A 115,343-nucleotide genomic window follows, 5' to 3' on the forward strand; every position below is an offset into this window, starting at 1 on the left:
ATAGAGATAGAACCGACTCAATTGCTTGAGTCCACAGTAGCCGAGCATATGATTGATGCAGATAAAGTCGCACATGTTCAAATTGGAAATAACCTTGAGCATGCCCTATTGGTTCTAACAAAAACAGGATATACAGCTATACCGGTATTAGACGCTTCTTATCATTTACACGGGTTAATTGGAACGAATATGATTATGGATAAAATCTTCGGTTTAGAACGAATCGAATTCGAGAAGCTCGATCAGTTGAAGGTTGAAGAAGTCATGCTGAAGGATATTCCGAGACTTAAAACAACAGATCCTGTACTAAAAGGCGTTCACGCTGTGACGAATAATGGATTTGTTTGTGTAGAAAATGAGGAGCAGGTCTTTGAAGGCATTTTTACTCGACGAGTTGTATTAAAGCGCTTAAATGAGGTCATTCATTCCGCAAAAAAATGAGCTGCAGCCCAGCTTATTTTTTTTGCCTTCATAAGTTAAAATTTATATAATGAGCATATAAAATAAGAAAAACTTATAGAGAGAAAGGGGACGTCCATGCAGCTTCAGGAGTTACATATGCTTGTTGTGCTAAGTGAAGAATTGAATATGAGAAAGGCTTCAGAGCGGCTCTTTGTCTCTCAGCCTGCATTATCTCAAAGATTGCAGACGATCGAAAAGGAATGGGGAACCAAAATCTTTTTTCGTTCACAAAAGGGGCTGACTGTGACCTCGGCAGGTGAACAGATTATTCAATTTGCAAAAGAGGTGACGGTTGAACAGGATCGAGTGAGAGAGCGAATTGATGAACTTGAGGGTGATATTCACGGTACACTCAAGCTTGCGGTGGCGTCGATTATTGGACAGCACTGGCTGCCAAAGGTGTTAAAACGGTATGTTGAAAAATATCCAAATGCCAAAGTATCACTCGTTACTGGCTGGAGCAGTGAAATGCTCAAAAGCTTGTATGAAGATCACGTGCACATAGGAATCATTCGCGGTAACCCTGATTGGAAGGGGACAAAGGAATACTTGATGACAGATCATTTATATTTAGTCGATTCCGTGATCAAGGACGTAGATGAATTAATCAAGACAGAGCGGCCATTTATCCAATTTAAAAGCGACAGCACGTATTATCAGGAAATCCAGCACTGGTGGCACCAAAAGTTTAAAGTGTCTCCAAAGCAGACGATTTTAGTAGACCAAATTGAAACATGTAAACAAATGGCCTACCACGGCATCGGTTACGCCATTTTGCCTTCTGTTACCTTATATGACCACGAAAAAAGTGTTTATAAAACACCGCTTGTTGATGTGAACGGAGAGCAAATTGGCCGTGACACATGGCTGCTAGGCTATGAAGCGTCTTTTCAGTTAAAACAGGTGCAAGCTTTTGTCGGTGTGGTTAAAGAAATGCTTGAGAATGATGCCGTGTAAGTACCTTCTTGGAAGAAAGAAGGTGCTTTTTTTAAGACCTTCGACTTCATACACTATTGAGGAGCGATTTCACAAATGAGAAACAAACAGTTGATCAAAATCAACAAACCGAAATGGGGACATGATTTACGCGCGAGATGGCGTGAACGTTTTGCTCGTCATCTGTCAATCAAGGAACAAAAAGAGGCGGCAATAGATGACTTTCTATGGCATTTATGCAGCTCAGGAATGGTTACATGCCTTGAAAAAGATGAAGCGATTGACGCATTTCTTAAACAACCAAAGTACAAATGTACTGTTTTTTATCAATTTGTGAACGAGGCGTATCTGTTTGAAAATGCCAGCTCACTTTCAATTAATGATTTACCATATCAATCTAATGATATGGATTATAACGATATGTATGTGATGGATTGGAATGAAAAATGGACATTTGTGATGACGCATGAAACGGACTATGGTCCATATTTTATTCAAATAGATAAAACGAGGATCCTTTCGACATAAAAAAAACCCGCCTTCCAGTTGGAATGAGCGGGTTTTTTATTTGGTTATGCTGATCTTGATCAATGTCTTTTCATAAAACATTTGACAATGAAAATCATTATCATTTAAAGTGTACATATAATAATTGAAAATGATTATCATTTAGATGAGGTGACCGATAGATGAAAGCACTAATTGCATTTGCGAGTATGTCTGGAAATACGGAAGATATGGCAGCGATCTTAAAGCAAACACTTGAAGGAAAAGGGATCGATACAGAGATGATGGAATTTGATGATACGAATGCAGAAGACCTTTCCTCATACGATTACGTATTCATTGGTTCTTATACATGGGGTGATGGAGATTTGCCTTATGAAGCAGAGGATTTTTATGAAGAGGTCTCTACTCTTGAACTTAGCCACATCAAAGCAGCTGTCTTTGGATCGGGTGATTACAGCTATCCGAAGTTTTGCGAGGCTGTCCATACATTCCATGACATGCTGAAATCAACGGGTGCATCTGTTTTTCCTGAAACATTAAAAATGGAGCTTGCACCGGATACAGATGAAGATGTGGCGTGCTGTCAGGAATTTGCTGCGAGCTTTTTAACGTGGGCTGCTTTATCTGAGAAACGAGTTGAAAATCATGTTTCATAAAGGAGCAACAGCCGTTGCAGCATCTAAAAGCGGTGGATACTTTGTTGCTGTAAAACGTGAAGGTATTTTTCACTATAGTGTGGAGAGCGGATGGCAGCAGCTGTTTAAGCTCAAGCATAAAATCCATGCGATCAGCTATATTGGCCCTTATTTATTCGGTGTTGGTGAAAATGGCACAGTAATTAGATCAGGAGATGAAGGCAACACATGGGCGTTATCTTCATTCCCAACAAATGCAGTCGTTTGGTCTATTACAGGACGCAAAGATGGGTTTGTATGTGCGCATGGAAAACATAGTATCTATGTGTCAAATGATTTCGGAATTTCCTGGGAAATTATGAAGCCATTTGCTCATGTGAATCATCCGCCGGTCATTCGTTCTTTATGTGCTGCAGGTGACCATCTTTATATTGGCACACAGATTCATGAGGTTCACGGAGGAATATGGGTGTATGACTTGCAAAGAGAACATATTTTTCTTCTAAACAGAGAGGAGCACCGCATGACAGCTTCTATGCTGCTCTGTCATGAACATCTTCTTGTTTGTGCGTTAGGTTCAAAAAAAGGCAAAAAAGGATCTGTTCAAATATTAGATTTACATACAAATATTTTGCATGATATTCAATCACAGGCCTTTGCTAGAGAAGAATCATTTTTGGATGTGTCAGAGGATAATGGCATTGTGTATGTGACCACCTCACAAGACGAACACGGATTTTCTAAAGTGTATCAGCTTGATATTGAGCAAAAAGAGCTCAAATGGTTTGATACGATCAAAGGACATGGTTTTCGTGTAGCCAATCAAAACGAAAACTTTTTCTGTGCGGGTTTATATGAAAGTAAGTTTGTCAAGCCATATGAGGAGCCTGCATTGATTCATTGATAAGGAGGAAGAAAAAGTGACAGAAAAGGTTTTATTGGTATATGCCACGATGTCTGGAAATACAGAAGCGATGGCAGATTTAATTGAAAAAGGTATAACGGAAGCAGGAGCCAGCGTAGACCGGCATGAAGCGATGGATATTGATGCCGAGCTGCTCAATGATTACTCGCACATTATGTTAGGTGCGTATACATGGGGAGAAGGCGATCTTCCGGATGATTTTATTGATTTATATGAAGAAATGGAAGAGCTTGATTTAACGGGAAAAGCATTTGCAGTATTTGGTTCTGGCGATACATCTTACGAACATTTTTGCGGAGCTGTTGACCTAATTGAAGAAAAAGTGAAGGAGCTTGGCGGTGACATTGTCCTGCCCTCAGTTAAGATTGAGCTGAATCCAGAAGGGGAGGAAGAAGACGAATTAATATCTTTTGGCAGACAATTTGTTCAGCTTCACCAGCAAGAAGCGGGATAATCGGTCCCGCTTGTTTTATTTTCCATTGCGGAGATGACTCTTTCACTTGTCATTAAAACACTCCTTTGGTACAGTAATGAAGTATAAATTAAGAGGAGGACATACATACATGAAACAAATGGACGCTAATGAAATTATTTCATTTATTCAAAATAGTACAAAATCAACACCTGTCAAAGTCTATATAAAAGGTGACTTAGAAGGTATTGAGTTTGGTGAACATGCAAAAACATTCATCACAGGAAACACTGGAGTTGTTTTCGGTGAGTGGAGCGAAATTCAAGAAGCGCTAGCATCTAACAAAGATAAAATTGAAGATGTTGTTGTGGAAAATGACCGCCGCAACTCTGCAATTCCGATGTTAGATTTGAAAAACATTAAAGCCCGTATTGAGCCAGGGGCAATCATTCGTGACCAAGTTGAAATCGGTGATAATGCAGTCATTATGATGGGTGCTTCTATTAATATCGGTTCTGTGATCGGCGAAGGTACGATGATTGACATGAACGTGGTGCTTGGAGGCCGTGCGACAGTAGGTAAGAACTGTCATATCGGTGCTGGATCTGTTCTTGCAGGTGTCATTGAGCCGCCGTCTGCTAAACCAGTTGTTGTAGAAGATGACGTTGTCATCGGTGCGAACGCTGTTGTTCTAGAAGGCGTGACAATTGGTAAAGGTGCAGTAGTAGCTGCTGGTGCAATCGTTGTAAACGATGTAGAGCCTTACACAGTTGTAGCAGGTACACCTGCTAAGAAAATCAAAGACATTGATGAGAAAACAAAAGGTAAGACTGAAATCAAACAAGAACTGCGTCAGCTTTAATTCATATAATTCGCAGCTGAAGACAAAGACGTGGATGAGATATCCACGTCTTATTCGTATAGAAGAAAGGAAGTGAGTTCACTTGTTAAATCGTGAGCAATTAATATCCATTCGAAGAGATTTACACCAAATCCCTGAGCTTGGTTTCCAAGAATTTAAAACACAAGCGTATCTCATTCAGCACCTTAATACCTATTCAAAAGATCGAGTTGAGATTGAAACGTGGCGAACTGGGCTTTTTGTGAAAGTGAAGGGAACAAATCCAACGCGCGTATTTGCTTATCGTGCAGACATGGACGGTCTGTCTATTCCTGAGGAAACAGGGTATCCATTTGAATCTGTGCATGAAGGAAAGATGCATGCATGTGGACATGACCTTCATATGACCATTGCACTTGGTATCATTGATCATTTCGTCCATGAACCGATCAAAGAAGACGTATTATTTATCTTCCAGCCGGCAGAAGAAGGTCCAGGCGGAGCTGAACCGATGCTTGCAAGTGATGTATTGAAAAAATGGACGCCAGATTTTATTACAGCGCTGCATATCGCACCTGAATATCCTGTTGGAACAATTGCTACGAAGCCTGGTTTGTTATTTGCCAATACGAGTGAGCTTGTGATTGAGCTTGAAGGAAAAGGCGGACACGCTGCATATCCTCATTTAGCCAATGATATGGTTGTTGCTGCAAGTGCACTTGTAGGTCAGCTGCAATCGGTTATTTCGCGTAATGTCGACCCCCTTGATAGTGCGGTCATTACAGTCGGTACAATTACCGGTGGAACGGCTCAAAATATTATTGCGCAGCATGCAAAGCTTGACGGTACCATTCGCACATTATCCCCAGAGTCTATGGACAAGGTGAGAAAGAGAATTGAAGCATTGGCAAAAGGCATTGAAATTGGCTACGAATGCAAGGCAACCGTTCGATATCCTTCATCTTATTACGAAGTGGACAATTCAAAGGATTTGACTGAGGAATTTATGTCATATGTAGCCGAAGAAGGGCTAGCAAATGTGATTGAATGCAGAGAAGCCATGACAGGAGAAGATTTTGGGTACATGCTGAAAAAGTATCCCGGCTTCATGTTTTGGTTAGGGGTCGATTCAGAATACGGCCTGCACCATGCAAAGCTCCAGCCTGATGAAAACGCGATTGAAACAGCTGTGAATGTCATGACGGCTTATTTTAAAAAGCAAGCTGGCGAATGAATAATCGAGCTACATCCTGTACACCTTATGAACAGGAGGTGTTCTTGATTATGACAAGAATTGGTGTAGAACAATCTTTATCCGATGTAGAAGAACTATTGAAGCAAAAAGGGTATGATGTCGTACGTATTCAAAATGAACAGCAAATGGATCAGTGTGACTGTTATGTCGTCACAGGACTAGATTCAAATGTTCTTGGCATTTCAGACACAACAACAAAGGCATCTGTTATTACAGCATCAGGTATGACGGCTGATGAAATTTGTCAAGAAGTAGAACAGCGTGTTCAATAAAACAAAAAAAAGAACCGGTAGATTATGATCCCGGTTCTTTTTGCTCTTTTTCTATATCGAGTACTTCTTTCATTTTTTTGCGCAAGATTCGTTCCACTCGCCATTGCTCCATTGTTTCAGTTTTCGCTATGATGCGCAGCACAAGGGAAGAGGAACCGAACGCCTCTACGCCGACAACTTGAGGACCTTCGATAATTTGCGGAGTTTCCTCCCGCACTTCATCACAGGCAGCTTGGAGGGCTGTGATCATCTGATCCACATTTTCATCCGGTGACAGCTCAATATCAACGAGTGCCTGCATCGTCCCTCTTGAATGATTGCTCACATTCAGTATGCTGCGATTTGGAATGAAATGAAGGGTGCCGTCAAAGCTTCGAAGCTGCGTGGTTCTTAGGCCAATTTGTTCGACAATCCCATCAAAGCCCGCGACCGTTATATATTCTCCTACATCAAATTGTTTTTCCAATAATATAAAGAATCCGGTCACAATATCACTCACTAACCCTTGAGCGCCAAAACCGATCGCAAGTCCCACAACGCCCGCACCTGCCAGCAAAGCGGTCGGGTTATAATGAAATAAGTCGAGGATCATCACAACTAGAATAAAAATCAATAAGTAGGCGAAAATATTTAACGTCAAACTTTGCAGTGTCTGAGCTCTTGATAAAGAGACTTCATGCTTTTCAGCGAATGTTGAATAGGCGCGCTTAATCATCTTGTTTCCTATGGCTCTGATGATAAAGTAAATGGCAAAAATGGCGACTAGTTTTAGCAAAATCATACTGCTATTGAGGATAATGGAAACCCAATCTACTTGTTGAAATGCTCTCATAATCTTCAAAACCTTTCTATGTATGCTCTAAAAGAGAAGCTAATCATTTGTTCCCTTATGCAAGTCATGTTAAACTTTTGATAAGTAGAGCAGGAATTGTGACAAATCGTTAATTAAATTTATTATTAATTAATATTGACTAAAAATCGCATAAGTATTATAATTGTAATTGTGAAGTTATTAACTAAATGAGAATTTTAAGTTTTGATTCTCATTTTATATACAGCTAAGAAGACTGTATAAAGATATTATTTTTTGGAGGGATTTACATATGGCAGAGCGTTTTGTAGGAAAACAAGCTCCACGTTTTGAAATGGAAGCAGTACTTGCTAACAAGGAATTTGGTAAAGTAAGTTTAGAGGAAAACATGAAGAATGACAAATGGACAGTTCTTTTCTTCTATCCAATGGATTTCACATTTGTTTGCCCAACTGAAATTACAGCAATGAGCGATCGTTATGACGAGTTCGAAGATTTAGATGCAGAAATCATTGGTGTATCTACTGATACAATCCACACGCATCTTGCTTGGATCAATACAGACCGTAAAGATAATGGTCTAGGTGAATTAAAATACCCGTTAGCTGCTGATACTAACCACACAGTATCTAGAGAATACGGCGTTTTAATCGAAGAAGAAGGAATTGCTCTTCGCGGTTTATTCATCATTAACCCAGAAGGCGAACTTCAATACCAAACAGTATTCCACAACAATATCGGTCGTGATGTAGATGAGACATTACGTGTTCTTCAAGCATTACAAACTGGTGGACTTTGCCCAGCGAACTGGAAACCTGGTCAAAAAACACTTTAATTGATAGCTGAAGAAACAGGAGGGTCTAACTGATGTTAGACCTTTTTGTTTCGACACATACAATGGATGGAGGCGCTTCATAATGAAATTACGTCAACCAATGCCAGAACTAACTGGTGCAAAAGAATGGTTAAATGGAGAAGTAACAAAAGAAGATTTGATTGGTGACAAACCAACATTGATTCATTTCTGGTCAGTCAGCTGTCATCTTTGTAAAGAGGCAATGCCTCAAGTCAATCAATTCCGTGATGAATACAAGGATCAACTAAACGTTGTGGCAGTTCATATGCCTCGTTCAGAGGATGACCTAGATCTAGAAAAAATCAAAGAAGTTGCGAAAGAGCATGAAATCACGCAGCCAATCTTTGTGGACAGTGATCATCACTTAACAGAAGCCTTTGAAAACGAATATGTACCGGCATATTATGTATTTGATAAAACAGGTGCTTTACGCCATTTCCAAGCCGGCGGAAGCGGAATGAAAATGCTTGAAAAACGTGTCAATCGAGTGCTTTCTGAGTCTGAAAAGGCTGCAGAATAAGCTTTTCCCCCATAAATGGGGGTTTTTTCATGGACAAAAATAAGAAGCATATGGCTTCGGATGAGTTTTTATGTAGGTGTTATTCCTAAGAAAAGAGAAAATGAGGGAGTTTATTAAAAAATATCCCTGAAACAAAAAGGTATAACGACCTATTTACATTTTTGTTTTGAAATGAAAATGTAAAGATTTTAACTTTTTACTATTCAGAACGTTTTTGCACAAAAGAAATTTCAGTTAGGTAAATAACTATATAAATCAAGTAGTATAAGCGTTTATTCAATTTTTTTACAATATTTTAAGATTTGTCAAAAGCCTATAGTGGCAATGAAATGGGTGCCGATTTTTCCTCTTTGGCAAAATTTTAGTTGAAAATACCTATCTGTTAGCAAACTGTAAAATGATAAAAAAATAGTTGATAAAATTAGTTTTCTAATCTAATATTTACTATAGAATATTTTTTATATGATGAGGGGGAAATCCATTGTTTAATGAGAGGGAAGCGTTACGTTTACGATTGGAACAATTAAACGAGGCAGAAGTAAAGGTCATCCGTGAATATCAAATTGAGCGAGATGCGATTTATGCAAAATTAAGAGAATTAGACCGTCAAGGAACAGGTCTAGTGGCAGATACAAAAAAAGAAGTACGTACAGAGAGAAAGACGGATTCACTGCCTGTATTAGCTGAGCTTGCTGCGCAAGAAATGAGAAGCTACCAGCAGCCGGCACAAACACAATCATCATCTTTAGGAACAGGACAGCTAAACGGTGCACCTGTAGGTATTCCTGAAGGATCGACAAGACGCAGAAGAGGCACAGCTCGTCCTGGCTCTAAGGCAGCGAAGCTTCGTGAAGCTGCGATTAAAACGTTAAAACGTCATAATGCAGCGATTAAAAGCTCAGAGCTTCAAAAAGAGATCGAAAAAGAGAGCGGTCTTGAAATTCCAAATATGACAACGTTTATGCAAAGCTTAATTAAAATGTACCCTGAAGTGAAGAAGCCTTATCGCGGACAGTATATTTTAGAAGGCGACATTCAAACAGAAGACGAATAAATAAAAAACTGCTGAGCGTAAAAGCCAGCAGTTTTTTATTTCGAGAATTACTTCTTTTGATCAACTGTATAGACAATTTTGCGTTCCTTGGGCAGGTGATCACGCTGTTTTTTGAAGCTGTCGATTTTGACTGTCATGACCTCTCCATTACGCTGCACTGCATCAACGTGTTCCTGAAGTGTTTGAACTTGTTCGTTGAGTTTCTTCAAGATCGGTTCGATTTCTTCTGTCGTTTGCAGGATGCGGTCTCGTGAGAATGGCTGTGCATTTGTTTTTGCTGACTGGTCAATATCAGCAAAATGAGAGGCGATCCATTCTTCGCTTTCTGCTAACTGTTTTTGATAGCTTGTGAGCGTTTCGTAAAAAATCGCTTCTTTTGCTTTTTCTATTTGCAGCAATTTCTCTTGTGTTTCATAAAAACGCTCTTGAAGGTGTCTGACGCCTTCCTGTAATACATGAAACTCTGCATTTTTATCGCTCAATGTTTGCTGCAGCTTCTCAATCACTGCGGATAAAGTATTTCCTTTTTTCTCCTCTTTTGCAAGCTGTTTATCTTGATCCTCTATCCGCTCATTTAATTGTTGAGAGATTTCCTTATATTTGACAACTTTCAAATGCAGCCTGTGTTTTTCTTCGGTTTCTTTTCTTCTATGATAGGTTTCCTTTTGCAGCATCTCATGGAGAAGGACAATTTTATGTAATAATTCTGATTTGCTGTAGGAGAGTTCCTGTATTTTTGAGGCAGCATCGTGTTGATCATTGGTCATTTCATCCAATTGTTGTTTTAATTGCGTGAAATCCTTTTTCATCTCATGATATTCTTGAGTTAACTTCTTATTTTTAGAATACGTATATGAGGACTGTAAATCAGAGATCATTTGTTGATATTTGGCAGTTTCAGCTTTTAAGTATAAATTCTCTTGAGATAAATCATGGAATAGGGGAGAAGCATGGCGCCTGTTCATCGATAGACCCTCCTTATTCATGTTACCAATAAAGTATGCGAAAGGAGTGCGATTAGAACAACCATATCAAAGGAGGACTTAGAGGATGCACGTAGTGAATGTCATTTTAGCTGGAGGCGCTTCCAGACGCTTTGGAGAGCCAAAGGCAAGTCATATGTATCAAGGGAAACCATTATATGAGCATGTGAAAGAGCAGCTTTTAGAAGGGCAGACGGTTATCATCAGCCATCCGTCGCTTCTTCCTTTTTTCAAAGCAAGAGGTGAACAAAGTGTGTGGTTAGATGATGAAGAGGTGCGCGGATGCGGACCGCTTGCCGGCATATATACGGCGATGCAAAAGCAAGAGGCAGAATGGTATTTAGTAACGGCATGTGATATGCCTTTCATACGGAAGGAAACGGCGAAAGTATTATCGTCCTATTGGAGCGAGCACTCAGATGCCATTATCCCGCTTGTTCAGGGCAGATTACAGCCTTTGTTTGCGCTTTATCACCGCCGCTCTCTGCCGTTTATTCGCGCGTGTTTAAAAGAGAATCAATTTGCCGTCAAGGACTTGCTTCAAAAGCTTCAAGTGCGTATCGTTTCAGAGGAAGAACTGAACGTGACATCAAATGAATTTCGTAATATCAATAAAAGAAGCGATTTACCTGAAAACGGTATGATATGATACATAAAAAACGGTGAGGAGAGAACAGCATTGAATGACCGATATTCAAGACAAATCTTGTTCCCTCCGGTTGGGGAAAAAGGACAGCATGCGCTGGCTGAAAGTCATGTTCTGATCGTTGGAGCCGGTGCTCTTGGTACCGCCTCTGCGGAAGGGCTTGTTCGGTCTGGCATCGGTACGCTGACGATTGTCGATCGTGATTATGTGGAATTTTCAAATTTACAGCGGCAGCAGCTGTACACGGAACATGATGCATACGCACATGTGCCAAAAGCAGCAGCGGCAAAAAAACGTCTCGAGCAGATCAATCATGAAGTGACGATACACGCCCTGATTGAAGATGCAGGGGCGGAGCTGTTAAGGCCGTTATTTCAGAGAGCAGATATCGTCATTGATGCAACAGATAATTTTGAGACAAGAATGGTGATGAATGATTTATCACTAGAAACGAAGACGCCGTGGATATATGGCGCTTGTGTGAGCAGTCAGGGGATGTATATGACCATATTGCCGGATAAAACGCCATGTTTATCATGTGTGTTCACGGCAATGCCTGTTGGCGGCTTGACGTGCGATACAGCGGGGATTATTTCACCTGCCGTTCAAATGGTTTCTGCTTATCAGCAAACAGAGGCACTCAAATATTTAACAGGTCATGAAGAGCAAATCGAGCGGAAATTTGTCACGTTTGATCTTTGGCAGTCTACATCATTTAAAATGGATTTATCTCGCACTAAAGAGAAGACCTGTCCAACTTGCGGCACGGCAAGAACCTATCCTTATTTACATGATCAGCGTAAAAAATCGACGGTCCTTTGCGGACGTGACACCGTTCAAATTGTATCGAAGGATTTAGCAAAACTATCATTTCAGCATATAAAAGAGCGGCTCTCATCTTTATGTGAGGTGGAAGTAAACGACTTCTTAATCCATGTACGCTACGAAAACTACCGAATGGTCTGTTTCAAAGGGGGACGTGCATTAATCCATGGAACAAATGATGAAAAAGAAGCCAATTCATTACTAGCAAGACTGCTAGGGATATAGGAGTGATGTGTGATGGAAAGACGGCAGCCAATACCAGTAGAAGAGGCCATAAAGAAAGTCCACCAATACGAAAAACATGGAGAAATAGAATGGGTCCCTTTAAAAGACAGCCTTGGACGGTTTATTGCAGAAGATATTTTGGCAGACCATGATGTTCCGGCTTTTGATCGTTCTCCGTATGATGGCTTTGCACTTCGGGCAGAAGACACAAAAGAAGCGTCAAGTACGCATCCAGTTGAATTCGAGGTCATTGATCATATTGGTGCAGGAATGATCTCAGCAAAAACCATCGGTCCCTTTCAGGCCATTCGTATTATGACAGGAGCAAAAATTCCAAATGGCGCAAATGTCGTCATCATGATTGAACTGACGAAGACTTTTGAAAAAGGCGGCAAATCATTCATGTCACTGAAAAGACCGCTGAAAAAGGGAGACAATATTTCTCGTCAAGGAGAAGAGGTACTCAAAGGAAACTTGATGGTCAGAAAAGGAACAGATGTCACTCCTGGCGTCACGGCTCTATTGGCGACATTCGGATATGCGGTAGTGCCAGTTGTCAAAAAACCGGTGATTGGCATTATCTCAACAGGCACAGAGCTTCTTCAAGTAAGTGATGCCATGGTGGACGGCAAGATTAGAAATAGTAATCTTAGTATGGTCTATGCGCAGGTACTTGATGCCGGAGCTGAGCCGCTTGATTTAGGCGGAGTCTCCGATGATTTTGACAAAAGTTATCATGCAGTAAAAGCAGCCATGAGCAAGGTAGACATTCTGATCACAACAGGCGGTGTGTCAGTGGGCGATTTTGACTTTCTGCCTGCCATTTATGAAAAGCTGGGAGCCAAGGTCCTGTTTAATAAAGTAGCCATGAGACCTGGAAGTGTGACGACTGTGGCTGCAATGCCGAATGGTCAATTGCTGTTTGGGCTGTCCGGAAACCCTGCTGCCTGTTTTGTGGGCTTTGAATTATTTGTGAAACCGATCATTTATAAATGGTATAGGAAAGAAAATCCGTTTCCCACTTTTGCTGAGGCGAAACTCACACATGATTTTCCAAAAGCCAATCCGTTCACTCGTTTTGTCAGGGCGGCCCTTCAATTCACTGGCAGTCAGATCAGTGTGACTCCAACAGGTCTTGATAAATCAAGTGCAGTGACCTCTATTGCAGAGGCTGACTGTTTCATCGTGCTGCCTGGGGGAACAAGAGGTTTTCAAGCAGGTGATCAAGTTGATGTTCTGCTGTTTCAGCACAAAGGCGGTGGGTCTCCATGCTGGATGACAAATTAAGCATATTACAGGTGGTCGGTTATCAAAATAGCGGCAAGACCACGTTGATCGAAAAGCTCTGTCAGCTGGCTGAATGTGAAGGGCTGAAGCTAGGCTGCTTTAAACATCATGGACATGGCGGGACACCAGATCGTCTTTTCAAAGAAAAAGATACTGATCGATATATTCAGGCAGGTGCATATGCCGCAGGTGTGGAAGGAGAAGGTGAATTTCACTTTTCGATGCAGCACATCACGTTAGAGCAGCTGCTCAACATGTGTCAGCATCTTCCGTTAGACGCTGTTCTCATAGAGGGGTACAAACAGGCGCCTTATCGCAAAATCGTTTGTGTCAAGAATGAAGAGGAGCTTATTGACCTTTCAACTCTTTCTAATATACAAGCAGCTATTTATTTTTCTCAAGAGGATCCATTAACCGAAAATTACCCGTTTCCTGTGTTTTCAGCTTTTGATAAGCGCGGGATGACATTTGCTTTTCACTTATTGAAGGGAGGCGGCACGTTTTGAGCGAACTTTTTAAAATAACAAAAACGCCGATTGAGGTAAACGAATTGATTCAGCATGTGACAAGACGAAAGGCAGGAGCCATTACAACGTTTATCGGGACGGTCAGAGAATGGACAAACGGCAAGAAAACATTGCGTTTAACCTACGAAGCATACATACCAATGGCTGAAAACATGCTAAGGCAGATTGGACAAGAAATGAAGAATCGGTGGCCTGACACTGAAGCAGCGATTGTGCACCGGATTGGAACACTTGAGATAACCGATATTGCTGTTGCGATCGCCGTTTCGTCTCCTCATAGGAAGGCTGCCTACGAAGCCAATGAATATGCTATTGAACGAATCAAGGAAATCGTTCCTATTTGGAAAAAAGAATATTGGGAAGATGGAGAGGCCTGGATAGGTGATCAGCTTGAAACGGTTTCATATCCAGAAGGTAAACCTAGCCATCTTCAACTTGCAGAGAAAGAAGGTGATCAGCATGATTAATGTGTTATTGTTCGCCGGCCTTGCTGAGAAGGCCGGTAAACAACAAATCATCATTCAAAAAGATCAAACAACGGTTGATGAGATTAAAATAGAATTACAGGAGGTATATGGTGTTGATGCTGCACAAAATGTAATGGTTGCAGTCAACGAAATATATACGAGGGGAAATGCTGAAGTGCGTAGCGGGGACACTGTTGCACTCATTCCTCCTGTAAGTGGTGGATAATAGATATTAGAGGATTTGGTTATGGCCACCCGGCTGTAACCAATTTTTTATGTGTGAAAAGTTTGTAGAGGTGCTTGGGTGTGATCTTCGTAAATAAAACATCCCCTTCTTGCTTTAGAAATGTGAGGATCGAGCTGCTGAATGAGATCATACAATTCGCTGATTCGTCTCACATTGAAATCTGTTTGAGCTTGAAGCTGTTCCTTTAATTCTTTTGTGCTCACAATGCTTCCCTTTTTCTCTTTAATAATATCTACACATCTTGCAGCGTAGTATATTTTGTCGTTAGAAGGTCTGCTTTCTTTCATATCAAGTAATTTGAGCTCATGATAAATCGATTCTCTTTCCTTTCGAAAGTATTGCCATGCTTCTTGTTCCTTTTCATACAGTAAAATCAATTGCATTTTCAATTTTTCTCTTAACATTCACTTGACTCCATTTCCACTATCATTTAACCTACCTCTATTTTACATTATATGAAAAAATAACTTTTGATCAAGTAAAATCCCTTTATTTTTAATTTTTTAATATGAAAGTATTGATACTAAAGACTTATTTGTTCTGTAAAAGAAACCATTCATAGTCCTATAAAGCCGGGATTTGCCGAAATTACTAGGATTATTTTAACAAAAAATTGTTGTGTCTATGTAAGACCATGCGAATCCAAAAGAAAAGGATATTTATTCCGAAAGACATATTGTTTACTTAATAAAATGTTTTTAAGTCAGTAAAAGCACGATTCTTGATATGAATATGGTCGGATCATGAGGTCATTTGAAGGATTTCATTCGTGAAAATAGAATAATAGATAAAATTTTTTCTCAACGAAAATAAGAAAATTAAATGATCGATCACTTATTGGCAATCTTTTGATAAAATAGAAAGAAAAAGAGCGTCATTGTGCGTTTGCATACTTGCTTGACATAGAGAGGATGACATTTGATGAAAGAAAACATGCAAAAACCTACGATCATTGGAGTGAGCACAAGACCATCAGAGCACCTGAAAAGAGTATGGGAACATCCAGTTGTTTGGTGGCCTTTCTCTTGTGTGATTATTTTAACAGTCGTTGTGACTTATTTGTCTGAGCTCGTAAATAAGGGAATGTGGGCAGATTTAAGTTTGCCGGTACCTGTTGTTTATGTGGTGACGCTCATTGGCCTGGTATTTGGCATTGTCATCAATGCAGCTATATATAAGTTCATCGTATTTTTAGCGAAAGGTGATGCATCATTTCGGCAGCTGTTTTCAGCGGTCCTGTTCATTACGCCCGTTACGATCATTGGAACGATTATTTCTCATTTGGCAGTCATCCTTTTTCATGTTCCAAAAGACATCACGGTTACCTCGTTAAACGCGCTCATTCGAATTTCTGGTCCATGGCAGGCGGTGTTAGCCAATATCGATCTTTTTGTGATCTGGAATCTTGTTTTAACAGGCTTTTTATTCATCCGAGTTGGGCGTATATCACCGAGAATTTCTTGGGTGATTATAGGCGTTTTTTATATCTTATCGTTAATTTTTCAATATATAGGAACAGCAATTAACATATCAGTAAGCTGGGGGTAGAAGGTTTTTATGAGAAAGAAAATCATCATCGGATCTATTTTAATTATTGTGATTGGACTATTTATTGGATTTAATATTGCGAAAAACCAAGCAAAGCCTGCTTCTACAGCAGCGATTAAAACAGTCAAACTCACGCCGAAAGAAATCACATCTACGGTGATGACACCCGGGACACTTTCGTTCTCTGAAGAGCAGTTCATCTATGAAGAAGAGGAAAAGGGGAAATTGAAGGGAATTGCTGTGAAAGAAGGGGAAAAGGTAAAGGCTGGTACGCCGCTTCTTACATATGAAAACAAGGAACTGGAGCTTGAGGAGCAGCAGCAAGCACTAGCGGCTGAGTCAAGTACATTAAAACTGGAACAATTGCAAAAAAGGCTGAGTGAATTAGATGAGAAAAAAGCAGGCGGATCTGACGCTAATGCTAAAAGCGAGCGAGATCAGCTTCAATTAGAACTGAAAGCGGCTGAATTAGAACAAAAGCAAGCAGAGATCAGCCAAGAAAAAGTAAAGGCGCAAATAGAAGATTTAACCGTACATAGTAAAATTGATGGAACAGTCATTTCCATTGAGCAAGAGGCCGGAGCAGGGGGGCCGGAAGAAAGGCAGCCGATCATCCATATTGGTCATGAGAAAAAAATGATTGTGCGGGGTTTGATCTCAGAGTATGATGCCATCAAAATCAAAAAGAAACAAAAAGTGAAGGTAACGTCTGATGTTATTCGCGGGAAGAGCTGGCAAGGAGTCGTGAAAAAAGTGGGCGCTGTTCCTGTCCAGACTACAGCCGAAACAACTTCGAGCGATCAAACGGTTCAATATCCTGTTGAAGTTGAAATAAAGGGAAAGAAACCTGAGGCGAAGCCTGGTTTTAAAATGATCATGGAAATTGAAACAGATAAGCGCCAAGCGCAAACGATTCCTGAAACAGCGGTAAAAAAAGAGACTGATGGACAATACGTTTATGTTGTTCGAAAAAATGTACTGAAAAAAGTAAAAGTGGTCATAGGGGAAACGTCAGGTCATGATCTTGAAGTGACAAAAGGTGTCAAGGCAGAGGATCAAATCATTGCTCATATAGCAGATGATATGTATGACGGAATGGAAGTGGATGCTGAATGATTCAGCTTTCCAACGTAACAAAAAGCTATGAGGTCGCACACGAAACATTTGATGTATTAAGTGACATGAATCTTGTCATTGAAAAAGGCGAGTATATGTCCATTATGGGCCCGTCCGGCTCTGGAAAGTCAACATTAATGAATATTATTGGCTGTTTAGACCGCCCGACGACAGGACAATATCATTTTCAAGGTACAGAGCTGTCAGCAGCAAAGGATCAAGAGCTTGCGGTCATTCGAAATCAATCCATTGGATTTGTTTTTCAGCAATTTCACCTTCTGCCAAGGTTAAATGCGAGGCGCAATGTTGAACTGCCAATGATTTATGCTGGGATCAGTCAAAAGGAAAGAAAAGAACGTGCGGAATCGGCGCTTGAAAAGGTTGGTTTGGCAGATCGAATGAAACATATGCCAAGTGAGTTGTCAGGAGGACAAAAGCAAAGGGTGGCAATTGCACGAGCGATTGTCAATAAGCCTCAGCTTATTTTAGCAGATGAACCGACTGGTGCGCTCGACTCAAAAACAAGCATGTCAATTATGGAACAGTTTACACAGCTGAATGAGGAAGGGACAACGATTGTGCTTGTCACCCATGAAGAAGAAATAGCTGCGTATACAAACCGTACGGTCGTTGTGAGAGATGGACGGCTTGTTGAAGATAGATGGATACAAGGGGACGCTATGAATGAAACTCTTTGAAAATATCAAAATAGCGCTGAATTCGGTTTTAGCTCATAAATTACGTTCTATTTTAACGATGCTTGGGATTATTATTGGTGTTGGATCAGTCATTGCTGTCGTGGCGATCGGTCAAGGCGGTGAGCAAATGTTAAAAGGATCGATTTCAGGTCCAAACAATACCATTGATATGACATATACGCCTTCTGACGAAGAGTTAAATGCAAATCCAAATGCTTTATTCGAAGCCTCATTTACTGAGGAAGACATAAAAAGCATTAGGACAATCAATGGGGTGAAGCAGGTCGCCTCCTCGACTGCACAAGGAATGCAGCTGAGATTTCAAGATACGACAGTTGATGCGACAGTTAACGGCATAAATGAGGGGTATACGGATGTACATTCATTACAAATCGCAGAAGGACAGAATTTAAGAGATATTGACTTTAGAAGCGGCAGAAGAGCTGCCCTCATCTCGGATGGCTTACAAAAAGAACTATTCAATGGACAAAAGGCATTAGGTGAACTGATTTGGATGAACGGACAGCCAGTTGAAGTCATCGGTGTGTTAGCAAAACAGAAAGGGATGTTTTCATTTGATATGAATGAAATATATGTCCCATTTGCGATGCTCACCTCCACATTTGGTATGAATGAATATGATAAGTTGTCTATTCAAGTCGCACATGCGGATCAAATGAAGGAAGTAGGAAAGAGCGCGGCTGTCATACTAAATGAAAATCATCATACAGAAGATGCTTACGAAATGATCAATATGGAAGAAATCGCAGAGGGGATCGGTCAAATAACGTCCGTTATGACAACGATCATTGGCTCAATAGCCGGAATCTCTTTACTTGTCGGCGGCATCGGTGTAATGAATATTATGCTCGTTTCTGTGACAGAGAGGACAAGAGAAATCGGTATTCGAAAGGCGATGGGAGCAACAAGGGCGCAAATTCTCGTTCAATTTTTAATCGAGTCTGTCGTTTTAACACTCATCGGCGGGCTGATGGGAATTGCACTTGGTTTAGGCGGCGCTTCGCTAGTATCACTATTTGCCGGCTGGCCGTCTCTCGTATCTTGGCAAGTGGTTTGTGGAGGCGTACTGTTTAGTATGCTCATTGGTATTGTTTTTGGGTTAATTCCTGCGAATAAAGCAGCGAGACTAGACCCCATTGAATCGCTCAGGTATGAATGATTCGGAGAAGAATTTAAAGCATACAAATGGTTTACATTTGCCTTCATTACACATCAAAAGCTTTTATGCAAACCGCATAAAAGCTTTTTTTAGTTCCATTGAATGAAATAAAAAATGATAGAAATGCTAATATCATGACTTTCATCTTAATGTCACATATTTTTCAGTTTACAAATGGTACATATAAAGGTAAGATGACCATGGTGAAAGATTTTGATAGTTATTGAATGTATTTGATTGTTTTGTATTGATAATGTTGAAAAAAGCGATTACAATAAAGGTGCGCGCAAAATGAATACGTTTTCAAAAGGGGTGTTCTCATGTTAACACCGGAAAGACATCAACTCATTATTGACAGCTTAGAAGAAAATGATGTCATTAAAATACAGGACTTAACGATGATGACGGATGCGTCTGAATCTACAATTAGAAGAGATTTATCAGCCCTTGAAGAAAAAGGATTTCTTAAAAGGGTTCATGGAGGAGCAGCCAAGATTTCGAGTATTCGCCTTGAACCAGATGTATTTGAGAAGTCTGCCAAAAACCTTCAAGAAAAGTCATTGGTAGCAGAGGCAGCGGCATCTCTTTTAAAACAGGGCGACTGTATTTATTTAGATGCAGGTACAACCACACAGCAAATGATTGAATATATCGATCCAGATCAAGATATTGTTGTGGTGACAAACGGTGTGATGCACATTGAAGCACTTATGAGAAAAGGCATTACCTTTTACTTGATAGGCGGATCAGTGAAACATCGAACAGGAGCCATGGTGGGAGCCGCAGCTTTGACAGCGATGGAAAATTATCGTTTTGACAAAAGCTTTGTTGGGACAAACGGCATCCATCCCGAGGCGGGTTTTACAACGCCTGATCCAGAGGAAGCACTCATGAAAAAAAGAGCCATGAAACAGGCGAAAAAAACCTATATCTTATCAGATGCCTCGAAGTTTGGCGAAATATCGTTTTCAGCCTTTGCTAGTTTACAGGAAGCCACCATTATCACAAACGACGCAAAAGAGGATTCATTCGATAATTACCATGAAAAAACGGTTATAAAGGTAGTGAAAACATGATTTATACAGTTACTTTAAACCCATCAGTTGATTACATCGTACACGTGGAGGATTTTGCAGTCGGCGGTTTAAATCGTTCAACCTATGATCAAAAATATCCAGGTGGTAAAGGAATCAATGTCTCAAGGCTATTAAAACGTCACGGTGTTGAATCAAAAGCACTTGGATTCATTGGTGGATTTACAGGCAAATATATTCAAGATTTTTTACAGAACGAACAATTACAAACAGCCTTTCACGAGGTGTCAGAAGATACAAGAATCAATGTGAAACTAAAAACAGGTGAAGAGACAGAAATCAACGGACTCGGCCCATCAATTACTGAAGCGCAATTTGAGTCGTTTCTATCTCAATTTTCTTCATTGACTGAAGGAGATGTCGTGGTTTTAGCTGGCAGTATTCCTTCTTCATTACCTCATAACACATATGAGCGTATTGCTGAAGTTTGCCGAGAGCAAGGTGTAAGAGTTGTTCTTGATATTTCTGGCGAAGCGTTAAAAAAAGCAGCAGACATGAAACCGTTCTTAATGAAGCCAAATCATCATGAATTGGGTGAAATGTTTGAGACGAGTATTTCATCAGCAGAAGAAGCAATTCCTTATGGGAAAAAGCTGTTAGAACAAGGTGCTGAACATGTCATCGTCTCCATGGCTGGAGATGGTGCCCTATTATTCAGTAAAGAAGGAATCTATCAATCCAATGTTCCAAAGGGAACGCTCGTTAATTCAGTTGGAGCAGGAGATTCAGTCGTTGCAGGGTTTTTAGCCGGCGTTTCAAAAGGCCTTTCAATTGAAGATTCATTTAAGCTTGGTGTTACTTCAGGAAGCGCTACAGCCTTTTCTGAGGAGCTTGGCACAAAAGAGCTTGTTGACACACTATTACCACAAGTAAAAGTCACACGCATTTAAAGGAGGAGTCATCATGAAAATTACAGAACTACTCACGAAGCATACCATTAAGCTTCAATTAGACAGCCAGCAGAAAGAAGCAGTCATTGAAGAGCTGGTCACTGTTTTAGATACAGCAGGCAAGTTAAATGATAAAGAGGGCTACAAAGAAGCTGTGATCAATCGTGAAAAACAGAGCTCTACTGGTATTGGCGAAGGAATTGCCATCCCGCACGCTAAAACAGCGAGTGTAAAAGAGCCTGCTATTGCATTTGGCCGCTCAACTGCTGGTGTAGATTATGAATCACTAGACGCTCAGCCGAGTCATCTTGTCTTTATGATTGCCGCAACTGAAGGCGCAAACAACACGCACTTAGAGGCACTTTCTCGTTTATCCACACTTCTTATGCGTGAAGAAATTCGAAAGCAGCTCCTTGAAGCGGCGACTGAAGATGAAATCATTGAGATCATCAATACACATGATCAAGATGATGAAGAAGAAGAGGAAGTTCAAGAGGAGCCGGCTGCAGAAGGAAAGCCTGCCAAAATTTTAGCGGTAACCGCTTGCCCGACAGGCATTGCCCATACATTTATGGCAGCAGATGCTTTGAAAGAAAAAGCAAAAGAAATGGGCGTTGACATTAAAGTTGAAACAAACGGCTCTGGCGGTATTAAACATGCCCTTACAGCAAAAGAAATTGAAGAAGCACCAGCCATCATTGTGGCAGCGGACAAGCAAGTAGAAATGGAACGCTTTAAAGGCAAGCATGTCATTGAAGTCCCTGTAACAGCTGGTATTCGCCGTCCACAGGAATTAATTGAAAAAGCAATCAATCAAGATGCGCCGATTTATAAAGGTTCAGGCGGCAGTTCTTCTAAAGAGGAAAATGAATCATCTGGCAAAGGAAGAAGCGGATTTTACAAGCACTTAATGAGTGGTGTAAGTAACATGCTTCCATTTGTTGTCGGAGGCGGTATCCTTGTTGCGATTTCATTCTTCTGGGGCATTAACTCAGCAGATCCTAAGGACCCTTCATTTAATTCATTTGCAGCTGTCTTAAAAGGAATTGGCGGCGATAATGCGCTTGCCTTAATCGTTGCAGTATTAGCTGGATTTATTGCCATGAGTATTGCAGATCGTCCAGGTTTTGCGCCAGGTATGGTCGGTGGTTTTATGGCGTCAGCAGCAGGTGCAGGGTTCTTAGGCGGATTGATTGCTGGTTTCCTAGCAGGTTACATTGTTGTGCTGCTCAAAAAAGTATTCACATTCGTACCGCAGACACTCGACGGGATTAAACCGGTTCTGCTGTATCCATTGTTCGGTATTTTCTTCACAGGCATTATCATGCATTATATTGTCAACACACCAGTGAAAATGGTGATGGACGGATTAACACATTGGCTTGAATCATTAGGTACGGGAAACCTTGTCTTAATGGGTATTATTTTAGCTGGTATGATGGCAATTGATATGGGAGGCCCAATTAACAAAGCGGCTTACACATTTGGTCTTGCGATGATTGCTGCTGGCAACTATGCACCGCATGCTGCGATTATGGCAGGCGGAATGGTTCCACCACTAGGTATTGCACTTGCAACAACGATCTTTAGAAATAAGTTCTCAAAACGTGACCGTGAAGCAGGGATTACATGTTACTTCATGGGAGCTGCCTTCATCACGGAAGGAGCGATCCCATTTGCGGCGGCAGATCCTCTTCGTGTGATTCCTTCAGCTGTTATTGGTGCAGCAGTTGCTGGCGGATTAACGGAATTCTTCAGAGTGACGCTTCCTGCACCGCATGGCGGACTATTTGTTTTCTGGGTAACAAATCATCCAGTTCTTTATATCATCAGCATCTTAATCGGTGCCGTTGTGACAGCGATTTTACTGGGTATTTTGAAAAAACCAGTCAGACAAGAAGCGTAATGCAGAAGAGAAGCATCGTGTAAAACGGTGCTTCTTTTTGTTTAATTATCAGTGAATTAGGAAAAAATATCTAATTAGATGGTTGTCTTGTGAATTTTTAAATGACATATGATAAAGTAAAGTTATTCAATTCACGTTTCAAGTCTTTTAGCAGAAAGTCTTAGGAGGAAGCAGTATTTTGAACGAAGAAAACAAACAAAACGAAAATGAAATTCAATCTGATGCGAAGCAAGCCAAAACAGAGAAGAAAAGTTCACTATTTGAATGGATCAAAGCCATTTTAATCGCACTTGCGCTCGTCTTGCTCATCCGTACGTTTATATTTGAACCGTATGTGGTGGAAGGAGAGTCAATGGAACCGACACTTCATGACGGGGAAAAGCTGTTTGTCAACAAAACCATTAACTATCTCGGTGGTGTGAAACGCGGTGACATCGTGATTATTAATGGAAAAGATGGTCAGAAGATTCATTATGTCAAACGGTTAATCGGCCTTCCAGGTGATACGATTGAAATGAAGGATGATACGCTTTACATTAATGGAAAAAAAGTAGATGAGCCTTATTTAAAAGAGAACAAGGCGCATGCGAAAGAGTATGAAGTGCATTTAACTGGAGATTTTGGTCCAGTAAAAGTACCGAAAAACGATTACTTTGTGATGGGGGACAACAGACTCAATTCCATGGACAGCCGAAATGGACTTGGCCTCATTGAAAAGGATCGGGTTGTCGGGACATCAGAATTTGTTTTCTTCCCATTTGGCGATATTCGACAGACAAAATAAAAGCACCTTCTCATGGGCAAGAGAAAGGTACTTGAACGAGCGACCCTTACAGAAGGGTCGTTTTTAATTTGGTGTGAGCACCGTCACAATGATCACAATCGCAAGAACAGAAGCGAACACAGATCCGGTAATGGCTAAAACGGATCGAAACAATCCGATCTTTTGGTTTTCTTTTCCCCGCTTTTGTAAAAAGCGTTTGGAAAAGATGTGAACCAGTGTGTAAATCAGGACAAGCCCAATATAAAGGCCAAAGTCCCTCGCATTAAAGCCTGTTGCAGATAAATAAATGCCCATAAAGAAAATCAATAAACAGTATTCCATCAGTGTGAGTAATCTCAAATCGCCCGAACTCCTTCAATCAATCATTCCCGTTTATTATATCATAATAGACAAAAAGCCTTCGTTCTTAGCGAGAGACGTTTCTATCAAACGTTATTCATGTTATACTTCATAATGATGAATGAGTGATGGAGGATTAATAAATGATTGCAGTAAATAATGTTAGTTTGCGCTTTGCTGATCGTAAACTATTTGAAGAAGTAAATATTAAATTCACTCCTGGCAACTGCTACGGATTAATTGGTGCCAATGGAGCTGGTAAATCAACGTTCCTAAAAATTCTTTCTGGCGAAATTGAGCCTCAAACGGGCGATGTTCATATGAGTCCTGGCGAGCGTTTAGCGATTTTAAAACAGAACCACTTTGAATACGAAGAGTTTGAAGTGCTGAAAGTCGTCATCATGGGTCACAAACGTCTATATGATGTGATGCAGGAGAAAGATGCGATCTATATGAAACCTGATTTCTCAGATGAAGACGGGATTCGTGCAGCAGAACTTGAAGGTGAATTTGCCGAATTAAACGGCTGGGAAGCTGAAAGTGAAGCAGCGATCCTATTAAAGGGTCTTGGCATTCCAGAAAGCCTTCAATCGAAGAAAATGTCTGAGCTTGGCGGTTCGGAAAAGGTAAAAGTACTTTTAGCTCAAGCTTTATTTGGCAAGCCTGACGTTCTTCTTCTCGATGAGCCGACGAACCACTTGGACTTACAAGCAATCCAGTGGCTCGAAGAGTTCCTCATTAACTTTGAAAATACCGTCATCGTCGTTTCGCATGATCGTCATTTCTTAAATAAAGTATGTACTCATATTGCGGATCTTGATTTCGGAAAAATCCAAGTATATGTCGGTAACTATGATTTTTGGTATGAGTCCAGCCAGTTAGCGCTGAAACTAAGCCAAGAAGCAAATAAGAAAAAAGAAGAACAAATTAAGCAGCTTCAAGAATTCGTTGCCAGGTTTAGTGCGAACGCTTCTAAATCGAAGCAAGCGACATCAAGAAAGAAATTGCTTGATAAAATCTCTTTAGATGACATTAAGCCGTCTTCACGTAAATATCCGTATGTTCATTTTGCACCAGAGCGCGAAATCGGAAATGATGTCCTTCAAGTAGAAGGTCTATCAAAAACAATTGACGGTGTAAAAGTACTGGATAATGTCAGCTTTATTATGAACCGCGAAGATAAAATTGCGTTCTTAAGCCGTAATGAGCTTGCTGTGTCCACATTATTTAAAATTCTTGCTGGTGAAATGGAGCCAGACAGCGGATCATTTAAATGGGGCGTCACAACGTCACAAGCCTTTTTCCCGAAAGACAATAGTGAATACTTTGAAGGAAACGATGTTGATCTCGTGGATTGGCTCCGTCAATATTCTCCGAATGATCAAAGCGAAAGCTTCCTGCGTGGTTTCTTGGGACGTATGCTTTTCTCTGGGGAAGAAGTGAAGAAAAAAGCAAGTGTCTTATCAGGAGGAGAAAAGGTTCGTTGTATGTTATCAAAAATGATGCTGTCTGGAGCGAATATATTGCTGCTGGATGAGCCAACGAACCACTTAGACCTAGAATCCATTACAGCGCTGAATAACGGTCTCATGAGCTTTAAAGGAGCCATGCTCTTCTCATCTCATGACCATCAGTTTGTTGAAACAGTCGCAAACCGGATTATCGAAGTGACGCCAAATGGCATCGTCGATAAACAAACAACATATGATGAGTTTTTATCAGATCAAGACATCCAAAAAAGACTTGAAGAGCTTTACGCATAACACAAAAAAGACATCCAAATGTGGATGTCTTTTTTTGATTAAATCGCCCAGTTTCCATTTCGGAAGATCGGTTCGCGTTTCCCGTCTTTTGTGATTCCGTCAATATTCATTTCCTTTGAACCAATCATAAAATCAACGTGTGTAATACTGCTGTTCACACCCGCAGCATCCAATTCCTCTCGTTTCATTTCTTTTCCGCCTTCGATATTAAACGCATATCCGCTGCCGATGGCAAGGTGATTTGATGCATTTTCATCGTAAAGTGTATTGTAATAAAGAATATTTGAGTTAGAAATTGGTGAATCATCTGGTACGAGGGCAACCTCACCTAGATAATGAGAGCCTTCATCTGTTTCAACGAGAGATTTTAAAATATCTTCGCCTTCTTTTGCTTTCACATCCACAATCCGGCCGTTTTCAAAGGTTAATGAAAACTCATCAATGATGTTTCCAGCATAGCTGAGCGGCTTTGTGCTTGAGACTGTCCCGTTTACACCGTCTTTTTTCGGTACGGTAAAGACTTCTTCTGTCGGCATGTTGGCCATGAACGAAACGCCGCGTTCACTTACGCTGCCAGCACCTACCCAAATATGCTGCTCTGGAAGCTCGATCGTTAAGTCTGTGCCAGGTGCTTCATAATGAAGCTTGTGGTAGTGGCGTTCATTGAGTATTTTGACCTTTTCGTTTAATGACGCATCGTGCTTTTTCCAAGCCTCAACTGGATCTGCTTGATCAGCGCGTGCGACTTTAAAGATTTGATCCCACAATAACGTGACAGCTTCTTCATCTGTATGGTCAGGGAAAATCTTTTTCGCCCATTCTTTTGATGCAGCACCTACGACTGTCCAAGCGACTTTGTCAGATTGAACGTATTGACGATATGTATGTAGTGCTGAACCAGCAGCTTTTTGCTGTGCAGCGATTTTTTTCGAATCAATGCCTCGCAAAAGGTCAGGGCTTTCTGACAGGATGGTAATAAAAGCGCCTCCGCGTTTTGCGATGGTTTCCATCATCTGTGCTTCCCATTCAGGGAATTGCTCAAATACATCTTGCGGTGCATGTTCATACTTTAAACGGGTGAGAACACCATCACTCCAGCGGATATGTACGTTTTTCGCCCCGCGCTCATACGCGTGTTTCGCTACAAGACGAACAAGATGTGCAGATTCAGTAAATGCGGATACAACGACTTCCTGTCCCTTTTGTACATTCACACCGACTTCAACGATGGTCTTCGCATATTGATCTAGTTGTTTTTCAAATGAACTCATAAAAAACCCTCCTTTAGTCATGTTCATCATATCAGATTTATGACCGAAAAGGAAAATGGGGAGCCCGTTTAAAGCTAAAATAAAAAAGCCGCTTTCGTGCGGCTTTTTTAGCGGTTCAGTTGTTTCACAGGCTGTGTATTAGAAGGCGGCATATGTGAAAACGACAGGCTCATTCCTCCTAAAATAATACCCGTTAAAATGACTGTGACAACGACCCGTTTACCTAAATCAAGCAACATGTTCTTCCTCCTTCACGTTTATCCATTTCTCACGATATGATCGAAATGACAAAAAAAGAAGTAGAACAAGAAGATTATTTTAAAGTTTTTTGCAATTTGTCGATCACTTCTAATGAACGACCTGTTCCAATTGCAACAGATTCAAGGGGATTGGCTGCAATATGGACTGGAACAACAATCTCTTGAGAAAGCCATTCTTGTATTCCATTTAAAAGAGCGCCTCCGCCAGTTAAAATGACGCCGCGGTCTACAATATCTCCGCTTAGCTCTGGAGGGCTGTCCTCTAATGTGGCACGGATCGCTTCTAAAATATGAAGAAGTGATTCTCGCATGGCGCCTTGAATTTCATGAGAGACAAGTGTGATCGTTTTTGGCAGACCTGTCACAAGATCGCGCCCGCGCACTTCTAATGATTCAGGCTCATGCTCAATGAGACCATACCCAATTTCCATTTTCACCTGCTCGGCAGTCCGTTCACCGATTAATAGGTTATATTTCTTTCTGACAAACGTAATGATATCTTCATCCAGCTGATCGCCGCCAATTCGGATCGAATGACAAGAGACAACACCGCCAAATGAAATGATCGCAACTTCTGTTGTTCCGCCGCCAATATCGACTACGACGTTCGCAACAGGCTCGTCTACCGGAAGATCAGCACCGATTGCAGCTGCAACAGGTTCTTCAATTAAATGCACATGTTTTGCTCCGCAGTTTTTCACAGCATCGCTGATAGCGCGGCGCTCAACAGCTGTTGAACCAGAAGGTGTACATACAACGACAGTTGGCTTTCTGAAGGTAAACCCGATATTTTTTCCTGCTTTTTTCATGATTTGTTTAAGTAAATCTGTTGTCATATCATAATCAGCGATGACACCGTCTTTCATCGGACGGATCGCAACAATTTTCCCAGGTGTTTTCCCGATCATTTCTTTTGCTTCTGATCCGACGGCAAGTACAGTCTTTGTTTCTGTATCAACTGCTACGACGGACGGTTCATTTAAAATAATTCCCTTATTTTTACTATAAACCAATATGTTAGCTGTTCCTAAATCAATTCCAATTTCGGCATTTTGAAACATGTTTTCACCCAATCTCTATTTTTGCTGTTTTAAACAATTTTACATTTAAAAGTTCAGAGGGTTGATGTCATTTGTGGGGGTTTGTGATCACCTTGAAATGAATCTGTAAAATTCAAGTATCATTTTGACAATCACAATAAATTTTCCCTTTGTTTTTTCTTTTATGAAAAAAATTTTTATAGAGGAGAAACCTTTTAAGAATCTCTTACGTCTACGATATATCAATTGGTGAAAACAGATTGATCTTGAGCTAATGAAAGAAAGAGGGAACGAAATTGAAATCTATCGGAGTCGTAAGAAAAGTAGACGAACTAGGGCGTATTGTGATGCCAATCGAATTGAGAAGAGCACTTGATATCGCTATTAAAGACAGTATGGAATTTTTTATAGATGGAGATAAAATCGTCTTGAAAAAATATCAGCCAGAGGGCGTTTGTCTCATGACTGGTGAGATTACATCAGAGAACCATGAATATGGAAATGGTCAAATTACATTAAGCGCTGAAGGCGCAGAACTGCTGTTAAAAGAGCTGCAAGAAGCTCTTCAGAAGTAATCAAAATAGCCTGCTCTCTTCCTTTGTGCTGAGAACAGGCTATTTTTTCTTTAAAAAAGTTCCTTAAAAATGCCCCATCTCCCTCAAAAAATAAGTGGAAAATGGTACAATTGACAAAGAATCTCAGGGCGGCAGGTGGAATCATTTGAACAAAACATATCAAGTGCGGATTGTGTTATCTGTTCTTGCATTTATCTTAATCATAAGCTGGGATTTCTTTTATTATCTAGGCGGCTATCAAATTAATTGGCCGCTCGATCTAGCCTTTACAGTCGTTGTGTTAGCAGGGATCTGGATTGTCTCAGGATATGTAGACCGCTTGAATTTACTTGTGTCAGATCTAAATAAGAGAGAAAAAGAAGCACACGAACTGACAGAGCGGCTGAATCGAATTACAGATAACTTGCAAGAAATTGTCTTTGAAACAGATGAAAAAGGGCACATCATCTTCTTAAATCAAGCATGGAAACAAATGACCGGCTATGACATAGATGAATGTCTAGGTACGATGTACAATCAGTACTTTGATCAAGAAGAAAGAGTTATTCAGCATTTGTCATCTGTCATCAAAGAGCATAAAGATTCAGGGCGGATCGAGCTGCAGCTTCTTCATAAAGAGGGAAAGAAAGTATGGGGAGACGTTCATTATAAGCTCTACTTTGATGAGCAGCACCAGTTTACTGGAGGTATTGGAACAGTTGCAGATATTACAAAACAAAAGCTGGCAAAGCTTGAACTTGAAAGATCAAATCAACAAGTGCAAATGCAGGCGCAAAAGTTAGCCGTTGCAGGACAAATAGCCGCTGGAATCGCCCATGAAGTCAGAAATCCGCTGACCTCAGTAAACGGCTTTTTGCAGCTGATGAAAACACAATATCCTGAAAGAACCGATTATTTTGACATTATCTTTTCCGAAATTAAACGGATTGATTTTGTTTTAAGTGAGCTGCTTGTGCTGGCAAAGCCGCAGTCGGTCCATTTTCAAGAAGTTCAGCTTCATGGACTGTTAGAGCAGGTCATTACATTGCTGAAAACCAATGCAGTCCTTGCGAATATTGATCTCAAACAGCCATTTAAAAAGCAGGATGCCGGCGCTATATTAGCAGACGCTAATCAAATGAAGCAGCTGTTCATTAATTTAATCAAAAATGCCATTGAGGCAATGCCCGAAGGCGGCAGCATATACATATCAACAGAAAAAGTGATGAACGAATGGAAAATTACCATTAAAGATGAAGGAAAAGGGATGTCTGAAGAGGATATTCAGAAAATATATGATCCTTTCTTCTCTACGAAAACAGAAGGGACGGGACTTGGCCTCACCATCTGTGCAGCGATTTTAAAAGATCATCACGGTAGGATGGATGTGGTCAGTGAGCTGGGAAAAGGTACAGCTTTTCATATCTATTTACCCGTGTGGCAAAAATGCAGACAGCAGCAAGGCGAGAGGACGTGATTTCATGAAGGTGAAAGCTTTATTTGTATATGGGACGCTTTTGCAGCATGAAGAGCACCACGAGGCGTATATGAAAGATAGCAGGTCATTAGCTAAATCAGCTTGGATCAGCGGCAGAATCTATGATACAGGTCAAGGATACCCTGCGTGCGTTCTAGAAGAGAAAAGCACAGTATATGGAGAATTGTACGAGGTAACCGCAAGCACGCTGAATAAGATAGATTTTCTTGAGGAAGGGTATGACAAGCAGGTGGTCGATGTCATGACAGACCAAGGGCTGGTGGCGGCTGTTACATACACTTTACCAAAGCAGAAGGCATCATCTCTGAAGGAGATCGAGAGCGGCTGCTGGAAGGAATATAGACTGTGGCAGCAGAAGCCGGCATCCTTCTATTATTTTGCCTATGGCTCCTGTATGGATGATGCAAGATTTAAACTGGCAGAAGTTGATCATTATTTTAAACAAATCATCGGCGGCGGTGCTCTGAACGGCTTTACAACTAGATTTACGTTGGTGAGGCCTGATGGATCAAGAGCAGATATGGTAGAAGACGGCGGAGAAACAGAGGGCGTTTTATATGAGGTTCCTTTTGATGCCATTCGATATTTGTACAAACGAGAAGGCGTCTATGAGGGCACATATCGTCCAGCTTTTGTCGATGTCAAAATAGGTGATCAAATATATGCAGACTGTTTAACCTTTCTAGTTCTTCAAAAGAGCGAAGAAATTGCTCCGCCAGGTCATTACCGCAGTGAAATTGAAAAAGGAGCAGATCTTTACTTAAGTGAAGCGTTCCGCAAAAAAATTCGCTCGCATATGGATTCGTTAATCAAACCGTAGTAAAATGCATGGTAAGTGAGATAAAAGGAGTCTGAACATGAAAAAGGAATATGCAGTCATTGGTCTTGGACGCTTTGGCGGAAGTATTTGCAAGGCGCTGAGCGAAGAAGGACTTGAAGTCATGGCCATGGATATGAATGAAGATCGAGTGAACGAATACGCGAAAATTGCGTCACATGCGGTCATTGGTGATTCGACGGACGAATCTGTTTTAAAAAATCTCGGCATTCGCAATTTTGATCATGTCATTGTTGCGATTGGTGAAAACATTCAGGCCAGTATTTTAACGACGATCATGCTGAAAGAGCTTGGCGTCAAAATGGTCACAGTAAAGGCGCAAAACGACTATCACGAGAAGGTACTAAATAAAATTGGGGCTGACCGCATCGTTCATCCAGAGCGGGACATGGGCAGACGAATTGCACATAAAATCATCTCCAATAACGTATTAGATTATCTTGAGCTGTCAGATGAGTACAGCCTCATTGAAATCGTTGCCAACAGCAGGCTTGCAGGGCATTCTCTTCTAGATCTCGATATTAGAGCGAGATATGGCATTAATATTGTGGCGATTAAGCGTGGGAAAGAAGTGATTGTTTCACCGCTCGCAGATGAAATGATTCAAAAAGAAGATATTCTGATTGTCATTGGGGCAGTTGCCGATATTGGACGCTTTGAAAAACGAGAAATGCAGAACGATTATTAAACACCCTGGGCGGGGTGTTTTTTTATATGATTGTGTACACATGAGGTGGACAGTGAAGAGGGAAGAAGACATTTAAAAGGCCTGTTTTGTTCTGCATAAACAGCTAAAGTCAATCATCATATTTTTCGTGCAATTATCACTATTCAGAAATAAAAATCAGTCTTTTTATCTGGATGATTTTCTCTAAATGTCATTGACTGGGCAAACAGATTCGTTTACGATAAGAAACATTATATTGTTTACTTGGAGGAGGCAGTGTCGTTGGATAAGGAGCTTTTCAGACATCAAATTGAGGTAGCTGCAAAGAGAAAAAAAGCAGCCCTAGTGATTAAACATGCGAAGGTTATGGACGTGTTTAACCAGGAATGGCTAGACGCTGATGTCGCTGTTGAAAATGGACAAATAGTAGGGATTGGAGAGTACGAGGGAGAACAGGAGCTGGATGCAGCAGGTCAAATGCTTGTACCCGGTTTTATTGATGGCCACGTTCATATCGAGTCCTCTATGGTGACCCCGGCTGAATTCTCCAAAGCTGTCGTCCCGCGCGGTGTGACAACTGTCGTAACAGACCCGCATGAAATTGCCAATGTGTCAGGGATCACAGGTATCCGTTTTATGCTGGAAGAAGCGAGAAAAGCTGCCTTAAATATTTATTTCATGCTGCCATCCTGCGTACCGGCAGTTAGTTTTGAGCGATCAGGTGCTGTTTTAAAAGCGAAAGATTTAAAGCCTTTGTATCAAGAGAAAGAGGTTCTTGGTCTTGCCGAGGTGATGGATTACGTCGGTGTGGAGCAGGCAGAAGAAGATATGCTTCAAAAGCTGCTTGATGCTCAAAATGAGAATAAATTGATTGATGGCCATCTAGCAGGCTTAACAGACCGATTAATAAACGTTTACCGCACAGCTAGTGTCCAAACAGATCACGAGGTAACAACAGCCGGCGAAGCCCTTGAACGTGTAAAACGAGGCATGTATGTCATGCTGAGAGAAGGCTCTGTTGCCAAAAACGTGAAAAACGTTTTACCAGCTGTGAATGAAAAGAATGCGAGACGTTTTTTCTTTTGTACCGATGATAAACATTTAGATGATTTAATGGCTGAAGGAAGTATTGATGAACAAGTACGTATGTCTATAAAAGAAGGGTTAGACCCATTTTTAGCGTATCAAATGGGAAGTTTAAACGCAGCAGAGTGCTTTGGCCTCAAAACAAAGGGAGCCATTGCGCCAGGCTTTGATGCTGATTTTATGCTTGTCTCTGATCTTCATCAAGTAGACATCACCAGCGTATTTATTGCAGGAGAATTGGTGGCGCAGCATGGAGAGTACACGCCAAGTGTCGAAAAAATTGCACCAAGTCCAGCCTTATTACAATCTGTTCATGCTATAGATGTTCAAGAGCAGGATCTGTCTCTGCCTATCACAGCTCATCAAAAAATGAATGTCATCCGCATTATTCCGAATCAGCTAGAAACAAAATTAGAATGCATCTCTCCTTCAGAAACGAACGGACAATTCACTAGTGATACAGAAAGAGATGTATTAAAAATGGTGCTTGTCGAACGCCATCAAGGCTTATCTGAAATGGGGATAGGGGTTGTCAGCGGCTTTGGATTAGAAAAGGGCGCAATTGCAACAACGGTTGCGCATGATTCTCACAATTTAATTGCGGTTGGCACAAATGATGCTGATATCGTGAAAGCCATTGACGCATTAAAAGAAGCAGGGGGCGGTTTGACGGTTGTCAAAGAGGGTCAGTCTCTTCATACGCTACCATTACCGATCTCTGGTTTACTTTCAGATCAGCCGGCACATCTTGTAAATGAAAGCCTTCATGCACTCCATGAAGCGTTGAAAGAAACAGGCTTTACTTTAGATTTTAATCCATTTTTGACGCTGTCCTTCTTGGCACTCCCAGTCATTCCTGATGTGAAAATGACGACAAAGGGTTTGTTTGATGTCAGAAGCTTTCAGCATCTCCCAATTCAATAAAAAATGAGAAACCGCATGTGTACCTTGTATATATGCGCTTTTTTCAATGAATAGTGAAAAAAAGAGACACAGCCAAGCGGCTTGTGTCTCTTTTTATGATTACACTTCCATAATAATCGGTAAGATCATTGGACGGCGTCTTGTTTTTTCATAAAGGAAAGGTGCAAGGGTGTCAGTAATTTCGTTCTTAATTTCAGACCACTGAGTTGTCTTACGTTCCATTACTTTTTCAAGATGCTTCGAAATTAAATCCTGTGCATCGTTGATCAGGTCTCCAGATTCTCTCATGTAGACAAAACCTCTTGAGATCAAATCAGGACCAGCAGAGATTTTGAATTCTTTCATGTCCATGCTCACGACGACAATGACAAGACCTTCTTCAGAAAGAATGCGGCGGTCTCTTAAAACGATGTTTCCGATATCGCCAATACCGCTTCCGTCGATATACACGTTGCCTGATGGAATTTTGCCAGCGACACTTGCTTCGTCACCTTTAAGTGCAAGAACTTCACCGTTATCCATGATAAAGCAGTTTTCCTCAGGGATGCCGCAATCATTCGCAAGCTTGATATGCGTTTTTTGCATGCGGTATTCACCGTGAATCGGCATAAAGAATTTTGGTTTAATTAAACGGAGCATGAGTTTTTGTTCTTCTTGTCCGCCGTGACCAGATGTATGAATATTATTAAGCGAGCCATGAATGACCTCAGCACCTGCACGATAAAGCTGGTTAATGGTGCGGCTTACACTAATATTGTTACCTGGAATCGGTGAAGATGAGAAGACAACAGTGTCTCCAGGGTTAATAGAAATCTGGCGGTGAGTACCGTTCGCAATACGAGAAAGAGCTGCCATCGGTTCACCCTGGCTTCCAGTACAAAGAATGGTCACTTTGTTTGCCGGAAGGCGGTTGATTTCATTATGTTCAATAAACGTGTTTTTTGGACATTTAATATAGCCAAGATCTTGACCAATATCAATGGCAGATTCCATACTGCGTCCAAATACAGCGACTTTTCTGCCGTTGGCAACAGCAGACTCAATCACTTGCTGAAGTCTGTGAATGTTTGAAGCAAACGTGGCAAAGATGATGCGTCCATCGACTTTTCTAAAGATGTCATCAATGCTTTCACCTACGCGTCTTTCAGACATCGTAAATTCTGGGATTTCACTATTTGTACTATCAGATAAAAGACAAAGGACGCCTTCTTTTCCGATCTCAGCCATTTTGGTTAAATTGGCAGGCTCGCCAACAGGAGTAAAGTCAAACTTGAAATCACCTGTATGTACGATGTTACCAGGAGGTGTCTTGACGACAATTCCATAAGAATCTGGAATACTGTGAGTCGTTCTAAAGAAAGACACAGCTGTTTTTCTAAATTTAATGGTATCTTCTTCTTCAAAAATGTGAAGTTTTGTTTGTCTCAAGAGACCGTGCTCTTCCAATTTATTACGAAGTAGGCCGATTGCGAGTTTGCCGCCGTAAACTGGAATATTCACTTGCTTGAGAAGGTAAGGGATACCGCCGATGTGGTCTTCATGTCCGTGAGTGATGAAAAGACCTTTGATTTTATCTTCGTTTTTAACTAAGTACGTATAGTCAGGGATGACGTAGTCAATTCCAAGAAGCTCGTCTTCAGGAAACTTAATACCTGCATCAATTAAAATGATTTCATCTTGAAATTGAACGCCATACGTGTTTTTACCGATCTCGCCTAAACCGCCGAGCGCAAAAACTGCCGCCTGATCGTTTTTAACAAATTTCATTCCTCTCATAGCTCCAATACTTTAAAATTTTCACTTTCTCGTTCATAGTCTAAAAAAGCACCGTCTACAGGCTGAATGAATTCAATGTTGTAGTTATGTTTTTTCAACTTATCGCGTACGTCTCTTTCAGAAACCGCTTCAACGTATAGTGAATCTGTGTGTTCTCTTACAGGTACCTCAGTAGTACTTGCCTGAAAAAATACCTTATATATCATCCAAATCTCTCCTTAAATACCGTATGTTACACTCGCTTATTCTATTATATTAAAAAAACGCGCATAAGAAAAGTCTCTGAGAAAAAAGGACCTTCGGCAAATGTGCGGAAGATCCCTTTAAGCAATCGATTTTTTACGAAGCATGTCCTTCCATTGTCTTCGAATTTTCTTACGCAGACGACGAAGCATCACATGCCGCCTCCTTTCGGGTTGAAGTAAGCTTAACCAGCGTGTTCCGGTCTCTCTATATACTTGTATTATATGATGTTTCTATTGAATGTTACATGGTTATATGTGGGAAATAGGCGCTTTCAAAAGGAATTGGTTTCGAAAGCGGAAATCTTTCTGTATGATGAAAGGGAGTGTGTATACATAACGAAGAGCAGGAGGGCGAGATATGAATAAAAAAGTCATCTTCTTTGATATCGACGGTACTTTATATGACCATGATAAAAATATACCTGAGTCAACGAAGCGAGCGGTTCATTTATTAAAAGAAAAAGGTCATCATCTCTTCATTGCATCTGGGCGTTCTCCTTTTCTGATTCGGCCCATTTTAGAAGAATTAGGGCTTGACTCATTCATTGCTTATAACGGTCAGTATGTCATGTATGAGGGAGACGTTATTTACGGCAATCCGCTGAAGCAGGAGCTGATGGAGCGGATTTATGAGACAGCGGATCGTCATGATCATCCGCTTGTTTTTATGGGAGAAGAAACGATGAAGGCGTCTGTGCCGAATCATCCGTTTATCCATGAAGGAATCGGTACTTTAAAAACCGAGCATCCTGAGCACGATGTATCTTTCTTTAAAGAAAACGACATTTTTCAAATGCTGTTATTTTGTAAGGCAGAAGAGGAAGAGGAGTATAAGGCATTCCGCGAAGAAATTGACCTTGTCAGATGGCATGAGCTGTCAACAGATGTTCTGCCAAAAGGCGGATCAAAAGCTGAAGGAATCAAACGAGTCATCGAAAGACTTCCTTATGATCAAAAGGATACCATTGCCTTTGGAGACGGACTGAACGATAGAGAAATGATTTCGTTTGCTGGAACAGGCGTGGCGATGGGAAATGCTGTGAGTGAATTGAAGGCATTGGCTGATTTTGTGACAAAGCCAGTAGATGAGGACGGCATATTCCATGCAGTGACCCAGCTTGGCCTCATTGAAGAATAAAAAAGAAGACCCTTAGATCGCCGGGTCTTCTTTTTATGTCATGATCTGCCGATCGCAACAGAGTTTTCTGGCTCAGCGAATGGCTGATCCTTTTGAATATGATCATAAAACATAATGCCATTTAAATGGTCAATTTCGTGTTGAAAGACAATGGCAGGGAACCCTTTTAGACGGATATCAATGTCCTCTCCTTCAAGCGTAGTGGCCTTGACCCTGATTTTTTGATATCGAGGAACAAATCCAGGGATGGCTTCATCAACTGATAAGCAGCCTTCACCAGTCGCTAAATAAGCTCTTTTGACTGAATGACTGACAATACGCGGGTTGAACAGAGCATAGCTGTATTCTTCTCCGTCTTCATCCTCACAGTGAACAGCGATCATTCGTTTACTAATATTGATTTGCGGAGCTGCCAATCCAACGCCGGGTCTTAGTCCGTATTTTTCAGCAATGTCAGCATCCTGACTGTTTTTGACGAATTCGATCATGTCAGCTAATTGCTGTTTTTCCTCTTCTGTCGGCGGGAGCTCGACCGCTTCAGCTGTTTGTCTTAAGACGGGATGTCCGTCCCTTACGATATCATCCATGGTAATCACAAAACTTCACTCCTATTTCCTTTGTATGTAAAGTATATAAAATGATACACAACATATGCAATGAAATAAAGAAGACCGGTCCTATGAGACCGGTCAGAGGCTTAAACAGCCTTAGCAGCAGCCACCGCCGCCTAAAAATGCTGCGCCAACGATAATTAATAGGATGAAAAGCACAACGATTAAAGCGAATGTACGTCCGCCGCCGTATCCGCATCCGTATCCACCGCCATAGCTTGGGTAACAACAGCCGCCGCCATATCCACCACCGAATCCATACCCGTAACCGCCGTATCCACCATACATACTTCCATGACTATAATTAGACATACTTTTGACCTCCTTTGGAAATACACTTGGCCTCTCATAAGTGAAGGCGAAGCGTGTAATATAAACTATGTATGAATGCACTATTTGTATAGTCATGCGCCTATTGCTTGAAAAAAATCTTCTCCGCCTCATTTGACTGACCTCTTTCCTTGTCACAAACGTCTATAAAAATTATAGTGGTATGTGGAGATGTAAAGGGGGACCTTGTCATGAGACAGATGAAAAGAAGCATGAAAGCAGGTGCTGCTTTAGCGGGGATATGTACCCTTTTGCTGACAGGGTGCGGAGGTCAAAGTCCATTCAATGATATGCAGGACGCAATGACGAAAATGAGTGAAAAAGAAGCATCCTTCGAAAAAGAGCAAGGTACACTGCAAAGCTATGAAGAAAAAGAGCAGAAGCTGTATAAAAAAATGATTCAAACAACAAAGGACCATACAAAAACAGTGGCAAGCCTTTCTGATCAGGCGTTAGCATCGGCAGCGAAACGAGAAGAACATTTAAAAACAGAAAAAGACAGTATGGATGAATCGAAAAAAGAATTGAAAATGGTAAAGGAATCTGCGGCACGATTGCAAGATGCGGAGTTAAAAGAGAAAGCAGCTCAAACGGTCAAATCGATCGAGAAACGATATGCGTCATATGATCAGCTTTACAAGGAGTATCAAAAGGCGCTGAAACAAGATCAGCATTTGTATCAATCTTTGAAGAAAAAGGATCTAGGGTATGAAGAGCTGAAGTCAAAGCTGAAGACAGTGAATCGTTCATATAGCAAAGTTAGAAAAGAAAGTAAGGAGTTCAATCGATATACAGATCAATTGAATGATCATAAAAAGGCTTTGTATAAAGCAGCAGATCAAGAGTCGAAAAAGAGCTGAAAAACAGCTGAAAAACAGCTCTTTTTTTATTTTTCGACAAAAACAAACATTTTCTATTGTAGTACAGTAGTACACTCTATACTAGTACAGATTAGGTTGTTTGTTAAACAGATTGATACAGTTCACCATAAAAAGTAAAGCGAATACATTTATTTAAATAAAGCCGTTAAATCAATTGACGGACTATTTTTCTTGTTGTAAACTATTCCTTGTTAACAGAAGTTGTATTAGTTTTTTGTGAACTATCGTTAATACAGTTAGAAGGACTCAAAAACGAGTGGTCAACCAATGTTTCGACAACGATCTTAGTGGCTATTATATACAGGAGTCATATGAGTATTTTGGGTTATCCTATATCTGTATGTATAAATGGATTCACGACAAATGGACTGTTAAAAGAAAGGAAGAGGTGACTTTAGAATGGCTGCAAAAACAAAAAAAGCAATTGTTGATAGCAAAAAGCAATTTGATGCCATCAAAAAGCAGTTTGAAACGTTTCAAATTTTAAACGAAAAAGGCGAAGTCGTAAACGAAGCGGCAATGCCGGATCTTTCAGATGACCAATTAAAAGAATTAATGCGCCGTATGGTGTTTACACGAGTATTAGATCAACGTTCAATTTCATTGAACCGTCAAGGACGTCTTGGCTTCTACGCGCCAACAGCTGGACAAGAGGCTTCTCAGCTTGCAACTCACTTTGCACTTGAGAAAGAAGATTTCATTCTTCCAGGATATCGTGATGTACCACAATTAATCTGGCATGGTCTTCCGCTAACAAAAGCATTCTTGTTCTCTCGCGGACACTTTGTTGGTAACCAAATGCCTGAAGATGTGAATGCACTTTCACCGCAAATCATTATCGGTGCTCAAATCATTCAAGCTGCTGGTGTAGCTCTTGGTTTGAAAAAGCGCGGTAAAAAAGCTGTTGCAATCACTTACACTGGTGACGGTGGAGCTTCACAAGGTGATTTCTACGAAGGTATTAACTTTGCAGGGGCTTACAAAGCGCCAGCGATTTTTGTTGTCCAAAACAACAGATATGCGATCTCTACACCTGTTGAAAAGCAGTCTGCTGCACAAACAATTGCACAAAAAGCAGCTGCAGCTGGTATCGTAGGCGTACAAGTTGACGGTATGGATGCATTAGCTGTTTATGCAGCAACTGCTGAAGCTCGTGAGCGCGCTGTAAATGGTGAAGGTCCAACATTAATCGAAACTCTTACATTCCGTTACGGCCCACATACAATGGCTGGTGACGATCCAACAAGATATCGTACAAAAGAAGATGAAAACGAGTGGGAGCAAAAAGATCCATTGGTACGCTACCGCAAATTCTTGGAAAACAAAGGCCTATGGTCTGAAGAAGAAGAGAATAAAGTGATTGAAGATGCAAAAGAACAAATCAAACAAGCGATCAAAGAAGCTGACGAACAGCCTAAGCAAAAAGTCACTGACTTGATTGAAAACATGTACGATGTAAAACCATTCAACTTAGTTGAACAGCTTGAAATTTACAAACAGAAGGAGTCGAAGTAAGCCATGGCGCAAATGACAATGATTCAAGCGATCACTGATGCGTTACGCACAGAACTGAAAAATGACGAAAACGTTCTCGTTTTCGGAGAAGACGTTGGTAAAAACGGCGGCGTATTCCGTGCGACTGAAGGATTGCAAAAAGAGTTTGGTGAGGATCGTGTATTCGATACTCCACTTGCTGAATCTGGTATTGGCGGTCTTGCTATTGGCCTTGGACTACAAGAATTCCGCCCGGTAATGGAAATTCAATTCTTCGGATTCGTTTATGAAGTATTAGATTCTGTTTCTGGACAAATGGCTCGTATGCGTTACCGTTCTGGCGGACGCTGGCATTCTCCAGTGACAATCCGTTCTCCATTCGGCGGGGGAGTTCACACACCTGAGCTTCACGCTGACAGCTTAGAAGGTCTTATCGCACAACAGCCTGGTATCAAGGTTGTTATTCCTTCAACACCTTACGATGCAAAAGGACTTTTAATTTCTGCAATTCGTGACAACGATCCTGTAGTATTCCTTGAGCATATGAAACTTTATCGTTCTTTCCGTCAGGAAGTTCCTGAAGAAGAGTACACAATTGAAATCGGTAAAGCTGACGTGAAACGTGAAGGTTCTGACCTTTCAATCATCACTTACGGTGCAATGGTTCACGAATCACTAAAAGCTGCTGAAGAGCTAGAAAAAGAAGGCGTTTCTGCTGAAGTGATCGACCTTCGCACAGTAAGCCCGCTTGATATTGAAACAATCATCGCTTCTGTTGAAAAAACAGGCCGTGCGATCGTTGTTCAAGAAGCACAAAAACAAGCTGGTATTGCTGCAAACGTAGTAGCTGAAATCAATGACAGAGCGATCCTTAGCTTGGAAGCACCAGTACTTCGTGTAGCTGCACCTGATACTGTATTTGCTTTCTCTCAAGCTGAGAGCGTATGGCTTCCAAACCATAAAGATGTACTTGAAACAGCGAAGAAAGTTCTTGAATTTTAATTAAATGACAGAGGGGAAAAGAATTTATTTCTCTTCCCCTTTATCAATTACATGACGGTGTAAATATACACAACAAGGGTTCAACAAAATCTAGGAGGCGAAAAACAGTGGCATTTGAATTTAAACTTCCGGACATCGGAGAAGGTATCCACGAAGGTGAGATCGTTAAGTGGTTTGTTAAACCAAACGACGAAATCAATGAAGATGACGTTTTAGCAGAGGTACAAAATGATAAAGCAGTTGTAGAAATTCCTTCACCTGTTAAAGGAAAAGTATTAGAATTAAAAGTTGAAGAGGGAACAGTTGCAACTGTAGGACAAACAATCATTACGTTTGATGCACCTGGTTACGAAAATCTTCAATTTAAAGGCAGCGAAGAAGAAGGCGAAGCAAAAACTGAAGCTCAAGTACAAGGTACTGCTGAAGCTGGTAACGAGCCAGAGAAGAAAGAAGTAGCACAAGAAGAAGCGGCAGCAGCAACTGGTGCAGGCGCACAAGAGCAAGTAGACGCTGATCCAAACAAACGCGTGATCGCTATGCCATCTGTACGTAAATATGCTCGCGAAAAAGGCGTTGAAATTTACAAAGTTGCAGGTTCTGGTAAAAACGGCCGTGTGTTAAAAGAAGATATCGACAGCTTCGTTAATGGTGGTTCTGCAGCTCAAGAAGCAGCACCTCAAGCAGCTGAAAGTGCGAAAGAAGAAGCAGCTCCTAAAGCGGCAGCAGCTCCAGTTCTTGAAGGAGAATTCCCAGAAACTCGCGAGAAAATGAGCGGAATCCGCAAAGCAATCGCAAAAGCAATGGTGAACTCTAAGCATACAGCTCCTCACGTAACATTAATGGATGAAGTTGATGTAACAAACCTTGTTGCACATCGTAAACAATTCAAACAAGTTGCAGCTGATCAAGGAATCAAGTTAACTTACTTGCCTTACGTTGTAAAAGCTCTAACTTCTGCTTTGAAAAAGTACCCAGTACTTAACACTTCTATCGATGATAAAACAGATGAAGTTGTTCAAAAGCATTACTACAACATCGGAATTGCAGCTGACACTGAAAAAGGCTTGCTCGTTCCAGTTGTAAAAAATGCAGATCGCAAAGCGATTTTCGAAGTTTCTAACGAAATCAATGAGCTTGCAACAAAAGCACGTGATGGTAAATTGGCTCCAGCTGAAATGAAAGGTGCATCTTGCACAATCACAAACATCGGTTCTGCTGGTGGACAATGGTTTACTCCAGTCATCAACCACCCAGAAGTAGCGATCCTTGGTATTGGCCGTATCGCTGAAAAAGCGGTTGTTCGTGATGGCGAAATCGTTGCAGCTCCTGTCTTAGCTCTTTCCCTAAGCTTTGACCACCGTATGATTGACGGAGCTACTGCGCAAAATGCCCTTAACCACATCAAGCGTTTATTGAATGATCCACAATTAATTTTAATGGAGGCGTAATGTCATGGTAGTAGGAGATTTCCCAATCGAAACAGATACTCTTGTCATCGGTGCAGGTCCTGGTGGATATGTAGCTGCTATTCGTGCTGCACAGCTTGGACAAAAAGTAACAATCGTTGAAAAAGGAACACTTGGCGGTGTATGTCTAAACGTTGGCTGTATCCCTTCAAAAGCATTAATCAATGCTGGCCATCGTTTTGAAAATGCTAAGCATTCTGAAGACATGGGTATCAAAGCTGAAAACGTAACAGTTGATTTCACAAAAGTTCAAGAGTGGAAAGCTTCTGTTGTTAATAAGTTAACAGGTGGAGTTCAAGGTCTTCTTAAAGGAAATAAAGTAGACATCGTCAAAGGTGAAGCTTATTTCGTAGACAGCAACTCTGTACGTGTAATGGATGATAATTCAGCACAGACTTACACTTTCAAAAATGCAATTCTTGCAACTGGATCTCGTCCAATTGAATTGCCTACTTTTAAATACACAGACCGCGTGATCAACTCAACTGGTGCTTTAGCGCTTAAAGAAGTACCTAAAAAGTTAGTTGTCATCGGTGGTGGATACATCGGTACTGAGCTTGGTACTGCTTATGCAAACTTTGGAACTGAAGTTGTGATCCTTGAAGGTGGAGACGAAATCCTTCCAGGTTTCGAAAAGCAAATGAGCTCATTGGTTAAACGTAACCTGAAGAAAAAAGGAAACGTTGAAATCCATACAAACGCTCTTGCAAAAGGCGTTGAAGAAAAATCTGATGGTGTCACTGTTACGTTCGAAGTAAAAGGCGAAGAAAAAACAGTTGATGCTGATTACGTACTTGTGACTGTTGGTCGTCGTCCAAACACGGATGAGCTTGGTCTTGAACAAGTTGGTGTTGAATTGACTGACCGCGGAGTTGTCAAAACAGACAAACAATGCCGTACAAGCGTATCTAACATCTATGCAATTGGTGACATCGTTGATGGACCACCACTTGCTCACAAAGCTTCTTACGAAGGTAAAATTGCAGCTGAAGCAATCGCTGGAGAGCCAGCTGAAATTGATTACCTTGGTATTCCTGCTGTTGTATTCTCTGAGCCAGAACTTGCAACTGTTGGATACACTGAAGCAGAAGCAAAAGCAGAAGGAATCGAAATCGTTGCAGCGAAATTCCCATTCGCAGCGAACGGACGTGCACTTTCTCTTGATGCAACTGATGGCTTCATGAAAATGATCACTCGTAAAGAGGATGGTCTAGTTATCGGTGCTCAAATCGCAGGTGTTGGCGCTTCTGATATGATTTCAGAGCTTAGCCTTGCAATCGAAGCTGGAGTGACTGCTGAAGATATCGCTATGACAATTCACGCTCACCCAACATTAGGGGAAATTACAATGGAAACGGCTGAAGTAGCAATCGGAAGCCCAATCCACATCGTAAAATAATGAAACCTATGAAACCCTCTCCTTGATGGAGAGGGTTTTTTTGACGCCCTGAACACCATATGAAAAACCCCTCATGAGGTGAGGAGTTTTTTCATATGGATATATATAAGTGCAAGGTAAATATCATTAGTTTGTATTGACGCGGTCTAAAGCATGACATAAAGGCGATAAGATCTCCTGTTTACTGCGGACATTTCCTTCCACCTTCACGATCACTTTTTCATCATTGACAAGTAAAATAGCCGGTAATTCGTCCACTTCATTTTTCCAGCCTTTACGATCTTCTTTTACAATCATTTTTGACATTTCCTTAGGGTATTCATTTTTTAAATCGAGGACTGCATCATAATAAGGGCTTTCTTTATCAAGGTTTTCTGCATCAGTAAAAAAGAGAATTCTCGGTTTTTGAATATGACGGACTTGGTCGGTCTGATTCGGTATGATATACGCAAATGAGCATGAACTAAGTACAAAGAGCATGGGGAATATAATGAGAAGTGTCCTCATAAAATTCAATCTATTCACCTCAAAATCATTTGGGGTTGTCCCAACATTTTTAGGAGCTTGTTCCCTGTTAGTCACTCTAGTGTATCATGTCCCTTTTGACAATTTTCGATTGTTACTCAATTGTTACAGAATTGATATGAAGCAAAATACAATTGAAACGTTCCCTCAATATGATAAGAAAAAGCACATATTTATAAAAAATGATTAAATGTGTCATACAATTAACCGTTGACAACTTAAATGTGACATCATATTATAGAAATAAGAAATAGATCAAACGCTTTCAAACTATGAATGAAGAAAAGGGGAATGTACGTGGGTACAATTATTTGTCAAGATTGCAATGAAACCATTGATCAATTTGAAAATGAAAAAGTGACAACGCTATACGGAACGTGTGGTCACTGTCATTGCTGTGATGAAGCCTCTGAATAAATAAAAAAGCATGCAGCTCCATTTGGGGCTGCATGTTTCTTTTTTATAAAATTGGTTTTTGTTCCTTAATCACACGGATCATTTCAAGCGTTGAATCTTCAGGTCCTTGGACAGGAAGACCAATTTCAATATTTTTAAAGATATACGATATATTTTCTTCTGTGATAATTTCACCTGGTATAAAAATCGGAATACCTGGCGGATACACCATCACAAACTCTGCGATAATGCGGCCGACTGCTTCCTTAAATGGAACGACTTCCGTTGTAGCGTAAAAGGCGTCACGCGGCGTCATAGCAAGCGATGGGATCTCAGGCAGCAGAACTTCCGTTACCGGTTGTTTGCCGCTCTCACGAGTAGAGGCTGCGGCAATTTCCTGCATCGCCGTCACGAGCGTATCAATTGTCTCATCTGAATCGCCAGGGGTAACGATACATAAAATGTTGTAAAGGTCAGAGAGCTCTACTTCAATTCGATAGCTTTCTCTCAGCCATTTTTCGACATCATGTCCGTTTAACCCAAGGTCTTTAATGGAGATAATTAATTTCGTTGGGTCATAATCGTAAGTGGAAGCTGAACCGAGTACTTCCTTGCCAATGCAGGTAATGCCTTCAATTTGATTCAAGCGGTCTCTCGCTGATTCAGCCAAACGAATGGCTTCTTCAGCTAGTGCCTTTCCTTCAGTGGCTAATCGTTTTCGAGCGACATCAAGTGACGCTAAGAGTAAATAAGAAGTGGACGTTGTCGTCAGCATACTCAAAATCGATTGCACTCGGTCTTTTGAAACAAGCCCTTCCTTCATATTTAAAATAGAGCTCTGCGTAAGAGAGCCGCCGAGTTTATGGACACTTGTTGCTGCCATGTCGGCACCTGCCTGCATCGCAGAGAGGGGAAGCTCATCGTGAAAATGTATATGCACACCGTGTGCTTCATCGACAAGGACAGGCACATCAAATGAATGGGCAATGTCTACGATTGATTTTAAGTCTGCTGAAATACCAAAATACGTTGGATTAATGACAAGCAAACCTTTCGCATCTGGATGCTCAGTGAGCGCCTTTTTGGCTGATTCAGGTGTAATACCGTGAGAGATGCCAAGTTCTTTGTCTATTTCTGGGTGAATAAAAACAGGAACTGCGCCAGAAAATACAATCGCGGACATAATTGATTTATGGACATTACGCGGAACGATAATTTTATCTCCAGGCCCGCATACCGTCATCACCATTGTCATGATAGCGCCGCTTGTGCCTTGAATGGAGAAAAACGTATGATCAGCACCGAAGGCTTCAGCAGCAAGCTCCTGTGCTTCTTTTATCATCCCTCGAGGTGAATGTAAATCATCGAGAGGTTCTATATTAATGAGGTCAATGCTTAATGCATTGTCGCCAATGAATGCTCTAAATTCAGGATCCATTCCGGCTCCTTTTTTATGGCCTGGAATGTGAAATTGGACTGGATTGGTTGCTGCGTGTTTTTTTAGTCCAGTATATAAGGGTGTATCATGTTGTGACAATTGCTTTCCCACCTTCATCGAAATACCTGCTATTATTGTGCCAATTACAGCAGATTTCATTGCATAAAACAAAAGAATTATATTATGAACTGATCGGAATGTAAAGCATAAAATCAATCGGTTTCTGATCAAACAGATGCTATAATAAAAGTTCAAATGAGAAATGAGTGTTAAAGTGAGGGACAAGTAAATGGAATATCAATATCCAATGGATGTCGACTGGACGACAGAGGAAAAAATTGCAGTCATTTCATTTTTTCAGGCTGTTGAAAAAGCCTATGAAAAAGGAATTGCGAAGCAGGAGTTATTAGATGCTTATAAACGATTTAAAGAGGTTGTGCCATCAAAAGCAGAGGAAAAAACGCATTGTGCAGCGTTTGAAAAGGGAAGCGGGTATTCCCCTTATCGTGCAGTGAAAACCGCAAGAGAGGCAGAAGAGACTGCTATTATACGTATGTAAAAAACGAGCCTATAAAGGCTCGTTTCAGCGTGCAGACAAACCCTCGCATTCGGTGTCAGGCCTGCGTGCCGGTGCTCACGAATGTCAAATTCGCTCCGCGCCGGTACTCGTCCTTCCTAGACTTCAAAGGTTTTCTATCACGCTGAAAAAGAAGACAAAGGGCTAAAATCAAAATCATTTTAGCCCTTTGTCAACAATTTGAATCGAGCCTATAAGGGCTCGTTTTTTTATACAGATTCTTTCTGTGTGAAGCGGTATAGATACGTCAGCGTGCGGAAGGCATTTTCGATTTTCGATAGGAATTCTTCATTATTCATTTGAACGACTTCCTCTCTAGGCAGCTGAATGCCGCACAGAAGCTCGGCTTTCTTCACTGTTTGAACACGTTCAAAAAGCGTTTTCAGCTGTTCGGAATCTAGTTCGCTGTGACGCATGACATCTGGTTTCATATGATCTTTAGACCAAACAAAATCTTGCGGTATTTTCTGTTGGATGGTGTCTAGCTCTTTTTCAAATAGCTGGCCGTACTCACCCTTAACTGGAGATTCATAAATGAGCGCAAACCAGACAAAGACATGTGTTTTCCAAAGCCCAATTTGAAAATGAGGGAGCTTTTTATATCCGCGCTTACTGTTTGCAAAAGCAACCCATGTATCATTTGGCGGGTTGACAGATCTTCTAGCATGCTTTGCGACGTGTACAAACATTTCGTCTCCTGTAATAGAAGAAAGAAGTGGTGCAAAATGTTCGCCAAGTGCCTCAAGCTTTGGACGGACTCTTTCTTTTAATACAGTCATTCGTTCATCTAAACCATCAACTGTGAATGTTTCAAAATCTTCATCTCTAAAACGTATTTCACTCATGTTATGCCTCCTGTATCTTTTCGCTGATCATATTTTATCATAGCTTGGGTCAAGCTCAAAAAAAGATGCACCGTCAGATAAAAGATTGTAAAGGGCGTGGTGCAGCGTTTAAAACCTTTCATTTTGTGGTACATCATTAATAGGTAAAGACACAATTTTCAGAATGTCGTTGCGGTTATGCGATCGCTTCATACGATATAAGCAAGAACCATTTCTCTTATCGATTGAATTTTTATCAATGAAAACTGACAAGGAATGAATCATTCTCTGGAAGGGGCGTTGACCAATGAAGCAAATCGTGAAGCAGGGCTATAGACAGGAGAAGAAAAATCGCATCGCTGTGTGGAGATTAGAGGTTGATTATGAGCTTTCTACGCTTCATGAAGCCATCGAACAAAAAGATGACATCCAAATCGAACGCAGCAAACGAAAGCTTGAGCGCCTAAGAAAAGAATGGGAGCAGCTTCAAGGGTAAAACAGCGTGAGGTAAAAACGAACCAATTCATCGGTTCGTTTTTGTATGAAGCTGCTTTTTTCTTGCTTTTACGTACATAATATCAGTATGCTATTACAAATAGGTCCTACATAGAAAAGAGGTTTACAATCTGATGACAAACTGGGTGGAAATTGACCATCTTGCAAAGCTCTGGGTAAAAGAAGCAGGAAGCCGTATTAAAGCGTCCATGCAGGAAGGTCTATCAATTGAAACAAAATCAAATCCAAATGATCTAGTCACGAATATCGATAAAGAAACAGAACGTTTTTTTATTGAAAAAATACAGTCGACATTTTCAGATCATCACATTTTAGGAGAAGAGGGACAAGGGGAAGAGGTCACCTCACTCGATGGAATTGTGTGGATCATTGATCCGATCGATGGCACAATGAACTTTGTCCATCAAAAACGCAACTTTGCCATTTCAATCGGGATATTTGAAAATGGTGTGGGGAAAATCGGTCTTATTTATGACGTCATTCATGACGAGCTCTACCATGCCATTAAAGGAGAAGGAGCCTATATGAACGATATCCTGCTCCCTCCATTAAAAGATGTGGAGATTGAAAAAGCCATTGTGGGTATTAATCCGACATGGGCGATTGAAAGCCCTTATTTTGACGCCAAACCATTTGCCCGTCTTGTGCGTGACGTGAGAGGGACACGAACGATTGGATCAGCTGCCCTTGAGCTTGCTTATATTGCAAGCGGCAGAAGTGACGCATATGTCACCTTAAGGCTTGCGCCGTGGGATTATGCAGCGGGCTGCGTACTGCTTGATGAAGTAGGGGCCGTTTACTCAAATATTCACGGAGAACGTCTTACGTTCCTAGACAAAAACAGTATAGTGGCTGGAAATCGATCCATTTGTGAAAAAATCTTGCATGATTACATAAAAGGAAGCGGAAATAAAAAATAAACGACATCACTTCATGAGAATGAAGTGATTTTTTGTTTTTCCTGAAACTTTTTGGTAAGGCAGATGTCTATACGAATGAGGCCTTAATTTCATGTAAAGGATTGTGTATCAATGTTTGATTTGTTTAGTGATTTATCGCTCCATTTTGAAAGGTATTTTATTTTAAATGAGTACAGTATCCACATCATTCAATGGTGTGTACTTGGACTATTTGTCCTGTTCGTAACACTCCCCATATGGAAAGAAAAGAGGAGTAGTTATGTATTTTATGCTGGAATCGTATTAAGAGTTGTTCTGCTTGGCGGGATGACAGTTGAAATGATCCACCAAGTTCTGTCTAGACAGTATACGATCGAAACATTTGAAGTGCTGACAGATTTTATGCAATTTCTCATTTATGGGTATGTCTTGCTTGCATCACTGTACTATGTGATTACTCTTCCTTATTTAAAAAATAAAGGTATGTTCTTTGTTTTTGATTTATCTGTATTACTTCTGCCTTTATGTCAAACAGTGTTTATTGTGTTTGCTGAAAGCAAAAAGTTCTTTCTTAGCGGTGATACGGGGCTAGTATGGAGAGATATGATCACCATTTTGGTTATGGTTTGCTTTGCCGCTTTGCTGCTGCACCTTTTCTTTCGCTTGTTTTGGCACTGGAAGTGGAAGGAATTGCTGTTGTTCTATGGCCTAATTTTCGCAGCCTTGCTTTATATATTTTATCCTTCTATTTCGAAGTATGAACTTCAATCGACATTTAAATCGATTGTCATTTTAGCGGCAGCAGCAGGAAGCTTTTTGACGATTTATTTGTTATCTGCTTTACTACGGGACAAGCTGAGATTAAGGCAGTGGGGCGCTGGTTGTATAGCTGTCTTTTTTCTGCTGTTACTCAACCCGGTTGTCAATATTCCTCATACCATGTTCCAATTTACCAAAACGGAACTGGTAGATACTTTTTCAGAAGAATATCGCCCTTTATCAGCAGTGAGTGCAAAAGCATTCGCTTCAAAATTTGTACCAGAGGATCAATCGCTTTATTTAAATGCTAGTCATCAGCCTATCCCTTATCATTACGTGTTTGCAGATGATCAGTATGAAGTGAATATTTCTGCGTTTACAGGTGAATTAAGCGGATATTCTTATCGAGGTCGTGTAGAGGGAAAGGAGATGACCGATAAAGAATATAGGAAAAAAACCATTGAATTTTTCGAAAGAAGCGGGCGGTCAATCGATCTACAGCGTATTCAATTAGCTGTAAAAAAAGAGGACGGTGAGACGAATGTTCTTCTTCTGCCAAAAATGTCTCAGAATGAACGTGGCAGCTTTGCGTTTGCCACTTGGAAAAAAGGGACCCTTCGACAAGCGCAATACGAAAACGCCATCTTTCAATTAAAGGATATAGACGGAATCCATTTAACAGAAACGGAGATAAAAAACAGGATCAACAGTATTTATAAACATTTAAATTTAAAGCCGCCAGCTTATCAAATCACAGGCATTGATGAATTTTATTTTAATTGGCAGCATGAAGTGAGGGTCACAACTAAAGATCAATCGGAGTTTCTGTTTAATGGCTCAACAAAAGAAGTTATCAGCTTTAAGCTGTCAAAAGCGATTCTTCAACAGAAAAAAGGGAACGTCAGCGATGAAGATTTGTTAAAAATCATAGGGAAAACGCCAAAAGACGTAAGGAAAGAAACAGGTACTAGTGAAAGCAAACAATATACGTTTAACCGTTCCTCTCATGTCGTCAATCTGTTTAAAGGGGATGATGGAATTGAGTTGAGAGTACAATCAGATTCTTCAATCCCGCACGCAGTATCTAATCAAGATCGGGAGGACGTCTATCAGCAAGTACTTAAAAGGTATAAACCATATACGATTTATAAAAAACAAATAAAACCTGTGAAGATGATCGACAAAGAAGGGAACATCGACATTTCATGGCTTGTCATCATCCAAACCTTCGGATCAAATGAGCATAAAATCTATGAAGTGAATGGACGAACAAAAGAGGTGCATCGTTTTGACAGATAAAGAAAAACAAGCCATCTTTCAAGACTTATATGAACTGTATCAAGAAGGGGATCTGGGAGCCGAGGCCGCCAGCTGGATGAAGGCACACGAACAGCAATTTCAGCATGTGGACGCGGGTAAAAAGCAGTCTTCAGCGCCGATGAAAGGTCAGAATGACTATGACGAGTTAAAACGTATGAAAGGGTTTATTTACTCGTTATATTTCTTTTTTATCGTTTTATCGATTTGGATGACTGTGTGGTTTTATTTTTGATGTCCAGACCAGCAGACCAAATTGAAAAAATCTATGAAGAATATTTTCAGGAAATCACTAAATATTTATATCGCCGGACGGGAAATATGGAAACGGCCAAGGACCTTGCGCAGGACGTATTTATAAAGGCACTGCATGGGTTGTCCTCCTTTAAGGGACATTCTAGTATGAAAACATGGCTTTATACCATTGCATATCACACATTTGTGAATGATTATCGCCGAAAAATAAAATGGACTTTTACGAACGTAGAAGAAATGGATTTCTTAGAGCAGCAGTCGTTCACGACACCAGAAGATCACATCGAAACACAAACTGACATCGAAAGGCTGTGGCATCATATTTATCAGCTGAAGGATTCCTACCGGGAGGTCCTTATTTTAAGAGATATTCAAGAATTGTCATATGAAGAAGTAGCTGAAATTCTGAATTGGACTTTATCTAAAGTCAAAACAACCCTTCATCGAGCCAGATTAGAGCTGAAGCGAATGCTACATTGTGAGGAGTTCAATAAATGAGCTGTTATTTGATTGAAGAATTGTTACCACTTTATATAGAGGGGGACACAAGTGCAGAAACAAATAAAATTGTTGCAGAGCACTTACAATCCTGCGAGAGCTGCCAACACCTTTATCACGAAATGAAAGAGCCAATAACCTTTATACAAACTCCTGATCTCATGCCATATATAGATGAAAAGGAAGAAAGAAGAAAATTTGAAAAGCGCTACTATGGCAAGCTGTTATATCGAGCAAGTATCGCGTTTTGTATAGGATATGTCGTGATGATCATTCTTTATTGGCTGAAATAAAAAACCCCCATCTGGATAAACCAGGTGGGGATTTTTCTAGCTTAGCTTAATTTTTCTTTCGCAATTTGAACTGCATCATAGAACGTTTTCAATTGCTCTTGAGGAATTTTCTTAAGCATTTGGTTGAAAACAAGTAATTCAGTAGAGCTGAATCCAAGACCTTTTGCGATTTTTGAATCAATCACAACGTTTCCTTTTTTGTCTAGAACAAGGGCATCACCAGCAAGATCAGCAATTCTGATCACTGATTTGAAAAGCTTTTCGAATTTAGCCGCTTCTTCTTTTGTAAGACCAAGTTCAACAGCTTTTGCTGCATCAAAAACCAATTTCCCTTTTTCGTTTTTAGTGATGCTTTCACTGAAAACGATTGTAAGAACAGCTGCGCGATCTAAGAATTTCTCAGCAGTCGCCGCTTCTTCTTCAGTTAGTCCGAGCTCAACAGCTTTTTTCACATCAAATGTGTAGTTGTTGTCTTCCTCAACAAATGAATTGATGAGAATGTTGATGACACGCTCGTTTTTCTCCAATAATTCTTTAATGATTTGCTGCTGTTCAAAAGGAATTCCTTTGAAAGTTGCAGCGCTTGCTTGCCCAGGAGCTACTGTTGTGAAAGTAAGAATGATAGCTAAAGCGAAAAATACAACAGAGCTGAGCGATTTGCTCAAAAACTTCTTCATGCTTCTTTTCTCTCCCTTTTCTGTTAAATTTTGTTGCAAGAAAAGCATACCATGAGAAACTTTGTGGAAGAATAGGAAAATTGTAACTTTATGTTTGATTTTGGAGAACTATAAAAGTTCTTGTCGAAAAATGGAGGGGTTCAGATTGCTTACTTTTGTCAACTCTTCAAGATACGTTCCGTCTGATGAATGAAGCTTTCATAGGTGATTTGTCTTGCTTTTACTCAAAATAAAAAGCCTTCTACATGTAGAATGTAAAAGGCTTTTCACTAATTTTATGATTGCACGTTTAATTTTCTTTTTAATGTAAATCCTGTACCCATGAAAATCATGGCGAACACGATACTTAAACATATGCCCAGTATGTTTTTTTCTGCAAGAGTTACCCCAATAAACGCCATACTGACAACTGCAAGTAATGCACATAATAATAGAAGCCATTTGATTTGTTTCATATGTCCCCATCCCTTTTTTTAGAGTTAATATAAGTTTACAGAAAAACGATCGGCATTTAAAGGGGATTGTGATATAATATGAAAGTTATCTAATTATTTTAGGAGATGAAAATGTGAAACTTCGAAAAGACCTTCGCAACATCGCAATTATTGCCCACGTTGACCATGGTAAAACGACGCTTGTTGACCAATTGCTCCATCAAGCTGGTACTTTCCGTGCGAATGAAAATATCGCTGAGAGAGCCATGGATTCAAATGATTTAGAGCGAGAGCGCGGTATTACGATTTTAGCTAAAAATACTGCGATAAATTATAAAGATACACGCATTAATATTTTAGATACACCAGGACACGCCGATTTCGGTGGTGAAGTTGAGCGTATCATGAAAATGGTAGATGGTGTACTCCTTGTTGTGGATGCTTATGAAGGCTGTATGCCTCAAACACGCTTTGTGCTGAAAAAAGCACTTGAGCAAAACTTAACACCAATCGTTGTCGTCAATAAAATTGACCGCGACTTTGCTCGTCCGGCTGAAGTAGTCGATGAAGTGATTGACTTGTTCATTGAATTGGATGCAACAGAAGAACAGCTTGAGTTCCCAGTTGTCTATGCATCAGCAATCAATGGTACAGCAAGTAACGATGCGAGCAAGCAAGATGAAAACATGGAATCTTTGTTTGAAGCTATTGTGAACCATATTCCTTGCCCGGTTGATAACCATGAAGAGCCGCTTCAATTCCAAGTGGCGCTACTTGATTACAATGATTATGTTGGCAGAATTGGAATTGGCCGTGTATTCAGAGGAACAATGCAAGTAGGACAGCAGGTAGCCTTGATGAAAGTCGACGGCACTGTGAAACAATTCCGCGTGACAAAGATCTTTGGTTTCCAAGGGTTAAAACGAGTGGAAATCAACGAAGCGAAAGCGGGAGATCTTGTCGCTGTATCTGGAATGGAAGACATCAACGTAGGTGAAACGGTTTGTCCGGTAGAACACCAAGAGGCACTTCCAATCCTTCGTATTGATGAGCCGACACTTCAAATGACGTTTGTTGTAAACAACAGCCCATTTGCAGGCCGTGAAGGAAAATACGTGACATCACGTAAAATCGAAGAGCGTTTAGAGCAGCAGCTTCAAACAGACGTCAGTCTTCGTGTAGATCCAACTGATTCACCTGATGCTTGGGTTGTTTCTGGACGCGGAGAGCTTCACTTATCCATTCTCATTGAGAATATGAGACGTGAAGGATTTGAATTACAAGTATCGAAGCCAGAAGTTATTGTAAAAGAAGTTGATGGTGTTCGATGTGAGCCTGTAGAGCGCGTTCAAATTGATGTACCAGAAGAGCATACTGGCTCTGTTATGGAATCAATGGGTGCAAGAAAAGGTGAAATGATTGACATGATCAACAATGGTAACGGTCAAGTTCGCCTGATCTTTACAGTGCCATCACGTGGTTTAATTGGATATACAACTGAATTTCTTTCATTAACTCGTGGTTTTGGTATTTTGAACCATACGTTTGACAGCTACCAGCCAATGCAGTCTGGTCAAGTTGGCGGACGCCGTCAAGGTGTACTTGTTTCAATGGAAACAGGTAAAGCGACTGCTTACGGAATCCAAGGTGTTGAAGAGCGCGGTGTGATCTTCGTTGAGCCGGGTACTGAAGTATACCAAGGGATGATTGTTGGAGAGCATAACCGTGAGAACGACCTTGTTGTAAACGTAAGCCGTATGAAACAACAAACAAACGTACGTTCAGCGACGAAAGATCAAACAGTTAGCATGAAAAAACCTCGCATTATGTCACTTGAGGAATCTCTTGAGTACTTGAATGAAGACGAATACTGTGAGGTTACTCCTGAATCAATTCGTCTTAGAAAGAAAATTTTAGACAAAAACGAACGTGAGAGAGCAGCGAAGAAGAAAAAGCTAGCAGGATTATCTTAATTCCATGAAGAATTAAAAAGATAGAACCCTGAAAGATAAGGGGAGGGAATCTTTTTGAATGATCAGGAAGTAAGTGAAAATCTATCCTTTTTCGCGATGCTGTTTCGTGTCGATGAAAATCCGCAAACAGGGATGTGGCTCCTATATGGCACCATCCTTGTTTTAGCGATTATTGTTTTTAAGCTCGGCTTTGCAAGACGTTTACCGATTTTAAAAGCGCTCGTGATTTATTTGTTTTTGATTTTTGGCTGCACGTTTCTCACATTTCTAGGAATCTTCCTGCCAGTAGCGGAAGGACTGGTTGTGGCAGCTGCCATTTTGATTATTTATAAAATACGGCTGCATCGTGCGAAAAAAGAAGGAACAGTCAATACGTAAAAAAAGACCTGAACATGTGTCAGGTCTTTTTTTATGTCTTTTGTTCTTTCTTTCCTTTTTTCTTCTTTTTCTCTTTTGTCGCAGGATCCTGATAAAGAGAGAATCTGCCGGTTTTGATGCGAGCTTCTGTCTTTATTTTAATGCGTTCTTGGCAGTCATCGCACATATATGTATGAATTGGCCGGTTTCTTAACCGTTTCGCAACGAGTGTATCATCATCAATGGTTTCAAGCTTTTCACATAATGAGCACTTCACTCTCATCATTTTCACCTCACTTTAATGCATTTATTATAGCATGTTTTCCAGCTACTTAAAATCAGCGTAGAAAAAGGCTTATATCACAGGAGATATAAGCCGTTCTCATTAGTTCTTCTGATTCATATGATGGTTTGATTGGTCGTTCTGATTTTTTTCTAACTGTTTTTGATCTCGTTCTTTGAGCTGATTATTCGGATCATTTGTCGGATCCTTTTCATTACGGTCGATCTCATTTCTCGGCATCTCTGGCATCACGCGGCCGACAATGGCAGCCAGTTCATCCATAATACCGCTTACCGGACGACCTGCTTGAATTTCTTTGCCCATTTCTTTTAAACGGCTGACTGTATCCGGATCAGCAACCACAACAGCATTTGCACCTTCCGGGTCATTTCTCAGCGCTTTTGCAACTGAATATTTAATGGTTTCTACTTTGCTTCTATCTAAATCATCTTTTACATCAATACCAACAACAGCATAGCGTCCGATGACGATTGCCGTTGCATCATTGACATCTGCTACGTGCTCAGTCACATTGACAAGATGCTGCGCAACATCTGTGGATGGGCGGGCTTGATCTGTCTTTTTCTTCGATGAGTCAGACACCCTTACTAAGTGCTGGCGTCCATCTTGCTTGTCCAGCGCCTCTGGCTTTTCCTGCTGCTGGCAAGCGCCTAACAGAATGATCGTTTGAATCATGAATAATGTTAAAAATAGTCGCATCTAAATTCCCTCCTTCACAAACTGTATGATTTATTTTATTGTTGAATTAACCTTCTAACTTTATTCATGAAAACATATATTTTAACAATCGTTTTGGGAAAGACAAGGATGAATGAAACCCCGATCAGGAGGCGAAGGACCTGAGTAAAATTTATGTATTAGACACAAATGTGTTATTACAGGATCCGAATTCAATCTTTTCATTTGAAGACAACGAGGTCGTCATTCCGGCCGTTGTGTTAGAAGAAGTAGACTCGAAAAAGAGATACATGGACGAGGTTGGGCAAAACGCCCGGCGCGTCTCACGTTTAATCGACGGTTTGAGATCGAAAGGGAAACTGCATGAAAAAATTACACTAGAATCAAAAGGGACGCTGCGCATCGAGCTGAATCACCGCTCTTTCCATGAACTTCAAGAAATTTTTATTGAAAAAACGAACGATAATCGGATTTTAGCGGTCGCGAAAAATTTGAGCTTAGAGGAAGAAACAAAGCCTCACGGCCGGCCTGTCATTTTGGTCAGTAAGGATGTCTTAGTCAGGGTAAAGGCAGATGCTATAGGTCTCCAAGCAGAGGACTTCTTAAGTGATCGTGTGCTGCAAAACGAAGACATTGATAACGGCTATCATGAGCTCTATATTCCGACCGAGCAATTGAATACATTTTATAAGCAAAGTCAATTGCCGATAAAAGAAGTCACAAGTGCACCATTAAACCCTCATCAATTTGTCATTATGAAGGGGAATGAAGGCGGTTCTGCTTTAGGAATGCTTGATCAAAAGGCAGAGCATGTGAAACGGCTTATTTATGATCAAGAGCATGTTTGGGGAATCCGTCCGAAAAATGTTCAGCAGACGATGGCCCTAGAGCTGCTATTGCGACGTGATATTCCGCTTGTGACATTGATCGGAAAAGCGGGTACTGGTAAAACACTCCTTGCACTTGCTGCCGGATTAATGCAGACAGAGGATCTCGGCATGTTTAAAAAACTGATCGTAGCCCGTTCCATTGTCCCTGTTGGCAAGGATTTAGGCTACTTGCCGGGTGAAAAGGAAGAGAAACTCAGACCATGGATGCAGCCGATTTATGACAACCTGGAATTTTTATTTAATACAAAAAAACCTGGTGAACTTGATGCCATTTTGGCGGGAATTGGTTCTATTCAAGTGGAAGCTTTAACGTATATCCGTGGAAGAAGTATTCCTGATCAATTTATTATCATTGATGAGGCGCAGAATTTAACGAAACACGAGGTAAAAACATTATTAACGCGCGTCGGAGAGGGAAGTAAAATTGTGCTGATGGGGGACCCGGAGCAGATTGATCATCCTTATTTAGACAGCTTAAATAATGGGCTTACGTATGTCATTGAGCGGTTCAAAGGTCAGCAAATATCTGGACATGTCAAGCTTGTCAAAGGAGAAAGGTCTGGACTTGCACAGCTTGCAGCTGATTTGCTGTAGTCCAGACCCTCTGTCTTATGTAATGATGAGCTCTTTGACACCTTTTATCGGCTGAGTGAGGTTGGACTGATCTGCGAAATAAACGTGGATTGGTCCTTCTTCTGTCATCGGCTTCCCATTTTGGCTGAAATGTGCAATGCTTTCCATTGCCTGAGAAAGCGGAACAGCAATTGTCTCTGTTTCTGTGACAAATTCGCATGTGTCTGCATGTTCAAGCGGTTCTGCATTTTTCAGCATATCACCCAGCTTCATTCCGAAGCTGCCTGTGATGAGTCTTTCCTTTTCGTACTTCTTCTCTGTTTTTAAAGTGGGTGGAAGTGTTTGTCCTTCTCTGATCACCCGCTCTTGGTCAAGCTCCTGATCCAGCTGACTTTCTTCATTTGCCATGCTTTTTTCAAAAAATGAATCCATTAAAAATTTGCGGTCATCAAAAATCCATACACTTGGATCAATGGTGATCTTGTATTTTACGTTCCCCTTAATTTGAATGATGCTCATGTTCAAGACAACCCCTTTCCAACATAAATTATAGAAGTTTTCGCCTGCTTTGTCACTTTCATAAACATGCTTTTCCTTGTACACACTAATCGTACATGAAAGATAGAGAGGATGTTGGGCATGGCATGTCGTGACAATGAAGAGCTTCAGCGATTTGTAGAAGAAGCAAAAAAAGTGGCCAAAGATGGCAAAGTAGCATCCTATATTCCCGCTCTCGCTAAAGCGGATCAGACGGATTTATCTGTGGCTGTTTACCATGTGAGTAATACTTGCCACTCGGCAGGAGATGTAGATAAACGCTTTACCCTGCAAAGTATTTCTAAAGTATTAGCCCTTGCGCTCGTACTCTCAGAAGAAGGGCCAAAAAAAGTCTTTCAATTTGTTGGACAAGAGCCAACAGGTGATCCGTTTAATTCAATGATAAAGCTGGAAACAGCAAGTCCGAATAAGCCGCTGAATCCAATGATTAATGCAGGAGCGCTTGCAGTCACAAGCTTAATAAGAGGAGCGACTCCGCAAGATCAGCTGAACCGCTTGCTCCGCTTTATTAGAGAGCTCGCAAATGATAAAAGCATTACATACTGCAAGGAAACAGCCGCATCCGAATTTGAGACATCGATGATTAACCGGGCTATGTGCTATTATATGAAGCAATATCATATTATTAGAGGGAACGTAGAAGAGGTCATGGATGTGTATACGAAACAATGCGCCATCATGATGAACAGCTTAGATTTGGCGAAAATTGCTTGTGTTTTTTCATTAGATGGCAGACATCCAGAGACGGGCAAGCAAATTCTTTCAAAAGATGTCGCTAGAATTTGTAAAACCTTTATGGTGACGTGCGGCATGTATAATGCAAGCGGGGAATTTGCCATTAATATCGGCATACCTGCTAAAAGCGGTGTTTCAGGCGGGATTATGGGAGCGGCACCATATGATTTTGGGATCGGAATTTTCGGTCCTGCCCTGGATGAAAAAGGGAATAGTATTGCTGGGATTAAGCTGCTTGAGCTTATGAGTGAAAAATATGAGATGAGTATCTTTTAATGAGAAATGTCTTCTTTTTATTTTCACAAAGCGAACTGTACAAATCTGCTTGCAATTTTGGGCGTTTCGCTTTATGATAAATAGAAGAATTAGGTACTCGCCTGGGGAACGGAGGGATACTTTTGGCGTCAGAAATTTTAGTCGATCATCGGCAAAAAGCACTGGCTTTATTAAAATTGGATGCAGATAAAATTTTAAAATTGATCCAAGTGCAAATGGACAACTTAACGATGCCGCAATGTCCTCTTTATGAAGAGGTTTTAGATACTCAAATGTTCGGATTATCGAGAGAGATTGATTTTGCTGTCCGGCTTGGATTAGTTGATCAACATGAAGGCAAGAAACTACTCGATAAACTTGAGAGAGAGCTTTCCGCACTTCATGATGCGTTCACAAAAAAATAACGATTGAAAACTCAAACTTCCACAACATAAGTTTGAGTTTTTTTGTCCCCTATTTTCTTTTGATGGATTGACGGCAAACGGACTTGATTCTTTCATGAATGACGAACAATATAAAAGAGGTAAAACGGGATCAAACGGAGAAAATGTAGTAGAATAAGAACAGCTAAGAAGATATCAAGCAGTAGAAACAGACGTTAGGAAGAGGATTATATGTTAAAGAGAATGCTAAAATCGTATGACTACTCATTATTGTTCGCCATTATCTTAATCAGCGCATTTGGTTTGGTTATGGTGTATAGCTCAAGTATGATTACATCTGTTATCAGATACGATGCCGCGCCAGATAACTTTTTTAAGAAACAGCTCTTATTTATGATTGTTGGAGCAGTCATCTTGATCTTTACAGCATTAGTTCCATATCAGCTGTTTTCAAATAAGAAATTCCAGATTGGTATGCTGCTGATTTCAGTTTTTTCCCTCATCTATGTGTACTTTGGCGGTCATATTGCAGGGAACGCAAGAAGCTGGATCAAATTAGGCCCTTTTAGTCTTCAGCCAGCTGAATTTGTAAAGATTGTCGTCATCATCTATCTTGCTGCGGTGTATGCCAAAAAGCAGCATTATATTGATCATATTTTAAGAGGTGTCACGCCTCCAATCGTGATTGTCTCTATCCTGTGCGGATTTATCATTTTGCAGCCAGACTATGGGACAGCCTTTATCATTGGCATGATTGCCCTTGCGATGATTTTATGCTCAGGCTTTAGCGGCAAAACGCTTGCGAAGCTGCTGGCGCTATTTAGTGCAGTAATGGTCGTCGTGACCCCGTTTATTATTCTTTTTTGGGATAAAATTTTCACGCAAAATCGTCTCGGACGTTTTGAGAGTTTCCAAGATCCATTTAAAGATGCAGGGGCTACTGGGCATCAATTGATTAATTCATATTATGCGATTGGATCAGGCGGCTTTTTTGGACTCGGTCTAGGAGAAAGCGTTCAAAAGTACGGGTATCTTCCAGAACCGCACACAGACTTTATCATGGCAATTATCTCAGAAGAGCTTGGTTTTTTCGGCGTGTTTTTTGTTCTCGCTCTTCTTGGTTTCATCGTCGTGAAAGGTTTTTATATTGCGAGGAAGTGTGAAGATCCGTTTGGAAGTTTGCTTGCAATAGGAATTTCCTCCATGATTGCGATCCAAACTTGTATCAATTTAGGCGGTGTTTCAGGTCTTATTCCAATTACTGGGGTGACACTTCCGTTTATCAGCTACGGGGGATCGTCTATCATTTTACTTAGCATCTGTATGGGAATGCTGCTGAATATCAGCATGTTTACTGAATATAAAGAGCGTTACAAAAAGAAAAAATCAATGAGCAAACCAGCGGTTGAAAAAAATGGATTGCAGAAAACTTTGAATCTTTAGAAAACAAAAGTGTACAGTTTTCATTTCTTCCTTTATTATAGAGTACATATAAAATTTTAAGGGATATGGAGGAGTGAGAATGTCACAGAGAACAATTCAAAAGGTTCTAGTTGCAAACAGAGGGGAAATCGCTATCAGAGTCTTCAGGGCCTGTACGGAGCTCAATTTACGTACAGTGGCCATTTATTCCAAAGAAGACTCGGGCTCTTATCATCGCTATAAAGCTGATGAAGCATATCTAGTTGGAGAAGGGAAGAAACCGATTGATGCCTACCTCGATATCGAGGGGATCATCGAAATTGCAAAACGAAATGACGTGGATGCGATTCATCCAGGCTACGGATTTTTATCCGAAAACATTCATTTTGCAAGACGATGCGAAGAGGAAGGCATTCAATTTATCGGTCCAACTTCTCAGCATTTAGATATGTTTGGAGATAAAGTAAAGGCGAGAGATGAAGCGAAAAAAGCTGGTATTCCAGTCATTCCAGGAAGTGACGGACCAGTTGATTCGGTCGAAGAAGTCGAAAAATTCGGTGAAGAATACGGTTACCCGTTTATTATTAAAGCTTCACTAGGCGGCGGCGGCCGGGGTATGCGGATTGTCAGATCAAAAGAAGAGCTGAAGGAAGCCTATGACCGTGCGAAGTCAGAGGCAAAAGCTGCTTTTGGAAATGACGAAGTATACGTTGAAAAGCTGATTGAAAATCCAAAACATATTGAAGTGCAGGTGATTGGAGACAATCACGGCAATATCATTCATTTATACGAGCGTGACTGCTCTGTTCAAAGGCGGCATCAAAAGGTCATTGAAGTGGCGCCAAGTGTGTCTCTAACAGATCAATTGCGTGAAGATATTTGCGAAGCGGCTGTCCAGCTGGCCCAAAATGTATCGTACATTAATGCAGGGACTGTAGAATTCCTAGTTGCAAATGGAGAGTTTTACTTTATTGAAGTCAATCCAAGGGTGCAGGTAGAACACACGATCACAGAAATGATCACAGGTGTCGATATCGTTCAAACCCAAATTCTTGTTGCAAAGGGGCATAACCTTCACAGCAAAGAAGTTGGTATTCCAAAGCAAGAAGATATCTTTACACACGGCTTTGCCATTCAATCAAGGGTCACAACAGAAGATCCTTTAAATGACTTTATGCCAGACACAGGAAAAATTATGGCCTACCGCTCAGGTGGGGGATTTGGTGTACGTCTTGATACAGGGAACAGCTTCCAAGGTGCGGTCATTACACCTTATTACGACTCACTATTGGTCAAGCTGTCTACATGGGCGCTCACGTTTGATCAAGCGGCTGCTAAAATGGTTCGAAATTTACAAGAATTCAGGATTCGCGGAATTAAAACTAACATCCCATTTCTTGAAAATGTGGCTAAGCATGAGAAGTTCCTAAAAGGGGAATACGATACATCGTTTATCGACTCAACGCCAGAGCTATTTAATTTCCCTAAGCAAAAAGACCGCGGAACGAAGATGTTGACTTATATTGGTAACGTTACCATTAATGGGTTCCCAGGTATTGCGGAGAAAAAGAAGCCTCATTTTGACAAGCCAGACGTACCGAAGCTTCCTCTCAATCAAGAGATTCCGTCTGGGACAAAACAATTGTTAGATACGCATGGACCTGAGGGGCTTGCCAACTGGGTGAAAGAACAAAATAACGTCCTTTTAACTGACACAACCTTTAGAGATGCGCATCAGTCTCTGCTTGCGACACGCTTCAGAACACATGATTTAAAGAAAGTTGCCCAGCCGACAGCAGGTTTATGGCCAGAGCTGTTTAGTATGGAAATGTGGGGCGGGGCTACATTTGATGTTGCGTACCGTTTCTTAAAAGAAGATCCTTGGGAACGATTGAAAGAGCTTCGTCAAGAAGTGCCAAACACGCTGTTCCAAATGCTATTAAGATCATCAAACGCTGTCGGATATACAAACTATCCAGATAATGTGATCAAAGCATTTGTAAAAGAATCAGCCGAGGCAGGCATTGATGTGTTCCGTATTTTCGACAGCTTAAACTGGGTCAAAGGCATGACGCTTGCTATTGATTCTGTTCGGGAATCAGGCAAAGTGGCAGAGGCGGCGATTTGTTATACGGGGGATATTCTTGATCCATCTCGTCCAAAATATGATCTTGGGTACTATGTATCTCTTGCAAAAGAGCTTGAATCTGCCGGCGCACATATTTTAGGTATTAAAGATATGGCGGGGCTATTAAAACCGCAGGCAGCCTACGAGCTAGTCTCTGCTTTAAAAGATGAGCTTACGATCCCTATCCATCTTCATACGCATGACACGAGTGGAAATGGACTGTTCACCTATGCAAGAGCGATTGATGCAGGTGTTGATATTGTGGATGTTGCCGTCAGCTCTATGGCAGGACTCACATCGCAGCCAAGTGCAAGCTCACTTTATTATGCTTTAGATGGACATGAAAGAAAGCCAGACATGAATGTCCAATCTGTCGAACGCCTTTCTCAATACTGGGATTCCGTCAGAAAATACTATCATGAATTTGAAAGCGGCATGAATTCGCCTCATACAGAAATTTATGAGCATGAAATGCCTGGCGGTCAATATAGTAACTTGCAGCAGCAGGCGAAAGGTGTCGGTCTTGGCGAGCGCTGGAATGAAGTAAAGGAAATGTACAGACGTGTGAATGACATGTTTGGTGATATTGTAAAGGTGACACCATCCTCTAAAGTAGTTGGAGATATGGCACTTTATATGGTGCAAAATGATCTAACAGAAGAAGATGTTTATGAAAAAGGCGCAACACTAGACTTCCCGGATTCTGTTGTGGAATTATTTAAAGGCTATTTAGGCCAGCCGCATGGCGGATTCCCAGAAAAGCTACAAAAGCTGATTTTAAAAGGGGAAGAGCCTCTTACTGTCAGACCTGGTGAGAAGCTGAAGCCAGTGGACTTTGAAGACATTAAGAAGCAGTTCAAAGAATCTCATGACCTGGCGTTAACAGAGAAAGACGCAATTGCGTATGCCTTATATCCGAAAGTCTTTTCTGAATTTGTCCAAACAGCAGAAAGCTATGGTGACATCTCTGTTCTTGATACACCAACGTTCTTCTACGGGATGAGACTCGGAGAAGAGATTGAGGTAGAAATCGAAAAAGGAAAAACCCTGATTGTCAAACTCGTATCAATTGGTGAACCGAATCCAGATGCCACAAGAGTTCTTTACTTTGAGTTAAATGGCCAGCCGCGTGAAGTGGTGATTAAGGATGAAAGCATCAAATCCTCCGTTCAAGAAAAAATGAAGGCGGACCGTTCAAATCCAAATCACATCGCCGCATCGATGCCAGGCACTGTCATCAAAGTACTCGTCGAAAAAGGGCAGAAAATTTCACAAGGTGAGCATTTGATGATCAATGAAGCCATGAAAATGGAAACGACTGTACAAGCTCCATTTTCTGCGGTCGTAGATGAAATACATGTGACAAATGGAGAACCGATTCAAACCGGTGATCTGTTAATTGTATTAAAGCCTGAATAAGAAGCGAGACACATCCACCGTGATGTGTCTTTTTTTTGAGCGCATTAAAATGTGCAGCAGCAAGTGAGAGTGATTACACTATAGAGTGAGGTGAAGAAGGTTGGACAACATTGTTGTGATTTGGTTTCGCCGGGATATGCGATTAGATGATCATATCGCCTTATCAAAAGCGATCACATATGCAAAAAAACACGAGTGCAAATTATTTGCTCTTTATCATCTAGATCCATTTTTTACTGAAATGGACCTCGATTTAAACAACGAACATTTTTTTCAAAACTTGGCGCATTTCGTCAAGGTAGCAAGAGAATCTCAAATGTATATTCATCTTCTCTATGGAGATGTCTTGCGTGCCTTTCAGCAAGTTATCGATGTGTATGACATCAAAGCTGTCTTTTTTAATGAAGATCAAGTGGGAATCGGTCAAAAGCGTGACCATCAAGTAACCGCTTTTTTAGAAAAGAAGGGCATTCATGTGTCAAAATGGCAAGATACACACCTTCACGGGGCGCAAGATATTTTAAAAGCGGATGGCACTCATTATCAAGTGTTTACTCCATACTATCAATCATGGCGAAAGCAAGAGAAGCAGCCTGTGATAAAAGTTGACAAATCATTTCTCAATAGCGCTCATACGATTTGTGATGAGTCACTTTCACACAAAGGGAATGACAAACTGCGCAGTATAATCATGAGATGCTCAAGAAAATTTGATCAAATCGGCTCACGCAAAGCGATGAACACGCTGCATGACTTTATCCAAAAAAGACTAACACGTTACCATGAAAAACGAGATATTCCATCTGTTTTTGGAACGAGTAAGCTGTCACGGTTCTTAAAAACAGGGACCATCTCAATTCGAACGATCTTTCATGCGGTACATGAGGAAGCACTGTTTGAAGACGAGGGCAGAGAAACCTTTATCAAAGAGCTGGCGTGGCGAGATTTTTACCATATGATTTATGCTCATTATCCAGAAATGAAAGAAAAAGAAATCAATTCGGCGTTTCAAGGGATGAAATGGAATGAAGATGAGACGCTGTTAGAAGCATGGTGTAAAGGTGAAACAGGCTTTCCTCTCGTTGATGCAGGGATGAGACAGTTAAATGAGGAAGGCTGGATGCATAATCGTTTAAGGATGGTCACCGCCTCATTTTTAACAAAGGATTATTTGATTGATTGGAGAAAGGGAGAAGCGTATTTTGCAAAAAAGCTTGTGGATTATGATGAGGCTTCGAATATCGGAGGATTTCAGTGGGCAGCTTCTGTTGGGACAGATGCCGTGCCGTACTTCCGTATTTTTAACCCAACGACCCAGTCGAAGCGGTTTGATCCAAGCGGGGAATATATTAGAAAATATGTACCAGAGCTAGAGCATGTTGATGAAAAATGGATTCATGAACCAAGTAAAATGCCGACTGATGAACAACTGAAATCGAGCTGTGTACTAGGGGATACATACCCGCTGCCAACAGTTGATCACCAGGAAAGACGCAAAAAAGCCATCTTGCTATTCGAAGAAGCAAAACAACAATAAAAAATCCCCCTCTCCACATGAAAGGGGGATACAATTCTTATCTAAATGGCTCTTTGCTTTCATATTTAAACCGGGCAATGAGTAAGCAGAAGTAGCATAGTACCCCAAACAAACAAGAAATAAAGAATGAATGAGCCAGCGCATAACCAAGTGCAAGCTGAGAATAAACAGACATCACACCTGAAATGGCTTGAAGTGTAATCAGAATGGCTGAGATAATCCACCCATAATAAAGCTGCTTCTGTTCTTTATAATGTTTCATGGCATGGAACATTGCGACAAATATCCAGACGAATAAAAGAAGTGCTGCTGCTCGGTGAGACATTTGAACCCACTGATTAAAATACGTTGGAAGCGCACCGTCTTTTGAACAAAACGGGAAGACAGAACAAGCAAGGCTTGACTTTGTATGTCTCACATAGGCGCCCGTATATACCACGATATACGTATACGTGATCAACCCATAAATATGGAACTGCATTTTTTTGCCGATATGAAGCGGCTTCACAAGCTTTGTTTCAGATCTGGTTGCTTCAAAGACAAGAAGTGCAAGCAGTAATACTGAAGCAAATGAAATGAGTGAAATACCGAAGTGCAGTGCCATTACAAGTGCGTTAGAACCAAATACGACGGCAAGAGCTCCTAACAGCGCTTGAAGCATTAAGAATATAATGGACATGATGACCAAAAATTTGGTTTCACGGAATACTGGACTAATTTTTTTCCAGCATAAGACCGCCAGTGCCAGAACAAGAATGGTGGAAACCCCTGTTGACATGCGGTGACTCCATTCGATGATGGAAGCGGGGTTCATTTCAGGAAAGAAACGACCGTGGCAAAGGGGCCACTGTCTACCGCAGCCAAGACCCGAACCGGTTTTCGTCACAAGCGCACCGCCAATCAGTACGATCAGCATCACAAACGTTGTGATCACGCTCAATAGCCTTAAAGCAAATTTCATCAAATTATTTCACCTTCTCTAAAAAACTTCTGATGTAAATGAAAACCTCACATGCTCTCAAGTTTAAGCCAAATGCGTGTTCTGTTGCAATTCATAATGACCAAAGTTCACAAAAAAATGATATGTTAGTTCACAAAGTTTACAGATTTAGAGTGCTTGATCTTTCTTTGACAGTCTGATAGAAATAGAGGAGAGAATATTTCATTTTGCACCGCCTTCTGAAACACACATATATCCTAATAAATTCACGAAAAGTTCACAAATAACTTCAAGTTTGTCGTTTATTATTTAATAGGATGTTTTTTTACAGCTGTTTATCTTGTATGATAGAGTTGTAATGATTTTACGTGTCATTCGTTCGTTTGAAGGTTTGGGCAAGGGAGGTTATACACATTGGCAAATTCCAAAACAGCCGCGGAAGCAGCTATTCATGGACAAATAGAAGAAACAACAGCGTGGAAAGATTTTCTTGCTCTGATTAAAATGGGCATCGTCAATTCCAATTTCATTACGACATTTACTGGAATGTGGCTTGCTTTTTATTTTACAGATATGAGTTTTCTTGGAAATCTTGATATTGTGCTGTTAACAATGATTGGTTCTTCTCTTATTATTGCCGGTTCATGCGCAATTAATAATGCGTTTGACCGTGATATTGATATATTAATGGAAAGAACAAAAACAAGACCGACGGTTACAGGTAAAATTCAGCCGGGGCAAGCGTATGCATTTGGCATTCTGCTTGTTGTATTAGGACTCATTATGCTTCTGATGACAACCATTACATCAGCAGTGATTGGATTTATTGGAGTCTTTACTTATGCGGTTCTTTACACCATGTGGTCTAAACGCCACTACACCATCAATACAGTTATCGGAAGTGTATCTGGCGCGGTTCCGCCATTAATCGGCTGGACAGCTGTCACAGGTACAATCGACACAACAGCTTGGGTTTTGTTTATGATTATGTTCATTTGGCAAATCCCGCACTTCCTGTCACTTGCGATTAAGAAAACGGAAGATTACCGTAAGGCGGGCATTCCAATGCTGCCAGTTGTTTACGGCTTTGAAGTCACAAAACGCCAGATCATCATTTGGACAGCATGTCTTCTTCCGCTTCCATTTTTCTTAGGTGGATTAGGATGGCCGATTGTCGCACTTGGTACATTGCTTAATATTGGATGGCTTGTTATTGGCCTTATGGGCTTTAAAATGAAAGACATCATGAAGTGGTCAACGCTCATGTTCGTTTATTCATTAAACTACTTAACCATCTTTTTCGTAGCGATGATTATTATTACACTATTCTAGAGTGAAATACACTTTGATCACATCAAAACAATGGCTATATCTTATAACACAACATTTTCTAACAACTATGAAAGCCGCCTGATATTCAGTTCTATTTAGGCGGCTTTCTGTTTATACATAGATGGTATTTTGAGTAAAAACATCATTTTTTTATGAAAAGAGGAAATGTAAGTGCTTTTATAAGAGGCGGGGGTTATGCATGGGTGAGAAGTGATTTTATAAATAAGAGGTAAAAAGCGAAAGGCAAAGGAGATCAAGCAAAAGGGGTTGGGACAAATTATGATAAGAAAATGGCGTGTTTATTCACTGTTTCTCTTACTGACGCTCGTTTTGGCGGGCTGTGGTGAACCATACTTATCAACACTCAAGCCTGTTGGGGAAGTAGCAGATAAACAGTTTTTCCTAACGGTACTGAGTACACTCATTATGGTTCTTGTCGTCATTGTTGTATCGATCATTTTCTTTTACGTCATCATTAAATTCAAACGTTCTAAAGTGGGAGAAGATACGATTCCAAAGCAGGTGGAAGGGAACCGCAACCTGGAAATCACATGGACAGCGATTCCGATTCTTCTACTCATTATTCTCGTTGTACCTGTTGTGGCATACACGCTTGAACTAGGGGATACAAGCGCTATGGATAAGAAAAAACGAGATCCTGAAAAGACACTTGTTGTTAATGTAAGAGCCAGCTTATATTGGTGGGAATTTGAATACCCTGATTATGGGATTGTCACAAGTCAGGAATTGATCGTACCAACAGATCAAAAGGTATATTTTAAGCTGAAAGCGTCCGATGTCAAACACTCATTCTGGGTTCCATCGGCTGGCGGTAAAATTGATACAAACACAGATAATGAAAACAAATTTTATTTAACCTTTGACTCGAAACGAACGAAAGATGCAGGGGAATATTTCTACGGGAAATGTGCGGAGCTGTGCGGGCCGTCACATGCTTTAATGGACTTTAAAGTTAAAACGCTTTCTCAAGATGAGTTTTTAGGATGGACGAAAAAAATGGCTGATTACAAGAAGCCTGAATCCACAAAGGATCTCGCTTTAGAGGGTGAAAAGCTATTTAAAGAGAAAAATTGCTTAAGCTGTCACGCAGTAGAGCCTGGTGACGAACGGCCGGAAGCAGCAAGGACTGCACCAAACCTTGCGACCTTCGGAGAGCGGACGAAAGTAGCTGGAATTAAAGACATGAACAAAGAAAATGTGAAAGCATGGCTGAAAGATCCAGAAAGCTTTAAACCAGGTAATAAGATGACAGGAACGTACCCTAAATTAAATGACTCAGAAGCAGATGCACTTTACGAGTATTTAAAAGGTCTTAAAATCGAGTAACAACTAGAGCAGATATTCAAGAGGGTATGTGATCGATGTGAAGTTTTTGTTAAGAGCTCCCGAATATGTCTCTACAACCGAGAAGTCGTCATCTGTCAGACATAGTCTGCTTAAAGGATCGTGAAGAAAGACATCTATATGAAAAGGGGCAAATGGGAGATAAGAGGGGGATTTCATGGTGAGTACAATAGCTAAAAAGCGGGGGTTTGGCGCTGTCTTATGGGATTACTTGACAACGGTTGACCACAAAAAAATTGCCATATTATATTTAGTGGCAGGGGGATTTTTCTTTTTGGTTGGCGGCCTAGAAGCGATGTTTATCCGTATTCAGCTAGCCATCCCTGAAAATGATTTTGTCAGTGCAGGGGTTTACAATGAAATCATGACGATGCATGGAACGACAATGATTTTCCTTGCAGCTATGCCGCTGTTATTTGCATTAATGAATGCGGTAGTACCAATTCAAATTGGTGCACGTGACGTAGCATTTCCGTTTGTGAATTCACTTGGTTTTTGGTTATTCTTTTTCGGAGGAATTTTCTTAAACCTTGGATGGTTTATGGGCGGAGCACCTGATGCAGGCTGGACTGCATACGCTTCGCTCACGCTGAATTCAGAAGGTCATGGAATGGATTTCTACATTTTAGGTTTACAGATCGCGGGTATTGGTACGCTGATTGCAGGAATTAACTTTCTTGCAACGATTATTAATATGAGAGCGCCTGGTATGACGTATATGAGAATGCCGCTCTTTACTTGGACGACATTTGTCGCCTCCGCACTTATTTTATTCGCATTCCCTCCGCTGACAGCAGGGCTTGCGATGCTGATGCTTGATAGAATGTTTGACACGAGCTTTTTCAATCCAGAGCTTGGAGGAAATACAATCATCTGGGAGCATTTGTTCTGGATTTTCGGACACCCGGAAGTATATATCTTGATCCTGCCGGCATTCGGAATCTTCTCTGAGATCATTCCGGTGTTTGCAAGAAAAAGATTGTTTGGTTACTCGTCCATGGTGTTCGCTACTGTATTGATTGGTTTCCTTGGATTCATGGTGTGGGCGCATCACATGTTCACTACGGGGCTTGGACCTATCGCCAATGCGATCTTTGCTGTAGCGACCATGGCAATTGCGGTGCCAACAGGAATTAAAGTATTCAACTGGCTGCTCACGATATGGGGCGGTAATGTGAAGTTTACAACGCCGATGCTTTATTCTGTTGCCTTTATTCCGTCGTTCTTACTTGGCGGGGTAACTGGGGTCATGCTTGCAGCAGCTGCAGCGGATTATCAGTTCCATGATACGTATTTTGTTGTCGCGCATTTCCATTACGTCATTATCGGCGGGGTTGTATTCGGTATTCTAGCAGGTGTGCATTACTGGTGGCCGAAGATGTTTGGAAAAATACTGAATGAGAAGCTTGGGAAAATTGGCTTTGTGCTGTTTTTCGTCGGTTTCCATTTAACTTTCTTTATCCAGCATTTTCTCGGTTTATGGGGCATGCCGCGCCGGGTCTTTACATTCCTGCCAGGTCAGGGTCTCGAGCTTGGGAACTTAGTCAGTACGATTGGAGCACTGTTTATGTTTGTAGCTGTTGTGATCATGCTGATTAACATCATCTGGACAACAGCAAAAGGAGAGCGGGTATCGAGCGATCCTTGGGGAGATGGAAGAACACTTGAATGGGCAGTTTCTTCGCCTCCGCCAGAATACAACTTTAAACAGCTGCCGCTTGTGAGAGGACTAGATCCATTATGGATTGAAAAAATGGATGGTAAAAAAGGAATGACAGCATCTGAACCGCTCGATGATATTCACATGCCGAATAACTCCATTTTGCCTGTCATTATCTCATTCGGTCTATTTGTGTCAGCGTTTGGTTTCATGTATCGTCAAGAGCACAGCTGGGGGCTTCCGGTGATCTTCATTGGTCTTGGTATTACGTTTGCGACCATGCTGGTTAGGTCTTTGAAAGATGATCATGGATACCATATTCACAAAGAAGATTTGACTGACGACGATGATAAAGGGGTGAAAGCATAATGGAACCACAAAAAATGACGGCGGAAACCTTTCCGGCTTCTCCTGAGAAGGCCACGTTAGAAGGGAAGAATAAGTTTGTCGGGTTCTGGCTGTTTCTTGGAGGAGAAACCGTTCTGTTTGCATCGCTTTTTGCCACTTATTTGGCGCTGAAAAACTCAAATGCAGGCGGAGCAAAAACAACTGATATGTTTGACCTCACACTTGTCTTTATTGCCACAATGCTTCTATTAACGAGCAGTTTAACGAGTGTGTATGCCATGTATCATATGAAAAACTTTGCCTTTAAAAAAATGCAGCTTTGGCTTGGTATCACGGTCCTTTTAGGTGCTGGATTTTTAGGGGTTGAGATATATGAGTTTTATCACTATGTGCATGCGTATGAATTTACGATTACCAGCTCTGCTCTTGGTTCTTCCTTCTATACACTTGTAGGAACTCACGGAGCTCACGTCGCCTTCGGACTTTGCTGGATTACCGCTCTCATGATCCGAAATATGAGACGCGGACTCGATTTATACAATGCGCCGAAATATTATGTGGCTAGTCTCTATTGGCACTTCATTGATGTTGTGTGGGTCTTCATCTTTACCGTTGTATATTTAATGGGAATGGTGGGATAAGAATGGGAAATAAAAACACAAATCAGTCTAAAGTCGACCTTGTATATCGTAAAAAGAAAAATGCCGAAGAAATGAAGCATCAGCTCATTTCTTTCGGCTTGATGATTGGATTAACATTTGTTGCATTTTTAACGATCGCCTCAGAAGACGTTGGGAATTGGTTCGCAGTACCATTTATTTTACTGCTTGCAGGCATTCAGGTGGCTTTTCAGCTTTATTATTTTATGCACATGAACCAAAAAGGGCATGAAACACCCGCCTTGTTTCTATACTCAGGTGTGTTTGTTGCGTTTATTACCGTATTAGCCTTTTTGACCATTATATGGTGGTAAACCCGCTTTGCCCTTGAAGGAGGCGCAGCAATGGAGAACTTAGAAATTTTCGGATTTCGGGCTTTATGGAGCCCTTATTATTTGACTTGTATTGTGATAGCAGCTGCTCTTTATCTGCTTCTTGTGACAAAGGGAAAGCACCGTGCGACGGTGAAAGAGAAGACGTTGTTTCTGACAGGGCTTGTTCTGTTATATGCTGTGAAAGGGAGCCCAATTGATTTAATGGGGCATATTATGTTTAGTGCACATATGGCGCAAATGGCGGTGCTGTACTTAGTCATCCCGCCCCTCCTTATTACAGGATTGCCTCCAGCCATTTGGGAGCGGATTATTCAAACACCAGGTATTCAAGCTGTTTTCCGTTTGTTTTCCAAACCTTTAATTGCACTGCTTGGGTTTAACGGCTTGTTTTCGCTGTATCACATTCCGCTTGTGTTTGATTTTGTGAAAACAGATCCGTTTTACCACGCAGTGATGACGGTGGTTATTTTTATCGCTGCCTTTTTCATGTGGTGGCCGCTTGTTCATAAAGTTCAAAGTCAGCCGCAGATCACAGGTATTTTGAAGCTTGGATATATCATGGCAGACGGGATATTGATGACACCGGCCTGTGCACTCATCATGTTTAGTGAAGCACCGATCTATGCAACCTACTCAGATGCCGGCGCATGGATACAAGCACTGCATTTATGTGTGCCAAGTGATATGCTGGCAGGCCTTGCTCTCACTGGTCCTGATATGTTCCACACCTTGCCGCTGCTAGAGGACCAGCAGCTAGGTGCCATTTTGATGAAAATTATTCAGGAGATTGTGTACGGCTCTATTCTTGCTGTTGTCTTCTTTGACTGGGCAAGAAAAGAAAGAGCAAAAGATGCCGTACCAGATGCGCTTATTCCGAAATATGAATAAAAAAAGCACAGCCATCTGGCTGTGCTTTCATCTTAGAAAAAGGGCTAAAATAAAGATCATTTTAGCCCTTTGTTTTATGCTTCAGCCGTCATGGCTTCTAGTTTTTCCTTCAGCTGTGCAAGTGTTTTTTTGCTTGATTGGATGAGAGACTTAGGGAATTCTTCGCCTTCGCCGTATTCAACACCATGTGGATAATAGTGTTTTCCAAGTAACGGTGTTAGAAGCTGAATGTGTGCTTTTTTGGAACCGACATCTCCTTCAGTAGCGTAGCCGGAAATCCGTAAATAAAAGGTTCCCTCTACCATGCTGTACTTTCTGTCGTATGTCACACGCTCATAATCCCATTGATCGGCTCGTACAAATCCTTCACTTTCCATAATGAAATCTAATTTATTTAAGTCAGCTGATACCTTTTCAATCCCCGTACCTTCAAACTTCACCCAAAACCCCTCCTTATAAAATTTCCCTTTACTGACAATCATAGTATGAAAGCGTTAAACTTTCAACTGTGAAAGGTATGTTCTTTTATAAGCTGGTTACAGTAATAAAGAAAATAACGGATGGAGGAATCAACGTGAAAACGAAAAAAATCAAAGATATTATGACCAAAAAAGTAGTGACATGTAATCAAGATGACAATACGTATGAAGCAGCAGTCAAAATGAGAGATGCTGATATTGGTGCCATTCCAGTGGTTGACGGAGATCAGCTCGTAGGAATAGTGACAGACCGTGACCTTGTGCTTAGAGGCATTGCAGAAAAAAAGCCAAACTCACAGGAAGTAGGCTCGCTGATGACAAAGGAAGTATTAACAGCTGAAGAAGATGCAACACTTGAAGAAATTGTCCGGCTCATGTCAGAGCATCAGCTCCGCCGCATTCCCGTTGTGAAAAACGGCGCATTAACAGGGATTGTCGCTCTTGGAGATTTATCAGTCGAAGATTTATCAAATGATCGCGCGGGAGAGGCACTGACAGAAATCTCTCAACAGGATCAAGATCATGGACAAGGATTTCTTCATTAAGAGGGGCATATTTTAAATTCGTGTTAAATAGGCTGTATTGTCGTTGATAAATGGAGCAAGTTTTGTTTAAATGACAGTAGAAGGTACTTTTTGTACCTTGCCAATTTAACGGAGGTGTTTATTTGAAAACTGTGCTCAAAACACTCCTCATCCTCCTGATTATATCTGGAACGTACGTTCTGTTTATTCAATATGGATCTTCACCAGAAAAAGAAAACAGCAATGAACCGAAGGTGTCTAATGAAGAAACATCTAGCGATAAGCCGATCAACATCCCCAAAAAAGGGCTCATGTCCTTTATGGGGAAATCTTCAAACGAAGTGCTTAAACAGCTGGGAGAACCAGATCGAATTGATCCTTCCGCATATGATTATGACTGGTGGATTTACAACCAATCGAAGAAGCACTATATTCAAGTAGGGGTAAAGGATAGTAAAGTGGTGACCTTGTTTGCAACAGGAGACGGTCTGAATGTAGAACCGTTTAAAATCGGTCAAGCCACAAGTGAAGTATTTAAGAAAACACAAATTGCACCTTACATTCATGTGGAGGATGAACAAAATTCATACCGCTTTGAATTCTCAGAAGATGATATGAATACAAGACCTACTGTGAAAGTGGGAGATGATGTGTATGTTCAGCTTTACATGGATAAGTTTGAAAGCACCCTTTCAAGTATCAGGGCCTTCAACGCAGATACATTTGTGAAACAAAAGCCGTATGAGGTGGTCTACCGAGGTCAATTGGTAGAACCTGAGGCGATATCAGGCGAAAAGTGGAAAGATATCGAAGCTTCCAGTCAAAAACAAATTTTTGATATGACCAATATTATCCGCCATAAGTACAACCTGCCGATCTTAAAGTGGGATGATGAAACCTCTGAAGTGGCATTCATGCATAGTGAGGACATGAAAGAGAATCATTATTTCTCCCATGAATCTAAAAAATACGGTACGCTGAAAGACCGGTTAGAAAGAGGCGAGGTGGGCTTTCAGCTCGCAGGTGAAAACATTGCCTATAACTATGTCGATGGACCTGCAGCGGTAGAGGGCTGGCTCAATAGTGAAGGTCACAGGAAGGCGTTATTAAATAAAGATTACACGCATCTTGGCGTAGGGGTGAAAGAAAAATATTACACCCAAAATTTCATCAAGAAAACTTCTTAAACGAAAGCAGCTGCATGGTCGCAGCTGTTTTTTTGATGGTTAAAAAGAGGCTCACCAAAACAGATGCTGGTGTATATAGTATAGTAGGCATTTGTATGGGGGGTGAGGATATGACAAACAAGCATAAACAAACATCCATTGATGAATTTAAACAATTCGTCAGACGCCATCCGAAGTTAATTCAAGAAGTGCAAACGCAAGAAAAAAGCTGGCAAAGTGTATACGAGAATTGGGTCATGTTTGGTGAGGAAGATGAGATGTGGTCACCTTACCGGCAATCGAAATCAGAAGATGCGAAAGAAGAAAAAGCCTCTAAGCCAAGTGAAGCAGGAAAAGCAGATTTTATGTCTAAAATGGTTTCTGCTGTGAAAAAAATGGACGCTGATCAAATGAATGAACAGATTAACAAAATGAGCCAGTCTATTTCCTCTTTACAAAGCTTGCTCGGCCAATTTTCATCCAATGGTTCAAAGAAAGGTTCATCTGGAGGCAGTCAGCACCCATTCTCCTTCAGGAAAGATTAAGTGAAAGGGGATGCTTCTGGTGCGAAAAGAAGTACAGGAATTTGTCATGGCCGAAGAGGAGCGAATCAAATTCATAAGGCAGCGTCCTATCTGGTACAGACAGCTGACGCGACATCCTGAAAATCTAACGTCCTTTGAATTAGATAAAATGAACTTTTACGAAAAAACCATTCCTCATCGTGTGAGTCAGTTGAGCAATAGCGTCCAAATGGCTGAAATGATGATTCAAATGTTCCAAGCAATGCGCAATCAAAATGGAGCCGGTTGAGGCTTTTTTTGAGTTGATTAAGATGTCTATTTCCTGAGCATCCTATAAAAGTAGATGAAAGGAGAATCAGATGATGAAATGGATGCTGTCAATAGGCGCATTGCTTTTTCTTGTCACCGGGTGTCAAAGTCAACATGGAGAAAAGCAAGTGATTAAGCAAGACCCAGCAGTACCAGTCATGCAGCAAGCCCAAAGCGAAATGAAGCAGCAAGGCTTTTTGAAATACAAAGTGCAAGGGTCGTCTGTCTATATAGAAAGTACACTTCAAGATTTTCATCTTCAGCCAAAGCGTCTGAAAAAGAACGAGAAGGCGGGATATTTCACAGTGTATGTAGACGGGAAACGTGCAGGGAATGAGTATACCGCGGCATTTGTGGTCAAGCATCTTTCAAAAGGAAAGCATAAAATGACTGTTGTGCTGAATTCCCGTCATCCTGAATATAAACAGAAAAGAAAAACATGGGATGTATTTGTCACGTAAAAGCATTTTCTGATCCATAGGTTTCGTGGTAAACTATGAATTGGAGGTGCAACATTTATGTATGCGACAATCGAATCTGTGGAGCTCCAAGAGGAAGCAAATCAATTGGCTGCCATGATTCTTCAGTCGGAGGAGGCTGAACATTACCGCAACTGCTTTAAGCGTCTCCAGCAAGACGAAGAAGCCCAACAAATTATTGCCCATTTTACAAAAGTAAAAGAGCAGTATGAGGATGTGCAGCGGTTCGGCAAATATCATCCGGACTATAGAACGATCTCAAAGGAAATGCGTGAGGTCAAAAGAAAGCTAGATCTTCACGATACAGTGGTTGATTTCAAAAAAGCAGAAACAGCGATTCAATCCATCTTAGATGAGATTAGTATTGAAATCGGTCAAGCTGTATCAGCATATATTAAAGTTCCAACAGGGAACCCATATTTTGATGGTCTATCATCATGCGGCGGTGGCTGTGGATCAGGTGGCAGCTGCGGCTGTAAAGTATCTTGACGAGACTTGAATGTCTCGTCTTTTACATAATGAATGAAAAGAATTGAAAAGCGGCAGGTGAAAAGATGGAAACCAAACGTCAAGGGATGGTCGTCTGGCTGCATTCGTTAAAGCAGTCAAAAGCGCTAAGAAAATTCGGGAATGTTCACTATATTTCAAGGAAAATGAAATATGCTGTGATCTATTGTGATATGGATGATCTTGAGCGCCATATGGCTAAACTCAGCTCGTTACCATTTGTGAAACGTGTTGAGCCTTCATATAAACCTTTTATTAAATTAGAGTACGAATCCAAATTGGACAAAGCAAAAGAGTATGATTATAAGGTGGGCTTTTAAAGACACAAAAAAATCCCCGCGGCATCACCCGCGGGGTCCTTCTATTCTTAATGATTCATTAAGGAGAAGGCAAAGGGAGAGGAGAAACCGGAGGAAGAACTTATGGGGAAACGTAAGTCTTCTCCGCGGTTGGCAACAGCACCACATCAGATGCTGTTATAAGTAGTATGACCCCGGATTTCTTGATCTATACATAGAAAATGAATGAATATCATTGCATTGTTCCTTGAGGAGTGATGTGGTAAGATAATGTTGAATTTTTTGTCATAAACAATGACGAATAGAAGCAAGTAGAAAAAGTGGTGGAAAAATGAGAGTCATCTCTGGAACGAGAAAAGGCCGCACACTTAAAGCGGTACCAGGTCAATCAACAAGACCGACGACAGATAAAGTAAAAGAATCAATATTTAATATGATCGGCCCGTATTTTGATGGCGGATGGGCTCTTGATTTATTTGCAGGAAGCGGTGGTTTAGGGATTGAAGCGCTTTCTAGAGGATTCGATCATTGCATATTTGTTGATCGAGATATAAAGGCGATTCAGACGATTAAAGGAAACCTGAATCAATTGTCGCTAATGGATCAAAGTGAAGTGTTTCGAAATGAAGCAAAGCGTGCACTTGCAGCTGTTGTGAAACGAGAGGAATCCTTTCAAGCCATTTTCCTTGATCCGCCCTATAAAGATCAACAGCTAAAAGCACTTCTTGAAATGATTGACGAGCACGCCTTGTTAACAGATGACGGCGTGATCGTGTGTGAGCATGATAAAGATGTGAAGCTACCAGAAGAAGCAGGGCAGCTCCACATCACAAGACAGGAACTGTACGGATTGACTGGTATTACGATCTATAGAAAGCGGGGAAATTAGCATGGGGAACATAGCCGTTTGTCCGGGCAGCTTCGATCCAGTTACATTGGGGCATTTGGATATCATCAAAAGAGGTGCAAAGATTTTTGATGAAGTGTATGTATGTGTACTAAATAATTCATCTAAAAAACCGTTATTTACTGTTGAAGAACGGTGTGAGCTTATTCGCCAAGCAACGAAGGAGCTGCCAAATATCAAAGTTGAATCGTTTCACGGTCTGCTTGTTGATTATGCGAAGCAAAAAGAAGCCAAAGTCATTTTACGCGGACTAAGAGCTGTGACGGACTTTGAGTATGAGATGCAAGGCACCTCAATGAACAAAGTGTTAGACGATGAAATTGAAACGTTTTTTATGATGACCAACAATCAATATTCTTTCTTAAGCTCCAGCATTGTCAAAGAAGTAGCGAAATATCATGGGGCAGTCAACGATCTTGTACCAAAAGAGGTAGAAGCAGCGCTGAAGGAAAAATTTAATGGATGAGTGCACCCGGCACTCATCCATTTTTTAATTTCCGATAGTATAGCGCGATATACACTATCATACTGCAAAGTGTGATGAAGGGACCGGCTTTCACAAGCTGATTCCAAAGCACGCTGCTGAACATGACGACCTGCTGGCTTGCATCAAAGGCACCCGCTGGGAGAGCCATGTCTGATCGAGAGACATAAAGAGGCTTGAATAATAAAAAGGCAAAAACAGCTGCATAAATTCCGTGAAGCAAACGGGCGAAGAAAAACGGTTTAAAGCGGATATCGGTTGCCGCTAAAATGCCGGCGACTTGGGCTTGAACAGAAAACCCGCTGAATCCTAAAATAAAGCTGACGACAATGGTTTTAGCGAGAAGGGTGACTTCCTGTGACCCCGTCATCTGGCTTCCTAATGTGATTTCAAATAAACCGGCAATCATGGCAAGGTCTAATTCTGGCGGAAGATGCATCGTTTGCAGCATATATCCGAGCCCGATGGATAAAAGGTCTGTCACATGGACAACTGACAGCATTTTGCTAAACACAGAAAATAAGATAATAAAGCCGCCAATCATAAAGAGTGTTTGGACTGATGACATGACTGCATCACTTAAAATTTGGCCCAGCGGTCTTTTCTCTGCGAGTCTTGCTGTATGAAGAGCATTGAATGCCTCTTTAAACGGCGGGAATAAAAACTTCTTTCGGCTTCTTAGGTGTGCATCATGCCGCGCTTTATATCCCCTCATCGTCACACCAACAGCGAGATTCCCTAAATAATGAGCGCTGGCCAATACAATGCCTAAAGCTGGATGATGAAAAAAACCAACAGCCACCGCACCGAAAATAAACAATGGATTCGATGAATTTGTAAAGGAAACGAGACGCTCTGCTTCGATCCGCGTCAGCTGCCTTTCCTGCCTCAGTCTTGTCGTTAATTTCGCACCAGAAGGAAACCCTGAAGCCATTCCCATAGCCAGTACAAATCCTCCTACACCCGGCACCCGGAAGATGGGGCGCATAAATGGCTCTAATAATACCCCGACAAATCTGACAATCCCAAAACTAATTAATAGCTCGGACAAAATAAAAAAAGGAAGCAATGATGGAAATACAACCTCCCACCACATTGCAAGTCCATTTTTCGATGCTTGCAAAGAGGCTTGTGGGTGTGTAATCACAGTGGCTGTTAAGAAAATAAAAAAAGCAGCGATGAACAGAGTGTTCCATTTTTTCATGGAGATTTCGCCCCTTGCCGTTATGATCTATTGGCGAGCTCGTGATTATAGAAAAAGAAACTAGCCGAGCCTGTCTTCTATTACTATACGAGCAGTAGGGGCATGTTTAGACCTATAGATTCGTATATATGCATAGAAAGAGGAGGGTGGATTTTCATGAAGCGACCGGTCATCGGGCTTGCACTAGGCTCCGGGGGTGCGAGGGGAATGGCGCATATCGGGGTTTTGTCTAGTCTTGAGAAGCAAGGGATACAGGTAGATATGATCGCTGGAAGCAGTATTGGCGCACTTGTTGGGAGCTTTTATGCGGCAGGACAAGACGTAGAAAAAATGAAAAAACTTGCACTTGTCTTCAGAAGAAAGTATTATGCTGACTATACACTGCCAAAAATCGGTCTTTTAAAAGGAAACCGAATTTTGCAGCTGATTCACACGTTTACATATGGGAAAAAATTCGAAGAATTAAGAATGCCCCTTGCGGTGGTTGCCTGTGACCTCGAGACAGGGGAAAAGGTTGTGTTTAAAGAAGGGTCTGTCTCACAAGCAGTCAGAGCAAGCATCAGCATTCCAGGCGTGTTTGTTCCTCATGAAATGGGCGGCAGACAGCTAGTGGATGGAGCGGTTGTTGACCGCATTCCTGTGTCTGTTTTAAAAGAAATGGGCGCAGACCTTATTATCGCCTCTGATGTATCTAGGGTGAAAAAAACAGAAAAGGCGACGAGATTATCGGATGTGATTATGCAAAGTTTGGACATCCTTCAAAATGAATTGGTCCGTCATCAAACCATTCATGCAGATCTCATGATTCGGCCGAGGCTTGAAACATTCAGCTCCAGTTCATTCACTCAGGTTCAGGAGATGATTGAAGCTGGTGAGCTCGCCGCAGACCAATTAGCAGGTGAACTGAAAGATGTCATTGATAAATGGGAGTGTTAATCGAATGAAAAAATTGAATATTCGCTGGCTCAGCTTTTTTGTTATTGTTCTTGTCTTATTTGGCTTAACTTTTGTTAAACTGCCGTATTACGTGACAAAGCCGGGTGATGCAACAGAGATTGCCCCTCACATTCAAGTGGATGGTGGATACGGCGAGAAGGGCAGCTTCTCTCTTATGACGATAAAAGTAGGCCCAGCCAATCCGTATACGTATTTGCTTGCGAAAATGAATAAATATGACGAAATCGTCCCAGAAGAAAATATTAAAGCGGACGGAGAGTCGGATGAAGATTATATGAAAAGACAGCTTCAGCTGATGAAAAGCTCTCAAGAAAATGCCATGATTGCAGCGTATACAAAAGCAGGCAAAAAAGTAGATTATACGTTTAATGGGGTATATGCGAGCTACGTCATGAAAGGCATGCCTGCTTACGGCAAAATTGAAGTGGGCGACCGGATTAAAAGCGTTGATGGCAAGACGTATGATTCTGCTGATAAAATGGTGTCGTATATCAGCCGTCAAAAAGCTGGTACATCTGTCCGTTTTGTCCTTGAACGCAACGGCAAGGATATCACGCAGAAAGTGAAGTTGAAGCCTTTTAAAGAAGAGCCGAATCGAGTCGGAATTGGCGTATCTTTATTTACAGACCGAAATGTGAAAGTGTCGCCTTCTATTAAAGTGGATATTGAAAATATCGGCGGCCCGTCGGCAGGTTTAATGATGTCACTTGAAATTTATAATCAGCTGACAAAAGAAGACGAAACACATGGCTATGCGATTGCAGGGACTGGAACGATAGACGCTGATGGTACGGTCGGGCCAATTGGCGGAATAGATCAAAAGGTTGTTGCAGCAGATAAAGCAGGAAAAGATATCTTCTTTGCACCAAATGATAAAGGTGATCCAAATTCAGACTACAAAAATGCAGTGAAAACAGCGAAAGATATTAAAAGTAATATGAAAATCGTTCCTGTGGACACTATGCAGGACGCACTGAACTATTTAAACAAGTTAAAAGAGAAAGCATCTTAAGTGAAAAAAGAGCAGCCTTAGGCTGCTCTCAGCGTGTAGACAAACCCTCGCATTCGGTGTCAGGTCTCTGCGCCGGTACTCACGAATGTCAAATTCGCTCCGTTCCGGTGCTCGCCCTTCCTAGACTTCAAAGGTTTTCTATCACGCTGAAAAGAAGACAAAGGGATAAAATAAAGATCATTTTAGCCCTTTGTCAACAATCAGAGAGCAGCCTTCATCAAAGGCTGCTCTTTTTATCGAGATTGGAAGAGACCAGTCTCTTCATCATAGCGGATCGGTGAGGTTTTAAATTCTGCTTCTGTTAACTTTGTTTGCATTGGTTCGCTGATGGGAAGGCTGAAGACGCGGGAAGCGCGAATGTCAAGATCAAGGGCAGGATGTGAAAAGGAAGACAGCTTGCTGACAAGCGGTACGTCCAATTCCTTTTTGACAAGAGATAAGTATTGCTGACCTTTCTTTGACATACCAAGTAAACGAATGTATGGCGCGTGTTTCTTCTTTAGCAGCTCATGCATAACAGTTTTCTTCACCCTCATTAAAAGGTGCGTATTCATCCGCTGCAGCCTTGTCCACGTATATCGTTTTGTTTTCACAAGTGATAGATATTCCTCGTAGGTGGACGCATGTGTGATCGCCTTTTGCATGCGGTGTTCGATGCCTTCTTCAATTTCATAGATGCCTTCTAATTCTGCTGTATCCATTGTGTGAAACACATGTTTTAAGAAGCTGAAATAGTCTTCTTGCGTATGTAAAAGACCATAAGAAGAATAATAGTCATGTAATTGCTTAAGCGAAGCTTCCGGGAGATAAGAGGCGACAGTTTCAAATGACCCGTTCTCTTTTAAGGCTTTTCGGATGCTTGTCGCGCTTGCGATTTTCTGATGTTTAGGAAGATCTTGATCATGATAACCGGATGCAATTCTTTGAGAGGTAAAGGGCTCTATGTGAGGAGATCTCTCTAAGATGGCTTTGACATAGTGGAAGCCTAAAATGTTATTGGGCTTAGACAGATCCAGTAAGTGTTTAGGATCAATGATCTTTTGAAACGCAGCGGCAGAGGCTGCCGGATAACTAAGCCCTTCTTTGACCTTTGCTTTTGTGAAAAGATCAATTTCTTCTTTTTTTTCATGCCAAGCGTGAGCTGTTCGCTCAAATGTTTTAATGTCCCCATCCTCGCTTCCGAAAAAAAGGGAGCGGCATTTTAAAGCGTCTAAAATGGACACAGCGCCATTTGCAAAGGTTTCTGCCTTTTGCACTGCATAGATGTATGGAAGCTCACATACGATGTCTACACCGTTTTGCAATGCCATTTTTGTACGTGCCCATTTGGAGACGATAGCAGGTTCTCCGCGCTGGAGGAAAGATCCACTCATGACGGCAATGGCTACATCTGAGGAGGTATGTGTTTTCGCCTGGCGAACATGATAGGCATGCCCATAATGAAATGGATTGTACTCGACAACGACTCCTGTTGCTTTCAATAGATGTTCCGCCTTTCTTGCTATGGTTAAATGGTCTATGCTACAGTAGCATAAGGGAAAAATGAAGCCCATTTTTTTCAGTGTAGGCATTCCGTGAACTGATGTCAAACAACGCTTTGACATCACAAAGGACTGTAAAGAAAAAATATTGACAAATAGCATGATGAAAGCTATAATCATGTTTGTTGCTCTTAGAGGTGATACAATTGAAATGGACAGTTTATCAGTTACATCAAAAAGCTAAAAACAGCTTCGATTTTCATGAGACGGTTGACTTAAATGAACTTACTAGCCTTCATTCAGATATACGTCGCATTTCACCAGTAGAGGTGAAAGGGACTGGAGTGATCGAATCAAAGCAAGTCGCATTTGATTTAACCATCACAGGTGAAATGACATTGCCTTGTTCAAGAACGCTTGTTGATGTAAATTATCCATTTGCGATTTCAACGAAAGAACTATTTGTACTTCATAAGACAGACGATATAGAAGATGAAGACGTATCTGTTGTAGAAGACGATATCATCGACTTAACGCCTATAGTCAAGGAAGAAATTCTTCTTGAAGTGCCGATGCAAATCTTTTGCGACCAAACAGACGTAAAAGGTGCTGCACCACAGGAAGGGAATGACTGGGCGGTCATTTCGGAAGATGCACATCAAAACCGAATTGATCCGCGTCTGGAAGGCTTGAAGAAGCTCTTAGAAGAAAATAATGAATCTTAACTCTTTAAGGAGGTGGGAATAATGGCTGTACCTTTTAGAAGAACTTCTAAAATGAAAAAAAGATTGCGTCGTACGCATTTCAAACTACAAGTACCTGGTATGGTAGCTTGCCCAGAATGCGGTGAAATGAAAATTTCTCATCGTGTCTGCAAATCTTGCGGAACATACAAAGGCAAAGACGTAAAAAGCAACTAATGCTTGATAAAAAAGCGTAAGGGAATCTTCCCTTGCGTTTTTTTATTTGTCTATTTTTTAGGTTTCTCTCCTGCAAATAGTCTATCTACTCTAGTAAGCGCATATGATGTGGTATTCAGATTCAGGGGGGATGATCAATTGACGATTACAAGGCAGGACGCATGGACGCAAGATGAAGATTTACTTTTAGCAGAAGTCGTCTTAAGACACATTCGAGATGGAGGAACGCAGCTTTCCGCATTTGAAGAAGTCGGAAAAGCGTTGTCAAGAACGGCTGCAGCATGTGGATTCAGGTGGAATTCATACGTCAGAAAACAATATCAGGCAGGCATTGAGCTGGCGAAAAAACAGCGGAAAGAACTGCGTAAAAAGATTGGGATTCATTCCTCGGGTTTACCACAAAATACGTTAACGATAGAAGAAAAGGCAACCTCAGTTCAGGCTGAATTGACCTTGCGAGAAGTAATTCAGTTCTTAGAGCAGCTTGAAAAAGAACCTGCTGGCTCTGCTGATTTACGCGAAGAACTAGCGGACACGCAGCATCAACTGAAGTCGCTCACGGAAGAAAATGAAAACTTGAAGCGGCAATTAAAAATGACAGAAGAAGATTACCGGGCACTCATTGGGATTGTTGAAAGAGTCAAACAGAATATCAACTTAAAAGAATATGCTAAATAAGAAAACGCCCCTCACAGAGAAAGGAGGGGCGTTTTGCCGTCAGTATTAAGCAGATTCACCTGTATTTTTTTGGATATGGGCAGGTTCCCAGATGAGTGGATTTTCACCTTTGTCGCGTTCCATATCATATTTGACCGCTTCAAAGCCCATTTTATCCCAAAAACCGGCAGATTTGACGCGAGGATTGGTCCGGATTGGCAATCCGAAAGATTTGGCGAAATCAACAAGTGCCTCGCCGTACCCTTTACGCTGATACCCAGGAAGCACTTCCAGCTTCCACAGCTCTAAATAATCATGATTGTGGTCAAAATACGTTGTCGTCGAGCCGTCCACTTGATAAAGGCTCATACGTGCGACCAGCTTATCTCCAAAATAAATCCCGTAAAATGGAGAATTGCTGTCATTTTCTATCATATTACTTTCAAGGTCTTCAAGCATGGATAGTTCTTGTATGCCATATTCCTTAAATTGTTTAAATTCCTCTAAAGTTTTGTAATTGATTAGAAGTCGCTTTACTTGTGTCATATGATCTTCCCCCTTACACACATAATGTTGACAGTGATGTCGTTGAAGGCGTTTTCATCCCATCCGCCTTAAAAAGTTTTTACACTTATTATTATAGTTTTTAAATTAAAAAAATTCAATCGCGGCGCGCCATCTGCTTTTTGCATCGCGGCATGAAACTGTTAAAATGGTTGATATGATGAAGTAAACAGAAAAAGGGAAGTGCGGCAGTTGAACATTGGAATCATTGGCGGCGGTGCGATTGGTCTGCTTTGTGCCAGTTATTTATCACAGCATCATGACATCACTGTTTTGACAAGAAGAAAAGAACAAGCAGAGGAGATTCGAACATCAGGAATTAAGCGAACGGTAAAAGGAGAGACATTCCGGGCGTCTGCGGAGGCAAGGGCAGGGATTACAGGAGTATTTGATCTGCTGATTGTGACAGTGAAATATCACCATCTGCAAGAGGTGCTTGATGAACTATCAACATTACCTCGTCAGCGAATCTTATTTTTACAAAATGGAATGGCACACTTATTAGATTTAGAAAAATGGGACACGTCGCATTCGATATATATAGGTGTCGTAGAGCACGGCGCCATGAAGGTATCAGACCATGCAGTGAACCATACAGGGATCGGTGTCATCAAGTGGGGAGCTTTTCATCCTGAGGATACAGATGATGTGAGAAATGCTTTGAATGAAACGCCAGCCCATTTTCAGATGATTTATACGGATGAATGGAAAAAAGTGCTGGAGGAAAAACTGCTAGTCAATGTATGCATTAACCCCCTCACGGCTTTATTGCATGTGAAAAATGGAGAATTGATCGCAAATCCTGCATATGAATACATGATGAAATGTGCATTTGAAGAAGCATTGTCCATTTTAGGTCTGGCTGAAAAAGAGCAGCTCTGGTCACACGTCGTTTCAATTTGTAAAAAAACGGCCGCCAATCAATCGTCGATGCTTCAAGATATCGTCAAAGGCCGTGAAACCGAAAGAAAAGCCATCGTTGGCTATCTTTTAAAAAAGGCTCAAGCTCAAGAGATTCTGGCGCCACATCTTACTTTCTTTAATCGAAGCTTGGAAGTATTGGAAAAAAAGCAAACAAAATCTTTTGAGTGAGCTCATTTACATGCTATACTTTTTTCGGGAAACTAACTATTTATTTTATTGAAGAAAGGAAGTTCTAAACATGCAATTGACTGAACTTTCCATCCGAAGTCAGAATTTATTCATACGTGATTATATAGAAGAAAAAAAAGAGATGACTGCTTTTTTTGATTATGATATACATTCTGAAGACACATGGAAAAAGAGATACGACGATCTCATGGAAATGAGCTTCCCGCGCGAGGCTTTAGCAGATTATATGAGCGCATACCACGCAAAGTTTGAATCGGCAGCGATGCGTCAGAACATTGAAAAGATCCGTGACAAGCGGAGTGTCATGGTGGTTGGAGGACAGCAGGCAGGCCTACTTTCAGGACCGCTTTATACCATACATAAAATCATATCCATTATTCAGTTCGCAAAAGAAAAAGAATCAGCGCTTGGCGTTCCTGTGATTCCAGTCTTTTGGGTAGCAGGTGAGGATCATGACGTAGATGAAATTAATTTTGTCTACACATCCGGCGAAAAAGGTCCAGTCAAGCAAAAGCTGCCATTACATAACGGCAAAAAAACTGCGGCCAAAAGAACACCTCTGCATCAAGAAAAAACAGAAAAATGGCTCCGTGATGTGTTTTCAACGTATGAAGAATCTGCGTATACTAATGACTTGCTTGATCAGCTTCTTCGATGTTTACGCAAATCACAAACGTTTACGGATTTCTTTGAATGGATTGTATGCGACCTTTTTGAAGAAGATGGACTGCTTCTATTTAATTCAGGAGACTTAGGCGTCAAACCACTTGAGCGTACGTTATTCAAGCACATTGTCGAGACAAATGAAGCAGTCACGGCTCGTTTGAATGAAACGCAGGCTGCCATGAAACGAGCGGGATATCAGCCGATCATTGAAGCTGGTGACAATCAGGCAAACCTGTTTTACGAATATGATGAAGAGCGTTTCCTTATTGAAAAAGAAAACGGCCAGTTTTCTATATCAGAAGTGGGGCTTACGTGGACAAAAGAAGAGCTTTTGCAGGAAATTGAGGAGCACCCAGAACGGTTCAGCAACAATGTGGTGACGCGTCCCTTAATGCAGGAAACCCTTCTCCCAACACTTGCTTTTATGGCAGGACACGGTGAAATCAACTATTGGGGAGAACTGAAAGGAATCTTTGAGCATTTTGAATTAAAGATGGCACCCGTTCTTCCAAGACTGCACGTGACCATTCTTGAAAGGCACATCGATAAGAAGCTGCCGGTCAGAGAACTTTCTCTAGAAGAAGTGCTCACAAGCGGAGTAAAAGAAAAGAAAGAGGCTCACTTTGAGCAAAGCCTTCCAGACAGCTTTGTTCAAGCCGTTGATCAGGCGAAACGTGAATTAGCGAATGTTCATGGTGTATTGAGGCAAGAAGCACTGAAGGTTGAACCAAACTTCGAGCAGCTGCTAGATAAAAATGCCAAATTTATCGAAGACCAGCTTCAATTTGTTTATCAAAAGGTGGCGCAGCGTGTGGAAGAGAAGGAAGGATATATCCTTCGAGATTTTGAACGGATTGAAAACAGCTTAAAACCATTAGATGCCCCGCAAGAAAGAATTTGGAATATCATGTACTTTTTAAACAAATATGGTCCAGAATTCTTCAAAACGTTCAAAAATCTGTCATTTTCATTTCAAAACAAGCAGCAAATTGTCAAACTTTGAAATAAAGTTTTAATGAACCCTGACTAGTTCAGGGTTTTTTTTTATGTAGAAACAGTGTAAAATAAGTTTTGTGGAGAGAAGTGGTGGATAGTGGAGAGTAAGGGTGAGAAAGTGGGGCTCTGATTATCATGTTCATGGGTGAATACCAACATACGATTGATACAAAAGGGCGCATGATCATCCCTGCTAAATTTAGAGACGGTCTCGGAGAACAGTTTGTGCTGACGAGAGGGCTTGATCAATGTTTATTTGGCTACCCTATGAGTGAGTGGAAACTAATTGAAGAGAAACTCAAAGCACTGCCGCTAACGAAAAAAGATGCACGTGCGTTTACCCGGTTCTTCTTCTCCGGCGCAGTTGAATGCGATCTGGACAAGCAGGGGCGCATTAACATCGCATCAAACCTACTCCAATATGCAAAACTCGAAAAAGAATGTGTGGTCATCGGCGTTTCAAATCGAATTGAGTTGTGGAGTAAGTCGATCTGGGAACAATATACAGAAGAGCAAGAAGATTCTTTTGCTGAAATTGCTGAAAACATGATTGGGTTTGATATATAATAATCCCTTGTGCAGCAAGCTTTCTACACATTCATTTCTATTTGAAAAAGGTGGGACCATAACATCATGTTTCAACATGAGACAGTATTATTAAAAGAAACAGTTGACGGTTTAAACGTCAAAGAAGACGGTACATATGTAGACTGCACGCTGGGCGGAGCAGGTCATAGCTCATATTTACTATCTCAACTATCAGAAAAAGGTACATTGATTGGATTTGACCAAGACGATGCTGCACTGGATCATGCACGAGAGAAGCTCGCAGATTCAAAAGCGAACATTCTTTTCATAAAGAGCAACTTCCGATATTTAAAAGAACGTCTGAATGAACAAGGCATTACAAGCGTAGATGGTGTGATTTTTGACCTTGGGGTTTCATCTCCTCAGCTCGACACACCAGAGAGAGGCTTTAGTTATCACCATGATGCACCTCTTGACATGCGAATGGATCAAACAGCCGCATTGTCGGCAAAACAAGTGGTGAATGAATGGCCATTTGAAGATCTAGTTCGGATTTTCTACAAATATGGGGAAGAAAAATTCAGCAAGCAAATCGCACGCAAAATTGAAGAAGCTAGAAAAAAAGCACCAATTGAAACAACAGGTGAGCTTGTCGACATTATCAAAGAAGGAATTCCCGCACCTGCAAGACGAACTGGCGGACATCCAGCAAAAAGAGTGTTTCAAGCGATCCGAATTGCTGTCAATGATGAATTGAAAGTTTTTGAAGAAGCACTAGAACAAGCAATAGAGTTACTCAATCCGAAGGGGAGAATTTCTGTCATTACATTCCATTCACTTGAAGACCGGATTTGTAAAAGTACATTTAAAGAAATGTCTTCTCTTCCAGAACTTCCGCACGGACTACCAGTGATTCCAGAAGGACTTGAACCAAAGCTGAAGCTGATCACGAGAAAACCAATCGTTGCATCAGAACAAGAGCTGGAACATAACAACCGTGCCCGTTCAGCGAAGCTCCGAATTGCAGAAAAAAAGTAAAACGACACCATAGATGATGATAAAAAGGAGGTTTCTTATGAGTAATTTGGCTTACCAAAGAGAAGTAAAACAATATCAAACAGAGCAGCAAGGCCAATCGGTTGTTATTAAAAGAAGAGGTTCTATCACACTTGGTGAAAAAATCTTACTTGTCATGTTTGTCATGGCTCTTATGTGCAGCTCCATTCTCATCATTTCTAAAGCCTTTGCTGTCTATCACGCCAATATCGAGGTGCAGAAATTAGAGCAGCAAGTATCTTTAGAATCGAAGAAGATCACTGAGCTTCAAAAGGAAAAAGACTTGCTGAGTGAGCCAGAGAGAGTCATTGATACTGCGAAAAAAGCTGGCTTAAGCATTTCGAAAGATGTTAAGAAGGTCGATTAAGATGGCGATGCCTAAAAAGAATAAAATGATGAACAGAGGCGCGGCAATTGCGAGTATTTGCTTCGCCCTGTTTTTCTTTATCATCCTTGCACGTTTTATTTATATTCAGATTACAGGAACGGTCGATGGCCAAGTGTTAGCCGCAAAGGCAAATGAACAATATCAATCGAAGAAAACACTTGAAGCGAAAAGAGGGTCTATTTTAGACCGAAATGGGAATGTGATTGCCGAGGATACGTCTGTCTATAAGCTCATTGCGGTCATGAGCAAGAAAATGACGGTCGATCCAAAGCACCCGATGCATGTCGTCGACAAAGAAAAGACAGCAAAAGAGCTGTCAAAAGTCATTGATATGAGTGAAAGCGAAATTTTAAAGCGTCTGAATACAAAAGATGCGTTCCAAGTTGAGTTTGGTAAAGCTGGGAAAGACATCAGTTTTTCAACAAAAGAAAAAATTGAAAAGCTAAAGCTTCCAGGGATCGCATTTGAAAAAGACACGAAGCGATATTATCCAAACGGCATGTTTGCGTCGAATCTGATCGGTTATGCAAGATTAGATGAGGCAACGAAGGACATGTCAGGCGCGATGGGACTTGAGAAGGCGCTGAACAAATTTTTAAAAGAAAAAGACGGCTATGTGACATATAACAGTGACAGAAGCGGATGGGCTCTTCCAAATAGTAAAGAAGACATTGTCGCTCCGAAGGATGGAAAAAATGTCACGCTGACCATTGATCAAAAAATCCAAGCGTTCCTTGAAGAAAGTATGACGCAGGTTGCCAAAAAATATAAACCGAAGAAAATCATTGCCACAGTCGTTGACCCAAAAACGGGAAAGGTGCTCGCGATGGGACAGCGGCCAAGCTTTAATTTAAATGAATTAGACATTACGAATTATAACAATGATGTCATTTCATATGCGTTTGAACCAGGTTCAACGATGAAAATCTTCACACTTGCTGCGGCAATCCAAGAAGGAGTCTACCAAGGCAATGATAAATATCAATCTGGTACTTATAAAGTAGGAGGCGGCCTTGTAAGAGACCACAACAATGGAAACGGCTGGGGAAAAATTGACTTTCATGAAGGGGTTCTCCGTTCGTCTAATGTAGCTTTTGCAAAGCTGGCAAAAGAAAAATTAGGCTTCACGCGCTACGAACAATATTTGCAGAAGTTCCATTTCTATGACAAAACAGGTATTGACTTACCGAACGAAGCGTCTAGTAAAATCAATTACAGATACGAATATGACAAAGCATCGACGGCTTACGGTCAAGCGTCTGCCATTACACCGATTCAACAAATCGAAGCAGCGACAGCGATAGCAAACGGCGGAACGATGATGAAGCCATATGTCATTGATCATATTACAGACCCGAACACAAACAAAACGATTTTACAGCACGAACCAACAGTAGCTGGAAAACCAATTTCCTCTGATACAGCAAAGCAAGTCCGTGACATTTTAGGTGAGGTGGTTTCCTCGAAGATTGGAACAGGCCAGCCTTACCAAATCAAAGGATTTGACGTTGCTGGGAAAACAGGAACAGGACAAATTGGCGGTGCCGGCGGTTATCTCAAAGGAAGAAACGATTACGTCTTTTCATTTATGGGAATGGCGCCAAAAGATGATCCGAAGCTGCTCGTTTATGTCGCTGTACAGCAGCCGCAGCTGTCTGATACAGAAACTGGCTCTGCCCCAGTTGCACAAATCTTTAACCCAGTGATGAAAAATAGTCTGCTATATTTAAATATTGCACCAACAAAAACAGACGATAAAAAATCAGGCGAACAAAAAGTGAAGCAAGAAACAATGCCTTCATTCTTAGATTTAGAAGTGAAGCAGGCGGAAACAGAAGCCAAAAACAAAAACTTAACGCCTGTTGTCATCGGCGACGGCCTCTCCATTAAACGACAGTGGCCAAGTGCAGGCTCTGAATTCTCTGAAAGCCAGAAAGTTTTCTTGAAAACAGCAGGAAAAACGATAAAAATGCCTGATATGACAGGCTGGTCGAGACGGGAAGTCCTTCAATATGCATCCATTTCCGGTGTGCATATCGAAACAAAAGGACAAGGATATGCTGTCAAACAAAGTGTGAAAAATGGAGCGGAGATTTCAGATAAAGTCGTCACTGTGACATTTAAAAGCCCGAATTAACTGCAAAACCTAGCAAACCACTTGCTAGGTTTTTTCTTTTGCCGAGCGGGATAGACGAGACGTTCTACATAAGGACGGGCCTGCATATGATGGAAACAAGCCATATGTATGTAAGGAGTGAACCGGGCGTGCGAGTATCAAGTGTAACAGTGAGAAAACGATTGCTTTTCGTGCTGATGTTTGGGGTGATCATTTTTTTCATCATAGATACTAGATTAGGATATGTACAGTTTATTATGGGCGAGAAGCTCACAAGCTTAGCAAAAGATTCATGGAGCCGGAATCTCCCGTTCGAACCAGAAAGGGGAGATATTTTGGACCGAAATGGGGTAGAGCTTGCGACGAACAAAAGTGCCCCATCTATATTGGTCGTCCCGCGGCAAATTAAAGATCCCGCAGAAACAAGCAAAAAACTGGCGGCAGTACTGAATATGTCTGAAGAGAAAGCGTACAAGCACGTCACAAAGAAAACATCCATCGAACGAATTTCTCCAGAAGGCAGAAAAGTATCTCATGAAAAAGCAAAAGAAGTCAGAGAGCTTGATTTAGATGGCGTTTATGTTGCGGAAGACAGCATCAGACACTATCCGTTTGGCAGTTTTCTTTCTCATGTGCTGGGCTTCGCTGGAATTGATAATCAAGGGTTACTTGGACTGGAAGCCTATTATGATGATGACCTAAAAGGTGAAAAAGGCTCTGTCAAGTTCTATTCCGATGCAAAAGGACAAAAAATGCCAGATGAAGCAGATGATTATACACCGCCTAAAGATGGTCTTGATATGAAGTTAACTGTCGATGCGAAGGTGCAAACCATTATAGAACGGGAATTAGACAATGCGCAGGCAAAATATAACCCAGATGGGATGATTGCAATTGCGATGAACCCGAAGAACGGTGAAGTGCTTGGGATGTCGAGCAGACCGGATTTTGATCCAGCGGATTATCAATCAGTTGACTCGAAAGTGTTTAACCGAAATCTACCGGTGTGGAGCACATATGAGCCAGGTTCAACGTTTAAAATTATTACGCTTGCAGCAGCACTAGAAGAGAAAAAAGTCAATTTAAAACGCGATCATTTTTTTGACAGCGGTTCTGTGACAGTTGATGGTGCAAGACTTAGGTGCTGGAAAAAAGGCGGCCACGGATCACAGTCATTTTTAGAAGTGGTTCAAAACTCCTGTAACCCCGGTTTTGTTGAACTAGGCGATCGTCTAGGAAAGGATAAATTATTTTCTTATATTAAAAATTTCGGATTTGGCCAAAAAACAGGAATCGATCTTCAAGGGGAAGGGCGAGGCATTTTGTTCCCGCTGGACCGAGTTGGCCCTGTAGAGCAGGCGACAACTGCCTTTGGTCAAGGTGTATCTGTTACGCCGATACAGCAAGTGGCTGCCGTAGCAGCTGCGGTAAATGGAGGAACACTTTACACGCCTTACATTGCAAAAGAATGGATAGATCCAATCACAAAAGAGGTAGTGAAAAAGCAATCACCGATTGCCAAAAAGAAAGTGATTTCAGCAGAAACATCCAAAGAAATCAGATATGCGCTTGAAAGTGTAGTCGCTCAAGGGACTGGCCGAAATGCATTTGTTGAAGGATATCGAGTTGGCGGGAAAACAGGGACAGCACAGAAGGTAAAAGACGGCAAGTACATGGAAAATAACCACATTGTGTCATTTATCGGGTTTGCGCCTGCTGATGATCCAAGTATCGTTGTATATGTGGCGGTAGATAACCCGAAAGGCACTATTCAATTTGGCGGGACAGTTGCTGCACCAATTGTGGGTCATATTATGCGGGACAGCCTGCCTGAGATGGGTGTGAAAAAAAGAAAAGGACAAATTGAAAAGAAGTACCAGTGGCTGGACACAAAAACCATTGAAGTACCGAATCTTGTAGGGGGATCTGTTTCAGACCTTGAATCCTTACTGATTAACCTTAAGATCGATGCTTCTGGAACTGGCAGTAAAGTGGTGAAGCAATCGCCTGCTGCCGGGACAAAAGTCAAAGAAGGCTCCACCATCAGATTATACTTAAACGATGAATAATAAAGAATGAACAGAGGGTAGCCGCACTCATTCGGCTGCCTCTTTTTGTTGAAAGAGAAGGTCTGTTTGAAAAAAAGAGCCTAAAGTGTGTTTTTTCCAAGAGAAACTTAAGGAATACGCTGGATGTATCCCTTTTTTTACGATAAAATATAGACTGTGTGTTTTTTTCACAAGACATGCACGTGAACGAATTTGAGAGGTTTGATATGAAATGAAATTACAAGAACTCCTTACATATTTTAAAAGTGAAAACAACGAACTAATAAACGAAAATCCTGATATCACTTCCATTGAAATGGATTCAAGAGAGGTGAAAAAAGGAAGCCTTTTTGTCTGTATAAAAGGCTATACAGTAGATGGACACGATTATGCTGAAAAAGCGGTGAAAAGCGGGGCTGCAGCGATTGTAGCAGAACACCCTCTTAACATATCAGATGTACCAGTCATTATTGTAAAACACTCTCAAAGAGCTCTTGCAAGAATAGCTGATGCGTTTTACGAGCAGCCAACTCATAAGCTGAATCTCATCGGGATCACAGGAACAAACGGAAAAACTTCGACAACACACATGATTGAACAAATGATGAGAAAAGCCGAAAAGAAAACTGGCTTAATCGGTACGATGTATATGAAGGTGAATGATGACATTCTCGATGTGAAAAACACCACACCTGAAAGTGTCACACTTCAGAAAACTTTTAAACAGATGCTTGACCAAGATGTAGACACAGCCATTATGGAAGTATCATCACATGCACTGCATCTTGGCAGGGTACATGGATGTGATTATGATATTGCTGTTTTCACAAACCTTTCTCAGGACCATCTTGATTACCACAACACAATGGAAGAATATAAACATGCGAAAAGCTTGCTATTCTCACAGCTTGGCAGTGCCTTTCATCACGATAAGCCGAAGCATGCAATTTTAAATGCAGATGATGACGCTTCGAGTTATTATGAAAAAGTGACAGCTGCTGAAGTCATGACATATGGCTTAGAGCAAAAAGCAGATGTAATGGCAAAGAATATTCAAATCAAACCGAAGGGAACTCAGTTTGATTTGATCACTCCAATTGGCACAAAAAATGTGACAGTTGCCCTCATCGGTAAGTTTAATGTGTACAACATCCTAGCAGCTGTATCAGTAGGGATCGTATCTGGCTTAACATTTGAAACGATTGTAAGTGCTATTGAAGAGCTGGAGGGAGTCAAAGGCCGATTTGAACTTGTGAACTGTGATCAAGATTTCCCTGTTATCGTCGATTACGCCCATACACCTGACAGCTTAGAAAATGTCCTGACAACGTGTAGAGAATTAACAGAGGGCAAAATTTTCTGTGTGATAGGCTGCGGCGGCGACCGTGATAAAACAAAGCGTCCTCAAATGGCCCAAATCGCTGTGAAGTATGCAGATGAACCTGTATTTACTTCAGACAACCCAAGAAGCGAAGATCCTTCAGCTATTTTAAAGGATATGGAAAATGGGGTGCCAGACGCATATTATCATAGTTTTGTGAATCGCAAACAAGCCATCTTTTTTGCAATTGCCAATGCGAAAAAAGGCGATACAGTCTTAATAGCGGGTAAAGGTCATGAGACATATCAAATCGTCGGCGATCAAGTTTACGATTTTGATGATGCAAAGGTTGCTATGGACGCTATTTTAGATCTAAACAAATCTTAAAATGATGAAAAGAGTGTAATGAAATGAAGCATTTTGTACAAAAACAACATACGAAGAACGCGAATGAATACCTTAATAATGAATGTGATTTTCTGATGGAAAACGGCTTTGGAAATTCGGAAGGAGTAAAGAACGATGCTTGAACAGGTGATATTGTTTACAATCATAATGGGATTTTTAATCAGTGTTCTTTTATCCCCGATTTTTATTCCGTTTTTAAGAAGGCTTAAATTTGGTCAAAGTATTAGAGAAGAAGGACCACAGTCTCACCAAAAGAAATCAGGTACTCCGACAATGGGCGGAATTATGATTATCTTTTCTATTACCATTACAACGATTGTGATGATCAACAAATTTTCTGAGATTAGTCCAGAAATGTTTTTATTGTTATTTGTTACGCTTGGCTACGGTCTATTAGGATTTTTAGATGATTATATTAAAGTAGCGATGAAACGAAACCTAGGTTTAACATCGAAACAGAAATTAATTGGTCAAATTGTGATCGCAGTGATTTTTTATGCAGTCTTCCATTATTATCAGTTTGCAACGACGATTCGCATTCCAGGAACAGATGTGAGCTTCGATTTAGGATGGGCTTACTTTATCCTTGTCGTTTTCATGCTTGTCGGAGGTTCTAATGCCGTGAACTTAACGGATGGACTGGATGGTCTATTATCTGGAACCGCGGCTATTGCCTTTGGAGCCTTTGCTATATTGGCTTGGAATCAATCACAGTACGATGTAGCGATCTTTTCAGTAGCTGTTGCTGGAGCCGTTCTTGGGTTTCTTGTGTTTAACGCGCATCCTGCAAAAGTATTTATGGGTGATACAGGGTCGCTTGCTTTAGGCGGAGCAATTGTAGCAATTGCGATTTTAACAAAGCTTGAAATTTTACTTGTCATTATTGGAGGAGTATTTGTTGTCGAAACGTTATCCGTTATTCTTCAAGTGATCTCCTTTAAAACAACTGGAAAAAGAATCTTTAAGATGAGTCCGCTTCACCACCACTATGAGTTAGTTGGCTGGTCTGAGTGGAGAGTAGTTGTCACCTTCTGGACAGCTGGTTTATTACTTGCTGTTTTAGGAATTTACATCGAGGTGTGGTTATAATTGAATAAGATGCAAATGTTAAAAAACGAACATGTACTAGTATTAGGTCTTGCAAAAAGCGGATATGCGGCAGCTTCAATTCTTCATGAGCATGGAGTAAATGTCATAGTAAATGACCAAAAGCCGTTTGAAGAAAATGAACCTGCTCAGCTTCTTTCTGAAAAGGGGATTGATGTCGTTTGCGGCAGCCATCCTCTTCGTATGTTCGATGATAAAGAAATTACGATTTTAATTAAAAATCCAGGAATTCCATATGAAAATGTGATGGTTCAAGAAGCGCTTCGCCGACGAATTCCAGTTTGGACGGAAATAGAATTAGCTTATCATTTAACCTCAGCTCCTTTTATTGGGATCACTGGATCAAATGGAAAAACCACTACCACGACTTTGATTTATGAAATGTTGAAACAAGACAGTCAAAAAACTTTAGTGGCAGGTAATATTGGCACGGTTGCCAGCGAAGTCGCTGCAAAAGCAGCTGGCGATGAGTGGATCGTAACTGAACTCTCTTCTTTTCAGTTAATGGGAACAGTTGATTTCAGACCTAAAATCAGCTTAATATTAAATATTTTTGATGCACATTTAGACTATCACCACACTCGTGATGAATATGAAAAAGCAAAGCAGAAAGTATACGCACATCAACTTGAAGATGACATAGCTGTTATTAACCTCGATGATCCATCAGTCGTAAAACTGGCTGAAGCTTCAAAAGCAAAAAAAGTGTTTTTCTCAGTGAAAGAGCAAGTAGAACATGGTGCGTATATTAAAAATGGTGCGATCTACTACATGAATGAACATATCATCGATTTAAAGGATGTTGTTCTTCCTGGTGAGCATAACCAAGAAAATATTTTGGCAGCTATTTGTGTCGTGAAAAATGCAGGCTGTTCAAATGAAGCAATCGCACACGTTCTCACGACATTTAGTGGAGTGAAGCATCGTCTGCAGTTTGTAGATACAATTCAAAGCAGAAAATTCTATAACGATAGTAAAGCCACCAATATACTGGCAACAAGTAAAGCATTGTCAGCTTTTAATCAGCCGATCATTTTACTAGCTGGCGGGCTTGATCGCGGCAATGAATTTGATGAATTGAAACCTTTTATGAAAAATGTAAAAGGAATTATCACATTTGGTGAGACGGCACCTAAGTTTGTGAAGCTTGGTGAAGAACTGGGAATACATCACGTAAAACATGTCGATAATGTTGAACAAGCAGTACCTGCGGCGTTTAACATTTCTGAAGAAGAAGACGTGATTTTATTATCCCCGGCTTGTGCAAGCTGGGATCAACATAAAACATTTGAAGAACGTGGAGACATGTTTGTAAACGCCGTGCATATGCTTAAATAAGGGCTTGTCTCTCGTATGACTGACAGCCCAAATGAAATTATGCTTGGGGTGTCGGTCTCTTGACGAATAAGAAAACTTCTCCGGACTTTTTGCTTGTTGTCATTACGTTACTTTTATTGACGATTGGTTTAATTATGGTGTACAGCGCTAGTGCTGTGTGGGCATCGTATAAATTTGATGATTCGTTTTATTTTGCAAAAAGACAGCTTTTGTTTGCCGGAATCGGAGTTATCGCGATGTTTTTCATTATGCGAGTCGATTATTGGACGTGGCGGACTTGGTCAAAGATATTGATTGCTGTTTGTTTTCTCCTTTTGCTGCTTGTACTTATTCCTGGTATCGGTATGGAGAGAAATGGATCAAGAAGCTGGATCGGTGTCGGTGCGTTTAGTATTCAGCCCTCTGAATTTATGAAGCTTGCGATGATTGCGTTTCTTGCAAAATTCTTATCTGAAAAACAAAAAAATATCACATCCTTTCGTAAAGGTTTCGCACCAGCATTAGGCATTGTGTTTTCTGCATTTGCCATCATCATGCTGCAGCCAGATTTGGGAACAGGGACGGTAATGGTTGGAACCTGTATTATTATGATATTTGTTTCAGGTGCGAGAATTGCTCACTTTATATTTCTCGGTCTTTTAGGGCTCAGCGGATTTGCTGCACTAGTCTTATCAGCGCCCTACCGCATAAAACGAATTACATCGTACTTAAATCCTTGGGAAGATCCACTAGGCAGTGGGTTTCAAATTATTCAATCCTTATACGCTGTTGGTCCAGGCGGTCTGTTCGGAATGGGTCTCGGTCAAAGTAGACAAAAATTCTTTTATTTACCTGAGCCTCAAACAGACTTCATCTTTGCAATATTGTCTGAAGAGCTTGGCTTTATAGGAGGATCACTCATTTTGCTGCTCTTTAGTGTTCTATTATGGAGAGGCATACGAATAGCACTTGGAGCCCCAGACTTATATGGAAGTTTCCTAGCAGTTGGTATTATTTCAATGGTTGCCATTCAAGTGATGATTAATATCGCAGTTGTTACTGGACTTATCCCTGTGACAGGTATCACGCTCCCATTCCTAAGTTATGGCGGCTCATCACTGACATTAATGCTGATGGCAATTGGCGTACTCTTGAATGTAAGCAGGTACGCTAGATATTAGTGCTGCTAGTTCATGAAACCATGATGACATTTATTTTGCAAAAGTACAAAAAAATGATTTGAAGAGTAGAAATGACAGATTTTGTATTGGAAACATGTTTTTTGACTCTTCTTTACAGGTTTTAACGGAGCCCTGTTGTTTAAAACAGGGTTTATACTTTGTTCAGAGCAGAAAAAAATTGAGGGGAAATGGTATAATGCGTATAGTAATCAGTGGAGGCGGAACAGGCGGACATATTTATCCAGCCTTAGCTTTTATTAAAGAAGTGAAAAGACTGCATCCTGATGTAGAATTTTTATATATTGGTACTGAAAATGGACTTGAAAAGAAAATTGTAGAAAGAGAAAATATCCCTTTCAAATCCATAGAAATTTCAGGTTTTAAAAGAAAGCTTTCCTTTGATAACGTAAAAACGGTGATGAGATTTCTAAAAGGCGTTCAAAAAAGCAAATCTTACTTAAAGGAATTTAAGCCAGATGCGGTCATTGGAACAGGTGGTTATGTGTGCGGGCCTGTCGTTTATGCAGCTTCTAAGCTGAAAATCCCGACCATTATTCACGAACAGAACAGTCTGCCTGGTATCACGAATAAGTTTCTAGCAAGATATGTTGATAAGGTAGCCATCTGCTTTGAAGAAGCAAAGGCACATTTTCCTTCTGAAAAGGTTGTATTTACGGGAAACCCTAGAGCCTCTGAAGTCGTCTCTATAAAAGAGGGGAAATCTCTGAAGGAGTTTGGACTGGATGAAACGAAAAAAACGGTTCTTATTTTTGGCGGGAGCCGGGGGGCTGCGCCAATTAATAGAGCAGTTATTGACATGCAAGATGGATTAAAGGCTAAGAACTATCAGCTTTTATATATCACGGGTGAGGTTCATTATGAAAAAGTGCTGAACGAACTAAAGGAAAAAGGTGCAGCACCTAATATGATCACAAAGCCTTTCTTGCATCAAATGCCAGAATACTTGAAATCGATTGATGTGATTGTTGCAAGAGCCGGTGCCACAACGATTGCTGAGGTGACAGCCCTTGGAATTCCAACTATTTTTATTCCAAGCCCATACGTGACGGCAAATCACCAGGAAATCAATGCAAGATCACTAGAAAAGCATGACGCTGCAATCGTTTTAAGAGAATCAGAGCTTTCTGGAGAAAGCCTCCTTCATGCCATTGATGAAATTGCTGGTAATGAAGAAAAATTAAACGAAATGAGCCGTTTAACAAAAGAACTTGGAGTACCAGATGCGGCTGGACGTTTATATAATGTATTAAAAGAAATTACGACTACATGATGGAATGATATTAGGTAAGGCGGAGGGTAATATGGAGAACTTGAAGAATGAATTATTAGAAGCGCAAGTCGGTAAAGTGCTTGAAAATGAGCCGCTTGCAAATCATACGACAATGAAAATAGGCGGGCCGGCAGATCTATTGATCGTTCCTAAAGATATCGATTCAGTTAAAACGATCATGGATCAGATAAAAAAACACCACGCGGACTGGACGGTTATTGGAAGAGGGTCAAATTTACTCGTACTTGATAAAGGAATACGTGGCGTCGTCCTGAAGTTAGGCGCTGGACTTGATCACTTAACTGTAAATGATGAAGAAATTACAGTTGGCGGCGGCTATTCTGTTGTAAGGCTTGCAACGTCACTTAGTAAGCAGGGTCTTTCAGGGCTGGAATTTGCAGCTGGTATTCCAGGGTCTATTGGAGGCGCTGTTTATATGAACGCAGGTGCGCACGGATCTGATATCAGTAAGATTCTTGTGAAAGCGAGAATCTTATTTGAAGATGGAAGCATCGAGTGGCTAACAAATGAGCAGATGAACTTTAGCTATAGAACGTCTGTCCTTCAAAAGGAACGACCAGGCATTGTTCTCGAGGCCGTGTTTAAGCTCAAACAGGATGATCGCGAGAAAATCACAAAGAAAATGCAGCAAAATAAAGACTATCGCAAGGAAACACAGCCTTATAATCGACCATGTGCCGGAAGTATTTTTCGAAATCCACTGCCTGAATATGCAGGACAGCTTGTAGAAAAAGCGAATTTAAAAGGGTACCAAATTGGCGGAGCAAGAATCTCTGATATGCATGGCAACTTTATTGTGAACGCTGGCGGGGCTACTGCTCAAGACGTGCTGGACTTAATCCAGTACATCCAAAAGAAAATTAAAGATGACTACAATGTAGATATGCATACAGAAGTAGAAATTATCGGTGAAGCAAATTAAAAGCAAGTTTTATGAATGATGGCATCACAGGAAAACAAACGGCATGAAAGAATGCCGTTTGTTTTCTCATCAAAAGATGACCCAAAGGTGTGGACAAGCAGCTTTGAATGGGGTGAAGAATATATATGCGGCCTGATCATGAAAATGAAAAGATCGTCAATATAGAAGAACGAATTCCTAAAATTAAAGAACAAAGGAAGCAGAAAGCGAATCGGAGACTAATCTCTTTTATTCTACTGTTTTTTATCATGGTTTTAATCATTATTTATTTGCAGACACCAATCAGTAAAATTTCTTCTTTAACTATTACGGGTAATGAGCATGTCCCTACAAAACAGCTTGTGAAACTTTCCCAGATTAAAGAAGGCGAAACAGAGTTTTGGAATTTAAATAAAGATTTAACAGCAGATCATATTAAGCAAAACAAACTGATTAAAAGTGTCAGTATCAAAAAACATTTTCCAAATAAGGTTAGTATTGCTGTCAAGGAATATGCCAATATTGCGTATCTTCAAAAGGGAAATTTATACTATGAGCTTCTTGAAAATGGGACAGCATTACCAGAAGAAGTCACACCAAGTCATGCAGGACCTATTTTTGTTGATTGGGACAATAAAGAGAAGCTGAAGCAAACGGTTAGATCTTTAAATCAGCTGCCAGCCTCTATTCAGGAACTCATCTCAGAAATATATTATGTGCCAACAAGCTCAAACCAGTGGCTCGTTAAATTTTATATGAATGACGGGAACACCGTGATTGCATCAATTAAAACATTCGCTGATAAAATGAAAACCTATCCTGCCATTGTAAAAGAACTTTCGCCATCTGAAAAAGGCACAATCCATATGGAAGTCGCGACGTATTTTGAAGCGTTTAAATCTAAGAAAAAGGAAGAAGAACGTTGAGAGGCAAAACAGTTATATTCTCAATTGTCATGCTTGTTCTTGGTTTTCTGATTTCTTTTTCATACCAATATACTAAGCAGCATCAAGCAGATGTCATTCGAACAGAGCAATGGAAAAAAGAATACTCCTTGAAAAGTCAGCTGACAAAGCAAGAAAAGGCGAATCAGAAACTTGAAAAAGAATTATATAGTCTTCAATCACAGGTTCAAGCCACTGAGTCCAATTTGAAAAATGAAAAAGAGCAGTATTTTAATGTATTGGAAGATGTTGAGAATTACAGGATGTTTACAGGAGAGATCGGTGTAAAAGGAAAAGGGGTACAAGTATCCCTTGAAGATGCATCTTATATCCCGAGTGGACAAAATGTCAATAATTACATTGTTCATGAGAGCCACATTTTTCATGTGATAAACGAACTGTTTATATCAGGGGCCTCTGCCGTATCTATTAATGGACAGAGAATTACACACCAATCATACATACATTGTAATGGCCCAGTTGTCACAGTTGACGGTGTTCAGCATCCAGCGCCATTTGTTATTTCTGCTATTGGTGATCCGGCTGTGTTAATACCTGCATTAAATATTGCAGGAGGAGTGGTCGATCAGCTGACAAGTGATCACATTTCGATGACGATTGAAAAAAAGGATATTCGTATGAATCCTCTTTTAAAACACAAAGATTAAAAGTGAAAAGGTGAGTGGTGTTGAGGAAAAAGAAGCCTTTACTTAGTTTGACAGCCTTAATGGTGATATTCGGCATCATGGTCTCCATCCAATTTAATTCATTGCAAAAGCCCAAAGTTCGTGATACTCGCGATGTGTGGGAGCTAAGAGAGGATTTATCTGCATCTAAAAGTAAAGAATTGGATTTACTGAAAGAAATTGATAAATACGATGAAATGCTGAAAAAGTATGGTCATCAAGGAGATCAATCAAAAGAAGCTCAACTAACTAAAACATTAAAAGATTTAAAAGAAAAGGCTGGTTTTACAGAAGTGACAGGGGAGGGAATTGAAGTTGACATCTCTCAGCTCTTCTCCAAGGATCTGACCGGGGAAGAAGTGAAAAATATCCCGCCTGATCTTCTGAAAAAGCTAATCAACGAAGCCAATATGTATGGGGCAAAACATATTTCCATTAATGACCACCGTGTGATTAATACAAGTGTGATTCGAGATATTAATGGTACGACGAAAATGGATGGCTACAGCTTAGATGGTGATGAAGTGACCATCAAGATGATCAGCGACCAGGCCGACAAATTATACAGCCGTTTAAATGTATCAGATATTGGTGATTTGTTTGCTCAGGAAAATTTCGGCTTAAGTATTAGCCAGCCGAAGCAGCAAATTCAATTAAAAGCATATGACGGTGCGATTCAGTTAAACGAGTTGAAGCCTCTTGACGATGTAAAGGAGGGAAAATCTTAATGTGGCTTCCTGTACTTGGCTTAATCATAGGAGTTGCGATCGGTTTCTTAACAAATTTTACGATACCGAATGAGTATTCTAATTATCTTTCCCTCGCTGTACTTGCTGCGCTTGATACATTGATTGGTGGAATCAGGGCACATCTGCAAGGGGCATACGATGAACTAGTGTTTGTATCAGGCTTTTTCTTTAATATTATACTTGCAATAAGTTTAGCTTTTCTGGGCGTCCATCTTGGTGTAGACTTGTATTTAGTCGGAATGTTTGCTTTCGGCGTTAGATTGTTTCAAAATATAGCAGTTATTCGAAGAATTCTACTAACAAAATGGACAATTTCTAGAGAAAAAAAGAAAAAAAGTGAGTCATAAAAAAGGATATACATATGATGTAACGAATATTTTCAGTAATCCTAATAAAAAATGTTGATTTTTTAAGTTTTGTTACACACTTGTAAAAACACATTCATTGTATTGTTGTTCAGCAAATAATAGAATAGAAAGTATTGATATGTGAGGAGGTGCCATAGAATGAACAACAATGAAATTTACGTCAGCCTTGACATCGGTACATCCAATATAAAAGTCATCGTCGGAGAAATGGCGGATGATTCGCTTAACATTATAGGTGTTGGAAATGTCCCTTCAGAAGGGTTAAAAAAAGGATCGATTGTTGATATAGATGAGACAGTTCATTCTATTAGACAAGCATTTGAACAGGCTGAGAGAATGGTAGGTTTTCCTTTACAAAAGGCGATTGTCGGAATTAACGGAAACCACATTCATATTCAGAATACGAGCGGCGTGGTCGCAGTATCTAGTGAAAACAAAGAAATACATGCTGAAGATGTGAGACGTGTCTTAGATGCTGCACAGGTAGTATCTATTCCTCAAGAACATCTCGTCGTAGACGTCATCCCGAGACAATTTATCGTCGACGGAAGAGATGAGATCACTGATCCGAAAAAAATGCTTGGTGTTCGGCTAGAGGTGGATGGATCGTTAATTACAGGTTCTAAAACGATTCTACATAACTGGCTCCGATGTGTAGAAAGAGCTGGAATTGAAATTATGGATATTTGCTTGCAGCCGCTCGCATCGGGCTCAGCAGCATTATCGAAAGATGAAAAAAATCTAGGGGTAGCTCTCGTCGATATTGGCGGCGGATCTACAACGATTTCCGTATTTGAAAACGGGCATCTCTATTCTACTCACAGTATCCCTTTGGGCGGAGAGAACATTACAAAAGATTTGTCTATAGGACTTAGAACTTCTACTGAAGAAGCTGAACGAATTAAAAAACAATTTGGACATGCGTTTTATGATGAGGCATCGTCTGAAGAAACATTTGAAGTTTCTGTCATCGGTACCGATCAGAAACAGACGTATACACAGCTTGAAGCGGCTAATATCATCGAGGCTCGGCTGGAAGAAATCTTGCTCTTTGTGGCAGAGGAATTAAGAAATATGGGTGTCCATGATTTGCCTGGCGGATTCGTTCTAACAGGTGGACAGGCAGCTATACCAGGTATCCTTTCTCTTGCACAAACGGTCTTGCAAAACAATGTTAGAATTGCAAGTCCGAATTATATTGGGGTGAGAGAACCTCAGTATATGACAGGAGTGGGTCTGATCCACTTTGCTTATCGCAATGCAAAGATTCAGGGCAGACAAGTTGGATTCCAAATGCCGGATGAGGCGTTTCATGAAGTAGGCGCATCCATGGAGCCGGTTTCTTCTGCACCACAAGTGAAAGAAGCGCAGCCAAGACCGAAAGTAAAACAAAAAGCACAAGAAGAGACAAATAAAAAACCGGGCAAAATGAAAAAACTATTTAATATGTTCTGGGAATAGAATTAGATTTTCGACGGATTAGGAGGATTCAGCATGTTGGAGTTTGAAACAAATATAGACGGCCTAGCATCAATTAAAGTAATCGGAGTAGGTGGAGGCGGAAATAACGCTGTCAACCGAATGATCGAAAATGACGTACAAGGTGTCGATTTCATTGCAGTCAACACAGATGCACAGGCGTTAAATCTATCAAAAGCAGAAACGAAAATGCAAATCGGTGCTAAGCTGACAAGAGGGCTTGGAGCAGGTGCGAATCCTGAAGTCGGTAAAAAAGCTGCTGAGGAAAGCAAAGAACAGATTGAAGAAGTATTAAAAGGCGCAGACATGGTCTTTGTTACTGCTGGTATGGGCGGTGGAACTGGTACGGGTGCTGCACCTGTCATTGCAAAAATCGCAAAAGATTCTGGTGCATTGACAGTTGGAGTCGTGACTCGTCCTTTCACATTTGAAGGAAGAAAGCGTCAGCTTCAAGCAGTTGAAGGAATTGCTTCTATGAAAGAAGCAGTTGACACTTTAATTGTGATTCCAAACGATCGCTTGCTTGAAATTGTTGATAAAAACACGCCAATGCTTGAAGCATTCCGTGCAGCAGATAACGTGCTACGACAAGGTGTTCAAGGGATCTCAGATCTTATTGCTACACCAGGTTTAATCAACCTTGACTTTGCTGACGTGAAAACGATCATGTCCAATAAAGGTTCTGCTCTTATGGGTATCGGTGTTGCGACTGGTGAAAATCGTGCCGCTGAAGCTGCGAAGAAAGCTATTTCTTCACCACTTCTAGAAACGGCAATCGACGGTGCACAAGGTGTCATCATGAATATTACTGGTGGTACGAACCTAAGTCTTTATGAGGTACAAGAAGCAGCGGACATTGTGGCTTCTGCATCTGATGAAGATGTAAACATGATTTTCGGTTCTGTCATTAATGATAACTTGAAGGATGAAATTGTGGTAACCGTGATCGCAACTGGATTTATTGAGCAAGAGCCAGAGGTGTCAAAACCACAAAGAAATCCATTAGGGCAAGGATTAAAGCAAAATCAATCCATTCCTCAAAAACGTGAAGTAAAACGTGAGGAACATCAGCAGTCATCATCTCAGCCGAGACAAAATACACAATCAAGCGATGATACGCTGGATATCCCAACGTTCTTGCGCAACCGTAATAAACGCTAATCGAGTATCACTCATCCCCTTCCACCGGAAGGGGATTTTTTCATGTCCAATATATAAAGAAACCCGCATCACTACTAATCAAAAAGTCTTAAATATGTCTGGGTTACTTTATCCAACATATGTATTTCGACTTAGAGTGATTAAGTAAAAAGAATCATTTTCCTATTACAAAAAGCGACAAAATGATGAACTTTATTTGACTACATTAAATAGAACACCATGAATCTTGTCATGAACAAAGGTAAGGGAGGAGTTAAACCCATACACTGTTTGACCATTTGAGGAGGAGGGATTTGATTGAAAGTGAAGATTCGCAAAACCGCCGGCTATCGTTTGATGAGTCTTTTGGTGATTGGTACTTTAACGATGACAAGCTTTGGGATGGTTCAAGCAAAATCGACTTCTACCTCATATCAAGAGGAAGCTGTTTCCTCCAAGAAAACAAAAGCAAAGATCTCATCTAGATTAATGAAACAGTTTCAACAAGAAGACAAGGTGACCTTTTTAGTCAAAATGAAGGAACAAACCAATGTCAAAAAAGTGGCGAAGGATGCTGTATCAAAAGCCAAAAAACAAAAGTTAACAGCTGCTAAAACGCAGTACACAAAAAGATCAGCTGTCGTATCAGAACTAAGAGCGACGTCTGAAGAGAGGCAGGAAGCGCTGCTTGCTTATTTACAAAAAGCCCAGAAGAAAAAGCAAGTGAAGGATATTCATTCGTACTATATTGTGAATGGTCTCGCTGTGACGGGAACGAAAGAAGTCATGGAAAAGGTAGCTTCCTTCCCAGAAGTAGATCAAGTGCTGCCAAATGAAATCCGTCAAATCCATCGTCCTGTTGATTTGAAGACTTCAAAGAAAAACAAACAAATCAAAGCAGCAGATGGAATCGAGTGGAATATTTCTCAAGTTCATGCCCCAGAAGCGTGGGCTTTAGGCTATGACGGAACTGGTACCGTTGTGGCAAGTATTGATACAGGTGTGGAATGGGATCATCCTGCATTAAAAGAAAAATACCGCGGATTTGACCCTGCACGTCCGAATGAACCTTCTCATGAATTCAATTGGTACGATGCAACGACAGGTTCTAAAGCGCCATACGATGATTTAGAGCATGGTACACATGTAACGGGAACGATGGTTGGCTCTGAGCCAAATGGAGAGAATCAAATTGGAGTCGCACCAGGTGCAAAATGGATCGCGGTGAAAGCTTTCTCAGAAGATGGTGGATCAGATGCTGATCTGCTTGACGCAGGTGAATGGATTTTAGCTCCAAAAGATGAAAACGGAACCCCTCATCCAGAAAAGGCGCCAGATGTGGTCAATAATTCTTGGGGCGGTGGGCCTGGTCTTGATGATTGGTATAAAGATGTGGTCAATGCTTGGAGAGCAGCGGACATCTTCCCAGAGTTTTCAGCTGGTAATACGGATTTATTTAACCCTGGCGGTGAGGGATCTATTGCAAATCCTGCGAACTATCCCGAAGCCTTTGCGACGGGTGCAACAGATCAAAACAACAAATTGGGTTCTTTCTCTTTGCAAGGCCCCTCTCCATATGGCGTCATGAAACCAGATATTGCGGCCCCAGGGGTAAATATTCGTTCTTCTATTCCTGGGAAAGGGTATGAGGATGGCTGGAATGGAACCTCGATGGCAGGTCCGCATGTTTCAGCTGTTGTGGCTCTTCTTCGCCAAGTACAGTCAGATCTGTCTGTGGAAGAGATCGAAGAAATTCTCATTGATACTGCAAAACCGCTGACAGATCAGCAATTCCCGGAATCACCTAACAATGGCTATGGGGCAGGATTAGTTGATGCAAAAGAAGCCATCACAGCATTAACAGATGGAATTGGCAAGATTGAAGGACAGGTAACAAAAGAAGGAGAAGATACAGAACCACCTGTTTTTTCTCATAAAGGGCCGAATGAAATTTTTGCCTCTACGCCAACACCTCTAAGTATTACAGCAGAAGATGAAGTAGCTGTGATAAATGTCTCCTTGACTTATCAAGTGGATCAAGGGAAAAGGGAGACGCTGCAAGCAAAACGAACGGATGGAAATCATTTAAAAGGGACATATGTTGTTCAGCTCCCAGAACTTGAGGGAGAAAATATCACGTACCGATGGATTGTGAAAGATTTTGGAGAAAATGAAGCTGCATCAGAACCGTATACGCTTCCGATTAAAACATCCATCACGACTGGCTACTCGCAAGATTTTGAAGCTTGGCCAAGTGGATGGTTCAGTGGTGGAACAAAAGATCCTTGGCAGTGGGGGAAGCCGACCACAGGTCCGAAACAGGCCTTTACTGGAGATCATGTCTATGCTACAAACCTAGACAGTCCTTATGAAAATCAAACAGATGCTCATTTATCTATGCCGATGATTGCTGTACCTGAGTCAGGCTCCGCCTTTTTACAATATCAATACTGGCATGACCTTGAAGCAAATTATGACTATGTGCATATTCATGTGCAGCCTGAGGGGGAAGATGCTGTCCAAGTGGCAGCCTACACAGGCAAAACAAGTGGATGGACAAAAGGAGAAGTAGATTTATCTGCTTACAAAGGTCAGAACGTGAGAGTTATTTTTCAGCTAAGAACGGATGGCAGTGTGACAAAAGACGGTTTTTATTTAGATGATGTGAAAATAACAGATCAAGCCTTGCCTCAGAAGGCAAAGAAACAGCTTGGCGTCATCAAAAAAGAAAAGTCAGCACAGGAGCTGAAGAAACCCGTCGATCCGAAAAGCGCAAAGCCTGCTAAAATAAAAGAAAAACATGTCCAGATGAAAAAGGAAAAAAGTGTAGATGCCCCATCTATCAAAGCTCTTCCGATGAAGGCAGAAATCAGTGTTCTTGAAAGCGGCAAGTCCACGTACACATATGAAGCGACAGGGAGATATCAGCTTTCCCATGGTGCAGGGGAATTTACAGTGAAAGCTGAAGCATATGGCTTTGAATCACGCACACAAAAAGTCAATATTTCTGCAAATGATCAGGCAGAGGCAAATTTCTCGTTACAGCCACTAGAAAAACGAACGATATCTGGCACAATTGTCAATGAAACAACGGGTGAAAAAGTAAAAGATGCTACGGTTTATCTTGTAGAGGATGCGAAAATTGAGCCGGTGAAAACAGATGAATCTGGCGAGTTTTCTCTAGAGGCATTGAGCGGTGTGTATACAGTCAAAGTATTTGCGAAAGGGTTTAAAGGATATTCGTTTACAGCCGATGTGACAGAAAAGCCGCTTGAAAAAGCAATCAAGCTGGAACCTTTCATCGGTTTTGCTGGCGAAATTGGCTACGATGACGGAACAGCTGAAAATGCACGGGCGTTCTATGATCCTGGTAATGGCTGGGCGGTGAAATTTTCATTAGAAAAAGGGAAGAAACAAGCACAGGTCACAGGGGGGCTTTTCCGTTTCTGGACAACAGAGTGGCCAGCCCCTGGCGGGAATGAATTTGCGGTTGAAGTGTATGATGCTTCTGGGAAGGACGGCGCTCCAGGTGAGAAAATTGCTGGACCTTTTAAAGCGAATGCGCTGCGTAATGGTGAATGGACAAAAGTAGATTTAGAAGATCAAGCCATTACGGTGGATGGAGATTTCTATCTTGTCTATATTCAAACGAAAAAGAATACGGAATCTCCAGGCCTTGCAACAGATGAAGATGGACCAAATGCTGAAAGAAGCTGGCAGCTGACAAGCGGTGCCTTTTCTCCTTCTCCAAAAGAAGAGGGAAATTATATGATTCGTGCGCTTGTCCAATATGAAGCAGATGTGCCAGAAATAACATCTCCAAAGGCTGGAACGATCACGAACAAAGATGAACTGGAGATCGAAGGTAAAGCCTCTCCAGGGCTTGATGTAGCGATCTATCAAAACGATAAAGAGATTGCCAAAGTGAAAGCAGATCAGTCGGGTGCTTTCAAAGAGAAGGTTACAGTGTCAAGCGGAGAGCATGTATTCACGGCTGCTACTGTTACGGATAAAGGCGCAACGAAAAAATCCAAATCAGTCAAGGTGATCATTGATCAAACAGCCCCAGTGTTAACGATAGATACACCAAAAAAAGGGGAAAAGTCTAACAAAGAATCACTCACTGTAGAAGGAAAGGTAACGGATGATCATCTTGATCAAGTCACTGTGAATGGAAAAAAAGCAGCAATAAAAGATGGGAAATATTCTGCAAGAATCCTGCTTGAAAACGGGAAAAATACGATCAAAGTAACAGCAAAAGATGCAGCAGGAAACAAAACGACTAAAAAAGTCGATATCGATGTTCAATACGAAGCGCCTGAGATTTCTAAGCTGACACCAGCAGAGAATGTCAATCTATCATCAGGTGAGTCTGTTAAAATTTCATTTAACAGCAGAGAAAAGCTAGACGCAACGTTTGTCATTCACATGCCGCTGACAAACGCGAGATCAAAGCTGCAAAATACAACAGAGCTGCCGCTTCGTGAGGTAGCCAAGGGAACATATGAAGGTTACTGGACAGCTACTTCTACCGCCAAAGCAAAAGGTGCAGTCATTGAAGTGATTGTGCGGGATGATTATGGAAATGTTACTCGACAAAAGGCCCCAGGCACATTAAATATCAATGTAAAATAACCCTTAAAAAAGGCACGACTCCTTGGAGCGTGTCTTTTTCGTTTCGAATGATTGTTTGTAAGCTTGTCCGGAAGCACACTCTCTTTCTTTGTGCTCTCATTCCTCGACAAAAACAATAACAATCCACCAAAAGTTCTCTATCATCCCCAACAAGAATTGACAGACTTCCATCTCTTGGCTGTTTTATACTGGTACAAACAAGTGCAAGTACTGCTTTTGATTCTTTGTTTCAGATGAAAGGAGCAGAAGGTGGTCATTTATTTAGATGTGATTTGGCTGTTAAACTTTTGTTTTGATCTATTGCTTCTCTTACTCACTGCATTTATTCTCAAACGACAAGTAAAAAAACGGCGATATATGTTAGGAGCTCTGATTGGATCGAGCATTGTTCTCTTGCTCTTTACACCATTTGCAATGTTTGTGTCACACCCTCTAGGCAAACTGCTTTTTTCTGTCTTGATCGTGCTTGCAACTTTTGGATTTCAAAGATTTCGATTCTTTTTTCAAAACCTGTTTGCTTTTTACTTTGTCACATTTTTGATGGGAGGAGGCATGATCGGGGTTCATTCGTTTTTACAAACCAATACTGTTATTCAAGACGGGCTGCTGATTTCACAAAATGATGGCTTTGGTGATCCCATTAGCTGGCTTTTCGTTTTAACCGGCTTTCCTGCGATTTGGCTGTTTTCAAAGAAACGATTAGGAGAGGTCGGTGCGAAAAAAAGACAGTTTGATGAACAAGTCCTTGCGGAGATACACATTCAAGGAGAGACCATCCGCTTAAAGGGACTCGTCGATTCTGGCAATCAGCTGTATGATCCTATGACGAAAACACCTGTGATGATCGTTCAAGCAGATCAACTCATGTCCATTTGCGGAGAGCCATTTATAGAGCTTATGAAGCAGTCTCATCCTGTTGAAGTGATGCAAAAGCTCGATGATCAATTTCCGCTTCTTGACCGTTTAAGACTTGTTCCATATCGAGCGGTCGGTCATGATCACGGGTTTCTTCTATGCTTAAAACCAGATACGGTCATCATTTATTCAAAAACGCATATGATCCAGCCAGCCAAATGTTTTGTAGGCATGAGTCTGAGCGGTTTATCAGCAGATCAGGAATTTCAATCCATCATTCATCCAGATATGTTAGACGGAAAAATCATCCAAGGGGTGTCTTAAGTTTTGGTGATGTCTTTTATCTTACGAGGTCAACTTGACATTTAGAAGGGAGAAGAAGATGAAAAAATTAAAATTTAAACTCACTTACTACTGGTATAAACTCCTCATGAAGCTAGGTCTTAAGAGTGATGAGATTTATTATATTGGTGGTAGTGAGGCGCTTCCGCCGCCATTATCAAAGGATGAAGAGCAGGAACTGCTTGTCAAATTACCAAAAGGTGATCAAACAGCAAGGGCTATCCTGATTGAAAGAAATTTGCGGTTGGTAGTCTACATCGCAAGAAAATTTGAAAACACAGGGATTAATATTGAGGACTTAATTAGTATTGGAACTATTGGTCTAATTAAGGCAGTCAATACATTTAACCCAGAAAAAAAGATCAAGCTTGCGACATATGCTTCGAGATGTATTGAAAATGAGATTTTGATGTATTTGCGCCGAAATAATAAAATTCGTTCAGAAGTGTCGTTTGATGAGCCGCTCAACATTGATTGGGACGGAAATGAACTGCTTTTATCAGACGTACTTGGAACAGATGATGATATTATTACACGGGATATTGAAGCAAA

Annotated in this window: 120 protein-coding genes (2 of these 120 running past the window's edge); 96 read left to right on the forward strand and 24 right to left on the reverse strand. The window is 41.0% G+C overall.

The window, feature by feature from the left end; translation table 11 throughout:
* The 9 genes from cbpB to MHI08_RS06745 form a co-directional block, all read left to right on the forward strand.
* Positions 1-441, forward strand: partial view of a cyclic-di-AMP-binding protein CbpB gene (cbpB, locus tag MHI08_RS06705; protein ID WP_024424720.1) — the 3' portion only. It extends 3 nt beyond the left edge of the window; 441 of the gene's 444 nt are visible here — the last part of the coding sequence; its start codon lies beyond the left edge, outside the window; the stop codon is at positions 439-441.
* Positions 442-537: 96 nt separating this feature from the next.
* Positions 538-1,419 carry a LysR family transcriptional regulator gene (locus MHI08_RS06710; RefSeq protein ID WP_024424721.1) on the forward strand — a complete coding sequence of 294 codons (882 nt, stop codon included), beginning with the start codon at positions 538-540 and terminating at the stop codon, positions 1,417-1,419.
* Between the two features lie 75 nt (positions 1,420-1,494).
* Positions 1,495-1,926, forward strand: coding sequence for a DUF4275 family protein (locus tag MHI08_RS06715; RefSeq protein ID WP_342500096.1), 432 nt, complete (start codon positions 1,495-1,497; stop codon positions 1,924-1,926).
* A 161-nt stretch (positions 1,927-2,087) separates the two neighbouring features.
* The gene (locus tag MHI08_RS06720; RefSeq protein WP_024426866.1) at positions 2,088-2,564 is read left to right on the forward strand and encodes a flavodoxin; all 477 of its coding nucleotides are present in this window, start codon (positions 2,088-2,090) and stop codon (positions 2,562-2,564) included.
* A complete protein-coding gene (locus MHI08_RS06725) occupies positions 2,554-3,447 on the forward strand; it encodes an exo-alpha-sialidase (protein ID WP_342500097.1) in 894 nt (297 codons plus the stop codon). The genes MHI08_RS06720 and MHI08_RS06725 overlap by 11 nt, the downstream gene beginning before the upstream one ends.
* Before the next feature lie 49 nt (positions 3,448-3,496).
* Positions 3,497-3,922, forward strand: a complete 426-nt coding sequence (locus tag MHI08_RS06730; protein ID WP_342500188.1) for a flavodoxin — start codon at positions 3,497-3,499, stop codon at positions 3,920-3,922.
* 109 nt (positions 3,923-4,031) lie between these two features.
* Positions 4,032-4,742, forward strand: a complete 711-nt coding sequence (gene dapD / locus MHI08_RS06735) for a 2,3,4,5-tetrahydropyridine-2,6-dicarboxylate N-acetyltransferase (RefSeq protein ID WP_008347987.1) — start codon at positions 4,032-4,034, stop codon at positions 4,740-4,742.
* Between the two features lie 82 nt (positions 4,743-4,824).
* Positions 4,825-5,955: an N-acetyldiaminopimelate deacetylase gene (locus tag MHI08_RS06740; RefSeq protein ID WP_120207133.1), complete on the forward strand. Its 1,131-nt coding sequence runs from the start codon at positions 4,825-4,827 to the stop codon at positions 5,953-5,955.
* 50 nt (positions 5,956-6,005) lie between these two features.
* Positions 6,006-6,248, forward strand: coding sequence for a YkuS family protein (locus MHI08_RS06745; RefSeq protein ID WP_024424725.1), 243 nt, complete (start codon positions 6,006-6,008; stop codon positions 6,246-6,248).
* A 22-nt stretch (positions 6,249-6,270) separates the two neighbouring features.
* Here the strand turns inward: MHI08_RS06745 and MHI08_RS06750 are convergent, their stop codons facing one another.
* Positions 6,271-7,080: a mechanosensitive ion channel family protein gene (locus tag MHI08_RS06750; protein WP_024424726.1), complete on the reverse strand. Its 810-nt coding sequence runs from the start codon at positions 7,078-7,080 to the stop codon at positions 6,271-6,273.
* A gap of 271 nt (positions 7,081-7,351) precedes the next feature.
* Here MHI08_RS06750 and ahpA point away from each other — a divergent pair, with 271 nt between their 5' ends.
* The 3 genes from ahpA to MHI08_RS06765 all read left to right on the forward strand — a co-directional run bounded on the left by ahpA (position 7,352) and on the right by MHI08_RS06765 (position 9,489).
* Positions 7,352-7,894 carry a biofilm-specific peroxidase AhpA gene (gene ahpA, locus MHI08_RS06755; RefSeq protein WP_003211758.1) on the forward strand — a complete coding sequence of 181 codons (543 nt, stop codon included), beginning with the start codon at positions 7,352-7,354 and terminating at the stop codon, positions 7,892-7,894.
* Positions 7,895-7,976: 82 nt separating this feature from the next.
* On the forward strand, positions 7,977-8,435 hold the full coding sequence (locus MHI08_RS06760) for a TlpA disulfide reductase family protein (RefSeq protein WP_024424727.1): 459 nt from the start codon (positions 7,977-7,979) through the stop codon (positions 8,433-8,435).
* A gap of 481 nt (positions 8,436-8,916) precedes the next feature.
* The gene (locus tag MHI08_RS06765) at positions 8,917-9,489 is read left to right on the forward strand and encodes a hypothetical protein (protein ID WP_342500098.1); all 573 of its coding nucleotides are present in this window, start codon (positions 8,917-8,919) and stop codon (positions 9,487-9,489) included.
* Between the two features lie 47 nt (positions 9,490-9,536).
* Here the strand turns inward: MHI08_RS06765 and MHI08_RS06770 are convergent, their stop codons facing one another.
* Complete coding sequence (locus tag MHI08_RS06770; protein WP_034623329.1) at positions 9,537-10,454, reverse strand: hypothetical protein; 918 nt, start codon at positions 10,452-10,454, stop codon at positions 9,537-9,539.
* 85 nt (positions 10,455-10,539) lie between these two features.
* Here MHI08_RS06770 and MHI08_RS06775 point away from each other — a divergent pair, with 85 nt between their 5' ends.
* The 6 genes from MHI08_RS06775 to moaD are packed head-to-tail and all read left to right on the forward strand — an operon-like array spanning position 10,540 to position 14,675.
* On the forward strand, positions 10,540-11,121 hold the full coding sequence (locus MHI08_RS06775; RefSeq protein WP_135031884.1) for a molybdenum cofactor guanylyltransferase: 582 nt from the start codon (positions 10,540-10,542) through the stop codon (positions 11,119-11,121).
* Positions 11,122-11,151: 30 nt separating this feature from the next.
* The gene (locus tag MHI08_RS06780) at positions 11,152-12,168 is read left to right on the forward strand and encodes a ThiF family adenylyltransferase (protein ID WP_342500099.1); all 1,017 of its coding nucleotides are present in this window, start codon (positions 11,152-11,154) and stop codon (positions 12,166-12,168) included.
* A 9-nt stretch (positions 12,169-12,177) separates the two neighbouring features.
* Positions 12,178-13,455, forward strand: a complete 1,278-nt coding sequence (gene glp, locus MHI08_RS06785; RefSeq protein ID WP_342500100.1) for a gephyrin-like molybdotransferase Glp — start codon at positions 12,178-12,180, stop codon at positions 13,453-13,455.
* Positions 13,437-13,961 (forward strand): molybdopterin-guanine dinucleotide biosynthesis protein B, encoded by a 525-nt coding sequence (gene mobB, locus MHI08_RS06790; protein ID WP_025092378.1) that lies wholly within the window; start codon positions 13,437-13,439, stop codon positions 13,959-13,961. The genes glp and mobB overlap by 19 nt, the downstream gene beginning before the upstream one ends.
* Positions 13,958-14,449, forward strand: a complete 492-nt coding sequence (locus MHI08_RS06795; protein ID WP_056766335.1) for a molybdenum cofactor biosynthesis protein MoaE — start codon at positions 13,958-13,960, stop codon at positions 14,447-14,449. The genes mobB and MHI08_RS06795 overlap by 4 nt, the downstream gene beginning before the upstream one ends.
* Positions 14,442-14,675 (forward strand): molybdopterin converting factor subunit 1, encoded by a 234-nt coding sequence (gene moaD / locus MHI08_RS06800; RefSeq protein ID WP_024424733.1) that lies wholly within the window; start codon positions 14,442-14,444, stop codon positions 14,673-14,675. Before MHI08_RS06795 ends, moaD begins: the two co-directional genes overlap by 8 nt.
* Positions 14,676-14,722: 47 nt before the next feature.
* Here the strand turns inward: moaD and MHI08_RS06805 are convergent, their stop codons facing one another.
* A complete protein-coding gene (locus MHI08_RS06805) occupies positions 14,723-15,100 on the reverse strand; it encodes a hypothetical protein (protein ID WP_024424734.1) in 378 nt (125 codons plus the stop codon).
* Between the two features lie 517 nt (positions 15,101-15,617).
* Between MHI08_RS06805 and MHI08_RS06810 the strand changes: the two genes are divergently transcribed.
* The 8 genes from MHI08_RS06810 (at position 15,618) to lepB (ending at position 23,912) form a co-directional block, all read left to right on the forward strand.
* A complete protein-coding gene (locus MHI08_RS06810; RefSeq protein ID WP_342500101.1) occupies positions 15,618-16,244 on the forward strand; it encodes a YIP1 family protein in 627 nt (208 codons plus the stop codon).
* Positions 16,245-16,253: 9 nt separating this feature from the next.
* Entirely contained in the window at positions 16,254-17,360 is a 1,107-nt protein-coding gene (locus tag MHI08_RS06815) for an efflux RND transporter periplasmic adaptor subunit (protein ID WP_073205021.1), read from the forward strand.
* On the forward strand, positions 17,357-18,058 hold the full coding sequence (locus MHI08_RS06820) for an ABC transporter ATP-binding protein (RefSeq protein WP_342500102.1): 702 nt from the start codon (positions 17,357-17,359) through the stop codon (positions 18,056-18,058). The genes MHI08_RS06815 and MHI08_RS06820 overlap by 4 nt, the downstream gene beginning before the upstream one ends.
* Positions 18,045-19,238 carry an ABC transporter permease gene (locus tag MHI08_RS06825; protein WP_024426880.1) on the forward strand — a complete coding sequence of 398 codons (1,194 nt, stop codon included), beginning with the start codon at positions 18,045-18,047 and terminating at the stop codon, positions 19,236-19,238. The genes MHI08_RS06820 and MHI08_RS06825 overlap by 14 nt, the downstream gene beginning before the upstream one ends.
* Positions 19,239-19,558: 320 nt before the next feature.
* Positions 19,559-20,314, forward strand: coding sequence for a DeoR/GlpR family DNA-binding transcription regulator (locus MHI08_RS06830; protein WP_024424739.1), 756 nt, complete (start codon positions 19,559-19,561; stop codon positions 20,312-20,314).
* Positions 20,311-21,222: a 1-phosphofructokinase gene (pfkB, locus tag MHI08_RS06835; protein WP_025092362.1), complete on the forward strand. Its 912-nt coding sequence runs from the start codon at positions 20,311-20,313 to the stop codon at positions 21,220-21,222. The genes MHI08_RS06830 and pfkB overlap by 4 nt, the downstream gene beginning before the upstream one ends.
* A 13-nt stretch (positions 21,223-21,235) precedes the next feature.
* Positions 21,236-23,128 (forward strand): PTS fructose transporter subunit IIABC, encoded by a 1,893-nt coding sequence (locus MHI08_RS06840; RefSeq protein ID WP_024424741.1) that lies wholly within the window; start codon positions 21,236-21,238, stop codon positions 23,126-23,128.
* Positions 23,129-23,339: 211 nt separating this feature from the next.
* Positions 23,340-23,912, forward strand: a complete 573-nt coding sequence (gene lepB, locus MHI08_RS06845; protein WP_029706712.1) for a signal peptidase I — start codon at positions 23,340-23,342, stop codon at positions 23,910-23,912.
* A 63-nt stretch (positions 23,913-23,975) separates the two neighbouring features.
* On the opposite strand, the gene MHI08_RS06850 is transcribed toward lepB, so the two are convergent.
* Positions 23,976-24,251 (reverse strand): hypothetical protein, encoded by a 276-nt coding sequence (locus MHI08_RS06850; RefSeq protein WP_024424743.1) that lies wholly within the window; start codon positions 24,249-24,251, stop codon positions 23,976-23,978.
* Between the two features lie 143 nt (positions 24,252-24,394).
* On the opposite strand from MHI08_RS06850, the gene MHI08_RS06855 reads away from it, so the two are divergent.
* Entirely contained in the window at positions 24,395-26,014 is a 1,620-nt protein-coding gene (locus tag MHI08_RS06855; protein WP_024426884.1) for an ATP-binding cassette domain-containing protein, read from the forward strand.
* A gap of 38 nt (positions 26,015-26,052) precedes the next feature.
* Here MHI08_RS06855 and MHI08_RS06860 read toward each other — a convergent pair whose 3' ends face one another.
* From MHI08_RS06860 to mreBH, 3 genes are all read right to left on the reverse strand, one after another.
* Positions 26,053-27,285, reverse strand: coding sequence for an aminopeptidase (locus MHI08_RS06860; RefSeq protein WP_024424744.1), 1,233 nt, complete (start codon positions 27,283-27,285; stop codon positions 26,053-26,055).
* A gap of 107 nt (positions 27,286-27,392) precedes the next feature.
* Positions 27,393-27,524, reverse strand: coding sequence for a protein YkpC (locus MHI08_RS06865; protein WP_342500103.1), 132 nt, complete (start codon positions 27,522-27,524; stop codon positions 27,393-27,395).
* 74 nt (positions 27,525-27,598) lie between these two features.
* Positions 27,599-28,606 carry a rod-share determining protein MreBH gene (gene mreBH / locus MHI08_RS06870; protein WP_024424745.1) on the reverse strand — a complete coding sequence of 336 codons (1,008 nt, stop codon included), beginning with the start codon at positions 28,604-28,606 and terminating at the stop codon, positions 27,599-27,601.
* Between the two features lie 275 nt (positions 28,607-28,881).
* Between mreBH and MHI08_RS06875 the strand changes: the two genes are divergently transcribed.
* The 5 genes from MHI08_RS06875 (at position 28,882) to ade (ending at position 34,152) form a co-directional block, all read left to right on the forward strand.
* Positions 28,882-29,160: an AbrB/MazE/SpoVT family DNA-binding domain-containing protein gene (locus tag MHI08_RS06875; protein WP_024424746.1), complete on the forward strand. Its 279-nt coding sequence runs from the start codon at positions 28,882-28,884 to the stop codon at positions 29,158-29,160.
* Positions 29,161-29,305: 145 nt separating this feature from the next.
* Positions 29,306-30,616, forward strand: a complete 1,311-nt coding sequence (locus MHI08_RS06880) for an ATP-binding protein (RefSeq protein ID WP_342500104.1) — start codon at positions 29,306-29,308, stop codon at positions 30,614-30,616.
* A 4-nt stretch (positions 30,617-30,620) separates the two neighbouring features.
* Positions 30,621-31,457 carry a gamma-glutamylcyclotransferase gene (locus tag MHI08_RS06885; RefSeq protein WP_342500105.1) on the forward strand — a complete coding sequence of 279 codons (837 nt, stop codon included), beginning with the start codon at positions 30,621-30,623 and terminating at the stop codon, positions 31,455-31,457.
* 37 nt (positions 31,458-31,494) lie between these two features.
* Positions 31,495-32,163 (forward strand): TrkA family potassium uptake protein, encoded by a 669-nt coding sequence (locus MHI08_RS06890; RefSeq protein ID WP_008345123.1) that lies wholly within the window; start codon positions 31,495-31,497, stop codon positions 32,161-32,163.
* 261 nt (positions 32,164-32,424) lie between these two features.
* A complete protein-coding gene (gene ade / locus MHI08_RS06895) occupies positions 32,425-34,152 on the forward strand; it encodes an adenine deaminase (RefSeq protein ID WP_339241301.1) in 1,728 nt (575 codons plus the stop codon).
* A gap of 99 nt (positions 34,153-34,251) precedes the next feature.
* Here ade and rnjA read toward each other — a convergent pair whose 3' ends face one another.
* Positions 34,252-35,919, reverse strand: coding sequence for a ribonuclease J1 (gene rnjA, locus MHI08_RS06900; RefSeq protein ID WP_012009818.1), 1,668 nt, complete (start codon positions 35,917-35,919; stop codon positions 34,252-34,254).
* Positions 35,920-35,924: 5 nt separating this feature from the next.
* The gene (locus tag MHI08_RS06905; RefSeq protein ID WP_008345114.1) at positions 35,925-36,134 is read right to left on the reverse strand and encodes a DNA-directed RNA polymerase subunit epsilon; all 210 of its coding nucleotides are present in this window, start codon (positions 36,132-36,134) and stop codon (positions 35,925-35,927) included.
* Between the two features lie 397 nt (positions 36,135-36,531).
* Here MHI08_RS06905 and MHI08_RS06910 point away from each other — a divergent pair, with 397 nt between their 5' ends.
* The gene (locus tag MHI08_RS06910) at positions 36,532-37,311 is read left to right on the forward strand and encodes a Cof-type HAD-IIB family hydrolase (RefSeq protein ID WP_025092365.1); all 780 of its coding nucleotides are present in this window, start codon (positions 36,532-36,534) and stop codon (positions 37,309-37,311) included.
* 38 nt (positions 37,312-37,349) lie between these two features.
* Here MHI08_RS06910 and def read toward each other — a convergent pair whose 3' ends face one another.
* Positions 37,350-37,907: a peptide deformylase gene (def, locus tag MHI08_RS06915; protein WP_024424751.1), complete on the reverse strand. Its 558-nt coding sequence runs from the start codon at positions 37,905-37,907 to the stop codon at positions 37,350-37,352.
* Between the two features lie 111 nt (positions 37,908-38,018).
* On the reverse strand, positions 38,019-38,210 hold the full coding sequence (locus tag MHI08_RS06920; RefSeq protein WP_029706718.1) for a YjcZ family sporulation protein: 192 nt from the start codon (positions 38,208-38,210) through the stop codon (positions 38,019-38,021).
* Positions 38,211-38,443: 233 nt separating this feature from the next.
* Here MHI08_RS06920 and MHI08_RS06925 point away from each other — a divergent pair, with 233 nt between their 5' ends.
* The 5 genes from MHI08_RS06925 (at position 38,444) to lpdA (ending at position 44,494) form a co-directional block, all read left to right on the forward strand.
* Complete coding sequence (locus MHI08_RS06925) at positions 38,444-39,112, forward strand: YkyA family protein (protein ID WP_342500106.1); 669 nt, start codon at positions 38,444-38,446, stop codon at positions 39,110-39,112.
* A 420-nt stretch (positions 39,113-39,532) separates the two neighbouring features.
* Complete coding sequence (pdhA, locus tag MHI08_RS06930) at positions 39,533-40,648, forward strand: pyruvate dehydrogenase (acetyl-transferring) E1 component subunit alpha (RefSeq protein WP_024424754.1); 1,116 nt, start codon at positions 39,533-39,535, stop codon at positions 40,646-40,648.
* A 3-nt stretch (positions 40,649-40,651) separates the two neighbouring features.
* Positions 40,652-41,629 (forward strand): pyruvate dehydrogenase complex E1 component subunit beta, encoded by a 978-nt coding sequence (gene pdhB, locus MHI08_RS06935; protein WP_012009824.1) that lies wholly within the window; start codon positions 40,652-40,654, stop codon positions 41,627-41,629.
* 107 nt (positions 41,630-41,736) lie between these two features.
* Positions 41,737-43,077 (forward strand): dihydrolipoamide acetyltransferase family protein, encoded by a 1,341-nt coding sequence (locus MHI08_RS06940; RefSeq protein ID WP_024426891.1) that lies wholly within the window; start codon positions 41,737-41,739, stop codon positions 43,075-43,077.
* Positions 43,078-43,081: 4 nt separating this feature from the next.
* The gene (gene lpdA, locus MHI08_RS06945) at positions 43,082-44,494 is read left to right on the forward strand and encodes a dihydrolipoyl dehydrogenase (protein WP_024426892.1); all 1,413 of its coding nucleotides are present in this window, start codon (positions 43,082-43,084) and stop codon (positions 44,492-44,494) included.
* Positions 44,495-44,620: 126 nt separating this feature from the next.
* Here lpdA and MHI08_RS06950 read toward each other — a convergent pair whose 3' ends face one another.
* The gene (locus MHI08_RS06950) at positions 44,621-45,001 is read right to left on the reverse strand and encodes a hypothetical protein (RefSeq protein ID WP_223250976.1); all 381 of its coding nucleotides are present in this window, start codon (positions 44,999-45,001) and stop codon (positions 44,621-44,623) included.
* Between the two features lie 315 nt (positions 45,002-45,316).
* Here MHI08_RS06950 and MHI08_RS06955 point away from each other — a divergent pair, with 315 nt between their 5' ends.
* On the forward strand, positions 45,317-45,436 hold the full coding sequence (locus tag MHI08_RS06955) for a GapA-binding peptide SR1P (protein WP_003212464.1): 120 nt from the start codon (positions 45,317-45,319) through the stop codon (positions 45,434-45,436).
* A 43-nt stretch (positions 45,437-45,479) separates the two neighbouring features.
* Here the strand turns inward: MHI08_RS06955 and MHI08_RS06960 are convergent, their stop codons facing one another.
* Positions 45,480-46,952, reverse strand: coding sequence for an aminotransferase class I/II-fold pyridoxal phosphate-dependent enzyme (locus tag MHI08_RS06960; RefSeq protein ID WP_342500107.1), 1,473 nt, complete (start codon positions 46,950-46,952; stop codon positions 45,480-45,482).
* A 190-nt stretch (positions 46,953-47,142) separates the two neighbouring features.
* Here MHI08_RS06960 and MHI08_RS06965 point away from each other — a divergent pair, with 190 nt between their 5' ends.
* Positions 47,143-47,412: a UPF0223 family protein gene (locus MHI08_RS06965; RefSeq protein ID WP_024424759.1), complete on the forward strand. Its 270-nt coding sequence runs from the start codon at positions 47,143-47,145 to the stop codon at positions 47,410-47,412.
* Between the two features lie 227 nt (positions 47,413-47,639).
* Here MHI08_RS06965 and MHI08_RS06970 read toward each other — a convergent pair whose 3' ends face one another.
* Complete coding sequence (locus MHI08_RS06970) at positions 47,640-48,275, reverse strand: DUF1054 domain-containing protein (protein WP_103132175.1); 636 nt, start codon at positions 48,273-48,275, stop codon at positions 47,640-47,642.
* 286 nt (positions 48,276-48,561) lie between these two features.
* Here MHI08_RS06970 and MHI08_RS06975 point away from each other — a divergent pair, with 286 nt between their 5' ends.
* From MHI08_RS06975 to MHI08_RS07000, 6 genes are all read left to right on the forward strand, one after another.
* Complete coding sequence (locus MHI08_RS06975; RefSeq protein WP_024424761.1) at positions 48,562-48,750, forward strand: hypothetical protein; 189 nt, start codon at positions 48,562-48,564, stop codon at positions 48,748-48,750.
* A 133-nt stretch (positions 48,751-48,883) separates the two neighbouring features.
* A complete protein-coding gene (locus MHI08_RS06980; RefSeq protein WP_342500108.1) occupies positions 48,884-49,690 on the forward strand; it encodes an inositol monophosphatase family protein in 807 nt (268 codons plus the stop codon).
* A 111-nt stretch (positions 49,691-49,801) separates the two neighbouring features.
* Positions 49,802-51,727 carry a hypothetical protein gene (locus MHI08_RS06985; protein WP_342500109.1) on the forward strand — a complete coding sequence of 642 codons (1,926 nt, stop codon included), beginning with the start codon at positions 49,802-49,804 and terminating at the stop codon, positions 51,725-51,727.
* The gene (locus MHI08_RS06990) at positions 51,717-51,980 is read left to right on the forward strand and encodes a hypothetical protein (RefSeq protein WP_125586261.1); all 264 of its coding nucleotides are present in this window, start codon (positions 51,717-51,719) and stop codon (positions 51,978-51,980) included. The genes MHI08_RS06985 and MHI08_RS06990 overlap by 11 nt, the downstream gene beginning before the upstream one ends.
* A complete protein-coding gene (locus MHI08_RS06995) occupies positions 51,980-52,498 on the forward strand; it encodes a sigma-70 family RNA polymerase sigma factor (RefSeq protein WP_342500110.1) in 519 nt (172 codons plus the stop codon). Before MHI08_RS06990 ends, MHI08_RS06995 begins: the two co-directional genes overlap by 1 nt.
* Positions 52,495-52,791: a zf-HC2 domain-containing protein gene (locus MHI08_RS07000; RefSeq protein ID WP_044334015.1), complete on the forward strand. Its 297-nt coding sequence runs from the start codon at positions 52,495-52,497 to the stop codon at positions 52,789-52,791. Before MHI08_RS06995 ends, MHI08_RS07000 begins: the two co-directional genes overlap by 4 nt.
* A gap of 41 nt (positions 52,792-52,832) precedes the next feature.
* On the opposite strand, the gene MHI08_RS07005 is transcribed toward MHI08_RS07000, so the two are convergent.
* A complete protein-coding gene (locus MHI08_RS07005) occupies positions 52,833-53,468 on the reverse strand; it encodes a hypothetical protein (RefSeq protein WP_024424766.1) in 636 nt (211 codons plus the stop codon).
* Positions 53,469-53,743: 275 nt separating this feature from the next.
* On the reverse strand, positions 53,744-53,923 hold the full coding sequence (locus MHI08_RS07010; RefSeq protein WP_024426900.1) for a DUF5325 family protein: 180 nt from the start codon (positions 53,921-53,923) through the stop codon (positions 53,744-53,746).
* 113 nt (positions 53,924-54,036) lie between these two features.
* On the opposite strand from MHI08_RS07010, the gene typA reads away from it, so the two are divergent.
* Together typA and MHI08_RS07020 are read left to right on the forward strand one after the other, a co-directional pair.
* Positions 54,037-55,875, forward strand: a complete 1,839-nt coding sequence (gene typA / locus MHI08_RS07015; protein WP_048238847.1) for a translational GTPase TypA — start codon at positions 54,037-54,039, stop codon at positions 55,873-55,875.
* A 54-nt stretch (positions 55,876-55,929) separates the two neighbouring features.
* Entirely contained in the window at positions 55,930-56,253 is a 324-nt protein-coding gene (locus MHI08_RS07020) for a YlaH-like family protein (protein WP_003210819.1), read from the forward strand.
* A gap of 31 nt (positions 56,254-56,284) precedes the next feature.
* On the opposite strand, the gene MHI08_RS07025 is transcribed toward MHI08_RS07020, so the two are convergent.
* Entirely contained in the window at positions 56,285-56,518 is a 234-nt protein-coding gene (locus tag MHI08_RS07025) for a YlaI family protein (protein ID WP_223250959.1), read from the reverse strand.
* Between the two features lie 99 nt (positions 56,519-56,617).
* Entirely contained in the window at positions 56,618-57,235 is a 618-nt protein-coding gene (locus MHI08_RS07030) for a YhcN/YlaJ family sporulation lipoprotein (protein ID WP_342500111.1), read from the reverse strand.
* A 140-nt stretch (positions 57,236-57,375) separates the two neighbouring features.
* On the opposite strand from MHI08_RS07030, the gene MHI08_RS07035 reads away from it, so the two are divergent.
* The gene (locus MHI08_RS07035) at positions 57,376-58,698 is read left to right on the forward strand and encodes a PhoH family protein (protein WP_025092370.1); all 1,323 of its coding nucleotides are present in this window, start codon (positions 57,376-57,378) and stop codon (positions 58,696-58,698) included.
* A gap of 15 nt (positions 58,699-58,713) precedes the next feature.
* Here MHI08_RS07035 and MHI08_RS07040 read toward each other — a convergent pair whose 3' ends face one another.
* Entirely contained in the window at positions 58,714-59,196 is a 483-nt protein-coding gene (locus MHI08_RS07040) for a peptidyl-prolyl cis-trans isomerase (protein ID WP_342500112.1), read from the reverse strand.
* Positions 59,197-59,316: 120 nt separating this feature from the next.
* On the opposite strand from MHI08_RS07040, the gene glsA reads away from it, so the two are divergent.
* From glsA to MHI08_RS07065, 5 genes are all read left to right on the forward strand, one after another.
* Complete coding sequence (glsA, locus tag MHI08_RS07045; protein WP_025092372.1) at positions 59,317-60,246, forward strand: glutaminase A; 930 nt, start codon at positions 59,317-59,319, stop codon at positions 60,244-60,246.
* Positions 60,247-60,368: 122 nt separating this feature from the next.
* Positions 60,369-60,650, forward strand: a complete 282-nt coding sequence (locus tag MHI08_RS07050; protein WP_003212509.1) for a YlaN family protein — start codon at positions 60,369-60,371, stop codon at positions 60,648-60,650.
* Between the two features lie 210 nt (positions 60,651-60,860).
* Positions 60,861-62,072, forward strand: a complete 1,212-nt coding sequence (gene ftsW / locus MHI08_RS07055; protein ID WP_025092373.1) for a putative lipid II flippase FtsW — start codon at positions 60,861-60,863, stop codon at positions 62,070-62,072.
* A 79-nt stretch (positions 62,073-62,151) separates the two neighbouring features.
* Positions 62,152-65,598, forward strand: coding sequence for a pyruvate carboxylase (gene pyc / locus MHI08_RS07060; RefSeq protein ID WP_342500113.1), 3,447 nt, complete (start codon positions 62,152-62,154; stop codon positions 65,596-65,598).
* 100 nt (positions 65,599-65,698) lie between these two features.
* Positions 65,699-67,135: a deoxyribodipyrimidine photo-lyase gene (locus MHI08_RS07065; RefSeq protein WP_342500114.1), complete on the forward strand. Its 1,437-nt coding sequence runs from the start codon at positions 65,699-65,701 to the stop codon at positions 67,133-67,135.
* A 37-nt stretch (positions 67,136-67,172) separates the two neighbouring features.
* Here MHI08_RS07065 and MHI08_RS07070 read toward each other — a convergent pair whose 3' ends face one another.
* Positions 67,173-68,096: a heme A synthase gene (locus MHI08_RS07070; protein ID WP_024426908.1), complete on the reverse strand. Its 924-nt coding sequence runs from the start codon at positions 68,094-68,096 to the stop codon at positions 67,173-67,175.
* A 393-nt stretch (positions 68,097-68,489) separates the two neighbouring features.
* Between MHI08_RS07070 and cyoE the strand changes: the two genes are divergently transcribed.
* The 6 genes from cyoE (at position 68,490) to ctaG (ending at position 74,662) form a co-directional block, all read left to right on the forward strand.
* The gene (gene cyoE / locus MHI08_RS07075) at positions 68,490-69,407 is read left to right on the forward strand and encodes a heme o synthase (protein WP_024424777.1); all 918 of its coding nucleotides are present in this window, start codon (positions 68,490-68,492) and stop codon (positions 69,405-69,407) included.
* A 279-nt stretch (positions 69,408-69,686) separates the two neighbouring features.
* The gene (coxB, locus tag MHI08_RS07080; protein ID WP_024426909.1) at positions 69,687-70,754 is read left to right on the forward strand and encodes a cytochrome c oxidase subunit II; all 1,068 of its coding nucleotides are present in this window, start codon (positions 69,687-69,689) and stop codon (positions 70,752-70,754) included.
* Positions 70,755-70,929: 175 nt separating this feature from the next.
* Positions 70,930-72,801 carry a cytochrome c oxidase subunit I gene (gene ctaD, locus MHI08_RS07085; RefSeq protein WP_034621096.1) on the forward strand — a complete coding sequence of 624 codons (1,872 nt, stop codon included), beginning with the start codon at positions 70,930-70,932 and terminating at the stop codon, positions 72,799-72,801.
* Entirely contained in the window at positions 72,798-73,421 is a 624-nt protein-coding gene (gene ctaE, locus MHI08_RS07090; RefSeq protein WP_087977219.1) for a cytochrome c oxidase subunit III, read from the forward strand. Before ctaD ends, ctaE begins: the two co-directional genes overlap by 4 nt.
* Before the next feature lie 2 nt (positions 73,422-73,423).
* A complete protein-coding gene (gene ctaF / locus MHI08_RS07095; RefSeq protein WP_024426910.1) occupies positions 73,424-73,753 on the forward strand; it encodes a cytochrome c oxidase subunit IVB in 330 nt (109 codons plus the stop codon).
* Between the two features lie 30 nt (positions 73,754-73,783).
* Positions 73,784-74,662 carry a cytochrome c oxidase assembly factor CtaG gene (ctaG, locus tag MHI08_RS07100; RefSeq protein WP_024424782.1) on the forward strand — a complete coding sequence of 293 codons (879 nt, stop codon included), beginning with the start codon at positions 73,784-73,786 and terminating at the stop codon, positions 74,660-74,662.
* 74 nt (positions 74,663-74,736) lie between these two features.
* On the opposite strand, the gene MHI08_RS07105 is transcribed toward ctaG, so the two are convergent.
* A complete protein-coding gene (locus MHI08_RS07105; protein ID WP_024424282.1) occupies positions 74,737-75,102 on the reverse strand; it encodes a YugN family protein in 366 nt (121 codons plus the stop codon).
* 161 nt (positions 75,103-75,263) lie between these two features.
* On the opposite strand from MHI08_RS07105, the gene MHI08_RS07110 reads away from it, so the two are divergent.
* From MHI08_RS07110 to coaD, 9 genes are all read left to right on the forward strand, one after another.
* Entirely contained in the window at positions 75,264-75,686 is a 423-nt protein-coding gene (locus tag MHI08_RS07110; RefSeq protein ID WP_029706548.1) for a CBS domain-containing protein, read from the forward strand.
* 122 nt (positions 75,687-75,808) lie between these two features.
* Positions 75,809-76,852, forward strand: a complete 1,044-nt coding sequence (locus MHI08_RS07115; RefSeq protein WP_024424280.1) for a CAP domain-containing protein — start codon at positions 75,809-75,811, stop codon at positions 76,850-76,852.
* Positions 76,853-76,962: 110 nt separating this feature from the next.
* On the forward strand, positions 76,963-77,376 hold the full coding sequence (locus tag MHI08_RS07120) for a YlbD family protein (RefSeq protein WP_034623703.1): 414 nt from the start codon (positions 76,963-76,965) through the stop codon (positions 77,374-77,376).
* Positions 77,377-77,395: 19 nt separating this feature from the next.
* Positions 77,396-77,644 carry a YlbE-like family protein gene (locus MHI08_RS07125; RefSeq protein ID WP_024424278.1) on the forward strand — a complete coding sequence of 83 codons (249 nt, stop codon included), beginning with the start codon at positions 77,396-77,398 and terminating at the stop codon, positions 77,642-77,644.
* A 70-nt stretch (positions 77,645-77,714) separates the two neighbouring features.
* Entirely contained in the window at positions 77,715-78,125 is a 411-nt protein-coding gene (locus MHI08_RS07130) for a hypothetical protein (protein WP_342500115.1), read from the forward strand.
* Positions 78,126-78,182: 57 nt separating this feature from the next.
* Positions 78,183-78,632, forward strand: coding sequence for a YlbF family regulator (locus MHI08_RS07135; RefSeq protein WP_007499807.1), 450 nt, complete (start codon positions 78,183-78,185; stop codon positions 78,630-78,632).
* A gap of 65 nt (positions 78,633-78,697) precedes the next feature.
* A complete protein-coding gene (locus MHI08_RS07140) occupies positions 78,698-78,970 on the forward strand; it encodes a YlbG family protein (protein WP_024424276.1) in 273 nt (90 codons plus the stop codon).
* Positions 78,971-79,250: 280 nt separating this feature from the next.
* The gene (gene rsmD, locus MHI08_RS07145) at positions 79,251-79,838 is read left to right on the forward strand and encodes a 16S rRNA (guanine(966)-N(2))-methyltransferase RsmD (RefSeq protein WP_254967935.1); all 588 of its coding nucleotides are present in this window, start codon (positions 79,251-79,253) and stop codon (positions 79,836-79,838) included.
* A 1-nt stretch (position 79,839) separates the two neighbouring features.
* On the forward strand, positions 79,840-80,322 hold the full coding sequence (gene coaD, locus MHI08_RS07150; protein ID WP_024424274.1) for a pantetheine-phosphate adenylyltransferase: 483 nt from the start codon (positions 79,840-79,842) through the stop codon (positions 80,320-80,322).
* A 13-nt stretch (positions 80,323-80,335) separates the two neighbouring features.
* On the opposite strand, the gene ylbJ is transcribed toward coaD, so the two are convergent.
* Positions 80,336-81,544, reverse strand: coding sequence for a sporulation integral membrane protein YlbJ (gene ylbJ / locus MHI08_RS07155; protein WP_042968177.1), 1,209 nt, complete (start codon positions 81,542-81,544; stop codon positions 80,336-80,338).
* 156 nt (positions 81,545-81,700) lie between these two features.
* On the opposite strand from ylbJ, the gene MHI08_RS07160 reads away from it, so the two are divergent.
* Together MHI08_RS07160 and MHI08_RS07165 are read left to right on the forward strand one after the other, a co-directional pair.
* Positions 81,701-82,480, forward strand: a complete 780-nt coding sequence (locus MHI08_RS07160; RefSeq protein WP_034281674.1) for a patatin-like phospholipase family protein — start codon at positions 81,701-81,703, stop codon at positions 82,478-82,480.
* Between the two features lie 4 nt (positions 82,481-82,484).
* Complete coding sequence (locus tag MHI08_RS07165) at positions 82,485-83,513, forward strand: SepM family pheromone-processing serine protease (RefSeq protein WP_133743855.1); 1,029 nt, start codon at positions 82,485-82,487, stop codon at positions 83,511-83,513.
* Between the two features lie 233 nt (positions 83,514-83,746).
* Here MHI08_RS07165 and MHI08_RS07170 read toward each other — a convergent pair whose 3' ends face one another.
* Entirely contained in the window at positions 83,747-84,994 is a 1,248-nt protein-coding gene (locus MHI08_RS07170) for a nucleotidyltransferase (RefSeq protein ID WP_342500116.1), read from the reverse strand.
* Between the two features lie 206 nt (positions 84,995-85,200).
* Here MHI08_RS07170 and MHI08_RS07175 point away from each other — a divergent pair, with 206 nt between their 5' ends.
* The 3 genes from MHI08_RS07175 (at position 85,201) to gerR (ending at position 86,592) form a co-directional block, all read left to right on the forward strand.
* Complete coding sequence (locus MHI08_RS07175) at positions 85,201-85,719, forward strand: DUF177 domain-containing protein (RefSeq protein ID WP_019743276.1); 519 nt, start codon at positions 85,201-85,203, stop codon at positions 85,717-85,719.
* Between the two features lie 21 nt (positions 85,720-85,740).
* A complete protein-coding gene (gene rpmF, locus MHI08_RS07180; RefSeq protein ID WP_008354700.1) occupies positions 85,741-85,914 on the forward strand; it encodes a 50S ribosomal protein L32 in 174 nt (57 codons plus the stop codon).
* Positions 85,915-86,052: 138 nt separating this feature from the next.
* On the forward strand, positions 86,053-86,592 hold the full coding sequence (gerR, locus tag MHI08_RS07185; protein WP_342500117.1) for a sporulation-specific transcriptional regulator GerR: 540 nt from the start codon (positions 86,053-86,055) through the stop codon (positions 86,590-86,592).
* Positions 86,593-86,637: 45 nt separating this feature from the next.
* Here the strand turns inward: gerR and MHI08_RS07190 are convergent, their stop codons facing one another.
* On the reverse strand, positions 86,638-87,117 hold the full coding sequence (locus MHI08_RS07190) for an N-acetyltransferase (RefSeq protein ID WP_007499784.1): 480 nt from the start codon (positions 87,115-87,117) through the stop codon (positions 86,638-86,640).
* A gap of 210 nt (positions 87,118-87,327) precedes the next feature.
* Between MHI08_RS07190 and MHI08_RS07195 the strand changes: the two genes are divergently transcribed.
* The 22 genes from MHI08_RS07195 to sigE form a co-directional block, all read left to right on the forward strand.
* The gene (locus tag MHI08_RS07195) at positions 87,328-88,227 is read left to right on the forward strand and encodes a 2-dehydropantoate 2-reductase (RefSeq protein WP_342500118.1); all 900 of its coding nucleotides are present in this window, start codon (positions 87,328-87,330) and stop codon (positions 88,225-88,227) included.
* A 70-nt stretch (positions 88,228-88,297) separates the two neighbouring features.
* Positions 88,298-89,917 (forward strand): bacillithiol biosynthesis cysteine-adding enzyme BshC, encoded by a 1,620-nt coding sequence (bshC, locus tag MHI08_RS07200; RefSeq protein ID WP_342500119.1) that lies wholly within the window; start codon positions 88,298-88,300, stop codon positions 89,915-89,917.
* A 128-nt stretch (positions 89,918-90,045) separates the two neighbouring features.
* The gene (gene mraZ / locus MHI08_RS07205) at positions 90,046-90,477 is read left to right on the forward strand and encodes a division/cell wall cluster transcriptional repressor MraZ (protein WP_003211163.1); all 432 of its coding nucleotides are present in this window, start codon (positions 90,046-90,048) and stop codon (positions 90,475-90,477) included.
* 66 nt (positions 90,478-90,543) lie between these two features.
* The gene (rsmH, locus tag MHI08_RS07210; RefSeq protein ID WP_024426925.1) at positions 90,544-91,476 is read left to right on the forward strand and encodes a 16S rRNA (cytosine(1402)-N(4))-methyltransferase RsmH; all 933 of its coding nucleotides are present in this window, start codon (positions 90,544-90,546) and stop codon (positions 91,474-91,476) included.
* A 37-nt stretch (positions 91,477-91,513) separates the two neighbouring features.
* Positions 91,514-91,861: a cell division protein FtsL gene (ftsL, locus tag MHI08_RS07215; protein WP_024424265.1), complete on the forward strand. Its 348-nt coding sequence runs from the start codon at positions 91,514-91,516 to the stop codon at positions 91,859-91,861.
* A 7-nt stretch (positions 91,862-91,868) separates the two neighbouring features.
* Positions 91,869-94,019 carry a penicillin-binding protein gene (locus MHI08_RS07220; RefSeq protein WP_025092537.1) on the forward strand — a complete coding sequence of 717 codons (2,151 nt, stop codon included), beginning with the start codon at positions 91,869-91,871 and terminating at the stop codon, positions 94,017-94,019.
* Between the two features lie 128 nt (positions 94,020-94,147).
* Positions 94,148-96,067: a stage V sporulation protein D gene (locus MHI08_RS07225; protein ID WP_034623693.1), complete on the forward strand. Its 1,920-nt coding sequence runs from the start codon at positions 94,148-94,150 to the stop codon at positions 96,065-96,067.
* Between the two features lie 211 nt (positions 96,068-96,278).
* The gene (locus tag MHI08_RS07230; protein WP_024424262.1) at positions 96,279-97,754 is read left to right on the forward strand and encodes a UDP-N-acetylmuramoyl-L-alanyl-D-glutamate--2,6-diaminopimelate ligase; all 1,476 of its coding nucleotides are present in this window, start codon (positions 96,279-96,281) and stop codon (positions 97,752-97,754) included.
* Between the two features lie 135 nt (positions 97,755-97,889).
* Positions 97,890-98,864 (forward strand): phospho-N-acetylmuramoyl-pentapeptide-transferase, encoded by a 975-nt coding sequence (gene mraY / locus MHI08_RS07235; protein WP_003211854.1) that lies wholly within the window; start codon positions 97,890-97,892, stop codon positions 98,862-98,864.
* On the forward strand, positions 98,865-100,220 hold the full coding sequence (gene murD, locus MHI08_RS07240) for a UDP-N-acetylmuramoyl-L-alanine--D-glutamate ligase (protein ID WP_342500120.1): 1,356 nt from the start codon (positions 98,865-98,867) through the stop codon (positions 100,218-100,220).
* Positions 100,221-100,279: 59 nt separating this feature from the next.
* Positions 100,280-101,380, forward strand: coding sequence for a stage V sporulation protein E (gene spoVE, locus MHI08_RS07245; RefSeq protein WP_024424259.1), 1,101 nt, complete (start codon positions 100,280-100,282; stop codon positions 101,378-101,380).
* 196 nt (positions 101,381-101,576) lie between these two features.
* Positions 101,577-102,671 carry an undecaprenyldiphospho-muramoylpentapeptide beta-N-acetylglucosaminyltransferase gene (gene murG / locus MHI08_RS07250; RefSeq protein ID WP_034623688.1) on the forward strand — a complete coding sequence of 365 codons (1,095 nt, stop codon included), beginning with the start codon at positions 101,577-101,579 and terminating at the stop codon, positions 102,669-102,671.
* Positions 102,672-102,702: 31 nt separating this feature from the next.
* Positions 102,703-103,614 carry a UDP-N-acetylmuramate dehydrogenase gene (murB, locus tag MHI08_RS07255; protein ID WP_024426930.1) on the forward strand — a complete coding sequence of 304 codons (912 nt, stop codon included), beginning with the start codon at positions 102,703-102,705 and terminating at the stop codon, positions 103,612-103,614.
* 125 nt (positions 103,615-103,739) lie between these two features.
* On the forward strand, positions 103,740-104,519 hold the full coding sequence (locus MHI08_RS07260; RefSeq protein WP_025092541.1) for a cell division protein FtsQ/DivIB: 780 nt from the start codon (positions 103,740-103,742) through the stop codon (positions 104,517-104,519).
* The gene (locus MHI08_RS07265) at positions 104,516-105,205 is read left to right on the forward strand and encodes a DUF881 domain-containing protein (protein WP_342500121.1); all 690 of its coding nucleotides are present in this window, start codon (positions 104,516-104,518) and stop codon (positions 105,203-105,205) included. Before MHI08_RS07260 ends, MHI08_RS07265 begins: the two co-directional genes overlap by 4 nt.
* Positions 105,206-105,225: 20 nt before the next feature.
* Positions 105,226-105,951, forward strand: coding sequence for a DUF881 domain-containing protein (locus MHI08_RS07270; protein WP_024424254.1), 726 nt, complete (start codon positions 105,226-105,228; stop codon positions 105,949-105,951).
* The gene (locus MHI08_RS07275) at positions 105,951-106,319 is read left to right on the forward strand and encodes a small basic family protein (RefSeq protein ID WP_003210988.1); all 369 of its coding nucleotides are present in this window, start codon (positions 105,951-105,953) and stop codon (positions 106,317-106,319) included. Before MHI08_RS07270 ends, MHI08_RS07275 begins: the two co-directional genes overlap by 1 nt.
* 159 nt (positions 106,320-106,478) lie before the next feature.
* On the forward strand, positions 106,479-107,801 hold the full coding sequence (gene ftsA, locus MHI08_RS07280; RefSeq protein ID WP_024424253.1) for a cell division protein FtsA: 1,323 nt from the start codon (positions 106,479-106,481) through the stop codon (positions 107,799-107,801).
* A gap of 33 nt (positions 107,802-107,834) precedes the next feature.
* A complete protein-coding gene (gene ftsZ, locus MHI08_RS07285; protein WP_024426931.1) occupies positions 107,835-108,980 on the forward strand; it encodes a cell division protein FtsZ in 1,146 nt (381 codons plus the stop codon).
* A gap of 303 nt (positions 108,981-109,283) precedes the next feature.
* The gene (locus MHI08_RS07290) at positions 109,284-113,594 is read left to right on the forward strand and encodes a S8 family serine peptidase (protein WP_342500189.1); all 4,311 of its coding nucleotides are present in this window, start codon (positions 109,284-109,286) and stop codon (positions 113,592-113,594) included.
* 249 nt (positions 113,595-113,843) lie between these two features.
* Positions 113,844-114,773, forward strand: a complete 930-nt coding sequence (gene spoIIGA / locus MHI08_RS07295; RefSeq protein WP_024426933.1) for a sigma-E processing peptidase SpoIIGA — start codon at positions 113,844-113,846, stop codon at positions 114,771-114,773.
* A gap of 58 nt (positions 114,774-114,831) precedes the next feature.
* On the forward strand, positions 114,832-115,343 hold the 5' portion of the coding sequence (gene sigE, locus MHI08_RS07300) for an RNA polymerase sporulation sigma factor SigE (RefSeq protein WP_007499746.1). 208 nt of this gene lie beyond the right edge of the window; only the first 512 of its 720 coding nucleotides appear in the window; its start codon is at positions 114,832-114,834; the stop codon falls past the right edge of the window.

The organism is Bacillus sp. FSL M7-0791 (assembly GCF_038627085.1).
Classification (GTDB): Bacteria; Bacillota; Bacilli; order Bacillales; family Bacillaceae; genus Bacillus; species Bacillus safensis.

Bases quoted from the DNA above. Each gene is read 5' to 3' on its own strand.
- MHI08_RS06980 (WP_342500108.1), top strand. From the start codon at position 48,884: ATGACAAACTGGGTGGAAATTGACCATCTTGCAAAGCTCTGGGTAAAA.
- MHI08_RS07230 (WP_024424262.1), top strand. From the start codon at position 96,279: ATGAAATTACAAGAACTCCTTACATATTTTAAAAGTGAAAACAACGAA.
- MHI08_RS07000 (WP_044334015.1), top strand. From the start codon at position 52,495: ATGAGCTGTTATTTGATTGAAGAATTGTTACCACTTTATATAGAGGGG.
- pdhB (WP_012009824.1), top strand. From the start codon at position 40,652: ATGGCGCAAATGACAATGATTCAAGCGATCACTGATGCGTTACGCACA.
- MHI08_RS06745 (WP_024424725.1), top strand. From the start codon at position 6,006: ATGACAAGAATTGGTGTAGAACAATCTTTATCCGATGTAGAAGAACTA.
- murG (WP_034623688.1), top strand. From the start codon at position 101,577: ATGCGTATAGTAATCAGTGGAGGCGGAACAGGCGGACATATTTATCCA.
- mraZ (WP_003211163.1), top strand. From the start codon at position 90,046: ATGTTCATGGGTGAATACCAACATACGATTGATACAAAAGGGCGCATG.
- bshC (WP_342500119.1), top strand. From the start codon at position 88,298: ATGCAATTGACTGAACTTTCCATCCGAAGTCAGAATTTATTCATACGT.
- MHI08_RS06995 (WP_342500110.1), top strand. From the start codon at position 51,980: ATGTCCAGACCAGCAGACCAAATTGAAAAAATCTATGAAGAATATTTT.
- MHI08_RS06815 (WP_073205021.1), top strand. From the start codon at position 16,254: ATGAGAAAGAAAATCATCATCGGATCTATTTTAATTATTGTGATTGGA.
- MHI08_RS07165 (WP_133743855.1), top strand. From the start codon at position 82,485: ATGAAAAAATTGAATATTCGCTGGCTCAGCTTTTTTGTTATTGTTCTT.
- ftsA (WP_024424253.1), top strand. From the start codon at position 106,479: ATGAACAACAATGAAATTTACGTCAGCCTTGACATCGGTACATCCAAT.
- MHI08_RS06840 (WP_024424741.1), top strand. From the start codon at position 21,236: ATGAAAATTACAGAACTACTCACGAAGCATACCATTAAGCTTCAATTA.
- MHI08_RS07275 (WP_003210988.1), top strand. From the start codon at position 105,951: ATGTGGCTTCCTGTACTTGGCTTAATCATAGGAGTTGCGATCGGTTTC.
- MHI08_RS07120 (WP_034623703.1), top strand. From the start codon at position 76,963: ATGACAAACAAGCATAAACAAACATCCATTGATGAATTTAAACAATTC.
- ylbJ (WP_042968177.1), bottom strand. From the start codon at position 81,544: ATGAAAAAATGGAACACTCTGTTCATCGCTGCTTTTTTTATTTTCTTA.
- MHI08_RS07140 (WP_024424276.1), top strand. From the start codon at position 78,698: ATGGAAACCAAACGTCAAGGGATGGTCGTCTGGCTGCATTCGTTAAAG.
- MHI08_RS06975 (WP_024424761.1), top strand. From the start codon at position 48,562: ATGAAGCAAATCGTGAAGCAGGGCTATAGACAGGAGAAGAAAAATCGC.
- dapD (WP_008347987.1), top strand. From the start codon at position 4,032: ATGAAACAAATGGACGCTAATGAAATTATTTCATTTATTCAAAATAGT.
- pyc (WP_342500113.1), top strand. From the start codon at position 62,152: ATGTCACAGAGAACAATTCAAAAGGTTCTAGTTGCAAACAGAGGGGAA.
- MHI08_RS06910 (WP_025092365.1), top strand. From the start codon at position 36,532: ATGAATAAAAAAGTCATCTTCTTTGATATCGACGGTACTTTATATGAC.
- coaD (WP_024424274.1), top strand. From the start codon at position 79,840: ATGGGGAACATAGCCGTTTGTCCGGGCAGCTTCGATCCAGTTACATTG.
- glsA (WP_025092372.1), top strand. From the start codon at position 59,317: ATGGCATGTCGTGACAATGAAGAGCTTCAGCGATTTGTAGAAGAAGCA.
- MHI08_RS07005 (WP_024424766.1), bottom strand. From the start codon at position 53,468: ATGAAGAAGTTTTTGAGCAAATCGCTCAGCTCTGTTGTATTTTTCGCT.
- MHI08_RS06725 (WP_342500097.1), top strand. From the start codon at position 2,554: ATGTTTCATAAAGGAGCAACAGCCGTTGCAGCATCTAAAAGCGGTGGA.
- MHI08_RS06855 (WP_024426884.1), top strand. From the start codon at position 24,395: ATGATTGCAGTAAATAATGTTAGTTTGCGCTTTGCTGATCGTAAACTA.
- mraY (WP_003211854.1), top strand. From the start codon at position 97,890: ATGCTTGAACAGGTGATATTGTTTACAATCATAATGGGATTTTTAATC.
- MHI08_RS07135 (WP_007499807.1), top strand. From the start codon at position 78,183: ATGTATGCGACAATCGAATCTGTGGAGCTCCAAGAGGAAGCAAATCAA.
- MHI08_RS06720 (WP_024426866.1), top strand. From the start codon at position 2,088: ATGAAAGCACTAATTGCATTTGCGAGTATGTCTGGAAATACGGAAGAT.
- MHI08_RS06860 (WP_024424744.1), bottom strand. From the start codon at position 27,285: ATGAGTTCATTTGAAAAACAACTAGATCAATATGCGAAGACCATCGTT.
- MHI08_RS06825 (WP_024426880.1), top strand. From the start codon at position 18,045: ATGAAACTCTTTGAAAATATCAAAATAGCGCTGAATTCGGTTTTAGCT.
- moaD (WP_024424733.1), top strand. From the start codon at position 14,442: ATGATTAATGTGTTATTGTTCGCCGGCCTTGCTGAGAAGGCCGGTAAA.
- pdhA (WP_024424754.1), top strand. From the start codon at position 39,533: ATGGCTGCAAAAACAAAAAAAGCAATTGTTGATAGCAAAAAGCAATTT.
- MHI08_RS06985 (WP_342500109.1), top strand. From the start codon at position 49,802: ATGTTTGATTTGTTTAGTGATTTATCGCTCCATTTTGAAAGGTATTTT.
- mobB (WP_025092378.1), top strand. From the start codon at position 13,437: ATGCTGGATGACAAATTAAGCATATTACAGGTGGTCGGTTATCAAAAT.
- ctaD (WP_034621096.1), top strand. From the start codon at position 70,930: ATGGTGAGTACAATAGCTAAAAAGCGGGGGTTTGGCGCTGTCTTATGG.
- MHI08_RS06890 (WP_008345123.1), top strand. From the start codon at position 31,495: ATGAAAAAGGAATATGCAGTCATTGGTCTTGGACGCTTTGGCGGAAGT.
- ahpA (WP_003211758.1), top strand. From the start codon at position 7,352: ATGGCAGAGCGTTTTGTAGGAAAACAAGCTCCACGTTTTGAAATGGAA.
- mreBH (WP_024424745.1), bottom strand. From the start codon at position 28,606: ATGTTTCAAAATGCCGAAATTGGAATTGATTTAGGAACAGCTAACATA.
- rnjA (WP_012009818.1), bottom strand. From the start codon at position 35,919: ATGAAATTTGTTAAAAACGATCAGGCGGCAGTTTTTGCGCTCGGCGGT.
- MHI08_RS06775 (WP_135031884.1), top strand. From the start codon at position 10,540: ATGCACGTAGTGAATGTCATTTTAGCTGGAGGCGCTTCCAGACGCTTT.
- MHI08_RS07025 (WP_223250959.1), bottom strand. From the start codon at position 56,518: ATGATGAGAGTGAAGTGCTCATTATGTGAAAAGCTTGAAACCATTGAT.
- MHI08_RS07040 (WP_342500112.1), bottom strand. From the start codon at position 59,196: ATGAGCATCATTCAAATTAAGGGGAACGTAAAATACAAGATCACCATT.
- MHI08_RS07010 (WP_024426900.1), bottom strand. From the start codon at position 53,923: ATGAAACAAATCAAATGGCTTCTATTATTATGTGCATTACTTGCAGTT.
- MHI08_RS06830 (WP_024424739.1), top strand. From the start codon at position 19,559: ATGTTAACACCGGAAAGACATCAACTCATTATTGACAGCTTAGAAGAA.
- MHI08_RS06885 (WP_342500105.1), top strand. From the start codon at position 30,621: ATGAAGGTGAAAGCTTTATTTGTATATGGGACGCTTTTGCAGCATGAA.
- MHI08_RS06730 (WP_342500188.1), top strand. From the start codon at position 3,497: ATGTCTGGAAATACAGAAGCGATGGCAGATTTAATTGAAAAAGGTATA.
- ftsL (WP_024424265.1), top strand. From the start codon at position 91,514: ATGAGTAATTTGGCTTACCAAAGAGAAGTAAAACAATATCAAACAGAG.
- ftsZ (WP_024426931.1), top strand. From the start codon at position 107,835: ATGTTGGAGTTTGAAACAAATATAGACGGCCTAGCATCAATTAAAGTA.
- MHI08_RS07130 (WP_342500115.1), top strand. From the start codon at position 77,715: ATGATGAAATGGATGCTGTCAATAGGCGCATTGCTTTTTCTTGTCACC.
- MHI08_RS06770 (WP_034623329.1), bottom strand. From the start codon at position 10,454: ATGAACAGGCGCCATGCTTCTCCCCTATTCCATGATTTATCTCAAGAG.
- MHI08_RS06820 (WP_342500102.1), top strand. From the start codon at position 17,357: ATGATTCAGCTTTCCAACGTAACAAAAAGCTATGAGGTCGCACACGAA.
- MHI08_RS06970 (WP_103132175.1), bottom strand. From the start codon at position 48,275: ATGAGTGAAATACGTTTTAGAGATGAAGATTTTGAAACATTCACAGTT.
- MHI08_RS07220 (WP_025092537.1), top strand. From the start codon at position 91,869: ATGCCTAAAAAGAATAAAATGATGAACAGAGGCGCGGCAATTGCGAGT.
- lpdA (WP_024426892.1), top strand. From the start codon at position 43,082: ATGGTAGTAGGAGATTTCCCAATCGAAACAGATACTCTTGTCATCGGT.
- MHI08_RS06810 (WP_342500101.1), top strand. From the start codon at position 15,618: ATGAAAGAAAACATGCAAAAACCTACGATCATTGGAGTGAGCACAAGA.
- MHI08_RS06760 (WP_024424727.1), top strand. From the start codon at position 7,977: ATGAAATTACGTCAACCAATGCCAGAACTAACTGGTGCAAAAGAATGG.
- MHI08_RS06715 (WP_342500096.1), top strand. From the start codon at position 1,495: ATGAGAAACAAACAGTTGATCAAAATCAACAAACCGAAATGGGGACAT.
- rpmF (WP_008354700.1), top strand. From the start codon at position 85,741: ATGGCTGTACCTTTTAGAAGAACTTCTAAAATGAAAAAAAGATTGCGT.
- MHI08_RS06905 (WP_008345114.1), bottom strand. From the start codon at position 36,134: ATGATATATAAGGTATTTTTTCAGGCAAGTACTACTGAGGTACCTGTA.
- MHI08_RS06925 (WP_342500106.1), top strand. From the start codon at position 38,444: ATGAGACAGATGAAAAGAAGCATGAAAGCAGGTGCTGCTTTAGCGGGG.
- MHI08_RS06865 (WP_342500103.1), bottom strand. From the start codon at position 27,524: ATGTTGCTTGATTTAGGTAAACGGGTCGTTGTCACAGTCATTTTAACG.
- MHI08_RS07070 (WP_024426908.1), bottom strand. From the start codon at position 68,096: ATGAAATTTGCTTTAAGGCTATTGAGCGTGATCACAACGTTTGTGATG.
- MHI08_RS06710 (WP_024424721.1), top strand. From the start codon at position 538: ATGCAGCTTCAGGAGTTACATATGCTTGTTGTGCTAAGTGAAGAATTG.
- murB (WP_024426930.1), top strand. From the start codon at position 102,703: ATGGAGAACTTGAAGAATGAATTATTAGAAGCGCAAGTCGGTAAAGTG.
- MHI08_RS06965 (WP_024424759.1), top strand. From the start codon at position 47,143: ATGGAATATCAATATCCAATGGATGTCGACTGGACGACAGAGGAAAAA.
- MHI08_RS07110 (WP_029706548.1), top strand. From the start codon at position 75,264: ATGACCAAAAAAGTAGTGACATGTAATCAAGATGACAATACGTATGAA.
- MHI08_RS07030 (WP_342500111.1), bottom strand. From the start codon at position 57,235: ATGCGACTATTTTTAACATTATTCATGATTCAAACGATCATTCTGTTA.
- rsmH (WP_024426925.1), top strand. From the start codon at position 90,544: ATGTTTCAACATGAGACAGTATTATTAAAAGAAACAGTTGACGGTTTA.
- MHI08_RS07260 (WP_025092541.1), top strand. From the start codon at position 103,740: ATGCGGCCTGATCATGAAAATGAAAAGATCGTCAATATAGAAGAACGA.
- MHI08_RS06805 (WP_024424734.1), bottom strand. From the start codon at position 15,100: ATGTTAAGAGAAAAATTGAAAATGCAATTGATTTTACTGTATGAAAAG.
- ctaF (WP_024426910.1), top strand. From the start codon at position 73,424: ATGGGAAATAAAAACACAAATCAGTCTAAAGTCGACCTTGTATATCGT.
- ctaG (WP_024424782.1), top strand. From the start codon at position 73,784: ATGGAGAACTTAGAAATTTTCGGATTTCGGGCTTTATGGAGCCCTTAT.
- MHI08_RS06950 (WP_223250976.1), bottom strand. From the start codon at position 45,001: ATGAGGACACTTCTCATTATATTCCCCATGCTCTTTGTACTTAGTTCA.
- MHI08_RS07190 (WP_007499784.1), bottom strand. From the start codon at position 87,117: ATGACACAAGTAAAGCGACTTCTAATCAATTACAAAACTTTAGAGGAA.
- pfkB (WP_025092362.1), top strand. From the start codon at position 20,311: ATGATTTATACAGTTACTTTAAACCCATCAGTTGATTACATCGTACAC.
- ftsW (WP_025092373.1), top strand. From the start codon at position 60,861: ATGTTAAAGAGAATGCTAAAATCGTATGACTACTCATTATTGTTCGCC.
- coxB (WP_024426909.1), top strand. From the start codon at position 69,687: ATGATAAGAAAATGGCGTGTTTATTCACTGTTTCTCTTACTGACGCTC.
- MHI08_RS06920 (WP_029706718.1), bottom strand. From the start codon at position 38,210: ATGTATGGTGGATACGGCGGTTACGGGTATGGATTCGGTGGTGGATAT.
- MHI08_RS07160 (WP_034281674.1), top strand. From the start codon at position 81,701: ATGAAGCGACCGGTCATCGGGCTTGCACTAGGCTCCGGGGGTGCGAGG.
- MHI08_RS06750 (WP_024424726.1), bottom strand. From the start codon at position 7,080: ATGAGAGCATTTCAACAAGTAGATTGGGTTTCCATTATCCTCAATAGC.